The following is a 109820-nucleotide window of genomic DNA, read 5'->3' as shown; positions in this document are numbered from 1 at the left end:
ACTACGCCGCCGCGCTCGGCCCGCAGACCGGCTTCGTGCTCAAGGTGCACCCGTCGAACTTCCGGGTCACCGGCTTCACCTCCGCCGTCGGCGTACGGGAACTGGCCACGCTCGGGGTGCCGGTCGTCGTGGACATCGGCTCCGGGCTGCTCGGCGCGGACCCGCTGCTGCCCGACGAACCGGACGCGGCCAGCACCCTGCGCGCGGGCGCCGCGCTGGTCACCGCCAGCGGCGACAAGCTGCTCGGCGGGCCGCAGGCGGGGCTGCTGCTGGGCGACGTCGAGGTGGTCGACCGGCTGCGTCGCCACCCGCTGGCCCGGGCGCTGCGGGTGGACAAGCTCACCCTGGCCGCGCTGGCCGCCACAGTGCGTCAACCGGAGACCCCGACCCGGGTGGCGCTGCACGCCGACCCGGGTGCCCTGCGCGAACGGGTGGAGCGGCTGCGGGACCGGCTCGGCGCGGACGGCCGCAAGGCGGAGGTGGTGCCGGCCGTCGCGGTGGTCGGTGGGGGCGGCGCCCCCGGGGTGGAGTTGGACTCGTGGGCGTTGAGCCTGCCCGAGCGGTACGCGGCGCCGCTACGCGTCGGAGACCCGCCGGTCCTCGGTCGGGTGGTGCGCGGCCGGCTCCTGCTCGACCTGCGCTGTGTGCCCGCCGACGCCGACGAGGCGGTCCGCGCTGCCGTGCTGCGCGTACCCGGGGACGACTGAGCGTGTTCGTCGTCGCGACCGCCGGGCACGTCGACCACGGTAAGTCGACACTGGTCCGGGCGTTGACCGGCATGGAACCCGACAGGTGGGCCGAGGAACGCCGCCGGGGGATGACCATCGACCTGGGTTTCGCCTGGACGACGTTGCCGTCCGGCGGGACCGTCGCGTTCGTCGACGTACCCGGGCACGAGCGGTTCGTGCCGAACATGCTCGCCGGGGTCGGCCCGGTGCCGGCGGCGCTGATCGTGGTGGCCGCCGACGAGGGCTGGATGCCGCAGTCCGCCGAGCACCTGGCCGCGCTCGACGCGCTCGGTGTCGCGTACGGCCTGCTGGCGGTGACCCGTGCGGACCTGGCCGACCCGGGGCCCGCGACGGCCCGCGCCCGCGCCGAGATCGCCGCGACCAGCCTCGGCGCGGTGCCGGCGGTGGCGGTCAGTGGCCTGACCGGCGCCGGCCTGCCGGAGCTGCGGGCCGCCCTGGACCGGCTCGCCGCCCAACTGCCCGCGCCGGTGGTGGACGACCCGGTCCGGCTGTGGGTGGACCGCAGCTTCACCGTGCGGGGCAGCGGCACCGTCGTCACCGGCACCCTCGGCGCCGGCCGGCTGCGGGTGGGCGACGAGCTGGAGTTGGCCGGCGCCGACGAACCGGTCCGGGTCCGTGGCCTGCTCACCCCGGGCCGGTTCCACCACACCGACCTGGTCGACGTCCGGCTCGCCGGCGACCCGGCCGCCGACCTGCCGGCCACCCTCACCCTGCACGTCGGGTCGGCGGCGGTGCCGGTACGGGTGCGCCCGCTCGGCCCGGACACCGTCCGGCTGCGGCTGGCCCACCCGCTGCCGTTGCTGGTGGGCGATCGGGCGCTGCTACGGGACCCGGGTCGCCACCACGTCAGCGGCGGGGTGCGGGTGCTGGACGTGGCGCCCCCACCGCTGGCCCGACGGGGTGCGGCCGCCGCCCGCGCCCAGGTCCTCGCCGAGTTGGACGGTCGTCCCGACCTGGCGGGGGAGCTGCGCCGTCGCCGCCTGATCCGGGCCGGCGCGTTGATCCGGATGGGTGTGCCGGTGCGAGACCTGCCGGTGCACGCCGAGCCGGCGCAGAACGGGCCGGCGTTCGCCGAGCCGGTGGCCGGTGACTGGTTGGCTGACCCCGCACACTGGCGGCGGCTCGGCGAGCAGTTGACCGAGGAGGTCGCCAGGCACGCGCGGGAGCACCCGTTGGCGCCCGGGATGCCGGTGGACGCGCTGCGGCAGCGCCTCGCCCTGCCCGACCGGGTGCTGGTCGAGGCACTGGTCCGGCCGCCGCTGCGGATCCACGCCGGTCGGGTCGGCGCGGCGAGCGCCGACGCGTTGCCCGAGGCGGTGGCCCGGGCCGTGCAACGGGTCCGCGCCGAGTACGGTGACCGGCCGTTCCGGGCCCCCGAGGCGGACCGCCTCGTCGACCTCGGTCTGGGCCCGCGCGAGATCGGGGCCGCGGTGCGGGCCGGTGCGCTGCTGCGGCTGGCTGACAACGTGGTGCTGCTGCCCGACGCGCTCGACGACGCGGTCCGAGTGCTGGCCGGGCTGCCGCAGCCGTTCACGCTCTCCGCGGCCCGGCAGGCGTTGGACACCACCCGCCGGGTGGCGGTGCCCCTGCTGGAGTTGCTGGACCGGCGGGGCGCGACCCGGCGGCTGCCCGACGACGCCCGGATCGTCGTCACCTGAGCAGGCCCGTCCTCCGGGGCTGACAGTGTGGCGTCGGGATGCGACGGTGGGCTGATGGTCGAGGCGATCCCCACCCGGACACGGGCCTCCCGCCGCCGGTGGCGTGCGGTCGTCCCGGTGGTGCTGCGCTGGGCGCTGCCGGTGCTGTGGGTGCTGTGGGCGTCCCTCGCGTGGTGGGTCGAGCCGCGCGCGTCCACCGAGGCGCAACTCGACCGGGATCTCGCCGCTGGCCAGGTGGTGGCCTTCCAGCGGTCGTCCGGCTGGGCCGACGACGGCGCGTACTGGGGGAGCCGGCCGCGTGCGCGGTACGCGCCCGACGGCGGGATGCTGACCTGGGCCGTGTCGAACGGCCAGCACCGTTACGCCTCCGGCACGCCGCTCGCCTTCGAGTCGTACCCCGCCGAGCCGGACTCGTCCGCGAGGGCCGAGCAGGAGGCGCGGCGTGCCGCGCTCGCCGACGCGAGGCGGGCCGACGGCAGCACCGCGTACCGGATCGGGAACGCCGTGGCTCTGCTCGCCGGTGTGTTGACCGTGCTCTGGCTGGGCCGGTTGGTCGGTGGCGCGCCGCCGCTGGTCGGCACCCGCTGGTTCTGGTTCTGGGTCGGGCTGCTGCCGTTCGGGGTGGGTGTGCTGGCCTGGACCTACCGTGAGCTGTGGAGACCACCGTCGGCGCCGGTGCCCGGCCGTGGCTCGGGGTGGCGTGGGCTCGGTTGGCTGATCCTCGCCGCAGTCGGGATCAGCCTCGTGGTGGGCGTTGCCCGCATCGTGTTCGGGACGACTGTGGTGCCGGGCTGAGCCGGTGCTGCCCGGCCAACCGGCCCCGAGGTCGGCGGTGGTCACCTACGGTGACGCCATGGACCCTTCGGCGGTCTGGCGGGACCGGCAGCACCGGTGGCGCATCGAGGCGTACCGCGCGCCGGACCTGCGCTTCGCCATCTACGCCACAAATGGCCCCACCGAGTCCGTGCCGCTGTGGCTGTTCGGGATGTCGGCGCTGGCCCGGTGGCTGATGACCCACGCCATCTCGCTGGACGACCTGGAGGTCGACTGAGCGGGGGCGCGGTCGCAAACCGCGCCCGCGCCGCGCCCCGCTGCGGTTGAGTGACCTCAGGCGGCGGACGGGGGGTACGCGATGGGCGGTCAGCTCGGGCAGTTGGCGTTGGTGGCCGTGCTGGTGCTGGTCAACGCCGCCCTCTCCGGCAGTGAGATGGCGCTGGTTACCCTGCGGGAGGGGCAGTTGCGGCGGCTGGGCCGGCGCAGCGGCGCCGGTGACCGGTTGGTGCAGCTGTCCCGCGACCCGAACCGCTACCTGGCCACCATTCAGCTCGGCATCACCCTGGCCGGGTTCCTCGCCTCGGCGGCGGCCGCGGTGTCGTTGGCCAGCCCGCTGGTCGGCCCGTTGGGTTTCCTCGGCGGGGCGGCGCGTCCCGCCGCGGTGCTGCTGGTGACCGTGCTGCTGACGTTCGTCACGCTGGTGTTCGGCGAGTTGGCCCCGAAGCGGCTGGCCATGCAGCGGGCCGAGCGCTGGGCGCTGCTGAGCGCCGGCCCGCTGGATCTGCTGGCCCGGGTGTCCCGGCCGGCGGTGTGGCTGCTCAGCCGGGCCACCGACGCGGTCGTGCGGCTCGCCGGCGGTGACCCGCGGGCCAACCGGGAGGAGATGACCGAGGAGGAGCTGCGGGAGATGTTGGCCAGCCAGCGCGGCCTGTCGGCCCAGCAGCGGGAGATCCTGACCGGCGCGTTCGACATCGCAGGCCGGACCCTGCGGGAGATCCTGGTGGCCCGGCGGGAGGTGACCACGCTGCCGGCCAGCCTGGCCGCCGACGAGGGTGTTCGGCGGCTGGCCGCCGCCGGGCGCTCCCGTGCTCCGGTCACCGGTCCCGGCGGCCTGGACGAGGTGCTCGGTGTGGTGCACATCCGCGACCTGGTGCGGGCCGGCACCGCCCCGGTGGGCGAGCGGGTTCGGGCGCCGCTGCTGCTGCCGGTGACCCTGCCGGTGGCCGACGCGATGCGTCAACTGCGACAGGAACATCAGCAACTGGCCCTGGTCGTCGACGAGCACGGGGGTATCGACGGCATGATCAGCATGGAGGATCTGTTGGCCGAGGTGGTCGGTGAGTTGTACGACGAGGCAGACCGTGACGTGCGCGGGGTCGTCCGGGAACCGGACGGGTCGCTGCTGGTGCCCGGCGACTTCCCGTTGCACGACCTGCCGGACCTGGGGGTGCGGCTGAGCTTCCCGTTGTCTCGGGACTACACGACTGTGGCTGGTCTGGTGCTGGCCCGGCTGCGGCACCTGCCGGACTCCCCGGGTGAGACGGTGCGGCTGCCCGGGCTGACCCTGCAGGTGGTGGAGGTCGCCGATCGGGCGGTGCGACGGGTGCGGCTCTGCGGGTTCGTCGCCGAGCGCTGACCATTCACCCAGAAGGCTGATAAAAGCCCCAAATTGACGAGGCGGCGATCGCGGTCCGCCTACGGTGCCAGACGTGAAGGACCGAGGGTTGCGTACGTTCGTCACGGTGCTGGCCGGTCTCGCGGTGATCTACTTCGGCAGCGCCGGCCGCAGCCCCGAGGAGGGCCGTGGTATCTCCGGCGGGGTGGTGGTGCTGGCGTTGCTCGCCGCGTTGCTGGTGTGGCACCTGACCCGCCCGGGGGACAAGACGGTCAAGTGAGCGCCTCACCGGGCGGCGACGCGGGTGACCTCACCGGCGGACTCCTCACCCAGCGCCACGCGTACCAGCGCTGAGGCGAGCCGGCCGAAGTCCGGTCCGTCGACGAGACCGGCGAGCCGGTCCGGAGACCCCGGCAGACCCAGCCGCTTCGCCCCGGCCAGGGCCCGACGGTCGGCGTACGGGCGTACGTCCGCCCAGACCGTCTGTGCCTCGCGCAGGTAGATGTCGGCGCCGGTGGGGCCGATGCCGGGGAACTCGGTGAGCCGCCGCCGCAGCCCGGCGGGGTCGCCCTGGGCCTCCCGGTGCAGGCGTCGCAGGTCACCGTGCCAGCGGTCCAGGCACAGCCGGGCGCCGGTGCCGAGCATGGTGGCGGTCCGCTCGTCGTAGCGGCGGTAGTGCCCCCGGCCCAGCGCGTCGACGCGTTCCTGCCAGCTGGCCGCCTCCATGGCCTGTGGGGTGCGGTAGCCGGCGGCGAACAGCTCTCGCGCGGCGTCCACCGCCACGCACGCCCGGATCCGGGTGCTCAGCAGCGTGGTCAGCACCAGCAGTTGGTACAGCGGCCCGGGGCGGTCGGCGAGCCGGATGCCGGCCTCCTCGGCGTACGTGCTGCCACGCCTGTCGAGCAGGACCCGCACCACACGTCGATCATTGCCCATCCGGACGGGTTACCCACTTGCGGCCCCGCTAGCCCTCGCGCCGGTGACCACGGCCGGAATGCCGTCGGGGCGGGCGGGTATGCCGGCGGTGGAGGTGGTCGATGCCGCCCCCGTACCGGAGGGAGACACCCCGTGACGAACCCGCAGCAACCGGAGTTGCGCCGCAACGCACTGGGCGCGACCAGTCAGGACAACAAGGGCCCCGCCCCTGGCGGGCATCCGGCCAACCGTGGCACGTCGCGCGGCGACGCCGGTCGGCCGGTGCCCAAGGGGCAGGTGTCGCCGTACGGCCCGGCCGGTGAGCCGGTGGCCGAGGACGACAGCGATGCCCGCTGACTAGCGCCCGCGACCTGGCGGCCGCCGCAACCTGTTCCAGGTTGCGGCGGCCGCCAGCCCGTACGCGAGGTGCGGGATGATGTCGGAGATCCAGTCGGAGCGCCGCCAGGTACGCGGGTCGCTGATCCCGAGCACGGTGATCGACCCGTCGGTCATCGTCATGACGCCCGCCCCGAGCAGGCCGGTGGCAACCGGCAACGGCTGACGCCGACCACCCGTGTAGAGCGCGAACCCGACACCCGCGGCGATGCCCAGCCCGTAACCGATCAGCGGCCCGAGGCCCGAGCGGCGGTTGGCCGCCCGGCCATCGGACCCCAGGCTGACGTGCGCGATCCCGGCCAGCCGGTCGACGGTCTCCTGGGGAACGTCGCTCTCCGGCCGTGCCCGTAGCGCCATGTCGAGGTAGCTGACCACGTTCAGCGCGGTGCTGCCGACGGCACCAGCGATGGCACCGTCGGCAACGTCGACACTCCTCACTTCGGGTCGCCCGGTTCGCGCTCGCTCTTCGGGCCGTACGTCCGGTCACCGCGCACCACGCCCCGCTGGCCGCGATCCTCCTGGAGGATCCTGTTCGCGACCTGGTTGGCCTTGCCGTCGGGTACTCGGCGTCCGGAGTCGTCGATGGCGTTGCGCAACCGCGCCCGCTGCTTGTCGTACGCGTTGCTGCCCGGCCGTGGTCCTGGCATCTGTGCCTCCTTCGTCGGTCTGGGCACCTGGTGCTGCCCACCGTCCGCTGGGCGTACCGCGGCCGTCTACCCGTCTCGCGGCGGACCAACCCCGGCGGGCTACTGGGGCGCGCGGACCACGACGACCGGGCACTGCGCGTGGTGCAGCATCGACTGGCTCACCGACCCCAACAGCAACCCGGTCACCTCGCCGCGCCCGCGCCCACCGACGACCGCCAGTTGGGCGGAACGGGACGCCTCGGCGAGCACACTGCCGGGTCGACCATGGACGACCCGGCAGGTCAACCGCAGACCCCTGTGGTCCTCGGTGAGCCCGGTCAGCCACCCGGTGAGCATCCGCTCCTGCTCGCCGTGCAGCTTCGCCTCGTCGTACACCAGGGGTTGCATGTCGCCCGGCCCGCTGCTGCCGGGGTGTCGGTAGGCGTGCACCGCCACCAGCGGCACGCCGAGCGACACGGCGGTCTCGGCGGCGAAGTCCGCCGCCCGCCGGGAGCCGTCCGAACCGTCCACCGCGACCAGCACCGGCTCGTCGGGTCGTTGTGCCCCGCGCGCGACAAGCACCGGGCAGTCGGCGTACGCGGCGACCTGCACCGCGACCGAGCCGACCACCAGCGCGGAGAATCCACCCAAGCCGCGGTCGCCGAGCACGATGAGCGCGGCGGTGGGGGACTCGCCCACCAGCACCGCGGCGGCCTCCCCGTCGATGATCTCGCCGGAGATCGACAACCCGGGCACTGTCGCCTCGGCCTCGCGCACCGCGGCCTCGACCAGTTCCTCGGCCCGGTGGCGCAGCCCACCGCCGGGTGGCGCGTCCGGGGCGGGGGAGACCGGTACGTGCAGCAGCGGCCAGATGAAACCGTGCACGACCCGCAGTGGTCGGTGTCGGCGTGCCGCCTCGGTCGCGGCGAGACGTACGGCGCGCAGCGCCGACTCCGAGCCGTCGACGCCGACCACCACCGCCGCGTTGTTCGCCGAGTTCACCGCCCACCTCCGCTCGCGGCCAGTATCGCGGGCGCGGACGCCCCCGCGCCGCGATACCGCTGAGCGCGTCCCGGTCGGTACGCTGGCGACAACCGGCCGGGGAGGGAGCGTCGCCGATGGGTGAACCAGACCAGCCGAGCACCGCGCGCATGATCGACTTCTGGCTCGGCGGGCAGCATCACTTCCCCGTGGACGTGGCCGCCGCGAGCGCCTTCGAACAGGCGTACGGGCCGTGCGCGCCGGTGTTCCGGGAGCTGCGGGCGTTCCTGGGCCGGACGGTGCAGGCCATGGCCGCCGACGGCGTGGACGGGTTCCTGGTGTTCGGCGCCGGGGTGCCGACGATGGGCAACGTGCACGAGGTCGCCACCGACGCGACAGTGCTCTACACCGACGTGGACCCGGTCACCATCCGACTGGGACAGAGCATCCTCGCCGGCAGCGACCGGGCCGGCTACGGCTTCGGCGACGCGACCGACATCGGCTCGGTCGACCCGGCACAGCTGCACCGCTTCGTGCCGGGGTGGGGTCGGCGGCCGGTCGGAGTGGTCTTCCTCGGGTTGGCCGCGTTCCTCGACGACGCGACGCTGACCCGTACCCTGGACGAGCTGTACGCTGCCGCGGCGCCGGGCAGCCTGCTGGCGGTGGACTTCGACACCGAGGAGTTGGCGGCTCATCCGCAGGCGCTGGCCATGATGGGGCCGCAGTTCCGGATGCGTCCACCGGCGGCGTTCGCGCCCCTGCTGGGTCGGTGGGCGCCGACGCCGGACGGGATCGTCCCGGTCGCCGAGTGGCGGCCGGACGGTCAGCCGGCGCGGGTGCCCGATGCGTTCCACGGTGTGCTCGCGATCCGCCCGGCTGACTGACCGCGCCGATCGTCCGTCCGGGGGCGTCCGTATGATGCTTGCCCTATAGCAAGCTTCTGGGGAGGACGACGATGGTAGACGCGCCGGACGTGGTGTCGCGCGCGTTGCGCGAGGCTCCGCCCGACCAGTTGGCGGAGGCCGTGGACCGGGCGATCCGGTCGACGATGGGCGCGCTGCGCACCGACGTCTTCGTCGCCGACTACCGGATCAGCGGCCTCTGGCCGGTGCTGGACCCGGACCTGCCGGCCGCAGGTTTCCTGGCCTGCCACACCATGGCGCAGCGCTGCTTCAGCAGCCAGCAACCGGTACGTGACGGCGAGGGCCCCTGCCGGCTCTACCTGCCGTTGACGGTGTGGGGAGAGCGGCTGGGCGTGCTGCTGATCGAGCTTCCGACCGTACCGAATCCGGCGGTCACCGGTCGTGCCACGGACATCGCCGGCGCCCTGGCGGTGGCGATGCGCGCGGCGGACCGGGAGACCGACCGTTACCGGCGGGCCCGGCGCCGGGAGCGGCTGACGATGGCCGCCGAGATGCAGTGGGACCTGCTGCCCGGTCGCGGCGTGGCGCACCACGCGTTCGACCTGGCCGGTCAGCTCGAACCGGCGTACACGGTGGGTGGCGACCACTTCGACTGGTCGCTGGACGGCGACCGTCTCACCGTGACGGTGCTCAACGGCGAGGGCAGTGGACTGGCCGCGTCCCTGTTGACCGCCGTCACTGTCAACGCGATGCGCAACGCGCGTCGCTCCGATGGTGGCCTCGTGGAACAGGCCGAGTTGGCCTCGGACACTGTCTTCTACCAGCACCGGGGCGCCCGCTACGTGGCCACCCTGCTGCTCGAGGTGGACACCCGCTCCGGCCGGGTGCGGGCGGTTGACGCGGGCTCGCCACATCTGTTGCGGATGCGCGGGTCCACTGTCGAGCCGATGAAGCTCGATCAGCAGCTGCCGTTGGGCATGTTCGCCGAGACCCGCTACGAGCTTCAGGAGATGCAACTGGTGCCGGGTGACCGCCTCTTCGTGGTCAGCGACGGGGTGTGGGCAGCCGAGCCACCGGGTCAGGAGCCGTACGGGCAGCGGATGATGGCTCGTTCCCTGCGCGCCACGCGGCTGCAGCCGCCGGCCGAGGCGGTTGGTACGGTGATGCGCGAACTGCACGCCTATCACGCGGATTCCGATCTGCGCGACGACGCCGTCGTGGTCTGTCTGGACTGGCACGGTCCGCGCGAACGGGGCACGGGGTGAGAATCGCCGCCGCGTTGCCGGGCGGGCACCAGCGCGACGACGGCAGGGGACATCAGGTGGAGCGACCTGCGGATCTCGCCGCGGCGATCGACGCCGCCGCCGGGACGCTGATCGCCGTGCTGGACTCGGCCGCGTCGCGGCACCAGGTGCCGCCCACCCAGCTGAGGGTGCTCACGCTGCTCAGCGGTCGACCGGAGACCAACGTCAACGGGTTGGCGGAGCTGATGGACGTGGTGCCCTCGTCGGCGAGCCGCCTGTGTGACCGGCTGGAGGCGACCGGGTTGTTGCGCCGGGTGGCCGATCCGCGTGACCGGCGTGAGGTGCGGTTGGTGCCGACCGCCGCCGCGCTGACCCTGTTGGGGGAGTTGGCCGAGCGGCGGCAGCGTGCGGTGCAGGTGGTGCTGGACCGGATGCCGGCGCGGATGCAGCACGAGCTGTTGCTGGCGCTTGTCGGGTTCGCGCGGGCGGCGACCTCGGTGACCGAGCAGCAGACCGATTCCGCCGTGCAGACGGCCTGAACGCCGCCTCCTTTCCACTAGTGTCCTAGGACGCTCTACGCGTGGTGATCCACGCCACAGTGCGGCACGGCCGCACCGACAGCCCGACGGCGGCGCCCGGCCGGTGAGAGGAAGCCCGATATAGTGACAGCGCACCTACCCGGCCCGCGATCATCGAGATCGCGGGCCGCATCAGGGGAATGGGCCCCGCCCGGGGCCGCAGGGGAGAGCCGGCGCTCGTCGGCCCGACAGCGCGCACGACCCTCAGCCGCGCCCGGCGTCGGCCGGGGGCCCGCGTGCCGTGGAGGAGGATCGGTGTCGCGTCGGCCGGCTCGGGCAGAGCAACCGCGGGACACCGGTGACGAGGCCCCCGGCAACCAGGTGCTCACCCTGCCCAACCTGATCAGCTTCGGGCGGTTGCTGGGCGTGCCGCTCTTCCTCTACCTGTTCCTGGTGCAGCGGGCCGACGTGGCGGCGGTCGTCGTGCTGGCCATCGGCGGCACCACCGACTGGGTCGACGGGTGGATCGCCCGCCGCCTGCACCAGGTCAGCCGCCTGGGCGAGCTGCTGGACCCGCTCGCCGACCGGCTCTACATCCTCGCCACCCTTGTCGCCTTCACCGCGCGGGAGGTGGTGCCGTGGCAGTTCACCGCGGCGCTGCTGGCCCGTGAGGTGCTCCTGCTCGCCTCGCTGGCGGTGCTGCGTCGTTACGGGTACGGGCCGCCGCCGGTGCACTACGTGGGCAAGACCGCCACGTTCCTGCTGCTCGCGGCGTTCCCGGTGCTGTTGTTGGCCGCCGCGGCGACCGACGTGGCGACGGCGGCGAGCGCCATCGGTTGGGCGTTGGCCTGGTGGGGCCTGGTGCTCTACTGGGTGGCCGGCGGGATGTACGTCGTGCAGGCGGCCCGGCTGGTGCGCGCGGCGCGCGGCCGGGGAGCGGCGGCGTGAGCGCGCCGCGGCTGGGGAAGCCCGGCCAGGACCGGGTGTACGCGCCGGATTTCCTCACCGAACTGTTCCGCAACCCGCTGGATCCGGGGTACGCGGACGCGGCTGCCGCCCGTCGAGGCGCGGCGGAGTCCGCTCCGGCGCGGGGGTGGCGGGCCTTGCCGGCGCGGTCGGTGAGCCTGGTCGTGGTGGTGATGCTCGGTTTCCTGTTCGCGGTGGCGTACCGGCAGACGATGGCGGACGAGCCGGGGCGCAGCCAGGCCCGCTCGGGTCTGGTGACGCAGATCAAGGAGCGGGAGAGCCAGACCGACCGGTTGTCCACCCGGGCGGACCAGCTGCGCGAGGAGGTCAGCCGGCAGCGGGACGCGGCGTTGAGCGGGTCGGCCGCCGCCCGGTTGCGCAACCTGGAGGCGAGCACCGGGCTGGGTCGGGTGCGTGGTGACGGTGTGGTGGTGCGGTTGGCGGACGCGCCGGACAAGGCGGACGCGGTGACCGGTGCCGGGGCTGGGCCGCCGCGGGTGCTCTACAGCGACCTGCAGGGGGTGGCGAACGCGTTGTGGAGTGCTGGCGCGGAGGCGATCGCCATCAACGGGCAGCGGTTGACGTCCACGTCGACGATCCGGTCGGCGGGTGAGGCGATGCTCGTGGACTTCCGGCCGGTGACCGGGCCGTACGAGGTGTCGGCGATTGGGCCGGGTTCGATGCGGCGCAAGTTCGAGGACAGCCGGAACGCGGCGCTGATGCGGAAGGTCGCGCAGGGGACGGGGCTGTCGTTCGGTGTGCGGGAGGCGGATGACCTCACCCTGCCGGCGGCGCCGGAGCCGCAGCTACGCTACGCCAAGCCGTCGGTCAGTCCGAGCCCTTCCGCGTCGGGTGTCCGGTCCGGCAGTCCCGGGTCGTCCGGTCCGGCGACGACTGTTAGTCCCTCCGGAGGTGGCCGATGATCGCGGTGCTGGCGTTGCTCGCCGGTGTGGTGCTGGGCGTGTGGCTTGATCCCACGGTGCCGGCGGCGTTGCAGCCGTACCTGCCGATCGCGGTGGTGGCCGCGTTGGACGCGGTGTTCGGTGGGGTGCGGGCCCGGTTGGATCGCATCTTCGACGACAAGCAGTTCGTGGTGTCGTTCATTTCGAATGTGCTGGTCGCTGGTCTGATCGTGTATCTGGGTGACCAGTTGGGGGTGGGCGGGCAGTTGTCCACAGGTGTGGTCGTTGTGCTGGGTGTGCGTATCTTCGGCAACGTGGCGGCGATCCGTCGACACCTCTTCCGGGCGTAGGTTGGGTTGCGATGAGTGACGAGCAGACCGACACGGGCACCGGCTGGCCGCAGCCGGCGGGTCCGGTGCGGCCGGGTGGGCCGGCGGGTGAGCCGGATCCGCGGCCGGATGCGCCGGATCCGGATGAGTTGAGTCCGTTGGCGCCGCAGGGGCCGGCGCAGCCGTCGGATGACGAGCCTGCGGTGGAGCCGGTCGACGACGGCGCGACGGTGGATCTGAGCGCGGTGTCACGGTCGGGGGAGCCGGTCGCGGATTCCGACGGGTTGGCGGAACCGGTGGGGGAGCCGGTGGTGGCTGGTCGGTCCCGGTGGAGTGCGGCCGGGGTGATGATCGCGGCGTTGTTGGCGTTGCTGGGGTTCACGTTGGTCGTGCAGTTGAAGACGACGTCGACGGACCCGACGTTGGGGGCCACCCGGCAGGAGGACCTGGTGCGGATCCTGTCGGATCTGGATGCGCGGGAGAATCGCCTGCAGCAGGACATCCGTGCTCTGGAGGACAGTCAGCGGCAGTTGCAGTCGGGTGAGCAGGGTCGTCAGGCGGCGTTGGACGAGGCGACGCGGCGGGCGGACGAGCTGGGCATCCTGGCGGGGACGTTGCCGGCGGTGGGGCCGGGGTTGACTGTGCAGTTCGACGCGGGTGTGAAGCCGATCTCGGCGAACCGGGTGTTGGACGCGGTGCAGGAGTTGCGTGGTGCGGGCGCCGAGGCGATGCAGATCTCCGGTGGGGATCGGGCGACGGTGCGGGTCATCGCGTCGACGTACTTCCTCGATGGGGACGACGGGTCGTTGATGGTGGAGGGGCGTCGGTTGTCGGGGCCGTACACGATCACGGTGATCGGTGATCCGGCGACGATGCGTACGGCGTTGAACATTCCTGGTGGGGTGGTGGCGTCGGTCCGGGGTGACGGCGGTAACGTGACGTTTGGGGAGCGTGAGGTTGCCGAGGTTTCGGCGCTGCACGTGCCGATCAAGTTGGAACACGCCCGTCCGGTCTCCTGACCGGCGCGGCCGCGCCGGACCCGGGTGGTCCGGGGCACCGATGGATGAAGGACGCGTCTGGTGATTCCCGAGGATCTGCGATACACCGCCGAGCATGAGTGGGTGGCGGGTGACGGCACGGCTTCCATCCGGGTCGGCATCACCCACTTCGCGCAGGACGCGCTCGGTGACATCGTGTACGTGCAGTTGCCCGAGGCGGGTGCGGTGGTCGCGGCCGGTGACTCGTTGGGTGAGATCGAGTCGACCAAGAGTGTGTCGGAGATCTACGCGCCGGTGGCCGGTACGGTGGCGGCGCGCAATGACGCGTTGGGCGACACGCCTGAGTTGATCAACACTGATCCGTACGGTGAGGGTTGGTTGGTGGAGATCACGCCGAATGATCCGACTGCGACGGATGGGTTGCTGACGGCGGCCGCGTATCAGAAGATCACCGAAGGCTGAGTGTGCTTGATCCGGTGCGTGGGATGTCTGTGCGCGTCCGGTTGCCCTGCATTTCGGCGCTGGCTAGGCTCGCCAAGTCGACCGAGAACCCAATAGTTGAGCGTTGCGGAATTGCCTTCCCGGGCACGGGGAGCCAGCCGCCGGGTGTTCAAGTGCCCGGCGGCCAGACCCGCCATTACCCGACGCCGACCGAACAGATCCGTGAGGTGGTCCCATGACGCGGCCAGACGACGAGTTCCCCCCACTCGACGTCACTTCGACGCTCAATCTCGGTTCGCTCGACGAAGTGCTGGAGGGGCCGGATACCGATGTGGTGCCGAGCCGGATGTCCGGTTCGTTGCCGCCGGGTATGGCGCTGCTGGTGGTTCGTCGAGGCCCGAATGCGGGTGCCCGGTTCCTGTTGGACCACGATGTGACGACCAGTGGCCGGCACCCGGACAGTGACATCTTCCTGGATGACGTGACGGTGTCGCGTCGGCATGCGGAGTTCCACCGCGATGGTGGGACGTTCACGGTGCGGGACGTGGGCAGCTTGAATGGCACGTACGTCAATCGTGAGCGGGTTGAGGCGGCCACGTTGAGCAATGGTGACGAGGTCCAGATCGGTAAGTTCCGGGTGGTGTTCATCGCCGGTCCGCGCCCGGAGGAGGAGGCCGGCCGGGGGTGAACGAGCCTGCGGCCTCCATGTCACCCGGGGCGGCTCGGTCTGAGCCGCTGATGAGCATCGGTGAGGTGCTTGGGCAGTTGCGGGTGGATTTTCCGGACACCACGATTTCGAAGCTGCGGTTTCTTGAGGCCGAGGGTTTGGTCGAGCCGCAGCGGACGGCGGCGGGTTACCGGAAGTACAGCTGGGACGATGTGGCGCGGTTGCGGTTCGTGTTGACCGCGCAGCGGGACAAGTACCTGCCGTTGCGGGTGATCCGGGAGCAGTTGGCCGAGTGGGATTCGTCCGGTGAGCAGCCGGGGCGGTCGCGGCCGGCGTTGGTGGCGGTTGGTCCCGATGGTGCGGTGCCGGGTCGTGAGTTGGCGGAGCCGGCCGAGTCGTCGCAGGTGCGGCTCGGCCGGACGGATCTGGTGGCGCGCAGTGGGATCGACGAGTCGACGTTGGTGGAGTTGGAGCGGCTCGGTGTGCTGGTGTCGGATCCGCCGGGTTGGTATGACGCGGATGCTTTGATCATCGCGTCGGCGGTGGCGGGGTTGGCGTCGTACGGGTTGGAGCCGCGGCACCTGCGGGGTTATCGGACGGCGGCGGACCGGGAGGTCGGTTTGTTCGCGCAGTTGGTGGCGCCGTTGGCGCGGCAGAGTGACCCGGCGGCGCGGGCGCGGGCGGCGGAGACGGCGCGTGAGTTGGTGGCGTTGTCGGAGCAGCTGCACGCGGCGTTGGTGCGGGTGGGTTTGCGGTCGACGTTGGGTCGGTGAGGGTGCCCGGCGGGTGGCGGCTGAGCGGAAAGATCTCTTCGGGGAAGCGTGCCGTAGGCTTGCCGGGGTAACCCCTTTTCGGCGCGGGCGTGGTGCTGTAGCGCATGGGACGGCCGTGTTGCGGTCCGTGTACCGTGCAGGGAAGGGCGCGGTGCGGCGTAGGTGACAACGACACGGAGGCGGCGGTGCGCGAGCTGAGCGTGGTCGGAGTTCGGGTGGAGCTGCCCAGCAACCAGCCGATCGTCCTGCTCAGGGAGGTCGAGGGGGACCGCTATCTGCCGATCTGGATCGGCGCGGTCGAGGCGACGGCTATCGCTTATGAGCAGCAGGGGGTCAAGCCGGCCCGGCCGTTGACGCATGATCTTCTGCGGGACGTGTTGGCGGCGTTGAAGGCTCCCTTGCAGGCGGTGGAGATCACCGAGCTGAAGGAGAACGTCTTCTACGCGGATCTGTTGATCGGCGATGGGGTGCGGGTGTCGGCGCGGCCGAGCGATTCGATCGCGTTGGCGTTGCGTGTCGGTGCGCCGATTCGTTGTGCGGAGCAGGTCCTCAGCGAGGCGGGGATCGTTATCCCTGATGAGCAGGAGGACGAGGTGGAGAAGTTCCGCGAGTTCCTGGAGCAGGTGCGTCCGGAGGATTTCGCGGGCTGAGGTGTGCGCGGGCTCGGTTGGTGATCTTTCTCGGTGGCTGCGCGGCGTGTCGCGTCGGTTCCTCCGTGGTAACCCTTGGTGCTGGCGATAGGGTTTCCATGTCGAGGGGTGCGCGTCCCGGAAACGATGCGTCGCCACACTGACGGGGAGGTTGTCCGGATGCACGAGCCGCGGGATTCCGATCCGGGTGCAGAGTTCGACGAGTCGGGTGCCTCGTCGCCAGGTGTGGCGGCTGAGGGTGACGGTTCGGTTGGCTACCGGGGTGTGACGGCCTGCCACGCGGTGGGCATCAGTTACCGGCAGTTGGATTACTGGGCGCGAACGACGCTTGTGGTGCCGAGCGTTCGTGATGCCTCGGGTTCGGGGACGCAGCGGTTGTATTCGTTCCGCGACCTGGTGGTGTTGAAGGTCGTGAAGCGGTTGTTGGACGCGGGGGTGTCCCTGCAGAACATCCGTAAGGCGATCGAGGCGTTGCGGTCGCGTGGTGTGGAGGATCTGGCGGGGATCACGCTGATCTCTGATGGGACGACGGTGTATGAGTGCCGGTCTCCGGAGGAGGTGGTCGACCTGTTGCAGGGTGGCCAGGGGGTCTTCGGCATCGCGATCGGTGGTGCTTTCAAGGAGATCCAGGGCTCGTTGTCGCATCTGCCGGCGGAGCCGGCGATGAGCGGCCCGGTGGAGCCGGCGGTGGTGTCGGGGTCGGATCCGGTGGGTGACGAGTTGGCGGCGCGGCGGGCGCGGCGGCGCGCCGGCTGATCGTTCGAACTTTCGGATTTTTTTCTGTTGTTTTCTCGCGACCGTCGGTGACGGTGGCCGGGGTTTGTCGGCCGTCGCGGTCCACTGTGGATACTGTGGGTGTCGCTTTGGTGGCCGACTGTGGAAGTACCCGTTGGTAGTGGTGACGCAACGTGTCGGCGTGTTGTCGGGAATCCGATAAGGGGTCGCTGACCGGAGGCGGTTGACACGCTATGGTCCCTCACGGTTCTGGACCCTTCATCCCCGGAAGGAACGACCGTGACGGTTACGGAAGAGACGGCGCCCGCTTCGCACTACGACCGCATTGGCGGTGCCAGCTCGGTCAAGGCGGCCGTTGAGCTGTTCTACGACAAGGTGCTCGCGGACCCGGAGTTGGCGGACTACTTCGCCGATGTGGACATGGCGGGTCAGCGGCGGCACCTGGCGTTGATGTTGACCGTGGTGCTGGGTGGCCCGAACGAGTACACGGGTCGCGGGTTGGCCGAGGCGCACCAGCCGTTGAACATCACCGTGGAGCACTACGCGAAGGTGGGCGAGCACCTGACGGTGACGTTGACCGAGCTGGGGGTTCCGGCGGACATCCTCGCGGATGTGCAGACGGTGCTGGGGCAGGTGCAGGGCCAGGTGGTGGCTGCCGGGAACAGGTCGGGCGTCTGAGCGTGGACGCTGCTCGCCTCAAGCAGAGCTGGTCGGTGGTCGCCGGTCACGGCGACCAGGTGCCGCTCTACTTCTACTCGACGTTGTTCCTCGCTCACCCCGAGACGCGGCAGATGTTCCCGACGAACATGGCCGGTCAGCGGGATCGCCTCGTGACCGCGTTGGGTCACATCGTGTCCAATGTGGACCAGGTGGATCGGCTGGTGGGTTTCCTGCAGGATCTCGGCGCGGATCACCGCAAGTTCGCGGTCCGCGCGGAGCACTACCCGGCGGTCGGTGAGGCGCTGGTGGCGACGTTGCAGCATTTCCTCGCCGAGCAGTGGACCGACGAGTTGGCCGCGGACTGGACGGCCGCGTACGGGTTGGTCGCCCAGGTGATGATGGAGGCCGCGCAGGCCGCCGAGGCGGTCAACCCGCCGTGGTGGGTGGCGGAGATCGTGGCGCACGAGCGGCGGGCGTTCGACGTGGCGGTGTTGACGGTGCGCCCGCAGTACCTGTTGCCGTTCACCCCGGGTCAGTCGATCGGGGTGTCGCACCCGTCGGTGCGGTCGTGGCGGTACTACTCGCCGGCGAACGCGCCGCGGGCGGACGGCACGTTGGAGTTGCACGTGCGGGCCGCGCCGGGTGGCGCGGTGTCGTCGCGGCTGGTGTACGGGTCGGCGGTGGGGGATCGGGTCCACCTGGCGGCGCCGGTGGGGGACCGGCTGGGGTTGTGGTCGGCGGGCTCGAGTGACCTGTTGTTGTTGGTCGCGGGTACCGGCTGGGCGCCGGTGAAGGCGTTGGTGGAGCAGGTGGCCGCGGAGGGTTCCCGCCGGCGGGTGGACCTCTACGTGGGGGCCCGTTCCCGTAGCGAGTTCTACGACAGCGACGCGATGGACAAGTTGGCGTCGTCGCATCCGTGGTTGACGGTCACGTACGTGGTGGGTGCCGACGTGCACCGGCCAGGGGAGTTCGTGCAGGCGGTGGACCGGGCGTTGGCCGACGGTGACTGGCGTTCCCGGCACGTGTTCGTGTGTGGGTCGGACGAGATGGTGTCGTACGCGGTGCAGACGCTGGTTCAGGCTGGTTACCACGCGGGGCAGGTGCACCACGAGGGCCTGGGTGCGCAGTGGTACGGCCCGGCGTGGCGGACGGCGGTGCAGCAGTCGGCTGCGGGTGACACTTCGGGAGGTGGGCACAGGTGAGCGCGAGGAGTGAGCTTGCGAGCCCCGCAGTCGCGAACGGGGGTCTGCACAGGTGAGTGCGACGCCGATCAGCCGGTATGACGGGGTGCAGATTTCCGGCGGTGTGCAGGTGCGGATGACCGCCGATCGGGTTCGGCGGTGGGAGTTCGGTGCCGCGTCGTTCGCCCGGCGTGGTTACGACAACGCTGACGTGGACCGCTTCCGGGTGCAGGTCGCTGACGAGTTGGACCTGTTGGCGACGCAGATCGCGACGTTACGGGCGGAGAACGAGCGGCTGACCGACCGGGTGGAGTTGCACCGACACGGGGTGATTCCGAGTACGGGGGCGGCGGCGAAGGTTCCGGCGGCGCGGGAGGTGAATCTGCTGTCGGCGGCGCAGCGGGAGGCGGAGCAGATCATCGCGCAGGCGCATGACTACGCGCGTCGGGTCGCCGAGTACGCCCGGGTGCAGTATGAGAGCTACCTGCACGCGGCGCAGGCGGAGGCGAAGCAGGAGGCGGAGCGGGCGGTGGCGGAGTATCGCAGCGCGGCCGGGTCGAGCTTCGACGACACGGTGGCGACCCGGGAGGCGTTGCGGATTTTCGGCGAGATGATGGTGTCGCACATGCAGGCGGCGGCGCGGCATCTCGATGACGGCAGTGAGCAGTTGGCGCGCACGATGGATCGGATCGCGGCGGAGACGCCGGGGGCGCCGTTCGTGGGCGGTGTGCTGGGGCAGTCGGCGTTGCCGCGGCACCAGCAGCGCTGATCGTCGCGAGTGGGGTTCGCTGTCCGCGGACCCCACTCGGCGCGTTGGCGCCTTCTGGGCCGGGTGCGCAACGGCGGCAACGCATTCGACGCGGACCGGATGGTGGAGGTGCTGGCGGGGGCGGTGTCCGCCGTTTTCCGACAGTCCCCGGCGGGCCGGTGCTGGTCGCCGCGCACCGCCCGGGTGGCTGACGCCCGCCGTTGGCGGGTGCGGCTGGTCAGCTCAGCCGTTGTTCGAGGTGGAAGGTGACCTCGGCGCCGGCGGCGCTCTTGCCGATGGTCTTGCACAGGGCGGCGCGGATGGGCAGCCAGTGGGGGCCGCTGCCGGAGGGCATCAGGGTGGCGCTGAACGGGTGCCCGTCGATGGTGCCGGTGACCTTGACGGCGCGTCGGGTGCCGAGCAGGTCCGCGGAGTCGGGCACCGTCACGTACGTGGCGAACGCACCGTCTTTCTCGATGGGCGCGGTGAAGCGGTAGTCGAGTGGTTGCGGGTCCATGGCTCTCCTCGGCGCGGCGGGTCGGTCAGGTGGCGGTGGCGCGGATGGCGTCGGCGATCGGGGTGGGCCCGTCGACGAGTTCCAGTGTCGTGCCGGTGGTGCGTGGTTCGTCGAGCAGGCCGGCGAGGACGTGGGCGACGTCGGTGCGGCTGATGGCGCCACGGCCGGCGTGTGGGGTGAGGGTGACCCGCCCGGTGGGTGGGTCGTCGGTGAGCCGGCCGGGTCGCAGCACCGTCCAGGCCAGGTCGCGGCCGCGCAGGTCGTCCTCGGCGGCGCGTTTGGCGCGCAGGTACGCCGCCCACACGTCGTCGCTGCCGGGGGCGGGTGGCCGGTCCACGCCCATGGAGGAGACGAGCAGGTAGCGGTGCACGCCGGCGCGGGTGGCGGCGTCGGCGAGCAGCGCGGCGGCGGCCCGGTCGACGGTGTCCTTGCGGGCGACGCCGCTGCCGGGGCCGGCGCCGGCGGCGAAGATCACCGCGTCGGCGCCGTCGAGGTGCGCGGCCACCTGCGCGACCGGGGTGTGTTCCAGGTCGCAGACGACGGGGGTGGCGCCGGCGGCGCGGAGCGTCGCGGTCTGCTCGGGGTTGCGGATGAGGCCGACGGCGGTGTCGCCGCGCCCGGCGAGGTGACGTTGCAACAGTAGGGCGATCTTGCCGTGGCCTCCGGCGATGACGACGCGCATGCGCCCAACCTACCGGCGTTGCGGGTGACAGCGGCGGCGCCGGCCTTGACCTTGACCTTCGGGTAACCCTGAGCCTGGTGGGCGCCGGTCGCCGTGACCGGCACGAGGAGGATGTCGACGTGGGGCTGATGACCATCGGGGCGTTCGCCCGGGCGGCGAGGCTGACGCCGAAGGCGTTGCGCCTGTACGACCGGGTGGGGCTGCTGGTGCCGGCGGCTGTGGATCCGGAGTCCGGCTACCGGCTCTATGACCCGGCTCAACTGCCGGTGGCCCGGCTGGTCGCCCAGTTGCGGCGGCTCGGCATGCCACTGGCGACGATCCGGGTCGTGTGTGACCTGGATCCGGCGGCGGCGGCTGAGGCGATCACCGCGTACTGGCGGCAGGTCAGCGCCGACACCGCGGCTCGCGCCCGGCTCGCCACCCTCCTCGTGGACCGAATGTCTGAAGGAGGCGCCACCATGTCCGACCCGAATTCCGCAGTTGCCGTGCGCTGCGCCGCCGGTTGCGACACCGGGCTGGTACGCGACAGCAACGAGGACACCGCGTACGCCGGCGGGCGGTTGCTCGCCGTGGCCGACGGGATGCGGGGGTCCGGCGGGGCGGCTGCCAGCGCCGCCGCCGTCGACGCCCTGAAGTCGTTGGCGCTCACCGACGTACCGGCCGCCGACCTGCTGGCGATGGTGGCCGGTGCGGTGAGCGACGCCGACCGCGCCGTACGCGGGTTGGCGGGCGACGCCGACCAGCCGGTCACCACCCTGACCGCGCTGCTGCTCAGCGGCGCCCACCTGGCGCTGGTGCACGTCGGTGACACCCGGGCGTACCTGTTGCGCGACGGTGAGTTGTCGCTGCTCACCCAGGATCACACCTGGGTGCAGGCCCAGGTTGATCAGGGCAGGCTCGACCGGGACCAGGCGGCGACGCATCCCCAGCGCGCGGTGCTGGTGCGTGCCCTCGGCGGCGGTCGGCAGGTCGAGGCGGATCTGGCGCTGCGCACCGCGCAGCCGGGTGACCGGTACCTGCTGTGCTCCGACGGGTTGTCCGCGGTCGTCGACCGCGCCGACCTGCGGTCGGCGCTGGCCGCGCAAGCCGGCCCCGAGGACACGGTGCGGGAGTTGATCGAGCTGGCGCGGGGCGAGGGGGCGCCGGACAACATCGCCTGCGTCGTCGCCGACGTCGTCGCGGCGGCGTAAGCCGTCGCCGGCCACCTGCGCCGGGTGGGCCCCACCCATCCGGCGCGGGGTTCGGCGTTGGCGGACGGGTTGGGGCAGCATGGAGAGGTGATGGAGAGTCTCGACGCGTTGACCTCGCTGGTGGCCGGCGGTGGGGTGGTGGTGCTCAGCGGCGCCGGCCTGTCCACCGAGTCGGGGATTCCGGACTACCGGGGGCCCAGCGGGGTGGCGCGGCGGCACACGCCGATGACCTTCCAGGCGTTCACCCGGGATCCCCTGGCCCGGCGGCGCTACTGGGCACGCAGCCACCTGGGGTGGCGGTTGATCGCGGGCGCCGCGCCCAACGCCGGGCACCGGGCGGTGGCCGAGCTGCAACACGCGGGTCTGGTCGACACGGTGATCACCCAGAACGTCGACGGTCTGCACGGCGCGGCCGGCAGCACGTCGGTGATCGAGTTGCACGGTCGCCTCGACGAGGTGACCTGCCTGGACTGCGGCAACCTGACCTCCCGGGAGGAGTTGGACCGGCGGCTGCGCGAGGCCAACCCGGACTTCGTGGCCCGCGTCGCCGCGGTCAACCCGGACGGTGATGTTGATCTCCCCGACGAGCAGGTGGCGGCGTTCCGGCCGGTGGACTGCGGGATCTGCGGCACCGGGATGGTGAAACCGGACGTGGTGTTCTTCGGTGAGACGGTGCCGCCGCAGCGGGTGGCGCGGTGTTTCGCTGCCGTGGAGCAGGCCCGTTCGTTGCTGGTGCTCGGGTCGTCGTTGACGGTGATGTCGGGGCGCCGTTTCGTGATCCGGGCCGCGAAACGGGGCATCCCGGTCGCGATCGTCAACCAGGGGCCGACCCGTGGTGACGGCCACGCCACCGTGTGCGTCGACGCGCCGTTGGGTGCGGTGTTGCCGCAACTGGCCGCGCGGGTCGGCGCCGGGGCGCCGCTGAACGTGTGACGGCGCGGCCCCCGGGTGGGGTGCCGCTCGGGTGTGACCGCAGCCCCCGGGGGTAGGACATCAGCCGGAAACACCAACGCTGGTAGCGTTGACCACGCCGGTAACACCCACGTGGGAGAGACCGCCCGACAGCACGCAGGGCGGCGCCGAAGGGGCAAATCCTCCCCGGAACCTCTCAGGCAAAAGGACCTCGTGGGCAGGCACTGTGGAGTGCCCCTGTGGGCGCGACAGAGGGGGAGGCCGACACGTCGACCTCGCCCCGGGAGTGCCCCCTATGACCGTAGAGCAGTTCGCCACCCGTCACATCGGTCCCGGCCCCGACGACGAGCGTCGGATGCTGGATGTCGTCGGGCACGAGTCGATCGACGAGCTGATGGACGCCGCGATCCCCGAGGTGATCCGCTGGCACGGCACCCTCGACCTGCCCGACCCGGCCACCGAGGCCGAGACGATCGCCGAGCTGCGGGCGATCGCGGCGCGTAACACCGTCGCCGTCTCCATGATCGGGTTGGGGTACCACGGCACGCACACGCCGGCGGTGATCCGCCGCAACGTGCTGGAGGACCCGGCCTGGTACACGGCGTACACGCCGTACCAGCCGGAGATCAGCCAGGGCCGCCTGGAGGCGCTGCTGAACTTCCAGACCATGGTCACCGACCTGACCGGGTTGGCCACCGCGAACGCCTCCATGCTCGACGAGGGCACCGCGGCGGCGGAGGCGATGACCCTGGCGCGGCGGGCCTCCAAGAGCAAGAGCGGCGTGTACGTCGTCGACGCCGACGCGTTGCCGCAGACCATCGCGGTGATCACCAGCCGGGCCGAGCCGCTCGGCATCGATGTGCGGGTCCTCGACGTGCGGCGCGACGAGTTGCCGGCGGAGTTCTTCGGCCTGCACCTGCAGTACCCGGGGGCGTCCGGTGCGGTGCGCGACCACGCGAGCCTCGTGGAGGCGGCGCACGCCGTCGGCGCCCTGGTCACCGTCGCGGCGGACCTGCTGGCGTTGACGCTGCTGCGCGCACCGGGGGAGATCGGCGCGGACATCGCCGCCGGCACCACCCAGCGTTTCGGCGTACCGATGGGCTTCGGTGGGCCGCACGCCGGTTACCTGGCGGTGCGCTCGGGCCTGGAGCGGATGCTGCCCGGGCGTCTGGTCGGGGTGTCGCGCGACGCGGACGGCAACCCGGCGTACCGGTTGGCGTTGCAGACCCGTGAGCAGCACATCCGGCGGGAGAAGGCGACGAGCAACATCTGCACCGCGCAGGTGCTGCTCGCGGTGATGGCCGGCATGTACGCCGTCTACCACGGCCCGGACGGGCTGCGGGACATCGCGACGCGTACCCATCGGATGGCGGCGCGGCTCGCGGCCGGGTTGCGCGCCGGTGGGGTGGACGTCGCGGACGTCGCGTTCTTCGACACCGTCACCGCGACAGTGCCGGGCGCGGCGGCGCGGGTCGTCGCGGCGGCCGCCCAGCGGGGGGTGAACCTGCGGCTGGTCGACGCCGACCGGGTCGGGGTGTCCTGCGACGAGACGACTACCGACGCGCACCTGGCGCAGGTGTGGGAGGCGTTCGGGGTGCCCGCGTTCGACGGCGACGTGGACGCGGCCCTGCCGGTCGACCTGATGCGCGGCAGCGACTTCCTCACCCACCCGGTGTTCCGCAGCCACCACTCGGAGACGGCGATGCTGCGCTACCTGCGGCGGCTGTCGGACTTCGACTACGCCCTGGACCGGGGCATGATCCCGCTCGGGTCGTGCACGATGAAGCTGAACGCGACCACCGAGATGGAGCCGGTCAGCTGGGCGGAGTTCGCGAACATCCACCCGTTCGCACCGGACACGCAGACCGCCGGGTACCGGGAGCTGATCGGTCAGCTGGAGTCGTGGCTGGCCGAGGTGACCGGCTACGACGCGGTGAGCGTGCAGCCCAACGCCGGTTCGCAGGGTGAGCTGGCCGGGCTGCTGGCGATCCGCTCGTACCACGCGTCGCGGGGTGAGACGCACCGCGACGTGTGCCTGATCCCGTCGTCGGCGCACGGCACGAACGCGGCGTCGGCGGTGATGGCCGGCATGCGAGTCGTGGTGGTGGCCTGCGACGACGACGGCAACGTCGACCTCGTCGACCTGGACGCGAAGATCGAGAAGCACCGGGACGCCCTCGCCGCGATCATGGTGACGTACCCGTCGACGCACGGCGTGTACGAGACGGGCATCGCGTCGCTGTGCGCGAAGGTCCACGACGCCGGCGGGCAGGTGTACGTCGACGGGGCGAACCTCAACGCCCTGGTCGGGTTCGCGAAGCCCGGCAAGTTCGGCGCTGACGTGTCGCACCTGAACCTGCACAAGACGTTCTGCATCCCGCACGGCGGCGGTGGCCCCGGTGTGGGCCCGGTGGCGGTCCGCGCGCACCTGGCGCCGTTCCTGCCCGGTGACCCGCTGGGCGCGCACGTGGACGCCACGCCGGCGATCTCGGCGGCGAAGTACGGGTCGACGGGCATCCTGCCGATCCCGTGGGCGTACCTGCGGATGATGGGCGCCGAGGGGCTGACCCGGGCGACCGGCGTGGCGGTCCTCGCGGCGAACTACGTGGCCGCGCGGCTGCGCGGGCACTTCCCGGTGCTGTACGCCGGCAACAAGGGCCTGGTGGCGCACGAGTGCATCCTCGACCTGCGGCCGTTGACGAAGGCGACCGGGGTGAGCGTCGACGACGTGGCGAAGCGGCTGATCGACTACGGCTTCCACGCGCCCACGATGTCGTTCCCGGTGGCGGGGACGCTGATGGTGGAGCCGACCGAGAGCGAGGACCTGGCCGAGCTGGACCGGTTCTGCGACGCGATGATCGCGATCCGCGCGGAGATCGAGCAGGTGGGTTCCGGGGCCTGGGCGGCGGGGGACAACCCCCTGGCGAACGCGCCGCACACCGCGGCGATGGTCAGCGGTGACGAGTGGTCGCACGCGTACCCGCGGTCGGTGGGCGCGTACCCGGCCGGGGTGGACCGGGCCGGGAAGTACTGGCCGCCGGTGCGGCGCATCGACGGCGCGTACGGCGACCGGAACCTGGTCTGCTCGTGCCCGTCGCCGGAGGCGTTCGAGGACTGACAACGCCGGAGGCGTTCGAGGACTGACGGCGGCGCGCCGGGGCGGGCGGTACGGCCTGCCCCGGCAGCCGCTGCGACCTGGGCGGAGACGTCCCTTACCGGGGGGACTAGCCTGGGTCGACGGCGGCTATTCGGTGACTCTGAGTGGTCGGTTAGGCCACGAGGGCGTGGCGGGCGGGGCCGCGGTGCGGTGCGATGCTGCTGCCGTCGGGAAGCAACTCGCCGGTGTCCTCGAAAACGATGACGCCGTTGCAGAGCAGGCTCCAGCCCTGCTCACGGAAGCAGGCGAGGACCCGTGCGGCTTCCCGGTCGGTGGCTTCAGCGGAGGGGCAGGTCGGTTGGTGCTGGCACATCGGGTTCTCCGGACTGTGGGGGCACTGTGTCATGGTTCACATGACCAGTGACGCACAGTACCAAGCGAAAGTGTCCAGCATCGAGCAGGTGCACGCCTGGTGCCCGGGAAATCCACTGAACGGATGAGGAAGGTTGGACCGTACGGCGTGGAAACGCTCCCACAGGTCCGTGCCACGGACCGCAGCCAAGTCGCGTTGGTCGATGTGCCCGCCGCGCCGGCCGCGTGCCGGGGCGCGCTCGTCGAACGCGCCCGCCTGCACTGGTCCCGCGGCGACGGCGGCGACCCCGCGGCCCTCGCCGAGGAGTTCCTCGCCGCGCACGGCCTGCCCCTGCACGACCTGACCCGACCCGCCCCCGCCCAGCACGGCGCCGGGGTCTGCGGCGCGGCCCTGTACCTGTCCGCCGCCGCCGGGGCGCTGCTCGCCGGCGCCCCCACCGGGGCTCCCGAACCCGCGCCGAACCTGCCCGACCTCGCCGTCGTCGTCTACGGCCACTGCCCCACCCGGGCCACCCGGCCCGGCGCAGGACCACCGTGGTGGCTCGGCGAGTGGACCGAGAGCTGGACCCCCCACCAGCACGCCGCCGCCGTCGACGCGGTCCGCGCCGCCATCGGCCGCGGCGACGTCTACCAGAGCAACATCGTCGGCCACGCCCGCGCCCCCTACACCGGCGACCCGTTGCCCGCCCTGAGCCGCCTCGGCGCGCTCCCCGGCGCCCGCTACGGCGGCGTCCTCACCGGCGACGGCTGGGCCATCGGCTGCGCGTCCCCGGAAACCCTCGTCGAGGTCACCGACGGGCAGGTGATCACCCGACCGATCAAGGGCACCCGCCCGGCCACCGCCGCCGGCCGCGCCGAACTGCTCGCCAGCGCGAAGGAACGCGCCGAACACATCATGATCGTCGACCTGGAACGCAACGACCTCGCCCGCGTCGCCCGCACCGGCACCGTCACCGTCGACGACCTGTTCGCCGTGCGCCGCTGGTGCGACCTGTGGCAGGCCGAGTCGACAGTCCGCGCCACCGCCGCCGACGGTCTCGGCCTCGCCGACCTGCTGCGCGCCACCTGCCCCGGCGGCTCCGTCACCGGCGCCCCGAAACTCGCCGCCCTCACCCAGATCAGCGCCCTCGAACCCGTCGGGCGGGGCGCCAGCATGGGCGCGTTGGGTTGGGTCGCCCCGGGTCACGTCGACCTTGGCCTGACCATCCGCACCGCCGCCGCAGACGGCGAACGGCTGCACACCTGGGCCGGCGGCGGCATCACCTGGGACAGCGACCCGAGCGCCGAGGTCGCCGAGGCCGCCGCGAAGACCACCCCGATCCGCGCCACCCTGGCCGGGCGCTGACCCCCGCACCGGACGGCGATACGCTGACCCGCATGACCATGCGGCCCATCCGGATCATCGGCGACCCAGTCCTGCGCACCGGATGCGAACCGGTCACCACCTTCGACGCCGAGCTGCGCGCCCTCGTCACCGACCTGATGGACACCCTGCTCGGCGCCCCCGGGCGCGCCGGCGTCGCCGCACCGCAGATCGGCGTCAGCGCCCAGGTGTTCGCCTACGACGCCGACGGGCACCGCGGCCACCTCATCAACCCCACCCTCAAGCTGTCCGACGAGCTCCAGGACGACGAGGAGGGCTGCCTGTCCATCCCCGGGCTGTACTTCCCGACCGTGCGGGCCCTGCACGCCACCGCGCGCGGTGTCGACCAGCACGGCGAACCGCTGACCATCGCCGGCAGCGGGTTCCTGGCCCGCGCCCTGCAACACGAAACCGACCACCTGGGCGGCCGGCTCTACGTCGACACCCTGCGCAGCGACACCCGCCGCCGGGCCCTGCGCGAGATCCGCGCCGGGCGTTTCGACTCACCCAGCCGCCGCAGCTAACCCACCCACTGGTCGTAGCCCAGCTTCGCGACCAACGCCACCACCACCACCAGCAACACCACCCGCACGAACCCGGAGCCGCGGCGCAACGCCATCCGCGCCCCCAGCACCGCACCGGCGATGTTGCACACCGCCATGCCCGCGCCCAACAGCCACCACACGTGCCCGGTCACCCCGAACACCACGAGCGCACCCAGGTTCGTCCCCGCGTTCACGACCTTCGCCATCGCCGAGCCGTGCACGAAGTCCGCGCCCACGAGAGCGGTGAACGCCAACACCAGGAACGTGCCGGTGCCCGGACCGATCAACCCGTCGTACAGGGCGATCCCCACCCCGGCCACCGCGATCACCGCCGCCACCCGCACCGGAGTGCGCCTCGCCGGCACCGCCACCACCCCCAGCCGGGGGCGCAGCAGCACGAACACCGCCACCGCCACCAACACCACCAACACCACCGGCCGGTACGCCGCCGCCGGCACCGCCCCGGCGAGCGCCGCGCCCACGCCCGCGCTGAACACCGCCAACCCCGCCGCCGGCCCCGCCACCCGCCAGTCGACAGTCGTCCTGCGGGCGTACGTCGTCGCCGCCGTGGCCGTACCGAAGATCGCGGCCAACTTGTTCGTGCCCAGCGCGGTGGCCACCGGCAACCCCGGTGCGGCCACCAGCAACGCCGGCAGCAGCAACAACCCGCCACCACCGACCACGGCATCCACCCACCCGGCCATCGCGGCGGCGGCCAGCAGGGTACTCAGCGATACGGCGTCCACGGGCGGCAATTCTCCCCACCCACCGCGCATCCGACGTGCCGCGGCGGCACCCGAGTGGCCAGCCTCACCCGCTCACCGACCTCGCGTACGCCGCAACCACACCCCCAACGCCCCGACCGCCACGAACACCAGCACTGAACACAGCAACACCTTGACCACCCGGCAACCATGCCATGGGCACGTAAGGTGCAGGAGTGCGCCTGGCCACCTTCAACCTGCTGCACGGACGATCCCTCACCGACGGGCTCGTCGACCCCGACCGACTCGCTGCCGCCATCGGCGCCCTCGACGCCGACGTGCTCGCCCTGCAGGAGGTCGACCGCGACCAACGCCGCAGCGGCAACCTCGACCTCACCGCCATCGCCGCCCGCGCCCTCGACGCGCCCCACCACCGCTTCGCCGCCGCCGTCGTCGGCACCCCCGGCGAACGGTTCCGCCCGCTGCGCCACGACGACGACGGCCACGGCGAACCCTGCTACGGCATCGGGCTGATCAGCCGACACCCCGTACGCAGCTGGCAGGTCACCCGACTCAAACCAGCACCCGTGCGCTCACCGGTCTACGTGCCCGGCCCCCGCGGCGGCCTCATCCTGCTGCACGACGAACCCCGCGTGGTCCTCGCCGCCGTCCTGGACACCCCCCACGGCCCCCTCACCGTCGCCGCGACCCACCTGTCCTTCGTGCCCGGCTGGAACGCCCGCCAACTGCGTCAGACCGTGCGCGCCCTGCGCGCGCTACCGGGCCCCCGCGTCCTGCTCGGCGACCTCAACCTGCCCGCCGGCGCGGCCCGGCTCATCTCCGGCTGGCACCCCCTGGGCCGACACCCCACCTACCCGTCCGGGCAGCCCCGCGTCCAACTCGACCACATCCTCGCCGACCGGCACGCCCTCGCCGACCTCCCACCGGTACGCGCCGTCACCGCGCCACCGTCCACCATCTCCGACCACCGCCCGCTGCTGGTCGACCTCGGCTGATACCGCACCCCGCCATCGCCACCCCGACACCACAGGGAGCTGACCATGAGCGACAACACACCGGACACGATCGTCCTCATCCACGGTTTCTGGGTCACCCCCCGCAGCTGGGAACACTGGGTCACCCACTACCAGGACAAGGGCTTCCGAGTGCTCACCCCCACCTACCCCGGGCTGGAGGGCGAGGTCGAGGCGGTCAACACGGACCCCAGCCCCCTGGAGACGCTGACCGCGCCGCAGGTCATCGCGCACCTCACCGACGTGGTCGCCGCGCTACCCAAGCCGCCGATCATCATGGGCCACTCCGCCGGCGGGGCGTTCACCCAGGTGCTGCTCGACCGCGGCTACGGCGCCTCGGCGGTCGTCCTCAACTCGGCACCCACCGAAGGCGTCAAGGTGACTCCCTTCTCGCAGCTGCGCTCCACCTTCCCGGTGCTGCGCAACCCCGCCAACCGGCACCGCGCCGTCGGGTTCACCTTCGAACAGTGGAACTACGCGTTCACCAACACCTTCGACGAGCAGACCGCCCGCGCCCTGTACGAGCGCTACGCCATCCCCGCCGCCGGCGGCATCCTCTGGGACAGCGTCCTGGCCAACCTGCTGCCCGGCCCCCAGGACATCGCCGTCAACTACCACAACGACCAGCGCGCGCCGCTGCTGTTCATCTCCGGCTCGGAAGACCACATCATGCCGCCCAGCGTGCAACGCGCCAACGCCGCGCACTACAAGGGCGACACCATCACCGAGGTCGAGCTCTTCGACGGGTACGCGCACCTGCTGCCCGCCCAGCAGGGCTGGCAGCGCATCGCCGACGTCGCCCTCGACTGGGCCCTACGGCACGCCCGGTGAGCACCGCACACCAGCTGCGGATCACCCACGTCGGCGGCCCCACCACGCTGATCGAAATCGGCGGGTGGCGACTGCTCACCGACCCCACCTTCGACCCACCCGGACGGCGCTACACCTTCGGCTGGGGCACCTCGTCGCGCAAGGTCACAGGCCCGGCGATCCCCGCCCCCGACCTCGGGCCGATCCACGCGGTCCTGCTCAGCCACGACCACCACGGCGACAACCTCGACGACACCGGCCGTGCGCTCCTGAGCTTGGCGGGCACGGTCCTCACCACCGTGCCCGCCGCACGCCGGCTCGGCCCCGAGACCCGCGGCCTGCGCGCCGGGCAGAGCACCCGGCTCACGCACCCCGGACGACCGACCATCGAGGTGACCGCCACGCCATGCCGGCACGGCCCGCCGCTCAGCGGCCCGATCGTCGGCGCCGTCATCGGCTTCGCCCTGCGCTGGGCCGGGCAACAACACGGCGCGCTCTGGATAACCGGCGACACCGTGCTGACCCGCCGGGTACGCCAGGTCGCCACCCGCCTCCGGGTCGGCACGGTACTGCTGCACCTGGGCGGAGTGCGATTTCCCATCACCGGGCCGCTGCGCTACTCGATGACGGCCCGGCGAGCCGCGCAACTGTGTGCCGCCCTGCGACCCCACACCGCGATCCCGGTGCACTACGAGGGCTGGCAACACTTCCAGGAACCCCGCGAGGTCATCGAGCGGGCGTTCACCGCTGCACCGCCTCCCGCGCGCGACAGCATCCGCTGGCTCCCACCGGGCGAACCCACCACCATCGACGCCTGACAAGGGCGGGGGAGCGGACCACCGAGTCGCAAGATTCCCTCAAGATCATTGCATCGACGAACTCCGACGATCATGCTGATCGATACGCGCCACGATCAACTCGTCGGAGGCCACATGAGACGCCAGCGACCCACCCTCATCGCCGTGTCAACCGTCATCGCCGTCACCCTCACCACCGCAGCCACCCCCGCCAACGCCCAACGCGCCGCACCACCCGACCAGGTCACCGCCCTCACCGCCCACCAGGCAGACGGATACACCACCCTCGCCTGGCAACCCGTGAACGGCGCCACCGACTACCAGATCGAACGAACCCCCGTCGACGCCGACAACACCCCCACCGGCGCACCCACCATCGTCGGCATCTGGCGACCCAACCGCCAGATCAACCAACAGGCACCCACCTTCGCCGACGCCGGCTACCACCCCGGCGACACCTTCCAATGGCGCGTACGCGCCCGCACCGGCACCACCGAACAGCCCTACTCCGAGCCGGTCACCGCCACCACCACCACACCCTGGGGCAACCCCGACACCCCCGGCCAGAACCTGCGCACCCAATGGGAAACCACCCACGCCGCGCAATACACCAGCGACACCGACGAGTACGCCTACACCACCGCCATCGACACCCTCAGCGACCGCGTACGCGTCGTCGAACTCGGCCGCACCGTCCAGAACCGACCCATCAACATGCTCGTCATCGGATACCCCACCCCGGCAACCACCCCGGAAGCCGTCGCCGCCACCGCACCCGTGGCCATCAACTGCAACGTGCACGGCAACGAACCCGGCGACCGCGAAGCCTGCCTCATCATGGCCCGCCAACTCGCCTTCAGCACCGACCCCCGCATCACCGACCTGCTCAGCCACACCACAGTCCTGATCGTCCCCACCATCAACGGCGACGGCCGCGCCAACAACACCCGCGGCAACTCCACCGGCCAGGACCTCAACCGCGACTACTCGCTGATCCGCCAGCCGGAGACCACCGCGTACATCAGGATGGTCCGCGACTACCGACCCGTCGCCGGCTACGACGGCCACGAATTCGGCAACTCCCGCGCCGGCGACCTGCCGATGCTGCCACCCCGACACCAGAACGTCGCCCAATCCATCTTCGACCAGTCCCAGGACATGATCGAAGGCCACATGTACGCCAAGGGCGCCGAAGCCGGCTGGTGGGCCTGCCCCTACGGCTGCGAAGGCGGCGGCAACGTCGGCCTCAGCGAGGAAACCATCCTGCGCAACACCCTCGGCCTCAAGAACGTCACCAACTCCCTGCTGGAACTACGCAGCTCCGGCGGCCAGACCCGCCCCGACGAGGGCAACACCGCCAACAACCGGCGCCGCAAGACCTACTCCGCCCTGTGGACGTTCCACCAGTTCCTCGACTACCACCGCACCGACCGCGCCGACATCCTGACAGCCCGCACCGAGGCCATCGAATCCCAGGCCGCCAACACCGGCCGGCTGGTCTTCCGCGGATCCCGCCCCATCCCCGCCCACCCGGCACCACACCCCGGCGACAGCCCACCACCACTCGACGCGCCACCCGCCGACCTGATCCTCGACAACGCGCCCTGCGCCTACAAACTCACCGACGCGCAGTACAACGGCCCCCGCACCGACGGACCCGGTGGCGTCGGCACCACCGTGGCGCAGCGCATCGCCGCACACGGCTGGAAGGTCATCAAGACCGGCGACGGCTACTACGTACCCCTCAACCAGCCCGAACGCGGCCTGATCCCGCTGCTGCTCGACACCAAGGGCGTGGAGAAGCTGACCGACGGCGAACGCGTCTACCCGACCCTCACCGGCCGGCGCAACGGACCGCTGGTCGTATCCGGCTTCACCTGCGCCGACGACGCCACCATCAACGGCCCGGTCACCGTCCAGACGGGCGCCGCACTCGTCGCGACCGGAACGACAATCAGCGGACCAGTCAGCGCCACCCGTGCCGCCGGCGTCCTCCTCGCCGACACCACAGTCAACGGGCCGCTGCAGATCACCAACACCACCGACGCGATCTCCATCATCGACGTCACGATCGCCGGCCCGGTCAACCTGTCCGGCAACACCACCGGCACCGACGCACCCCTGCTGGCCGGCAACACCATCCGCGGCCCGCTCACCTGCACCGCCAACAGCACCGCCCCGACCAACCTCGGCATCGCCAACACCGTCCACGGCCCCCGCACCACCCAGTGCGCGGCACTGTGACCGACAACTGCGGCACCGTGACCGACAACTAGCGAGCCGCCGTGCCGGCGGCGGCGGGCCCGACCCCCCCGCCGCCGTCGGCACCGCACCACCCACCAACCCCCGTGGAGGCCACCGTGTCGCACCCCGCCACCGCACCGCGACACCCCCGACGATCCCGCGGACCGCACGACGCTCGGCGCGTCCGACGGACGCTCGGCCTGCTCCTACCGACCCTGCTGCTCGCCGCCTGCACGGGCAGCCCCACAGCTCCCCGCGCGGATGCCGCGCCGACCGCCACCGCACCCCAGGTCACCGGGCCACTCTGCACCGCCCTGCCCACCGGCACCGACCCCGGCAACCCGAGCTTCCTCGCCGGTCAACCCGTCGACCAGGCGCTGCGCTGGATCCCCACCCTCACCACCTTCGAGGCGGCCCTACGCGCCAGCGGCGTCCTCACCGACCTGCCCTCCGACGCCGGCGTCACCGTCCTGGCGCCCTCCGACGACGCCTTCGCCGCCACGTTCTCCGAGGACAACTGGGACGACCTCATGACCCACCACACCGACCAACTGCGCACCCTGCTGAAAGCCCACCTCATCACCGGAACCCACCCGATCGCCGACCTCACCACCGCCGGCACCGCCACCACCCTCGACGGCGTCACCGTCACCGTCACCCGCACCGGACCCACCGCCCGCCTCGGCGACCGCGCCGACACGGTCTGCGCCGACTACCAGGCCACCAACGCCCGCATCCACATCATCAACGCCGTCCTCGGCCCGCTGCCCGTCACCGCCGACGGCACCGGACACCGCGCACACTGACCCACTCACCCCCGCGGCACCAGACCCGCCAGCGCCCGGTTGGTCCGGTTGGCGCGGACCGCGTCGCGCTGCTGCCCGGCGGTCACCTCGATGTACGTCTGCGACGACGCCAACGACGCGTGCCCCAACAACCGCATGATCTCCGCCGCGCTCGCACCGTCCTCCGCCAACCGGGTCGCGAAGGTGTGCCGCAGCGCGTGCAGCCGCGCGCCCCGCGGCACCCGGTCACCGATGCCCGCCCGCCGGTAACACGACTCGACGAGATACTGAAGGCCACCACGGCGCAACGGCTCGCCACGCCGGTCCACCAGAAACGCCGAGTCGGGGCGTACCGACCGCGAACCGAAGCGCCGCACCCGACTGTCCAGGTAGTCCAACAGCACCCGGTCCAGGTCCGCCTCGATCGGCACCACCCGAGGCCGCCCACCCTTGCCCGCCACCTCGACCCGCCGCTCACCGGGCCGACCGCCGAGCGAGTCGACGCGCAACGCCAACAACTCCGACAGGCGCAGCCCGGCGCACAGCGCCACCGCCAACACCGCGACGTCCCGCTCCGGCCACGGGTCGCGTTGCCGACCGTCGTCGCGCGCGGCGGACGCGAGCAGCACCTCGGGGGTGTCCGCGCCGCGTAGCGGCTTCGGCTGGGGGAGTAGCGCCCGAGGTCGCCCGACCGCCGGCATCGGGTTACCCGCCACGAACCCGTCCGCGACCAGGAACGTGAAGAAGCTGTTCCAGGTGGACCAGGCCCGATGCACCGACGCGGGCGACCGGGGAGCGGCGAACCGGGCGAAGGCCGCCCGCATCACCCGGGGGGAGAGGTCGGTGATCGACAACGAGTCCAAGGGGAGGGGAGGGGTTTCCGCGACCAGAGCCGCGACCGCGTGCAGATCCCTGCGGTACGCGGCCAGGGTGTGCGGGGAGGGCTTGCGGGTGGCCCGCGCGGTCAGGAACTCCTCGATCAGCACCGCGAGCGATTCGTCCTGTTTGTCATGCATAAGGGATATTATGCAGCATTTTCAGGTTCTCGGGAAGAGGGCCGAGGGAGGGGGAGGAGATGCCAAAACCCCAGCGGTACGTCCTCACGGGAGCGCCCGGCGCCGGCAAGACAACGTTGATCGAGGCACTGCACCACACGCTGACCGCCGAGCTGGACCGGATCATGCGCGAGCGCACCTACCAACGCCTGGTGTTCCTGAGCAGCCCGCTGGGCTTCATCCGACACACCGCAGCGCGCCAGATCAGCTACGCCGACGCGCTGGCGTTCGCGCGCGTGCACCAGGAGGTGTACGAGGAGCACGGGTACCAGCTGGTCGACGTGCCTGCCGGACCGGTGCGAAAACGGGTGGCCCTGATCGAGGAACACGTATGGTGCGCGACATGACGTCGCCCGTCGCCACCTGCCCCGAGTGTGGTCAACGCGGCACACCCACGGTGTACCGAGATCCGGACGATCCCATGAACTGGATCTGTCCCGAGGGGCACCGGTGGCCGGCGGCCGACCGACCCGGGTGGTCTCCATGTGCATCGCCCACCGCCGTCGCCGCACCCCACGACGCCGGTGACACCACAACCCGGACCGGCCGCGTCCAGGTCGACAAGGACGGGCGGCAGTGGCGAATCGGCACGGCCAGCGACGTCGCCTGGCTCGCCGGCCGCACCACACAGGGTTTATCGGTCACCACCGCGATCCCGCCGGTGTTCGACGCGTACGGCACGTTCCATCCGCCCGCCGGCGTCGGTTTCGACGCCCACGAGCGCGCGGTGATCGACGAGCTGGCCTCGTGCACACCGGATCAGCCCTGGTGGCTGGGCTTTCTCGACACCGGCGCCCACGACGTCGTCTTTCCGCAGGCCCCGAAAGTGTCCCTCTACTGGGGCTGGTCCTACGTGTTGGTCGAGGCCGGCCCGGAGCAGGCCCTCACCTGGCGGACCGGTCACATGCGCGGCGACGGGGCGTTGCCCGACCTGTTCTTTCCGGCGGATCGCTCCTGGCTCGTCTCGGCCCTCTGGGACGACACCTGGACCGACATCGGCGCCAGCGTCGCCGTGCTCACGGCACTGCGGCACAACCCGCTGGTCAACGCACGCCTCGTCGGACCGGACGAGGACGCGTGTCCGCCCGGCCTGACGCGCGACTGACCCCTGCCGATCGACGGTGAGGGGACCACCAGAACACCTAGCTTTACATAATGTACATTATCGAATCGCGGATACCAGTCCGTGGCGCTGTGCCACGAATGCGGTTGCAGCTCCGCATAGGATTCGGATCATGAGTTGCTTCGCTGCTTGGCGTACCCGCCACTGAACACACTCACATGCGTATCCGCTCGTTTCTTCAGCATGACCTGGATCGGCTCACCGAACTGACCATCGAGACGTTCGGACCGTTCTACGAAGAATCCTTCCGCCCTCTCGTGGGCGAGATCGTTTTTGCCAACCAGCACGGAAAGTGGCGTGACGACTACGTGGAGCAGGTTGCCGTGCTCCACGACCCCGCCGAGCACCGGTACGTCGCGGTCGCTGAGATCGACGGTGCCATCGCCGGTTACGTGGCCTGGGCCGTAGAACCCGAGCGCCGAAGTGCCAGCGTCACGATCCTCGCCCTGTCCGCGGAGCACCGCCGGCTCGGCGCCGGAACCGTGCTGTCCGAGCATGCGTTCGCCGCGATGCGGGACCTCGGCGCCGAGGTCGTCACGATCGGCACGGGTGGGGACGGATTCCATGTGCCCGCCCGAGCCCTGTACGAAGCACTGGGTTGCACGCCGCTGCCGGTCGCCGTCTACTACCGGGAACTCTGATTTGACCTGATCCGGGCGGGGCACGTGACCGCGTCCCGCCCCGGATCACAGCAGGGCCGCGCCTGAGCCAACCGTTCGCGGTGATCGTGAAGCTGTCCAGGTGACGGTGGCGTTCGCCAAGCGGTCCACTCCCCCAGCTCGTGCCGTCAGATGTGCGTACGGCGCAGCCAGTCCTGGGTGAGCGCGCGCAGCAGGGTGGGTTGTTCGTACGGCAGGTAGTGCCCGGCGGCGTCGGTCACGGTGTAGGTGCCGCGCGGGTAGTGGCGCATGGCGCGGAACTGGTCGGCGTACCCGACGATGTGGTCCTGTCGGCCGGTGATGACGGTGACCGGGCCGTCGAAGGTGGCGTCGGCGGTCTCGTCGGGTAGCGCGTAGCCGGGGCCGCTCTGCAGCTCCTGTTGGAATGTCGCGTCGCCGGGGCCGCCGGAGTTCAGTGCCGCGAGCACCGTCGCGACGACGGCTGGGGTGCGGTGGCCCAGGGCGGCGTCGAGGTGCGCGTGCAGGGCGGTGGGGGCGGCGTCGAGCCAGCCGGTGGGCGCTTCGAGCGGTGGTTCGTCGGGCAGGTTCCGGCTGTGACGGGCGATGGTGACGCCGGGGCAGACGAGGAGCAGCCCGCGGACGAGGTCGGGTCGTTGGCGGGCGATGCCGGCGGCCAGGTACGCGCCGTAGGAGCCGCCGGCGAGCAGGGCTGGCGTGTCGAGGTGGTGGTCGAGCCAGGCGCAGACGGTGTCCAGCACCGCCTGGGAGGTGGGTGGGCAGTGTGCGGGGGTGTCTCCGTGGCCGGGCAGGTCCAGGTAGATCTCTCGTAGGCCCGAGCCTGCCAGGGCGGGGCTGTAGGCGGTGGCCGTGGCGGTGCGGCTCATGCTGAACATGGGTAGGCACACCACCGCTGGTCCGGTGTCCGGTGATTGGTCGTACGCCAGGTGCATGGAGGAGTCCTCGCTGGAGTTGGCTGTGTGCTCCAACGTCTCATGGCAGGCGGGTGAAAGCCGTGTGCGGCGTCGTCGTCGGGTGTCTACAGTGGTGCGCTCTGGTCACTGCGCGTTCATCGCGAACGGTGGGGCCGCATCACCACGGGGGAACACCTTGACGAGTAAGCCTGTCCGTATTGTCGTTGGCCTGGTCGCGACCGTTGGGCTCGTTGTCGGCTGCCAGCCTGCCGAGAAGGAGAGCGCGGGGACCGCCGCGCCGACGGCGACCGCGGCGCCCAGCCCGACCGTCGACGTGGCGGCGAACAGCAAGGAGGTCTGCGACGCCAGTCTCGATTTTGTCAAGAAGCACTACGTCGCGATGGCCGACGACGCGATCGCCGCGATTGACAAGCCGGTCAGCGCCAAGGAGGCGGGCGCGAAGGTCCGGGGCCACTACACCGCGCTGTTGCAGGACCTCCGGACGGCGGCGCCGACCGCTGTCGATCCGCAGGTGCGCACCGCGTTGGAGACCTTGGCCGCGGGGGTCGAGAAGCACCTGGCCAGTCCGAAGGCCACCGAGGTCGAGGCGCCGGATCTCGACCCGCCGCTGAAGGCGTTGGACACCGTCTGCGGTCGCTGATCGTCGCGTGGGCACCGGCCGGGTCGGCCGGTGCCCACTGTCAACGGGTACGGCTCAGGTCCAGGGCACCTGCGGGGACGGGTAGAAGTCGACCTGTTGCAGACGCCAGCGGGGTGCCTGCTCCCCCAGTCGGGTCCGGAACGATTCCCAGTCGTGGCTGGCGGAGGTGGACCAGCCGAGTTCGGCGATGGCGGGCAGGCGGGGGAAGGCCATGTATTCGATGTCGTCGAGGGTGCGCAGCGTCTCGGACCACAGTGGGGCCTCGACGCCGAGGATGGCGTTCTCGCCGACGCCGGTGACCCGGGTGGCGGGGTCCCAGCCGTACGCGTCGGACACCTCGATCAGGCCGGCCCAGCGCAGGCCGAGGCGGGTGTTGGCGTCGTACTTCATGTCCAGGTAGGCCTTGTTCGCCGGGGACATGATGACTTTGTTGCCGCGGGCGGCGGCCGCGGCGAGGCTGGCGTTGGTGGTGCCGGTGCCCCAGAACTGGGCGACGACGTCGGTGGACGTGTCGGCCTGGGTGATCTCGTTCCATCCGGAGGCGCGCTTGCCGTACTTCGCGACCAGGGGCAGGACGCGGTTCATGAAGGTGCGGTAGTCCTCGTCGGTGGTCGCGTGGGCTTCGTCGCCGCCGATGTGCAGGAACGGTCCGGGGGTGATGGCGGCGAGTTCGCGGATGACGTCCTCGACGAATCGGTAGGTGAGTTCGTCGTCGTTGATGCAGAGGGAGCTTTGACGCCCTCTCCGCCCTGAAGGGTGGAGATTCCGGTCTGCTGCACCCCCGAAGGGGCACGCTCCCGGCGGGTTACCGCTTCGCTGCGCGGTGCCGGCACGGGTGCCGGTCTTACCTGCGCTCCACGGTCGTTGAGGTCCGCCCGTCCGGCGGCCCTGATGTTTCTGGCGGCGTTCACGTCTCGGTCGTGCAGGCTGCCGCACGGGCAGCCCCACGTCCGGACGTTGAGCGCCATCTTGTCGTTGATCCGGCCGCAGTCCGAGCACATGCGGGTCGACGGGAAGAACCGATCTACCCGGGCGAAGGTGCGCCCGTACCGGGCGGCCTTGTACTCCAGCATGGCGGCGAACTGCGACCACCCGGCGTCGTGCACCGACTTCGCCAGCCGTGTCCGGGCGAGACCGGTCACGCACAGGTCCTCGACGAACACCGCTTGGTTGTCACGGATGATCTGCGTCGAAAGCTTGTGCTGCCAGTCCCGCCGGGTGTCGGCCACCTTCGCGTGCGCGCGGGCGACCTTCCGGACGGCCTTCCTACGGTTGTTGCTGCCCCGCTGCTTACGGGACAAGCCCTGCTGCAACCGGCGCAGCTTACGGGCTGCACGGCGCAGGAACTTCGGCGCGCTCACCTTCGTCCCGTCGGACATCACGGCGAAGTGCGTCAACCCCAGATCGATACCGACCTCCGAGTCCAGCTCGGGCAACGGCTGATCGGCGGTCTGCACTACGAACGAGGCGAAGTACCGACCGGCGGCGTCTCGGACCACCGTCACCGACGTCGGCGCAGCCGGCAGCCCCCGCGACCAACGGACCTCCACGTCGCCGATCTTCGGAAGCCGCAGCCGACCGTTGTCGAGGACCTTGAACCGGGCGTTGGCGGTGAACCGGACCGCCTGCCGGCTGTCCTTGCGCGACCGGAACCGGGGAAGAGCGACCTTGCGACCCATGCGCTTGCCCGACAACGAGGCGAAAAAGGCGCGGTAGGCGGTGTTCAGGTCCGCGAGGGCCTGCTGCAACACCACCGACGACACCTCACCCAACCACGCACGCTCCGGGGTGAGTTTCGCCGCCGTGACCTGCCTGGACAGTTCCGCGTCCGTCAGATACGGCAGACCAGCCTCCCGCGCCTGCTGACGCGCGCGCAGCCCGTCGTTGAACACCACCCGCGCGCACCCGAACGCCTTCGCCAGCGCCTCACGCTGGGCGGCATCCGGGTAGAGCCGGTAGTTGTACCGAAGCCGCACGCGTCGAGTCTATTCGACACCGAGTTGGTCGAGTTCAACGGCGAGGACAACCAATTCACCTACTGGTGAACTTCCCGCCCAAGATCGCCCTGGCGAAACTGCTCAACTGTCTCAAGGGCGTGACCAGCCGACGACTGCGCCAAGAGTTCCCTGACCTCGTCCACCATTACCACCGCACCAACCGCCTGTGGTCGGCGTCGTACTTCGCCGGCTCCGTCGGCTGGGCACCCCTGAGCCTCCTGCGGCAGTACATCGAACAACAAAACCATCCAGCCTAGAGCACGCTCAGGCATTGACGGCCCTCCTACATGGGCTCTCACCACCGCCCTGAAGGGCGGTGCACTAGCCCGCATTTCGGTAGCGCGAGTGCGGCTATGGCCAGCAGCCGTGTGGTGGTGTTTCGGCGACGCACGGTACCTCCAGGCCTCGTCATGATCGACGTTGGTCGATTAGAGTCGCAGGCTACCGGTGCCCCGCCTGTACTGTAAACCTTCCTTAACATAAGGGCCCGTCGAGACAGTGTTGTCGCCGACCTCACGTACGCCCCACGCTGGGGAATTCCTGGAGTGGGTCGTGCCGTTGTCCGTTCGGAAGATCAGGTTCGGATGATCGAATGGGAAGTGCCATGCACGTGCGCTCAGACGCGGTAGTGCTGTTCGGCGTCACGGGGGACCTCGTCTCGAAGAAGCTGTTCCCGGCCCTGTACGAGCTGACCCGGCGTGACCGGCTCGACGTCCCGGTGATCGGCGTGGCCCGCTCCCCCTGGGATGATCAGCAGTTGGTCACCACGGCCCGCAAGTCGGTCACCGAGGTCACCGACGAGATCGACGACGAGACCTTCGATCGGCTGGCGGACAACCTTTCGATGATCTCCGGCAACTACGCGGACCCGACGACGTACCAGCGGCTGGCTGAGCGGCTGCGCGACGCCGAGCGTCCCGTCTTCTACCTGGCGATCCCTCCGGCGGTGTTCGGCTCCGTCGTCGAGGGCCTGGCGGCCGTGGGTCTGGCCGACCGGGGTCGGGTGATCGTGGAGAAGCCGTTCGGGCGTGACCTGGAGTCCTCCCGCGAGTTGGAACGCACGTTGGCCTCGGCCTTCGCGTCGGAGCGCGTGTTCCGCATCGACCACTACCTCGGCAAGGAGGCCGTCGAGGGTCTCTACGCCTTCCGGTTCGCCAACCGGCTGTTCGAGCCGCTGTGGAACAACGAGCACATCGACAACATCCAGGTGACCCTCGCCGAGGGTTTCGGCACCCAGGGCCGGGCCGGGTTCTACGACACGGTGGGCGCGACCCGGGACGTGCTGCAGAACCACATCCTGCAGGTCGTCGCGCTCATCGCGATGGAGGCGCCGGCCAGCGAGGACACCGCGGCGTTCCGGGAGGCGGAGGCCGCGGTGCTGCGGCAGGTCGCGCCGCTGTCGCCGGAGTCCACGGTCCGTGGGCAGTACGCCGGCTACCGCGACGAGCCGGGCGTGGCGGCGGACTCGAACACGGAGACGTTCGTGTCGACCCGGTTGACTGTCGACTCTCCCCGCTGGGCGGGTGTGCCCTTCTACCTGCGCACCGGCAAGTCGCTGCCGGGGACGGCGACGGAGGTCGTGGTCGAGTTCAAGCAGCCGCAGCGCCCGCTGATCCCGGCCGAGCGGGGCACGGTGGGGCTCGCGAACCTGCTGCGTTTCCGCCTCGGGCGTGGTGACGGCATCACGATGTCGATCCAGGCGAAGAGCCCGGGCGCCGAGGTGGCGAGCCGTCCGGTGGACCTGTCCGTCGACTTCGGCGCGGCTTTCGGGCGCCGACAGGAGGCGTACGAGCGGCTGCTCGACGACGCGATGGACGGGCAGCACCTGCGCTTCGCGCGTGCCGAGACGATCGAGCAGGAGTGGCGCATCGTCGAGCCGATCCTGGATCTGTCGACGGCGGTGCAGTCGTACGAGAGGGGCAGTTGGGGTCCGGCGGACGCCGACGCGTTGGCCGGCGGCTGGCACACCCCGGACCTGCGGTAGCGACGCGCGCGGACGCTGACTGACCGCTCAGCTCAGCGGAACGACCGTCCGGCGACGGTGAGGTTTGCCGCTTACGAGTGGTGTGGGCACGTTGGGTGCGACGTTTCTCGTCCTCGTCGGAGAGGAAGCAGCGCATGCTTTCCGCACTCGATCGTCGGCACACCGTCGCGCCGCCCGGCTACAGCCGTTGGCTCATCCCCCCGGCGGCGTTGGCCATTCACCTCTGCATCGGTCAGGTCTACGCCACAAGCGTCTACAAGAACTCCCTGATCGCCCACTTCGACACCGGTCAGACGGCGATCGGGGTGATCTTCAGCATCGCGATCGTGATGCTCGGGTTGTCCGCCGCGGTCGCCGGGACCTGGGTGGAGGCGAACGGGCCGCGTAAGGCCATGTTCGTCTCGGCCTGTTTCTGGGCGACGGGTTTCCTGGTGGGCTCGCTGGGTATCGCCACGAAGCAGCTGTGGCTGCTGTATCTGGGCTACGGGCTGCTCGGCGGCATCGGGCTGGGCATCGGCTACATCTCCCCCGTCTCCACCCTGATCAAGTGGTTCCCGGACCGGCCGGGGCTGGCCACCGGGTTGGCGATCATGGGGTTCGGTGGTGGGGCGATGGTTGCCTCTCCCCTGTCGCGGCAACTGTTGTCGTTCTACGACTCCGGCTACGACCCGGCCAACGCGGGGTCGACGGCGTCGGGCAGCGCCCTGGTGTGGCTGTTCGTGACGCTCGGCCTGGGCTACTTCGTGATCATGATGTTCGGGGTGGCGAACGTGCGGGTGCCGGCGCCGGACTGGCGGCCGGCCGGCTTCGACCCGGCTGCCGTGGCGGCGAAGCCGTTGGTCACCACGGCGAACGTGTCGGCGGCGAACGCGGTGAGGACCCGCTCGTTCTGGCTGCTGTGGGTGGTGCTGTTCTGCAACGTGACCGCCGGCATCGGCATCCTGGAGCAGGCCAGCCCGATGATCCAGGACTTCTTCCGCGACAACGGCACCTCGGCGGTGACCGTCGCGGCGGCCGGCGGGTTCGTGGGTCTGCTGTCGCTGTTCAACATGGCCGGCCGGTTCGTCTGGTCGTCCACCTCGGACGTCATCGGCCGCAAACCGATCTACCTGGTGTACCTGGGTGTCGGCATGGTGTTGTACGCGCTGCTGGCGCTGGTCGGGCAGACCTCGACGGCCCTGTTCGTGCTGTTGGCCTGCGTGATCCTGTCGTTCTACGGTGGTGGGTTCGCGACCGTGCCGGCGTACCTGCGGGACCTGTTCGGCACCTTCCAGGTCGGTGCGATCCACGGTCGGCTGCTGACCGCGTGGTCGGCGGCGGGGATCGCCGGTCCGCTGATCGTCAACGGGTTCCTCGACGCGCAGGGCGAGCCGGGCTCGCTGACGGCCGCGGCGTACCGGCCGGCGCTGTTCACGATGGTGGCTGTGCTGGCTGTGGGCTTCGTGGCGAACCTGCTGGTGCGGCCGGTGCCGCAGCGCTACCACGAACCGGCGGCGGAGCAGAACACGCAACGGGACGCCGATGGGAAGGCGGATCGGGACGTGGACGAGGACACGACGGCGCAGAGGAGTGGTACGCGATGAGTGAGGACAGCCGACCCGGGCAGCAGGCCCGGTTGTGGATCTCGTGGTTGGTGGTGGCGGCGCTGCTCGGCTACGGGGTCGCGCAGACCGTCGTGACCGCGGCGAAGCTGTTCACCCACTGAACCGGATCCGGCGGTCTCCGACCGCGTGAACGCCCGGCGGTCTCCGACCGGGTGGAGGCGTGGTCAGAGACCGCCGGAGACGCGCAGCACGGTCCCGGTGGTGTACGAGGCGTCCGGGCCGAGCAGCCAGGCGATGGCGGCGGCGATCTCGTCGGGTTCGCCGGCGCGGCCCAGCGGGATGCGCCCGACGGCGGAGTCGGCGCGGTCGGGCACCCCGGAGTCGGCGTGGATGTCGGTGCGCACGATGCCGGGGGCGACGGCGTTGACCCGGATGCCCTTCGGGGCGAGTTCCTTGGCCAGGCCGACGGTGAGGGTGTCGGTGGCGGCCTTCACGGCGGCGTAGTGCACGTACTCCCCCGGGCTGCCGAGGGTCGCGGCCGCCGAGGAGACGTTGACGATCGCCCCGCCGTCGGTGAGCCGCCGGGCGGCCTGCTGGGCGCAGAGGACGTAGCCGACGAGGTTCACGTCGACGACCCGGCGCAGGTCGTCGACGCGCAGCTCGGTGAAGGGCCCGATGGGGCTGGTGACGCCGGCATTGTTGACCAGGCCGGTGAGCGGGCCGAGCTGAGTGGCCGCGTCGAACAGGGCGCGCACCTGCTCGGGGTCGGTGGTGTCGGCGCGTACCGCGACGGCCTGTGCGCCGGCGGCCCGCAGGTCGGCCAGGACGGCGGTGGCGGCGGCCTCGTCGCGGCGGTAGCACAGGGCGACGTGGTGACCGGCGGTGGCGAGCCGGCGGGCGGTGGCCGCGCCGATGCCCCGGCCGCCGCCGGTGATGACGGTGACGGGTGCCACGGTGCCTCCCGGGAGTCTGACGGCTGCGCGTTGGTCGTGCCGACGCTACCGTGACCGGCGCCGGTGGGGCGTGTGCAGGTCACCGATACGGATCTGGTTGCGCTCTGGGAGTGATCGCTTACGCTCACCGCGCGGTCGATCGGACGATGGAGGTGCGCGGTGGCGGGTGTGGGTGTCGGCGACGTGGTGCAGGATTTCGAGCTGCCGGATGAGACGGGCACGCCACGGCGGCTGTCGGAGTTCCTGGCGGGCGGGCCGGTGGTGCTGTTCTTCTACCCGGGCGCGATGACCCGGGGGTGCACGGCGGAGAGCTGCCACTTCCGCGACCTCGCGGCGGAGTTCACGGCGCTGGGCGCGTCGCGGGTGGGCATCAGCCGCGACACGGTGGCGAAGCAGGCCGAGTTCTCGAAGCTGCACGGCTTCGACTATCCGCTGCTGTCGGACGTCGACGGTGCGGTGGCGCAGCAGTTCGGGGTCAAGCGGCGGGTGCCGTTGGGGCCGTTGAGCATGAAGCGGATGACGTTCGTGATCGGCGCCGACCGGCGGATCATCGAGGTGATCCACAGTGAGGTCAGCATGAACGACCACGCGGATCGGGCGCTGCGGGCGTTGGGCGGCTGAGCGGGCGACAGCCCCGTGCGGCGGGTGTCGCAGTCGGCTGGTATCAAGACAGCAATCAAACAGGTGTACGGAAGAGGGTTGTGATGGATGCCGGCCAGGGTTTGTCCACTAGCGAGGTGCAGAGCATCCGGGAGGCGTTGGCGGCCGGGCGCAAACCGCGGGTGGTGTTCACCGCGGCGGCGGGGCAGATCGCCGGTCAGGTCGGTCAGGTGATCGAGCTGACCGACCCCGAGGTGTCCGACGAGTTCGTGGTGGTGCGCTTCGGTCGCGACGAGTTGCCGTTCTCCCCCGCCGATCTGGCCGTGGCGCCCAAGGGCGTTACTCGTCGGGTGGTGGAGCCGAAGCCGGAGCCGGAGCCCGAGCCGCCCGCGGTGGCCGCGCCGGAGTTCGTGTTGGACACGCCGCGGGTGCCCGCGCAGCGACAGGAGGAGCCGAAGGTGGAGCAGACGGAGAAGCCGCCGGCGCGGCGGGCGGTCAAGGCCGTCAAGCCGAAGGGCCCCGCGGGCCTCACCGTGACCCTGGCGTACGCCGACGGTGAGTGGACCGTCGCGGCGCAGCAGGGCAGCAAGGCCCTCGCGAAGCCGTACGTGGTGAAGCCGGCGGAGGCGTTGAAGATGGTGGCCCTGGTCGACGTGCCGGGAGTGCAGGAGGCGGTGGAGCAGATCCTCGGCACCGAGCGGGCCGAGGCGGAGCAGCAGGCCGAGAAGCTGCGCGCCGAGTTGGCCGAGATCGAGGCCCGGCTGGCGGAGCTGCGCGAGGCCCGCTGAGGCGGGTCAGTGTCGGCTGTGGTGCTGTAGCAGTCGGGTGAGCAGCCGCGTCAGCTGCGCGCGCTCGGTGGCGGACAGCGGGGCGAGCAGGTCGGCTTGGACGCGTTCGACGGTCGCGCCCATCCGGCGGGCCTCGTCGGCGCCGGCGTCGGTGACGCTGATGACGTTGCGGCGGCGATCGGCCGGGTCGGGGGCGCGTACCACGAGCCCTCGGCCGGCCAGGTCGTTGATGGCGGCCACCACGTCGCTGCGGTCGATGCCGCAGCGACGGCCGAGGTCGGCCTGGCTGGCCGCGCCGTCCTCGGCCAGGGTGGCGAGCAGCCGGTAGTGGTAGCCGCGCAGGTCGTGCGCGGCGAAGCCCTCGCTGAGCAGGCGGGCGGCGTGGCTGGCGGTCTGGTTGAGCAGCCAACTCGGGGTGGTGCTGAGCCCGGCGGGTGACTGCGGGGCCGCGTGATCCATGGGCGCAGCCTACCAGGAATCGTTGGCGCGACCCACGATTGGATGTTACGTTGTTGCGGCCAACGTTGGCTCGGCCAACGTATTGAAGGAGGCGTCATGTCCACCGTCCCCACCCTCAACGGCCAGGTCATCGGCCACGCCCACTACGCCACCAGGGCCCTGCTCGAACGGGTCGTCGCTCCCCTCGGCGTCGAGTTCAACCAGTTGCTCGCCCTCAACGTCCTCGCCAACGGCCCGGTCGAACGCGCACAACTGACGCAGCGGATCACCAGCACGCTCAAGGTCGACGAGCAGGAGGTGCAGCGGGTGCTCGCCACCCTCGTCGACGCGAACCTCGCCCAGGCCGACCACCACGCCGACGCGCCACGGCTGCGGCTCACCGACACCGGCCACGCCGTGCAGGCCCGCATCGCCGACGCCGTCGCGGGCATCAGCGCCCGCCTCTACGCGGACATCCCGACCGACGAGGCGAGCGCCGCCGCCCGGGCCCTCACCGTGGTCACCCAGCGCGCCAACGCCGAACTGGCAGCGACCCCAACCTGACCGGCACCGGCCCGTCGACCCCGACCCGACTCGGCGCCGGCCCGTCGGGCGCGACACCCACCGGGGGGCGCGGGGTCGTCCTGCCGGTGTGCCTGCCCCGTGTGCCCCGACTGGGCGCGCAGACCAGTGGCGGTCGCGACCTGTCCAGCGGGTTGCGGAACAGCTCGGTGAGGAAATCCGGCGCGTGGCTCGGTCGTACCGGCGCGTCTGCGGTCCGCGTGTCGGGCCCGTTCGGTCAGAAGTAGTCGAGCAGCTGCGCCGGACCACCGGCGCCCAGCAGGTCGAGGGCGGCCGGGTCGCCGGCGCCGTGCAGCAGGCCGGCCTGCGCGACCGACCGGGCCCGTGCCGCCCCGGCGTACAGCAGCGCGAAACCACGGACGTCCAGCCGCAGATCCGCCTCGCCGTCGACGCGGGTCAGCTCGGCGGCGCCGTCGGCGACTGCCAACCGCCAGGTGCCGGTGTTCCACTCGGCGAGCGGGTCGGTGAGGCCGAAGTCGACGACGCCCCGGGTGTGGGCGGGCCACCCCCGTGCGCTGACCGCCAGGGCGACGTCGACCGGCCGGTGCATCCACAGGTCCCGCTCGTGCTCGCGGGCCGACTCCAGTGGCAACTGGATGCTGACGGCGTCCCCGTCGAGCGGGCACAGTCGTAGGGTCGGCGCGACGCTTGCCCAACTGCCCAGCACACCGACGAGTTCCCCGGCGGCTTCGGCCGTGACGGCCAGGGCCTCGTCGATGGTGAGCACGGAGTCGGCCCCGTAGCCCCGACCCCGCTGCCAGGTGGCGTAGCCGACCAGCTCGCCGTCGGCCTCGACCAGGGTGACCCCGTCGCCCGGCAGGCCGCGGTCGGCGGCGTCGAAAAGCCCGCCCCGGCGGGTCAGCATGCCGTTGCGGTGCCGGGCGACCGTCTCGTACAGGGCGCCGACGGCCGCCAGATCGGCGGTCGTACCGGCCCGGACGGTGAGGTGCGACGCGGGTCGGTGTCGGGGCAACGCGGCGGTGGTCAGGTCGACGGTTCGCAGCACCCCGGCGGACTCCCACCCGCAGGCCCGGTAGGGGGCGGCGACGGTCGGGTACAGCACGCTGATCGCCGCCCCACGCTCGTGGGCGCCGCGCAGCAGCCCGGCGAGCAGGGCGCGAGCCACGCCACGACCCCGGGCCTCGGGGGCGACCGCCACCCCGGCCACGTCAGCGGCCGGCACCGCCCGCCCGGACCACCACTGGTCGTGGTGCAGGTCGACGGCCTTGCCGACGAGCCGACCGGTGTCGTCGAACGCGCCGTAACGGGTCAGGCCGGGCACCGGGGCGGACGCGGGCGCCGGGCGCTGCGGGTCGGAGCCGAACGCGAACCGACCCAGTTCCCAGGCGGCGTCGAGGTCGTCCGCGGTGAGTTCGCGTACGTGCACAGTGGCGGGCATCGGCAAACCGTAGCCGCACGACCCCTCGCCGACCGCCCATTTATCGCCAGCACCCCTCCCCCGCCGACCGGCACGCGATCTTGCACTTTCTGTCGCGACAGAAGAGGGCATTACGTGGATATCGGCAACCGAAAGTGCAAGATCGGCGTAGGAGGAGCACCCGTCGGTCAGTGCTGGGGGATGTTGGCCACGCCGATGCGCTTGCGGAACACCCAGTACGTCCAGCCCTGGTAGGCCAGCACCACCGGGGTGAAGATCACCGCCACCCAGGTCATGATCTTCAGGGTGTACGGGGTGGACGCCGCGTTGGTGGCTGTCAGCGTGCCGGTCGCGTCCAGGGTGGAGGGCAGCACGTTCGGGAACAGCGCCGCGAACAGGGTCGCCACGGCCAGGCCGATCGCCACGGCGGTGCCGGTGAACGCCCAGCCCTCCCGGCGTACCCGGGCGGCGGCCAGCGCGCCGAGCAGGGCGAGGGCCGCGCCGACGGCGAACACGACGGCGGCCGCGCTGGATCGGATGGTCAGCGTCCAGGTCAGGAACCCGACCGCGAGCACGGCAGCGCCCACACCCAGGCGCACGGCGAGCGCGCCCGCGCGCTCGCGGATGTCGCCGGTGGTCTTCAGGGCGAGGAACACCGCGCCGTGGGTGAGGAATAGCGCGAGGGTGGTCGCGCCACCCAGCAGGGCGTACGGGTTGAGCAGATCCAGCAGTCCGCCGACGTACTCGTGGTCGGCGTCCAGCGGCACGCCGCGCAGGATGTTGGCGAAGGCGACGCCCCACAGGATCGCCGGCAGCAGCGAGCCGACCACGATCGCCGTGTCCCAGCGGCGTTTCCAGGACGCCTCGGGGCGCTTGTGCCGGTACTCGAAGGCGACTCCTCGGGCGATCAGGGCCAGCAGGATCAGCAGCAGCGGCAGGTAGAACCCGGAGAAGAGGGTGGCGTACCACTCGGGGAACGCGGCGAACATGGCGCCACCGGCGGTGATCAGCCAGACCTCGTTGCCGTCCCAGACCGGACCGATGGTGTTGATCAGGACGCGGCGTTCCCGGTCGTCGCGGCCGAGCACGGGCAGCAGCATGCCGACGCCGAAGTCGAAGCCCTCCAGGATGAAGTACCCGGTGAACAGCACGGCGACGAGGAGAAACCAGATGGTGGTCAGTTCCACGATGGGCTCCGGGATCAGTAGGCGAAGGCGAGCGGGCGCTCGGCGTCGTCGGTGTCGTCGGTGGGGGGTTGCTCGCTGACGTCCGGCACGCCGGCCTTGGCGTAGCGCAGCAGCAGCTTGACCTCGATCACGGCGAGGGTGGCGTAGATCAGCGTGAACGCGGTGAACGAGGTGAGCACCTCGGCCAGCGAGACGCTGCGGGACACCCCGTTGCGGGTGAGCATCTCGCCGAACACGATCCACGGCTGGCGGCCCATCTCGGTGAAGATCCAGCCGAAGGAGTTGGCCAGCAACGGCAGCACCGGCATGGCCAGCCCGGCGCGCAGCAGCCACCTGCTGCTCGGGGTGCGGCCCTTGCGCTGGCTCCAGAGCACCAGCAGGGCGATCGCGCCGGCCGCCATCCCGAAGGCGATCATGAAGCGGAAGCTCCAGTAGGTGACCGGGATGATCGGGGTGTAGCTGCCCGCCCCGTACTGGGTGGCGTACTGGGCCTGCAGGTCGTTGATGCCGTGCACGGTGCCGTGCGGGTCGCCGGTGCCCAGGTACGACAGCAGGTACGGGATCTTGAGGGCGAACACCTCGCGGCTGCCGTCGAGGCTGCCGATGGTGAGCACGGAGAACGAGGCGGGGCTCTCGGTGGTGTAGAGGCCCTCGGCGGCGGCCATCTTCATCGGCTGCACATCCGTCATGATCTTGCCCTGGATGTCGCCGGTGAACAGCACGGCGGCGGAGGCGACCAGGACCACCCAGGAACCGAACTTGGTGGCGAAGCGGTACGCGCCGGTGTCGGCGGAGTCGCGGTTGCGGATGACGTGCCACAGGCCGACGGCGACGATCAGCGACCCGGCGACCAGGAACGAGCCGGCCAGGGTGTGCGGGAAGGTGATCAGGGCGACCTTGTTGGTCAGCACGGCCGGGAAGTCGGTCAGTTCGGCGCGTCCGCTGTCGGGGTTGATCCGGTAGCCGACCGGGTTCTGCATGAACGAGTTCGCCGCGAGGATGAAGTACGCGCTGAGGTTGGTGCCGATCGCGGCGGCCCAGATGCTGGCCAGGTGCGCCCGCTTGGGCAGCCGGTCCCAGCCGAAGATCCACAGGCCGATGAATGTGGATTCGAGGAAGAACGCGACGAGCGCCTCGATGGCCAGGGGCGCGCCGAAGACGTCGCCGACGAAGCGGGAGTAGTCGCTCCAGTTCATGCCGAACTGGAACTCCTGCACGATGCCGGTGACCACGCCCATCGCAAAGTTGATCAGGAACAGCTTGCCGTAGAACTTGGTGAGCTTGAGGTAGCGCTCGTTGCCGGTGCGGTGCCACATCGTCTGCAGGATGGCCACCAGCACGGAGAGGCCGATGGTCAACGGCACGAAGAGAAAGTGGTAGACGGTGGTGACACCGAACTGCCAGCGGGCAACGTCCAACGCGTCCACCTGAAAACCCCCAACCATCCGTACTACGAGACGTAGTAAATACTACTGCTCGTCGTAGAAGGTGGGGCGGCCGGCGCCGCCCCGGGATCAATGACCCTGATCACCCGACCCGCCCTCGCGACCCCGTGACCGCGTGCGACGATGGCGCGCTGATGGACACCGCACACACCACCTGGCAGCCGCCGCTGATCTGGCGCGCAGCCCTTCTGCTGACCCGGGGCCTGGTCGGCCTGCTCGCCCGACTCGAGGTCACCGGCGACGTTCCGGCGCACCTGCGTCGCGGCCCGCTGGTGCTGGCCGCGAACCACATCAGCCCGTTCGACCCGGTGGTCATGGCCGCCGCCTGCCAGACCCGCGGCATCGCCCCGCGGATCATGGCGACCGCCGGGCTGTTCCGCGTCCCAGTGTTCGGCGCCGGCATGCGCCACGCCGGGCACATCCGGGTCGACCGGGGCAACAGCGCCGTACACCGGGCCCTCGACGACGCCGCCACGGCTGTCGCCCGCGGCTCGGTGATCCTCATCTACCCCGAGGGACGCATCGGCCTGGATCCCGGCCTGTGGCCCGAACGCGGCAAGACCGGCGCCGCCCGACTCGCCCTGGCCTGCGGCGCCCCGGTCGTCCCGGTCGCCCAGTGGGGCGCGCACGAGGTGTTGCCCTACCAGACGCCGCGCGGAATGCTGCGCGGCATCGCCCGCTCGCTGTGGCGCCGACCCGTGATCCGGGTGCACTTCGGCACGCCCGTCGACCTGGCCGAGACGGCGGCCGTCAACCCCGGCGCGGCCCGCCGGGCCACCGACCGGATCATCGACGCGCTCACCGACACCCTCGCCCCGCTGCGCCCCGACGAGCCGGACCTGCCCCGCCACGTCGACCCCGGCCGCCCCAGCGACCTCAGCCGGGCGCACCGTCGCCGTTCGGCCTGAGGTCGGCGCCGAGATCGTCCAGCCTGGGCAGTAACGCCACGAAAGAGGAGATCATGAGCGAGCAGACGGTGCTGATCACCGGCACGTCCACCGGCATCGGCCTGGAGATCGCGCTGGGCTGTGCGCGGGCCGGCTGGCGAACCGTCGCCACCATGCGCGATGTCGGCCGCTCCGGCCGGCTACGCGCCGCCGCCGATGCCGCCGGGGTCGCCGACCTGATCGACGTACGCCCCCTCGACGTCACCGACCCCGACTCGGTGACCGCCTGTGTCGAGGAGGTGGTCGACACGTACGGCCGGCTCGACGCGGTGGTCAACAACGCCGGTGCCGGGCATGTCGGCACCCTGGAACAGGACAGCGTCGACGACGTGCGGGCCGTCATGGAGGTCAACTTCTTCGGCGTGCTGCACGTCAGCCGGGCCGCCCTGCCGCACCTGCGAGCCCGCCGGGGCCGCCTCGTCACCGTCTCCAGCGTCGGCGGGATCGTCGGTCAGCCGTTCAACGAGGCGTACTGCGCCGCGAAGTTCGCCGTCGAGGGGTACATGGAGTCCCTCGCCCCGCTCGCCGCCACCACCGGCGTGCGGGTGACCCTCGTCGAGCCGGGCGCGGTGGCCAGCGAGTTCGTCGCCAACATCGGTATCGACGCCGACGCCACCAGCGCCGACGCCCGGGTGTACGCACCGGCGCTGCGCGCGTACCTCGCCCGCACCGGGCAGGCGTTCGCCGCTGCGCAGTCCCCCTCCGAGGCGGCGGCGGTGGTGGTCGCCGCGCTGGCCGACCCGACGCCGCCGGTGCGGGTGCAGACCTCCGACGGTGCCCGGCAGTTCGTCGGAGTCAAGCTCGCCGACCTCGACGGCTCCGCCGTGGCGCGGATGACCGGGGGCTGGCTGGCCTGAACCCCTGAGGTCTGCACGACGCCGGGTCGGCGGTGCCGCTGGGCGACGGGGACAATGATCACGTGTCGCGCCGTAGTCTCGTCCTCGCCGCATTGGTGCTCGTCGTCGTCGGCGGGATCGGCTACGCCGGTCTGCGGATCGAGCACCACCACGCGAAGGATCAGCGGGACCTCGCCGACCTGACGCGACCGTCACCGTGGCCTCGGGATCAGCTGCTGATCCCCGACGATGTGACCCGGCCCGGCACCGTCGGCTGGCTCGATCGCGGCGGCCTCGACATCGCCTACCCGCTGCGTACCGCCGACGGCCGGGCCGTGCCCGTGCTCTGGCGGTTGCGCGTGCCGCAACCCGCGACCGGGCTACCCGATGGCGTCGACTGCGGCTCGCCGCGGCTGCGCACCTGCACCGACCTGGGCGGCGGAAGCACGCTGGTCGTGACTCACGACACCGACAACAGCGACCCGTCCATCGCCCTCTACCGCACCGATGGCGCCAAGGTCCGCGCGATCGAGGTGCAGGGGCCGGACCCGGTCGAAGTCGACGAGTTGACCGCCGCGCTCACCCGCGCCCACCGCCCCAGCGACGCCGATCTGCTGGACCTGTTGCGCCACGACGGCTACCAGACCGACTGGAGCTGAGGCCGCGCCCGGCCCACCCTCTCGCGGTCTTGCACCTGCCGTCCCGACATAAAGAACGTTCCACGCGTATCCACGACCGAAACTGCAAGATCGGCGCGGTGGGCGTGGCACCCGGTGCCACGGGCCTGATTTTCGCCGGCGGGCCATCCGCGCTCCACCAGCGGCGGGCATACTGCGTCGCGTGTTGACCCGACTGGGCTACCTCGACGCGCCCGCGCCACTGGCGTTCGCCCACCGTGGCGGCGCGGCCGAGGGCGACGAGAACACCACCGAGGCGTTCGCCCGGGCCATCGGGATGGGCTACCGGTACGTGGAGACCGACGTGCACGCCACCGCGGACGGCGTGGCGGTGATCTTCCACGATCCGACGCTGCGCCGGGTCACCGGTGAGGCGGGGCGCATCGCCGAGATGAGCTGGGCCGATCTCGCCTCGGTACGCGTCGGCGGCGCTGCCGTCGTACCCCGGCTCGACGAGGTGTTGGGCGCGTGGCCGCAGGTCCGCTTCAACATCGACGTGAAGGCCGACGGCGGCGTCGAGCCGACGGTCGCGACCGTGACCCGGGCCGGCGCCGGCGGTCGGGTGCTGCTCGCCTCGTTCAGCGACGCCCGGCTGACCCGGCTGCGGGCGCTCACCGAGGGGCGGGTCGCCACCAGCCTGGGCATGCGCGGCGTCGCCCGGCTGCGGCTCGCCTCCCTGCACGGGCGTCCGCTGCGGCTGCCGCCGTCGGTGGTCGCCGCGCAGGTGCCGCCAAGCTACCGGCGGGTGCCGGTGGTGGACCGCCGTTTCCTCGACTACTGCCACCGCATCGGCCTGCAGGTGCACGTCTGGACGATCGACGAACCGGCCCAGATGCACGAGTTACTGGATCGTGGCGTGGATGGCATCATGACCGATCACGTCGGCGTGCTGCGCGACGTCTACCGCAGCCGCGGCCACTGGGCCGCCTGAGCGTCGAAGGACCCCCGATGGCCGAAACCGCGACCCCCGCGGTGTATGACACCCCGCCTCCGGCGAGCACTCGCCGGGAGCGGCGCGGCTGGTACATGTACGACTGGGCCAACTCCGCGTTCCAGAGCACCGTCATCACTGTGTTCCTCGGTCCGTTCATCACCACCGTCGCGGAGTTGGCCTCGGGTTGCGAGTTGGGCGCGGACACCTGCGACGGGTACGTGTACCCGCTGGGAATCCGGGTGGCGGCGGGGTCGTACTACCCGTACCTGATCTCGCTGTCGGTGTTCCTCACCGTGTTCGTGCTGCCGGTGATCGGGGCGATCGCCGACCGGTCGGCGCACAAGAAGCGGCTGCTGGGCGGCGCCGCGTTCACCGGCGCCGGCGCGACCATCGGAATGATCTTCGTCACCGGCGACCGCTACCTGCTCGGCGGGGCGCTGTTCCTGATCGCCAACATCTCCTTCGGTGCGGCCCTCGTGGTCTACAACTCGTTCCTGCCGCAACTCGGTGGCCCGGACGAACGCGACGGCATCTCCAGCCGCGGCTGGGCGCTGGGCTACCTGGGCGGTGGCCTTCTCCTGGCGTTCAACCTGGTCGCGGTCACCCTGTTCAGCGAGGACGACAACCCGCAACGCACCCTGGACCTGGCCCGCTGGTCGATCGTCTCCGCCGGGGTGTGGTGGGCCGTGTTCACCCTCGTGCCGCTGCGCTGGCTGCGGGAACGCCCCAGCGCGGCGGCGGCGCTGGCCCGGCAGGGCAACGTGCTCACCGACGGGTTCCGGCAGCTGGGCCGCACCCTGCGGGAGATCAAGGCGTACCCGTTGACGCTGTTCTTCCTGTTGGCGTTCCTGGTCTACAACGACGGCATTCAGACCGTCATCACCCTGGCCAGCCAGTACGGCACCGAGGAACTGCGGCTGGGGCAGAGCACCCTGATCACCACCATCCTGCTGGTGCAGTTCCTCGCCTTCGGGGGCGCGTTGGGTCTCGGCGCGTTGGCCCGGCGCATCGGCGCCCGCAAGACCGTGCTGATCAGCCTGGTCCTCTGGACCGGTGTGATCATCGGCGTGTTTCGGCTGCCGGCCGAGGCGCCGGTGCCGTTCATGGTCCTCGGCGCGGCCATCGGCCTGGTCCTCGGCGGCAGCCAGGCGCTGAGCCGGTCGCTGTTCAGCCAGCTCATCCCGGCCGGGAAGGAAGGCGAGTACTTCGGTTTCTACGAGATCAGCGACAAGGGCACCAGCTGGCTCGGCCCGCTCGCCTTCGGCCTGGTGTTCCAACTCACCGCCTCGTACCGGGTGGGCCTGGTCTCACTGCTGGTCTTCTTCGTGGTCGGGTTCCTGCTCCTCGCCGCCGTGCCGATCCGCCGTGCCATCGTGGCCGCGGGCAACACCCCACCCCGGGTGCTCTGAGCACCGGTCCCGCGCCCGACCGAATCGGGCCGATCAATGGGCTAGGCTGCCCGACCGTGACCGACGACGCCGCCACCGCCCCTACCTGCCTGGCCCACCCGTTCCCCGGCCAGCCACACGCCCCGGCCGGGTGCGCGGCCGCGCGCGGGCTCGACGGGCGTCCGGTGCACGCGGCGGCGTTGAAGTTCTTCTGGGGGCCGATGGACTGCGGCAAGTCCACGATGGCGTTGCAGATGAACTACAACCACGCCCGGCAGGGCCGGCGCGGGCTGGTCACCACCCGCATCGACAGGTCGCTGGGCCCGCAGGTCACCACCCGCATCGGCCTGGCCCACGAGGCCATCGAGGTCACCGATGACCTGGACCTGCGGGCCCTGGTGCGCGGCCGGTGGGCCGACGGGGTACGCGTCGACTACCTCATCTGCGACGAGGCGTGCTTCTACACGGTCGAGCATGTCGAGCAGATGGCCGAGCTGGTCGACAGCTACGACGTCGACGTGTTCGCCTTCGGCCTGGCCACCGACTTCCGGTCGAGCATGTTCCCCGCCGCACAACGCCTGTTCGAGCTGGCCGACGAGGTGGCCCGCATCCAGGTCGAGGTGCTCTGCTGGTGCGGCCGCGAAGGGCTGCTCAACGCCCGTGTCGTCGACGGGCGGGTCGTCCGCGAGGGCGCCCAGGTCGTCATCGGTGACACCGTCGACACCGCCGAGGTGCGCTACCAGGTGCTCTGCCGCCGGCACTACCGCAGCGGCGACCTCGGCCCCCGCGACTGAGCCGCCGACGCGGTTGCCGGCCGCCCCCTGCGTGGGGACGGCCGGCCCTGGTGCGGGTGGATTCAGCCGACGCAGACCTGCTGCGCCCTGACGTTCCACCCCGCGGCGTACGCGACGATCTCCCGTCCGGTCGACTCCGCGCTGTCCAGCGCCGCCCTGGGCAGCAGGGTCGCCACCGAACCGGCCCCGGTGAGCCCGGTCAAGACCGCACCGACCCCCGCGGTCTGCGACCCCGCCGCGCAGACCGGCGTGGTCACCGACTTTGGCGCGTTCGCGTTGAACGCGCTCGTCGCCTCGGTCAACGCCATCGCCGGCAGCGGGGTGCCGCAGAACGCCTGGGTCTGCAGGGTGAAGTTGCCAGGCGCGCCGAACACGTACGCGGTGCTCGAGACCGAGCCGAGCGCCGAGGTAAACGCCAACTCGTCGATCGCCACGGCGGCGTTGGCGTTGTCGATCCGGTACCCGCCGCCGAAGGTCTTCTTGCCCGCCGGGCAGACGGCGGTGATGCCCACCTTGTCGAGGGCGTTGTTGACCGACGTGGTGGTCACCAGTTGCAGGCCGGCCACCGCCCCGGCCGGTGCGCAGACCGCGAACGCGTCGACCGACCAGGGCACGTTCGTGGCGTTGGCCTCCACGCCCAGCACGGTCACCGTGTGCAGGGTGGCGTCGGCGTACACGCGGGTCATCAGGACGTCACCCTGACCGTCGTTGATGCGCCCGCCGGCGCCGACGACCTGATCGGCCCCGTTGCACGAGATGGGCATCGTCTTGGCGTTCGTCGCGTCCAGGACGCTTGTGGCGGCGACCCGGTACAGGCCGACCGACGCCTGCGCCGGGGTCGCCGGTACGAGCAACGTCGTGGCCGCCGCCATGCCGGTCAGCACTGCCAGACCAGCCAGTTTCCGCTTCATTGGATTTCCCTCCGCACTGCCTCGTCGACTGTCGACGACGGCTGTGGGATCAGACTCCGCACGGTCGTCAGGAGGGCGTCAGCAGCGCGTCGTACTGACGCCACGATGACGTGCGGCTGCGACCCTGCGCCTGACGTCATCGTGGCGTCGCCGGGCTCCGGACGGAGCCCACGAACAGGAGGTTCCATCATGCGTACCCGAGCGTCGGCGGCGGCGGTAATGGCCGCCCTACTGCTCAGCGCCGGTCTGGTCGGCGGCGGCGCGGCGCACGCCGACCCGAACGCGAACCCGTGCGCCAGCACCGACGGCGACCCGATCATGGGCACCGAGGGCGACGACATCATCTACGGCGGTGGCGGACCCGACGAGATCTACGGGCTCGGTGGCGACGACATCATCTACGGCGGCGGTGGCGTCGACACGATCCACGGCGGCTGGGGTGACGACACCATCTACGGTGAGGGCTGCGGGGACTTCATCGCCGGCGGCGGCGGCGCCGACCTGCTCGCCGGCCTGGAGGGCAACGACGTCCTCTCCGGCTCCCACGGCGCCGACCTGCTGATCGGGGTGGCCGGCGACACCGTCACGGGTGGCACCGGCGGCGACACCCTCGACGGTGGGCCCGGGGAGGACACCTGCGCGGAGGACGACGAGGTCGACCTCGGCGCGATCTTCTACTCGTACGTGCAGACCGACGCGGGCAGCGTGAACTTCTACAGCTGCTGACCGGCCCGGCCGCGCAGCACACCCGGATCCGGGGGCGGTGCGTCGATCACGCGCATCGCCCCGGACCACCTGTCGAACGCCCGGCGGGCCTCACCGTGCCGGCCGGCGCCGACGAGCGTCCCGACCAGCGCGCGGTGCGCCCACTCGTCATAGGAGTCGGCGTCGAGCAGCCGGACCAGGGTGGTGGCGGCCCGGTCGGCGTCACCGTCGCGCCGGTACAGGCGGGCGAGTTCGCGCAGGGCCCGCAACCACACCGAGCGGGTCTGTTCCCGCAGCCCGTCGGCCCAGTCCTCGTACGGCTCGTCGGCGAAGGCGTCCCCCCGGTAGGCGGCGTCGACCTCGGCGAGCAGCTCACGGGCCCGCGCCGGGTCACCGTCGCGGGCGACGCGCTCGGCCCGGGGGACGTCGGCGAGGAGGCTCTCCGCGTCGACGACCACCCGGGTCAGGTCGACGCGTACGCCGGTCAGGTCGGCGCGGACGTACCGGTCGGCGGGCCACCGGCGGGGCGGGTCGAGCACGGCACGCACGGCGGACAGCAGCACCGACAGGCGGTGCGCGGTGCGCCTCGGTTCGTCGTCGGGCCACAACAGCTCACACAGTTCCGCCCGCCCCATGGCACGGCCACGCCGGGCGACGAGGATCTTCAGCAGCGTACGGGCCTGCCGGGACCGCCACGCCGGCAGCGGGACCTCCTGCCCGCCGACGACGACCTCGAACCGGCCGAGCACCCGCACCTCGACGGCATCGCTGCCGGCGGAGGTCTCGGACAACTGGCGCCCGTCGACCGTCTCGACACCGAGCGCCACCAACCGGTCCGCGGCCACCTGCGCCGCCGACCGCTGCGCGCCGTCGGCACCCGGGACGCGGCCGAGCAGGACGGTGATCTGCTCGGCGGCCGGACCCGCGCCCGCCGCCTGCCAGATCTCTGCGGCCTCCAGCAACGCGGTGCGACTCGCCTCCGGCTCGGCGGCGACCGCGGCGGTGAGTTCCAGGGCCTCCGCCAACGCGTCGGACTGACGCCCGGCCCGGGCCGCGCCGACCGCTTCGGCCGCCCGCCGCCGGGCCACCCCCAGATCACCCCCGGCGTACGCCACCCAGCCCGTCGCGACGAGCGCGGATGAGAGCAGGTACGCCGGCGCGAGACGGTGCGCCTCGTCGGCGGCGGCGCGGGCGGCCGTGAGGTCGGCGTCCACGCCCTCGCATTGCAGCCGAGCCAGGCCGACGAGCGCCGGAATGAGCACCTGCAGGTCTCCCACGTCGCGGGCCAGCTCCGCCGCCTCGGTGAAGGCCGCCAACGCCTCCTCCCGTCGGCCGAGACGGCGAGCGACCTCGGCGATCCCGTAGACACCGGCCGCCGCCCGGCGCAGTCCCAACCGTTGCGAGACCGAGGTGGACCGGCTGAAGTGCAGCGTCGCCTCGTCGTAGCGCCCCAGCCGCAGCAGCGCCTCACCGGCGTTGTGCAGGGCGGTCACCAGCACACCCGGCGGGCCGGCGAGTTCCGCCGCGCGGACGGCCCGCACGGCGGTGGCCAGCGCCGACGGGTAACGGGCCTCCCGCAGCAGGCAGTGCGCCTGGTTGACCAGGACCCGCGCCTGCTGGACCAGGTCGCCCGCGCGTTCCGCCGCCGCCAGGGCCTCGGCGAGGTGCCCGTCGCGGCGGGTGCCGGACGAGGTCAGTGCCGCCGCGATGTGCGCCGCCGCCAGCGGGGCGTCCTCGGTGAGTTGCTGCGCCACGGCGAGCGCCCGGGTCCCGGTGGTGATGGCGTCCTCGACCTGGCCGAGCTGAGCGAGGGTGCTGGCGCGCCAGGCCAGCACCAGCACGTCGTCGGGGCCGGGCGGGGTGGCCGGCGCCTGTGTACCGACCAGGTCGAGCACGGCCAGGGCGCCGGCATAGTCGGCACGCAGGTACGGCACCATCGCCGCCCGCCAGAGCAACCGTGCCGGCCAGCGACGGTCGCGGTCCGCCTGCGCCAGCAGTGGGGCGAAGGCCCGTGCCGCCTGGGTCACCGAGCCGGACATTCGCAGCGCCTCACCGTGGATCAGCCGGATGTCGGGGCTCTGGTCGGCCTGCGGTAACGCGTTTACCAGGTCGGTGACGTCCGGCGCCCCGCCGGCGGCGAGCATTTCCCCGCCGTGGCGTGCGATCAGGTCGGCACACCGGGCGGTGTCCCCCGCGTCGTGCAGGGCTCGGGCCGCCGCCAGCGGGTACGCGTTGGCGAGGTACCAGTCGGCGGCGGCGTTCCGCCCACGGCGTTCTGCGGCTTCGGGCCGGCCCGGTTGCTGCGCCAACACCTCGGCGAGCACCCGGACCAGGTGAAACGTTGGCGGCGTGCGACCGGGCCGCCGGCGGGGGTGGACGACCAGCAGTCCGGTACGGGTCGCCCAGCGCAGCGCCTCCGCGGTGCCCTCGGCGGCGGCGTGACCGTCGACGGCCGCACACAGCGGCGCGCTGATCGGGTCGAGGTCGTGGACGCGACCGAGCAGGCGCGCCACCGGTGCGGGCAGGTCGGCGAGGACCTCGTCGCGGGCGAAGTGCCCACCCGCGGTGCCGGGCTCGGTCAGGGCGGCGAGCAGTTCCCGCCGGCCGACGCCCTGTCGGCCGAGGGCGTCGCCGGCGAGGTGCACCCACGCTGGCCAGCCGGCGGTCAGTTCGTACACCAGGTAGGCCAGGTCGCTGTCGGGCACCGCGTGCTCGTCGCGCAGGATCCGGGCGACTGCGTCCCGGCTGAGGGCGAGCGTTTCCGGCCCACGCTCGACGACGGGTACGGCGCAGGCGCTCAACGCCGCGGCGGTGAGCGGTTGCCGGGCGGCCAGTGTCACCGCCGGCTGACCCGGCAGCGCGGTCAACAGGCGAACCAGGGCGAGTTGGTCGTCGGCGGTGAGCGCCGACACCTCGTCCACCGCGACCCGTTCCAGGGGCTGCGGGCTGGCGTGTGACGCCGCCCCGATCAGGTCGGTCGCCCGGTGGCAGGTTGTCGGTCCGTCGCCGCCGATGGTCTCCAGGGCGGTGGTCTTGCCGTAGCCGGCGGCGGCGACAAGCATCAACCATCGCTGTGGCCAGGTCTGTTGCGCGGTCGTCATCGGGTCGCCTCCGCTCGTCCGAGCACTGCGGAAGGTCACCCGGAGGGCCGGTGACCCACGCTAACCATCCGCCGGCCCGCCGACTGTGCCGTTGTCCTAGAACCGACCCGACGCGGCCGGACGGTCAGGACGGCTGCCGGGCGGCGGCCCGCACCCGGAACCGGTCGGTCAGGATCACGGCGACCGTCACCGCCAACGCCACCGCGGCGCACACCGCGACGGGCACCTTTAGCCACACACCGACCGGCATCAACGCCAACAGGACCACCACCGCAGTGACCCGGCTGGTCGGCAGGGTCCGCCACAGCAGCGCCTTGTAGGCGGCGTGCCCGGCCAGGAAGAGGGCGGGACCACCGAGGGTGAGCAGCACGTCGACAGTGGTGGCCGGTGAGCCGGGCTCCCGCAGCAACCGCTCGTCGGCCGCCGACGTGACGACGACCCCGGCGACGATCACCGGGTGCAGGAAGTTGAAAGCGACTCTGCTCAACGCGCCGGTGCGCTCTCCGGCGTGGGCGAAGACCTCCGTGGCGGCCGGGGCCGATCGGGCGAAGTAGACCCACCACAGCGCCACCGAACCGCCGAACGCCAGCAGGAACGCCCCAGTCGTCACCAGGTCCACGTGCGACGTGAGGGTGCTGCCGGTGACCAGGATCGACTCCCCCAGCGCGATCAGGACGAACGCCGCGCACCGTTCGGCCAGGTGACCGCCCTCCACCATCCACCGCTCGGGTCGGCTGCGTCCCCGCCCCGGCAGCGGATAGCCGATCGACAGGCCGATCACCTCGATCACGATCACCGCCGCCCACACCGCGTCCCGGGCGGCCCCGCCGACCAGGCCACCGAGGACCACGAGCACCGACGTCCCGGCGATCCACGGCAGCGACTGCTGAAATCCGGCCACCAGCCACGGGCTGCCCTGCACCGCCCACAACGCGAACAGGGTGCGGCCCACCTGCACGACCACGTAGACCAGCGCGAAGAGCAGGCCGGTCGAGCCGAACGCCTCCGGAATCGCCGCCGACAACAGCAGGCTGCCCAGCCCCACCCCGATCAGCATCGTCCGTACCGGCCCCTGGTCCGGTTGCAGCCAGTTGGTCAGCCAGGTGGTGTAGACCCAGACGAGCCACACCAGCGCCAGCAACAGGCCGGTACGCCCCGCACCCCGCCAGTCCAGGTGCGCCAGCAGGTAGTGCGACAACTGGGTGATGCTGAAGATGAAGACGAGGTCGAAGAAGAGCTCCGTGGAGGTGGTCGGCTGCACCCCCTCACGTGGTCGCAGCAACTGTGGGCGTGTCGGAGCGGCGACCGGGGGCCTAGAAGGGGTCACCGCACACCCGCCAGTTCCCGTCCTCGCGGACCACCGGCAGGCGACGTTCCTCGCTGATCCCGCCGTCGCGGGTCACCTTCACGGTCACCGTGCCGTGCGGTCGTCCGCTGCGGGTGGCGACCGACACGTCGGTGATCTCGTAGTCGGTGACCATCGGCGGCGTCCGCACCCAACTGGTGAAGCCGATCGCGCTCCACCGGCTGCGGGCGTCCTCGCAGAGCCGCTCGTACGCCCGGTCGCTGTCGCCGAGGGCCACCTCGCTGAGGAAACCGTCGGCGGTCTCCCGGATCGGGCCGGCGGCCTGCCGGACGGTCTGCAGGTTCCAGGCGCCCAACCCGGCCACCCCGACGCAGCACAGCGCCACGCCGAACCCGGCGAACGCCAACCCGGTGCGCATCGGGCGGTGACGCCGGGACGGTCTGCTCCACGGCTGGCCCGCACCCACGACTACCGACCGTAGAGAACCTGCTCACGCCGACGGGCGACAAGCCGGAAACTGGGTGTGCCCGACGGGCGGGTGTGCCCTGTTCGCGGCGGCTCCGCATCGTCTACCGTCGGCGCACATCCCCGAGCAGTGCCAGGAGCCGATCGATGAGCCGCTTCGTGCAGCCGGTACCACCCCCCGTCGACCCGTACGCCGGCGATGGAATGCTGCGGTCCTGGCTGGAGCGTCACCTCGGCCCGGGCGGGCACGCCGCCGCGAAGGGCCGCCTCGCCGACCTGGCCGCCGACGTCACCGGGCCGCTGCGCGCGGCGCACGCCGACGCGGAGGCGCACCCGCCGACGCTGGTCCGCTACGACGCGTGGGGCGCCCGGATCGATCGCATCGACACCTCCGCGGGTTGGCAGGCGCAGCGTGCCGCCGCCGCCCGACACGCCGTGGTGGCGCTGCCCTACCTGCCGGGCGCCCGGGGCACCTGGGGTGCCGCCGCGCGGGTGGTGCAACACGCCCTGCTGCACCTGTACGGGCCGGAGTCGGCGACCTTCTCCTGCCCGGTGGCGATGGCCGACGGGGCGGCGGCGCTGCTCAGCATGCCCGACGTCGACGCCACGGTCCGCGACGCGTGGCTGCCCCGGCTGATCTCCACGGAGCCGGCCACGGCGATCACCAGCGGGCAGTGGATGACCGAAGCGCAGGGCGGCTCCGACCTGGGCCGCTCCAGCACGATCGGTCGACCCGCGGCGGACGGTTCGTGGCGGCTGACCGGGGAGAAGTGGTTCTGCTCCGCCGCCGACGCGGCGATGGCGGTGGCGTTGGCCCGGCCGGAGGGCGCCGGGCGGGGCAGCCGGGTGCTCGCCCCGTTCCTCGTTCCCCGGTACGCGGTCGACTCACCGCTGACCGACGGCCCAGCGCCGGGCGCACCCGCACCTGGTGTCACAGTGCACCGCCTCAAGGACAAACTCGGCACCCGGGCGCTGCCCACCGCCGAGATCGGCCTGCGTGACGCGTACGCCCTGCCGCTGGGTGACCCGACGGTGCCCGGTCTGGTCCGGGCGATGACCCTGGTCGTGGTGACCCGGGTGCACAACGCGGCGGCGGCGGCCGGCGGGATGCGACGGGGTCTCGCCTACGCCCGCGCGTACGCCGACGTGCGGCACGTCGCCGGCGGCCCGCTGGCGTCCTCGCCCCTGCACCGGGCCACCCTGGGCACCCTCGCGGTCGACGCGGCGGGCGCGTTCGCCCTGGCCGGTCACGCCTTCGCCCTGCTCGGTCGGGTCGAGGTCGGCGCCGACCCGGAGGCGGCGGCGGAGCTACGCATCGTGGCGCCGTTGGCGAAGCTGGCCACCGGCCGGCTCGCCGTCAGTTCCGCCAGCGAGTACGTGGAGAGCTTCGGCGGGGCCGGCTACGTGGAGGACACCGGCGTGCCCCGCCTGCTGCGCGACGCCCAGGTGCTGCCGATCTGGGAGGGCACCACGAACGTGCTGGCCCTGGACGTGCTGCGCGCGCTGGCCCGGGAGGACGCCGGGGCGCCGCTGCTGAGCCGGCTCGCCGCCGCCGTCGACCTGGCTCGGCCGCTGTCGCCGGTGCTGGCCGACACACTGGCCACCGCCGCGGCGCGGTTGGAGGAGACCATTACGGCGGTGACCGTCGACCCGGGTGCGTCGGCGGTGCTCGCGGGCGCCCGTGGTCTGGCGTTGCGTCTGGCGTACGCCCTGACCACCGCGTTGCTCGTCGAGCACGCCGCGTGGGGTGACGAGCAGGCGGAGTTGGCCGCCCGGCTGTGGGCGCGCCGCTGGCTGCGGCACGAGGAGATCGCCGAGGACGCCCACCACCACCTGGAACTGCTCTGCTGAAACGGCCGGCGCGAGCGGACGGGTGGCGCGGATGTCGGTGCTGATCGAGCTGGGTGACGACCGGGGCGCGCCCCTGGACGAGCACCGACCACCGCTGCGGCTGTCCCGCCGGTGGCGGGTGGCGGTGCTGGTGGCGGTCTGTGCGCTGCTCGGCGGTGCCGCCCCGGCCGCGCGGCTGACGCCCGAGGTCGCGCTGGCGGTGCCCGCCCGGGCAACCGTGCTCGGCGCGGGGCCGCTGCTGCTGGTCGTCGACCCGGACTCGAACCCGCCGACGTTGAGCGCCTACGACGCGGCCGCGCCAGGCGGCCCGCCGCGGTGGCGGGTCACCGTGCCACCCGCCGCCGGATGGTTCGCCGAGGTCGCCGGTGACCTGCTGCTGCTTGTCGAACGCGACCAGGCGCGCGGGGCACGGGTGACCACCGCGCGGTCGATGCGTACCGGCCAGCCGCTGTGGCGGCGACCCGAGCGGGTGTACGCGGTCGGGGACGCGGCGGTCGCGGTGAGCGAGGTGCGCAGCGCCTCCGAACCGGGACGGCGGGTCGAGGGCAGCGTGCACTTTGTCGAGCCGGCGACGGGCGCGACCCGATGGTCGGTCCCGGTGCCTTCCACGGCGGTGCTGCTGGCGCTGCCGGGGCAGTTGCTGCTGGTGCAGGACAACGGACTGGCCCGGCTGCTCGACGCCCGTGACGGCACTGAGAGCGGGCGGGGACGGCTTCCGCCGGCGAACTATGGCCCGGACAATCCGCAGGTCGTCGGCGATCACCTGGTGCTGCGCCATCCGAGCGGCGGCGCGGTGGCGCTGACCGGGTACGACCTACCGGGGCTGGCACCGCGGTGGCAGGCGCCGGCGGACCCGGGTGAGCTGACCCTGCGGCCCTGCCAGGGCCTGATCTGCGGGCAGGACGAGCAGGGACGCTGGGCGATCGACGCGGCCAACGGGGCGCGGGTGTGGACGTGGCCGGCCGGGGCGCGCTGGCGCACGGTGGCGGGCCCCCGGGTGCCGGCGGAGCCCCTGGTGGTGCTGGGGATGGCGGCGGACGGCAGGCGCTCCCTGGTCGCCACGCTGGGACGCGACGGTCGTCGGGTGTCCACGGTGCTTCCGGCGGGTCTGACCGACTGCCGACGGGTCGGCACCGGCCTGATCTGCCGCGACGGCACGGCCCGCATGACCTTCTGGCCCCTCGACGCCCCCTGAACCCCTCTCCTTGCCGGTGTCGCGGGCCGGAGTTGTCGGGCCCCGGCGGCATACTGCCGGCGTGACAGCTTCTGCAGACCTCGCGATGGTCAACCTCGACAGTTCCGATCCCGCCGGCCACGCCGCGTTCTACCACGAGGCGCTGGGCTGGGAGGTCACCCACAGCCAACCGGAGTACGCGATGATCAGCTCCGGTGGCGTCTCCATCGGCTTCGGGCTGGTCGAGGGCTACCGACCGCCCTCCTGGCCGGACCCGGCTGGCGACCAGCGCTACCACCTCGATCTCTACGTCGACGACCTGGCGGCGGCGGAGGAGAAGTTCGTCGCCGCGGGCGCGTCGAAGCCGGCCTTCCAGCCCGGCGGTGAGCGCTGGGTGGTGCTTCTCGACCCGATCGGGCAGCCGTTCTGCATCTGCCCCCGCCCGCAGGGCTGACGCCGCAGGCGCCGCTCAGCCGCGGCAGCGCAAAAGGCGATGCTCAGCCGTGACGCCGCGACCGCGCCGCCCATACCGCGTAGGCCGGGTCGCGGTCGAGGTTGTGCCGGTCCCGGTCGTAGCGGCGGGTGGTGCGCGGGTCGGCGTGCCCCATGGCGTCCTGCACGTCCTCCAACGGCACGCCCTCCGAGCGGGCGGTGGTGGCGAAGGCGTGCCGTAGCGAGTGCGGGGACAGCTTCGCCCAGGCGGGGATGCCGGCGGCGCGGGCGAGCCGCCGGACCATCCGGAATACCGAGTGCCGGTCCAGCCGGGCACCGCTGGCGGTGACCAGCAGCGGGCCGGTGAGCTGCGGCACCGGCACGCCGGTGGTGGCGGCCCGTTGGGCCAGGTAGGCGTCCAGGGCGTGCCCGGTGCCGGGGGTGAGGGCGCGGCGGCGTTGTTTGCCGCCCTTGCCGATGAAACGCACGCTGCGGTGGCCGCGTTCGGTGCCGAGGTCGGTCAGGTCCAGCGAGATCAGCTCGCCGACCCGCAGACCCAGGTCGGCGAGGAGCGCGAGCGCCGCCCGGTTGCGTACGGCGGTCGCGCTGGTGTCCGCGTCGGCGGCGGCGAGTAGGGCGTCCACCTCCTCAGGGGTGAGCCCGACGGTGGCGGAGTGGTCCCGGTCGACGCGGGGGCGGTCAGCGCCCGAGACCGGGTTGGCCGGCACGGCGCCCAGTTTGACCAGGAAGTCGTACCAACTGGACAGCGCCGAGAGTCGACGCGCGACGGTCGCCGGGGTCAGTGGGCGGCCGCTGCGGGCGCCGACGCTGCTCTCCAGGGCACGGGCGTACTCGTTGACGTGCAGGAACGTGGCCCGCAGCGGGTCCAGGTCGCGGTCGGCGCACCAGCGCACCCAGCCGGTGACGTCCCGCCGGTAGGCGTCGCGGGTGTGCTCGGACAGGCGCCGGTTGCGCAGCCACGCCTCGGTGACCTCGACCGGCCCGCTCGGCAGCGCCGGTGGCGCGGGCGGACGGGCGAGCACCGGAGCGTCGGGTAACACCATGTGAAAAAGGCTCTCAGCCTCGGGTGGGATCGGCGTGCAGGCGCGCCGATCCCACCCGTCGCGGTCGGCGTACGAACCTCACAGTCAGGACAGCCGCTTTTCAAACCAGTGTTCGGCGTAGGGGCCCTGCGAGTACGCCGGGATCTCGGCGTAGCCGTGCCGGGCGTACAGGGCGCGGGCCTCGACCAGGTCGTGCCGGGTGTCGAGCCGGATCCGGTCCGCCCCGGCCGCGCGGGCGTACTCCTCGACGGCGGCCAGCAGCGCCGCGCCCCCACCGGCGCCGCGATGCTCGGAGCGGATGAACACCCGGGTCAGCTCGGCCCAGCCCGGTTGCCAGCGCAGCCCTGCGCAGCCGGCCAGGTCGGTGCCGTGGTGCGCGAGCAGGAGAAGCCCGCTCGGCGCGGCCAGATCGTCGCTGGGCAACTCGGCCAGGGCCGCGTCGACCTCGCCGGGCAGGGCCGGGCGACGGTGATAGCGAACCACCATCTCGGTCATGTACTCGCGCAGCAGCAGCACCGCGTCGGGGTGATCGGGCCAACTGGCGCTGGTCGTCCAGGTTGGTCGGGCGGTGATGGTCACCTGTTGATCATCACTGCCCGGTCAACGGCATTACCTCGACGGCTCGCCGACGCGCAGGCGCGGCCGGTCGGCCAGGTCCCGCAGCAGTTGCCGGTCGTGGGCGACGACGACGGCGGCACTCGTGCCGCGGATGGCCGCAGTCAACTCCTCGGCCAAACTCGACGACAGGTGGTTGGTCGCTTCGTCATCAGTCATGCACGAAGGCACTACTCAAGGTCTGACCGGGCCAAACGCCCGCCGACGGGGAGACCTCCCGCGTCACCTGTGGAGCTGATGTCGCAAACGATTCAGCTCCAAAGGACCTGACCACGATCTCCCACTCACCCACGCCTGTCGCTCTGCGTGCAACACCGTTGCTGACAGCTTCGGGCGATCGTCTTCGTGGGCGCGACACGAGGTGCCCGCGGGTAATTCCAGAGTGCGGTTGGTTACCGGCGAGGGCGGGGCAGCAGGGTGATCAAGGCGACCGCCACGGCCATGTGCGTCGCGCCGAGGACAAGCTTGGCGCCACCGGTGGCCTCGACGCTGAGCAGCGGGAAGAAGGACAGCACCGTCACGACGATGGCGACCGAGATCCAGACCGGTCGTGCGACCCGGGTGGCGAACCGCTCCAGGAGCGCCAGCGCCGCCCAGCCGAGCAGGGCGGCCCCCAGGGCGACAGTGACTATCGCGCCGGCACCGATGACCGTGGCGGGCTGGCCGGGGCTCTCGACGGTGTAGTCGACTCCGGCCAGCGCGCCGATCGCCCAGATGACCAGGCAGGCCACGACGGCGGCGGCGACACCGAGGGCGCGACGGCGCAGTGGGGAGGGGGCGGGGGTCGTGACGGTGGCAGCGCTCATGACGGCTCCTCGTTCAGGGGAAGCGAACGAGTACGACCGTAACAGATAGTCTTGTCCGGAACTATCTTTCTCGGTACTAACAGCCGGAGCGGGCCCCCGGCGCGTACGGGGAGGTGTTGGCCAGTGGTCCGCTCACCAGCGCCAGGAGCGCCCGCAGGAACACCTCCCGGTCCTGCTCGGGCAGGGTCGCGAGCAGGTCGCCCTGGATGCGCCGAACCACCTGTTGCGCTTGCCGCAACACCTGCTCCCCCGCCGGAGTCACAGCGACCAGCCGGGCACGTCGGTCCGTCGGCACCGGACGGCGCTCGGCCAGCCCGGCCCGCTCCAACTGGTCGAGCGTCACGACCATCGTGGTCTTGTCCACACCGCACCGCTCACCGATCTCCCGCTGGGTCAGATCACCGGTGCGGGCCTGCGCCAGCACGTAGTGCGCCCGCGGCGAGATGCCCAGCTCGGCCAGCCCTGCGGCGTGCTCGGTCTGCAACGCGTGGCTCGCCCAGGAGAGCAGGAACAACAGGTCCGGCGGGCCGTCGGAGGGCGTGCAGGAGGTCATGCGCCGAGGCTAGCAAGATCCTCCGCGACGGGACGATTCGCGCGGCGAACGATCAGAGCCGCTGGTAGACGCCGTGCTCACGGGTGAGCAACTGCTCGTCGATCAGGTACCGGCGCAGCGTCGCGTGATCCGACCCTCCCGCGGCGCACCACGGCTTGAGCGCGTCGTCGACGGCCCGCTCCGGATAGCGGGTGCCCGGCTCGAACGACTGCTCGGCGATGTGCGCCAGCAGGACCCGCCGTCGCCCCCGCTGCGCCGGCAGGCCCACCAGGACGTCGCCCCGCAGGAAGGTCCGCAGCACCGGGTCGGCGCCGGGGTCGGCGTCGTCGGCCGGGCGGCTGTCGCGCGCGGTCGCCCGCAGCGACGCGTCGTCGGCCGAGAGCGCCCCGTCCGCGCCGGTCACGAGGCCCGCGTCGGTGAGTCGGCGGACCCCGGTGAGCACCACCCGCGCCGGCAGGCCGGCCTGCGCGGCGACCTCGCTCGCGCTTGTCGCACCCAGCACGATCGCCGCGAAGATCCGTCGCCGTCTGTCGTCGGCCAGGGCTCCGGCCAGCGCATGCGCAGTCACGCCGGTCACCCTTCCATCGGCGGTACGCGGGCCGCCAGGCGTTTTTCGGCGTGCTCAGTCGGTCTTCGGCGCGCCCGGCGGCTGTTCGGCGACGAGCAGCACCCGGCGCAGCAGGTCGGAGAGGTGTCGCCGTTCGGTCGCGGTGAGCACGCCGAGCAGGCGGTGCTCCTCGGCACCCTGGACCTCCAACGCCCCACGCCACGCGGCCTGACCCGCCTCGGTGAGCTCCACGTCGACTCGACGACGGTCGACTGTCGACGGAATGCGGCGCACGAAGCCCCGCCGGAGCAGCGCGTCCACCCGCGCGGTGATCGAGGCGGGGGCCATCGTGAGGTCCGCGGCGAGGTCCGAGGGTGCCGCCCGGCCCCGGCGGCCGGCCAGGGCGTGCAGGGTGTCGTACTCGTGGGCCGGCAGGTCGAGGTCGACCAGAACCTACGTCCAACTCGGCTACGACACGTTGGCGTTGGTGACCTGGACGGCGGTCGCGGCGGCGATGAACCTCGGCGTGCTCGGTGCCTGCACCGCCGCCCTGCTGCGGTTGCGCCGACCGACCGGAACGACTCCGGTGCCCGAAGGCCGGCCCAAATCGTCTCCGGATAGTCCCGGCGACCCTCGACGAGAAGCGGCGGGCGGGGTGGTTTCGTCAACCACCGGCCTGCCGTGGGCGGTGGTCGTGCCAGGCCCACGCGAAGGCCCCCGGCCAGCGCCGGGAGCCTTTCGGACGAGGTGGTCGGTCAGCCGGCGTTGCGTGCCATCGCGACGAAGCCCCGCCACGACTGGAGGTTGAACGTCAGCGTGCCGCCGTCGCGGTCCTTCGTGTCGCGAACCAGGACCACGCCCGGAAGGTTGTCGGCAACCTCGACACAGTTGCCACCGTTGCCGCCGCTCTTCGTGCTCTTCCGCCACCGCGCACCGGTCATGTCCATGATGCTGCCGCTTCTCTGAGAAGTTCCACCGAACGCCCTCGGGGCAGGGCCTCGCCGCGAATACGCTCCCACCGTCGTTCCAGGCTAACAAGATCCGACGTTTGATCGAGGATCTGCGCCCGTGCCGCGCTGTCGACGTGCGCGACCCGCGACCCGTCCGGCATGTCGGCGATGGTGAACGGGCCGTCGAGCCCGGGGTAGCTGGGCGCGTCCGCCGGGACGATGTGCAGCTGCACAGTGTCCGCCTCGGCGTGGCCGTGCTCGACGTCGAAGCTGCGCCTGCTCGGTCAGTACCGCGAGGATCGGCCCGGTCTGTTGAACCACCTGGCGAAGGCGCAGGAGACCGCCGAGGCTGACCTCGCCAAGCTCAACCCAGGCGTCGCGCTGCCCGATCTGACCCCGCGCTTCGTCGGCTGGGCGGAGACCCGCTGAGGCGGTCGTCGGCAACGCCCGAGTGGGCACGGACGGGCTTATCCGGAGCAGCGCAATGCGAGAGACTGACGGCGTGACGATCCGCCTCGGGTTGCGGCCGGCCGGATGAGCCGACCACTCAGGATATTCGTCGCTGTGCTCTCGATGGCGGGTCCCATCGTCCTGTACCTGGTGGTAACCGCCAAGGTGCGCGCCTTCACGGGGCCGTTCACCGTCACGCGGACCGCCGCTGACTTCCCAACGCTCGTCGCGAAGGGCGTGGTTTTCTTCGCCCCCCTCGACCCCTTGGCCGCTCCCATGATGGATGCGGTGACGCCGCTGATCCGTTGGGTCGTGATCCTGCTGATCGGGGTGTCGACGTACCTGGCCTGCGGTCTCGTCACCCGGCGGACGCACCCGTTCATCGCGGCGATGACCGGCGCGGCGGCCGCGCTCACGGCTGCGGCGATCGGGGATCTGCTCTGGTGGGCCACCTTGGTGGTGCGTGTCCACTCCGCCCCCGCCGGCTGGTACGCCAACGAGGCACTTGACCACTCAACGCTCCTCGCCAGCGCGAATCTGGCGCTGGAGGGCTGGTCATCCGATGCCCTTTTTTTCGGCTGCGTGGCGGCAGCAGCGAACGCGAGCCTGGTAGGTAGCGCCCGCCTCGCGATGTTGCTGGTGGACTGGCTGAACGATGACGCCGACGATGGTGAAGGCGACGACGAAGAGGAGATCGAGAACCAAGCGGAGGACGAGGACCAGGACGCGGCTGACGACACGGACGAGGACACCGAGCCGGCAACCCGCGTTCCGCTGATCGGCGACCGACGAGGACGCAGCGCGAACCTTGCCCTGGCCGGGGTCCTTCCGGTGCTGGTGCTCACGCTGATCAACGGCACCCAGGCGGTCTGGGACAGCAATTCGGGGAGGGGTTTCCTGGGAATGCTCAGGGAATTCCTGTACCGCCCTGCCCTGTCGCCGCCGCCACGCGCCCGCGATGATGTGGGGTACCGGCTGACTCACGAGATCGAGCCGAATCCCCTGTCGATGGACGTGTGGGTGCACAGGTCGGTGCTCGCCCTCGCACTGCTGTTGGTGCTGTGGCTCCTGCTGTGGGCGCTGCTCGCCGGCCTGCCCAGTGGCGGGCATCGCCTCGGGCTCGTCGTCGTCTGTTGGGGTGCCACGATCGCGGCGTCCGCGCTGACCGCGACGTCCGCTGTCCTCGTCGACTGCACGGTCTCGGACTCCCCGACCGGCTGCGCTCCCTGGGAGTCCCTGGGCCTGCAATTGACCTCCTCGCTGCGCTTCGGCGCGGCCTGGGGTTGGCTCGTTGCGCTGCCCGTGCTGCTGGCCCGTCGGCTCCTCAACACCGACACGTCCATCGATATGCAGGAGACGCCGGTCCATGAGTCCACGTAACAAGCGCCCGCGTCGCCGTAGGGCCTCCGCGCCGGCCCCGGTGTCGTCGCCCGCGTCGGCAACCGTCGCCTGGTGGAAACGTCCCGTCACCTGGCTGCTGACGATTGTGGTCGGTGCCGTCGCCACCTGGCTCGGCGCCGTCGTTCTCGGCATGATCAACCAGTGGAAGCCGGCGAACGAACTGGCCGAGCAGTTGGCCGGTCGGGGGCCTGTCGTCGTCCTGGACCTGAAGCACGTCCCCTACCCGCAGGAGGGGGCGCTCGACTACGTCTACCCCGCCGGCTTCGACCTGACTCGGCTGGATGCCAAACGCCCGGACGATCCGACCGTCGAGGCCGGCGCGGTCGACATCGAACGGAGCACCTGGGAGATCACCCTCGTCGGCACCCGGGACGAGGCCGCCGAGGCCGTCGACCTCCGGCCCGTCCTCGTCGAGCCCTGCCGCCCCCCGCTCACCGGGATCCGTGAGCCCAACCCCTCCCAGGGTGACTCCAAGAAGGTCGTCCTCGTGACACACGTGGATCGACCGAATCCCCGGATGCTCGTCGAGGACCCGGATGGCGAGGACGCCGGTGCCCCGTTCTTCGCCACCCACAAGATCACCCTGCCCAAGGGTGAGAAGAACGTCATTCAGGTACGAGCGCTCAGCGCGAAGCAGCACTGCCGATGGCGCCTGGAATTGGATTACCTGGCCGAGGGACGACGCCAGACGATGGTGATCTCGGCACCCGGCGACAAGCCGTTCGAGGTGACCGGGCGCGCGGACGACTCGGCCTACGCCTGGTTCTACCTCAGCCCGTTCGACGATTGTCGGGCCAAGGACGGCACCAAGACCGACAGGTTGCGCATCACCGGCGCCGAGTACGCGCAGATGGTGCGCGACAAGCGCAACTGCCCCTACTGAAAGCAGTAGTTCTGGCCCCGGTAAACCTCGCGAGCCGATGTGGTGTCTTGCTGGTTGACGAGTGTTCCGAGACGGTGCGGCGCTACTGCCCGCGACCACCACCGTCGTCCCGGTCGGCTCCTGACTCCACCGAGGTCGCCAGCCGGGCGTGCCGGTGCATGTCGTGCCAGCCGTCGGCGTGACGCACCGACTCGCGGGCCACGCCCTCCTCCGTGAAACCGGCCCGCGCGGCCACCTGGCAGGACGCCGCGTTGCCGGTCGAGTGCTCCAGCGCCAGCCGGTGCAACCCGCCCCGGGCGAAGCTCCACCGGGCCAGGGTGAGCAGCGCCCCGGTGGCGATCCCTCGACCGCGCGCGGCGGGCACCACCCAGTACGACACCTGCGCCGACGCCTCGGTCAGCAGCACGTCGCGCAACCCCACCTGTCCGACGGGCCGGTCGTCGGCCTCGACGACCGCCCAACTGGCGGCGCTCTCATCGCGCCAACGGCCGGCCCACTGCGCCGTCCACGACCGTGCCTCGTCGTCGCTGTCGAGGCGACGCACGTGCCATCGCTGGATCACCGGACAGTCGAAGGCAGCCCGGACGACCGGGGCGTCGTCGTCACGCCACGGCCGCAGCGCCAGCCCGGGGCGTACCGGAAGGTGGGGTTGCTCCCGCGCGGCGAAACTCCCGGCGGGCAGGGCGGGTGCGACGAGCAGCGGCATTGGCCCATTATCGAGCCGCCGGCGTCGAAGACGCTCGGGTTACAGATGCCCGACGGTCTCACTCTCCGGTCGGGCCGCCGGCGAGTTCGGCGACCACGTCGAGGTGACCGAGGTGGCGGGCGTACTCCTGCACCAGGTGGAACAGCACCCGCTCCAGCGACGCCGGGTCCGCGCCGTTCCAGCGCGGGCCCGGCGCGCCGATCTCGGCCAGGTCGTGTGCCGTCACCACGGCAGTGGTGTGCGCGCCCTGCGCCCGCAACGCCGCCACCAGCTCCGCGCGGGTCTCGTCGGGGCCGACGTACCAGCGGTCGTCGCGGCGGTCGCCCCACGGGTCGGCGACGTCGCGGCCCTGGAAACCCCACTCGATCCAGCGCAGCTCGACGTGGCGCAGGTGGGTGAGCAGCTCCAGTGGGGTCCACCCGGACGGCAGCCGGCTGCGCCGCAGCTCCGGCTCAGCCAGCGCCGACACCTTGGCCACCACGGACTCCCGGAAGTAGTCCAGGTAGCGCAGGAAGACCTCGGTGCGGCTGCCGGCCGGGTTGGTGGGCTCGGGGAACGACGTCATGACCCGGTCGGTAGGTCGCGGGCGCGTTGGCGCACACCCGCGCCGCCGTACGGGTAGTCGCCCACCAGCGGGGCGCTCACCTCGTCCAGCAGCCGCATCTGCTCGGCGTCGAGGACCAGGTCGGCGGCGGTCAGATTGTCGTCGAGCTGCTCGGTGGTACGCGCGCCGAGGATCACCGAGGTGACCGCCGGTCGGGCCGCCAGCCAGGACAGCGCCACCGCCGACATGGACACGCCTTGTTCCCCGGCGATCTGGCGGACCGCGTCGAGCACCCGCCAGGTGCGCTCCTCGGCGTTGCGACCCGCGTACGCCTCGACGCCGCGCTGCGGGTTCTCGCCGAGCCGCGTCGCCCCGGTGGGCGTGCTGTCGCGTTGGTACTTGCCGGTCAGCCACCCGCCGCCGAGCGGTGACCACGGCAGGATGCCGATGCCCTCGTTCTCGCAGACCGGCACCAACTCGAACTCGATCTCCCGGGCCAGCAGGTTGTACTGCGGTTGCAGGGTCACGATCGGGGTGAGGTTGAGGTGCTGGGTGAGCAGGGCGGCCTTCTGCAACTGCCAGCCTGTGAAGTTGCTGACCCCCGCGTATCGGATCTTGCCGGCGCTGACCGCGTCGTCGAAGAACCGCAGCGTCTCCGGCAGCGGGGTCAGCGGGTCCCAGGCGTGCGCCTGGTACAGGTCGACGGCCTCGACGCCGAGCCGCCGCAGGCTGGCGTCCAGGGCGCGGGTGAGGTGAACCCGGGACAGGCCGGCGTCGTTCGCCCCCGGGCCCATCGGGAACCGCCCCTTGGTGGCGATCACCAGGCGGTCACGCAGGTCGGGTCGGCTGCGCAGCCATCGCCCGACGATGTCCTCGGAGACACCGGCGGAGTAGACGTCAGCGGTGTCGACGAACGTGCCGCCGGCCTCGACGAACCGGTCCAGTTGGGCGAAGCTGCCAGCCTCGTCGGTCTCCGCGCCGAAGGTCATCGTGCCCAGACACAGGGTGGACACCACGGTGCCGGTGTTGCCCAGAGTGCGATAGCGCATATCGTCCTTTCGGTCCGAGTGACAAAGCTGATCTTCGCACCCGGTCCGACCACCCGCACGCGGCGGACCGCCGCGGCGCTCAACGCGCCACGGCGGTCCGGCTCCGTACGGTCACGCCGAGCGACCCGTGGTCCCGGCTACCACCGGGTGCACCTCCAGATCGCTGCAACTGTCGGTGTCCCAGCCCAGCCGTACCGACCGGACGTCGTCCGGCGGCGTGACCAACAGGCTCACGTACGGTTTGCACGCGGTGCCGTCGGCGCGGAAACCCGACGCCTCGACCAACGCCGACGCGGACTCGCCCGGACGCAGCGTCACCGTCGGGGGCCGCCCGGTCCCCGCCGGACCACCCATGTAGCCACGCCGTGTGCGCTCGGCATGCGCCAGGGTCTTGCCGTCGCCGCCCAGCGCGTCGACCCCCGGGTAGCCGGTCAGTCGGCAGGTGGCGTCTCCGCTGTTGCGGAACACCACTGCCACGCTGCGGTGTCCGCTCGCGGCGTCCTCGGATCCGAGCGTGACCGTCAACTGCGCCGTCGTGCACTGACTCGGCGTCGAGTCGGGCGCGCCCGGCGGCCGGGCGCCGCCGGTGCCGGCCGACGAACTGGGCGCCTCGGGAGAACCGGTCGTCGGCGACTGAACGGTGGGCGACGGCGTGGTCGGTGCCGGGGTGTTCGGCGGGCTCACCGGCGAGGGCGGTACCGCCGGCGGTACCGCGTCGTCGGGGGACGAACGCCACGCGCCCCCGAGCGCGATGACGCCCAGTACCGCCACCGCCAGGACCCCGGTGCCAAGACGTCGGCGCACCGTCCGGTGCCCGGCACGACGTCGGACGGCCGCCGGGGACTCGGGTCGCGCCACGGCCGCCGCACTCCCGGCCAGGTTGGCCAGCCTCTCCTCGAACGGGGCCGGCCCGCCGGGCGCCCGATGCAGGTCAGACATCTTCCGAGATCCTTCCGTCAGCGCTGTCCGTCAACTCCGTGAAGTGCTGGGCCAGCGCCTGCCTGCCCCGGGCAAGCCGGGACTTCACCGTCCCCAGTGGCGATCCCGTCTCGTGGCAGATGTCGGCCAGTGGCAGGCCGACGAGGTGGTGGAGCACCACCACCCGCCGCTGCTCGTACGGCAGTCCCGCCAGGGCGCCGATGAGTTCCAGATGACCGGAGCCGGTCGCGTGGACAGGATCCTGCGGGCCGTGCCGCCGGTGTGCGGCCAGCCGGTTCCTCGCTCGCCGCCAACTGCTCACCGCGATGCGGTAGGCGACGGTGCGGACCCACGCCTCGGGACTGTCGTACTCGTTCAGCTTCGTCCGTCGCTGCCACGCACGGCAGTACGCCTCCTGTACCGCGTCCTCCGCCTCGTTGAGGTCCCCCAGCATCGCGTACAGCTGCCCGACCACGCGTCGATACGTGCTGGTGTAGAACTCGTCGAACTCGTCGGCATGCAACATCCCTTCGCCCCCGCCCTCCCGGCGTCCCATCGACGTCCACCACACTCACGCCTCGACTGCCGCCGAGGTTCCACCGAGCAGGATTCCTGTTTTTGTCCGGACGGCGACAGCACGCACCAGGGGCACCACGCGGCGACGCGGAAGGCGATGATGAGCGGGTGAGCGAACACGCCATCGACACCGACCGTCCTCGTCGGCCGGCCGCGGTCTGCTCACCGGGCGAACCGGGAGTACAAGGTCCGCCGGCGCTCGGCCCCTGGCTGGTGGCCGCCGCGACCACCGTGACGCTCCTGCTGCTCGCGGGCCGTTACGGGTATCACCGCGACGAGCTGTACTTCCTGCTCGCCGGTCGGCATCTCGACTGGGGCTACGTCGATCAGGGGCCACTGGTCCCGGCGCTGGCCCGGCTGCTCGACACGATCGCGCCGGGCAACCTGGTGGTGCTGCGTACCCCGTCGGCGCTGCTGGCCGGCGGCGCGGTGCTGCTGGTCGGCGCCATCGCCCGCGAGTTGGGTGCCGGCCGGGGCGGGCAGCTCTTCGCGGCGGTGCTCGCCGCGCTCTCCGGCATCGTGCTCGCCAGTGGTCACCTGCTCAGCACCACCACCGTGGACCTGCTGGTCTGGTTGGTCGCGGCGTGGTGCGCGGTGCGGTTGCTGCGCACCGGTGACAGCCGCTGGGCGCTGGGGATCGGGCTGGCGCTCGGTGTGGGCATGCTCAGCAAGCTGCTGCCGGCGCTGCTGGCCGTGGGGCTGGTCGCCGGGGTGCTCATCGCCGGGCCGCGTCGGCTGCTGCGCGACCGTTGGGTGCTCGCCGCCGCCGGAATCGCCCTGTTGCTGGCCGCACCGAACCTGATCTGGCAGGCGACCAACGGCTTTCCGCAGCTCGGCGTGGCCGCGTCCATCTCCGAGGGCGACAGCTCCTACAGTGGTCGGCTCGACGCGTTCACCCTCCAGTTCGTCATCATCAGCCCGTACGCCGTACCGATCTGGATCGCCGGCCTCGTCGCGCTGCTGCGCCGGCCGGCGTGGCGGGCCTACCGGGCGGTGGGGTGGGCGTGGCTTGTGGTTTTCGGCATCGTGCTGATCGCCGGCGGCAAGGGTTACTACGACGCGCCGCTGTTGCTGGTCCTCACCGCCGCCGGGGCTCTGGTCACCGTGGCGTGGACGGCACGCGGGTCGGCCTGGTGGCGTCGAGGGTTGCTCGCGCTGGGCGTGGTGCCGTTTCTGCTGCCCAACGTCGTGCTGCTACTGCCGGTGCTGCCGGCCGACCGGTTGCCCGGTTTCGTGGTCGACGTCAACTACGACGCCGGCGAGACGATCGGTTGGCCGGAGTTCGCCGACTCCCTCACCGTCGTCCATCGCGGACTGCCACCGCAGGAGCGTTCGCGGGCGGTCGTCCTGACCGGCAACTACGGCGAGGCCGGCGCGGTGGCCCGGTACGGTCCGGCCCGTGGTCTGCCCCGGGCGTACTCCGGGCACAACAGCATGGTCGACTTCGGTCGGCCGCCCGCCGACGCGGACGTGGTCATCGCCGTCGGCTGGGAGCGCCCCGACCAGCTGAACTCCTGGTTCGAGCAGTGCACGCTCGCCGGGCGGGTGGACCAGCGGGTCGAGGTGGAGAACGACGAGAACGGCGGCCCGATCCACGTGTGCCGGGGGCTGCGGCGTCCGTGGGCGCAGATCTGGGACACCGAGGTACGCCACACCGGCTGACCGTGCCCGGGGTCAGCCGGCTCCGCCGGTCAGCCAGGCCTGGATGCCGACCAGGGCTTCGGGGCCGGAGTTGGCGTCCACGTCACGGGCGAGATCGGCGATCGTGACCGCGGCGAGCGCCTGGTGCCACGCGTCCTCGGCCGCCCACATGGCGCGGGACACCGGACACGGCGTGGTGCAGGCGTCGGCCGGGGTCGCGAAGGGGCCGCGCTGGCGGATCTCCGTGCAGACGAAGGACGGGCCGGGCCCGTCGATGGCCCGGACCACGTCGAGCAGGGTGATGCTCTCCGGCGCGCGGGTCAGCACGTAGCCGCCCGACTTGCCCTGCACGGAGTGGATCAGGCCGGCGCGGGCCAGCGCCTGGAGCTGCTTGGCGAGGTAGCTGCTGGAGACGTCGTGCAGTTCCGCCAGCTTGGCCGCCGGAACGGGCGTGTTGCTGGCCGTGAGCACCACGCAGCAGTGCAGCGCCCACTCGACCCCGCCGGACATCTTCATGACGTCACCCTAGCCACCCTGTTACTCGGACCTCTCATGTCCGAGTATAGTTCTCGGACATGAGAGGTCCGAGTATCGGCGGGCGTTTCGGCAGCCGGACAAACGACCACACAGTCACAGGAAGGTGTATGGGCATGAAGATCGCCGTACTGGGCGGGACCGGCCTCATCGGGTCACAGGTCGTCAAGATCTTGCAGGCCGCGGGCCACGAGGCGGTGCCACTCTCGCCGTCCACCGGGGTGGACCTGCTCACCGGGCAGGGCCTGTCCGACGGGCTCGTCGGCGCCGAGGTCGTCGTCAACCTGACGAACTCGCCGACCTTCGACGAGGCATCGCCCGCCTTCTTCCAGACGACCATGGACAACCTGCTGGCCGCCACCGCTCGCGCGGGCGTCGGCCACGCGGTGATCCTCTCCATCGTCGGCGTCGACCAGGTGCCCGACCTGGACTACTACCGGGCCAAGGTCCTCCAGGAGGACATCCTCAAGGCCGGTCCCGTCCCGTACTCGATCGTCCGCGCCACCCAGTTCTTCGAGTTCGTCGAGGCGATCCTGTCCTGGACGGCCGACGACACCACCGTCCGCCTGCCCAGCACGCCGGTGCAGCCGATGGCCGCCGCCGACGTGGCGCAGGCCGTCGCCGAGGTGACCATGGGCGCGCCGCTGCAGGGCGTCCGCAACGTCGCCGGGCCCGACGTCTTCGCCCTCGACGAACTGGGGCGGATCACTCTCGCCGCCCGCGGTGACCAGCGCACCGTCACCACCGACAACGGCGCCGGCATGTTCGCCGCCATGTCCGGCGATGTCCTCATCGCCGGCGACGACGCCGTCATCGCGCCCACCTCCTACCGGGAGTGGCTCGGCCGCCAGGTCTGAGGAACAACCCGGCCCGCACGTCGCCGTCGTGCACGATCACGACAGTGGCGTGCGGGTCCGCCACTCCAACTCCACGATCCCGATCACCCCGGCGTCGGTGACCACGGCCACCGTCAGGCAGTCACCCTCCGCGCGCCACGCGTCCTCACCCGCCATGGCGAGCACCGAAACCCGCGACTGCTCACGGGTACGCGGCTCCGCGCCGAGCATCCAGCGCACGACGTCGGGTCGGCGCTGAAACGCGTACACGTGGTCGAGGTCGTCGATCGTGACCGGGCGCAGGGCGAGCCGTGCGGTCCGGATCGGGTAGCTCGGCTGGATCATCACGCGATCGTAGAGACGCGAGCGGGGTGCTCCGGTGCCGGTCGGTCGGCGTCCGGGCGCCGGGGCAGCAGTAGCGGGCTCGCGAGGATCACCACCCCCGCGACCGCGATCGCCGTGCGAGGGCTGGTGACTTCCGCGAGCAGCCCACCGAGCGCGCTGAGGATGGCGATGGTCGCGCTGCTGCCGATCGACCAGGCCGAGAGGGTACGGACGACGCGATCCTTCGGAGTCTGTTCCAGGCGGTAGGTGGCGAGCACCGGGTTGTACAGGCTCATGCTGATGATGATCGCGAATTCGACGGCGATCACCGTGGCGAGACCGACCACTCCGGGCTGGACAAGCGCGAGGCCGATCAGCCAGATCGCGCGAAGCGTGCCCACGGTACGAATGATCCGGTGTTGGCCGTGCCGCGCCACCACCCGACGGGCCAGGCGTGACCCGATGAGCCCGCCGACGCAGGGCACGGCGAACGCGAGGCCGTACTGCCAGGGCGGAAAACCCAGCTCGCCGAGCAGGAGCACTGCCAGTAGCGGCTCCGTAGCCATGATCAGCCCAGCGACGAGCAACTGGTTGAGGTAGAGCGCCCGCAGGCCGCGGTGGGTGAGCAGGTGCCGCCAGCCGTCGAGCAGCTCACCGGCCCGGACCCGGCCTGCGCCGGTGCGCCGGGGGCGGTCCTCGTGGCCGCGAATGGCCGTGATGCCCAGCGCCGAGAGCAGGTAGCTGAGCGCATCGGCAACGATGGTGACGACCGGCCCGAACAGGCCGACCGCCGCGCCGCCCAGCGGCGGCCCGAGCGCGATCGCGCTCCAGGTCGTCGACTCGAACCTCGCGTTCGCCACCAACAGGTCATCCGGCCGGACGAGGGCCTTGAGGAAGGCGCCGCTGGCCGCGTTGAAGGCGATCTTGGCGGTGGCGACCACGGTCGAGACGACCAGCAACTGCCCGAAGCTGAGTCGGCCGAGGGCGTACGCGACGGGGATCGTCAGCAGGACCGCGAACCGGGCCAGGTCCATCGCGATCATCACCTGTCGCTTGCGGTGGAACTCCACCCACGGCCCGAGCGGCAACGCGATCAGTGCGCCCACCGCCGGGCCCAGCGCGGCCAACACGGACACCTGGGCGGGGCTGGCCTGCAACACCAGCACGGCGATCAACGGCAGCGCCCCGAATCCCAGCCCGGAGCCGTAGGCGCTGACCGCGTACGACGCCCACAACCAGCCGAACCGCCGTCCCAGGGATCGCCGCACGCTTACTCCCGTTCTGCACAACTCGCTGTTGACCGCTGCGATCAAAGCAATGCCGGCTAACAGGGATCAAACAACCGACTCCGGGGCGAGCCACAACCAGATGTTGTGTCAGTAGGGTTGTCGGGTGAATCTCGACGCCGTCCGCACCTTCGTCGCCGCCGTCGACGCCGGCCAGTTCCAGGACGCCGCCGCCGCGCTGTCGATCACCCAGCAGGCCGTCTCCAAGCGCATCGCCGCCCTGGAGAAAGACCTCGGGGTACGCCTGTTCACCCGCACGGCGCGCGGCACCCACCTCACCGTCGACGGTCAGACCTTCCTGCCGCACGCCCGTGAACTGCTCCGGACCGAGGCGCGCGCCGACGCCTCCGTACGCCCCGGCCGCCGGGCACTGCGCGTTGACGTCCACAGCCGACGGATCGCACCTGCGGTGCTGCTGCAGGACTTCCACCGCGCGCATCCCCGCATCGAGTTGGACGTCGTCACCCTCGACGCCGACGTCCACGCCGCGATGGCCGCCGTCGAGGCGGGAACTGTCGACGCCACCTTCCACGCCGTCACCGTCGCCGCACGCCACCTGCCGGCCGCGATCAGGAGCACGCGCGTGATCGACGAGCACCACGAGTTGCTGGTCGGCCCACGCCACGCGCTCGCCAACGCCCGATTCGTCACGCCCGCGCAACTCGCCGACCACCGCATCTGGATGCCCGGCATGGCCCCCGGCACCGAATGGGCCGACTACTACGACGAACTCGCCGCCGCGTTCGGCCTCACCATCGACCTGGTCGGGCCGGTCTTCGGCAACGAGGCGCTGCTGGCCGAGATCGCCGACTCGGCCGAGTTGGCGACCCTGGCCGGTGAGCGCACCCGGTACCTGTGGCCGGACAGCTACGACCTGCGGCGCGTACCGGTACGCGACCCGGCGCCCATCTACCCCATGTCACTGATCTGGCGCGACGACAACCCGCACCCCGCTCTGGCCGCACTCCGCGACCACCTCGGCGCCCGCCGGGTGCGGGCACCCGGCGCCGAGGTCTGGCTACCGCCCTGGGGTCACTGATCGTCGTGCGCCACGTCGTCCGTTGACACCTGCCGCCCACCCCTGTCAGAATTCCATGACATGGGGCGTCAGAGAAATCTGACACTTCCACCGAGGAGGGAAACCAGGATGAGCGGCACCTCGCCAACCGGTGATGAACTCGTGTCGCTGCTGGCCGCACTGGCCAGCCCGCACCGGCTGCGAATCCTGGCCGCCGTGGCCCGACAGCGGACCTACGTCAGCGAGTTGGCGCGGCAGCTACAGATGAACCGGCCGCTGCTCTACATGCACCTACAGAAATTGGAAGCGGCCGGCCTCGTGACCGGCGAACTGGTGACGGCATCTGACGGCAGCTCGGTGAAGTACGTCCGGGCGGTGCCGTTCACGGTGACCCTGGACCTGGACGCGATCGCGCTGGCGGCCCAGAACCTGACCGGCTCGGGGCCGGGCGCAGAACAGGAGAAGTGAGCAATGACCCATCAGATGGCGTTGGACATCGCGCAGACCACGACCATCGCCACGGCGGTGGTCGTGACAGCGGTGATCGTGGTCGCCGGTCTCGTCGGGACCGGCATCTATCGCGCCCGCCACGCGGGGGCTCGGGAGGAAGGCTACCGACTGCTGGCCGAGCGCAGCGCCAGCAGCGCCGAGGCCATGGCGGACGAGATCAAGGGCGTCCGAGACGAGCTCGGTGAGGTTCGGCAGCGCCTCGCCGCGCTCGAGAAGCTACTGAGTCAGATCGGCTGACGGCCCACCGACGGGGAGGACGCGCCACATGAACACCTGGACTGTCACGCTGACGCAGGCCCGACGGCTCATCGCCGTGGCCGGCTGCCTGATGGTGACGGCTGCGGGGTTGGCCGCTCCGGTCGCGGCCAGTCCCGCAGCCGTTGACGACCTCGCCGCCGGCGAACGCTACCTGCGCACGTACCTGAAGCAGATCAAGGCACCCGGGCTGGCGTACGCGGTCATTCGCGGCGACGAGGTCCTCCAGCGAGGCGCCTGGGGCGTCGACGGTGACGGCCGTCCGATCACCACGCAGACCCCGTTCCTGCTCGGGTCCACAAGCAAGTCGTTCACCGCGCTGGCGGTGGCGCAACTGGTCGAGGCCGGTCGGGTCGACCTCGACACCACCGCGTCCACGTACCTCCCGTGGCTGCGGCTGGGCGGCGCGGACACCGCCCCGACGGTCACCGTCCGGCAACTGCTGACCCACACCAGCGGCCTGCCGCAGGTGTGGAGCACCGACCTGACCGACCGCTACGACAACCGCCCCGGCGCGCTGGCCCGATCCGTACGGGACCTGGCCAGCGTTCGGCACACCGCCGCCGGACAGACCCACCAGTACAGCGACGCCAACTACATGATCCTCGGCGCGCTCGTCGAGAACGTCACCGGCGACACCTTCGGCGGCTACCTCCGCCGTCACGTGCTGGACCCACTGCAGATGACGCACTCCGCGGCCACCGTCGACGAAGCCCGCGCCGTCGGCATCCCGGCCGGGCACCGGTACTACTTCGGCCGGCCGCAGCGCTTCTCCGCACCGTTCGACACCGCCGGAGTGCCCTACGGTTTCCTCGCCGCCAGTCTCGACGACCTGGCCCACTACGCCATCGCGCAGCTCGGCGGCGGCCGCTACGGCGACACCCGGATCCTCGAAGCGCAGAGTATGCGGCAGCTGCAGGCCGGCGCCGTGGCCACCGGCCATGGCACCTACGGGTTCGGTTGGAGGAACAGCACCCTGGACGGCGTTGGCACCCGCATCGTCTGGCACGCCGGCGCCACCCCGGACTTCTTCACCCACATCGTGCTGGCACCCGACTCGAACCTCGCCGTGATCATCATGACCAACGTCTACGGCCCGTACATGGACCCGCTGCTCAGCGCCGGGGCGTTCAATCTCGCCCGCATCCTGCACGGCGGCTCACCCGCGACCGCCAGCGAAGACCCGATGCAGGTCTGGGCCCTGGCCGGCCTGCTCGGGGTCGCCGCAGTGCTGCTCACCCTGCTGGTCTGGTCCTGGGCTCGCGTCCTTCGCAGACGCCGGGGCGCCTGCGTCCCGCCGGTCCGTTCCCGGGGCCGAACGATCGCCGCCACGTGCACCTGGATCGGTGCCTGCGCGCTGGTGGCCGTCGGCGCCGCCTGGCAGGTGCCGGCCTTGTGGGAGGGCGCCGGGCTGGCCAAACTCCAGTTGTGGGCACCGGACGTCGGTCACGGTATTCGCGTCGTGGTCGTCCTGGCAGCCGCACTCGCGCTGACCCGGCTGGGCCTGGGCGCGCACGCCATGTACACCGCCCGCCCGCCGACCTTGCCCGGGGCGCGAGCGCGCGTACGCGACGACTACCCCATCACCACCACCGGACGTCGGACGGGCCTGTCGGACCGGTAACTCCACACCGCGTCACCCACCACATCCGTCTCCGGCGGCGCGGAACGAGGAAGGTGTCGTACTCCGGAACGCCGTACCGGCGTAGCGCCGCAGCTCTCATGGCGGAGTCGGACGACGTCACTGTCGCGCTCCTCAGCCAGGTCGGGGTTTCGGTCGACGCGCTGCGCTCCCCCGCGATGTCTCGGCGTGTTGACACGCGTTCATCCGGCACTACATTTAACGTGTTGGTTAAGTGACTGGAGGCCCTAGTGTCTGGCAGCGATCAACTCAGCGCGGTGTTCTCGGCGCTCGCCGACCCGACTCGACGGGCGATTCTCGCCGAGCTGGCCGACCGCGACGCCACGGTCACCGAGCTCACGGCTCCGCTGCCGATCTCGATGCCGGCGGTGTCGCGGCACCTGAAGGCGCTTGAGCGCGCTGGGCTCATCTCACGCACCCGGTCGGGCAAGTTGCGGATGAGTCGCATCGAAGCGGCCCCGTTGCGCGAAGCGGCCGAGTGGATCGAGCGCTACCGCCGGTTCTGGGACACGTCCCTCACCCGCCTCGACGCCCACCTCGCGGCCGTGCAGGCCGTCGGTCGCCCAACGGACCGAACGGTCCACGACCCGGCAGTCCCCCAACCCCTGAAACAGGCTCAGGAAAAGGAGAATTGATGGACAGCGACAAGCCGCAGATCGTCATCTCACGCGTGGTGGACGCGCCACGGGAGCTGGTCTACCGCGCTTTCACCGACCCGGACCACCTGGCGGCATGGTGGGGGCCGATCGGCAACTCAATACCCCGCGAAGAGATGGACTTCGACGTCCGGCCCGGCGGCTACCAGCGGTGGACCGAAGTCTTCGCGGCCCAACCCGGCCTTCGCGTCGAGGTTCACATCGACCTCACCGACGTCGTCGACCGTGAACTGCTCGATGGCGTCGCACACGTCACCGGGCAGCTGCCGGAGGGCATTGAGCCGCACGAGACAAGGATGCGGGTCGAGTTCCACGACGAGGCCGATGGACGGACGCGCCTCGAGATCCGTCAGTGGCTCCCGGGGCGGGTGGTTGGCCCCGCCGACCAGGGTTGGAACGAGGCCTTCTCCAAACTGGACGCGACACTGCGGAATGCCCACCCCGTCGCAGTCGACGTCGAGGTGTAGCGCCATGGCCAAGCTGATCTACGTGACGAACGTGTCCCTCGACGGTTACATCGAGGACGAACACGGCAGCTTCGACTGGACCCCACCCGACGACGAGTACCTCGCGTTGATCACTGATCTCGTGCGGCCCATGGGCACCTACCTCTACGGCCGACGCCTGTACGAGTCGATGGCCCTCTGGGAGACCGAGCCCGCCCTGGCCGCACAGTCGAAGCTCACGGCCGACTTCGCCGACGTCTGGCAGACGGCGGACAAGGTCGTCTACTCCACCACGCTCGACGCGACCTCGACCGCCAGTACCCGACTCGAAACGAGCTTCGACCCCGCCTCGGTACGCGCCATGAAAGCCTCGGCCACCAAGGACCTCACCATCGGGGGCGCACACCTCGCGGCGCAGGCATTCCGGGCCGGACTGGTCGACGAGTGCCACCTGCTGATCCACCCCATCCTCACCTGCGGAGGCAAGCCTGGGTTGCCCAACGGCACCCGCCTCGGTCTGGAGCTTCTGGACAGTCGCCGACTCGGCAGCGGTGTCGTCCACCTCCACTACCGCGTCCGTACCTGAGAAGCCCGTCGGCGTCACCGACACACGTGCAGGTCGGTGACGCCGATGGGCGCGCGGGTTGCTGCTTCAGGGCGTCATGTGGTGGTGGCGAGTCTGACCAGCGGTCCTCATCGTCGGTAGCGTGCGAGCCGGTGATGGCGGCGGCGACGACAGCGGAGTCGTGCTCCGCCAGGTGCAGCAGCCGCTGCCGGATCAGGTCGCGTTCCTCTACGGAGAACATGACAACCAGGGCCTGCCCGCGGCGAACATTCGTGCGGAGGCGTGTAGCGCGGTGACGACGGCTGCCACTGCCGGCATCTCGGCCGCGCCGCGGCGGTACCCGATCCGGGTGCGTCGTCGAGTCGGCGCGGCGATCAGTCGTACTCCCGTCTCCGGCGCGATCACCGCTAGTTCGGGCACCAACGCGACCCCCTGCCCGGCCCTGACCAGGGCAAGCACTGCGGCGAAGTCATCAATGTGGTGACGTGCACGCGGGGTGAACCCGACTCCCTGGCACACCCGCAGAGCCACGTCATGGCACAGCGTGCCCGAGCTGGCCAGGATCCACGCGGTGTCGTGGGCATCGGCGAGCGTGGTGACCGGCGCGTTCGCCGCTACGGCGAGGTACACGGCCTCGTGCAGCAGCGGGACCGATTCCAACGACGGGTCCGTGACGGCCGGCACGACGTCATAGTCATGCAGCAGGCCAACGTCGAGCCGGCGGTCGCGCAGCGCGCCGGGCACCGTGACCGGGTCGAGTTCGCTGACTGACAGTTCCAGCCCCGGATGATCGCGGCCGAGCGAGACCAACGCCGTCGGCAGCACCGTGCGCACGGCGGTGGGATGGGCACCGATGCGGATCGGCCCGGCAGGTTCGGAGCGTACGGCGGCGACAGCGGCGGTGGCCTCCTCCAGCGCGATGAGCACCGTCGCGGCATGACGTACGAGCACCCGGCCGGCCGCGGTGAACTCCACCCGGCGGCCGCTGCGCCGCAGCAGCGCGACACCCGCTTCGCGTTCCAGCACGGCCAGCTGCTGGGAAACTGCCGACGGTGTGTACGCATGGACGGCGGCGACGGCGGCGATCGTGCCGAGCCGGTCCAGGTCACTGAGCAGCCGCAACCGGCGTCCATCGAGCATCAGCTCACCTTACGCATCAGCGAAGGAATCGGAACTGGATCTTACGGGTGCCGTCAGCCAGGCTGCATTTATGACGTTGAACGGCGTGCACGTTCCCTTGATCACTCCTCTGGACGAGGCCGGGGCGGTGGTCTTCGGCGTACTGGAGGAACTCGCCCACGACGTGCTGACCGCCGGTGCCGCCGGTCTGGTGGCACTGGGTACCACCGCCGAAGCCACCACATTGAGCGCCGCCGAACGTCACCAGGTGCTGGGGGTGCTGACCGGGGTCTGCATGAGGCGAGGTGTCCCGCTACTGGTCGGCGCCAACACCGCCGAGGAATTGCACGCGCTGGCCGCACACCCATCGGTGGTCGCCGCGTTGTGCCTGGTGCCACCGTTCCTGCGCCCCGGCGAGGACGGCGTAGTGGCGCACTTCGACGCCCTCGCGGCGGCCAGCCCGGTGCCGCTCGTGGTCTACCACGTGCCGCACCGCACCGGACAGGACTTGTCGACCGCAGCGGTACGGCGGCTGGCGGCGATCGACGCGGTGATCGGTATCAAGTACGCGCCGGGCGCCATCGACGGCGACGCGGTCGACCTGCTCACCGACCCACCCCAAGGGTTCACTGTCCTGGCCGGCACGGACGAGTTGCTGGCACCGATGCTGGCACTCGGCGCACACGGCGCGATCCTCGCCTCAGCACACGTGGCCACTGCACAATTCCGTGCGCTGGCCGCAGCTTTCAAGGCAGGGCAGGCGGATCAGGCGCGATCACTGGGACACCAGCTCAGGCGACTGTCCGCCGCCCTGTTCGCCGAGCCCAACCCCGCCGTGATCAAGGGAATACTGCACGCGCAAGGCCGCATACCGACCCCGAGAGTGCGGCTGCCGCTGCTGCCAGCGGCTGCGGCCAGCATCGACGCGGCGGTCCGACTCCTCGCGGCGTCTGATCTTCAGTGAATGCGCCATCGTTGTAGAGAGGTGCCACTGTGGCGATTCCTGCTTATCGGAGGTCTGGGCCATGGGCGAGCTGTACCCGCCGATCGAGCCGTACGAGACGGGCATGCTCGATGTCGGCGACGGCAACCTCGTGTACTGGGAGGTGTGTGGTAGCCCGGCCGGCAAGCCTGCGCTGGTCGTCCACGGCGGACCCGGGTCAGGGTGTGGGGCCGGCTGGCGCCGCCACTTCAATCCGGACCGGTACCGGATCGTCCTGTTCGACCAGCGTGGCTGTGGCCGCAGCACGCCGCACGCGAGCGATCCGACGACTGACATGCGGCACAACACCACCTGGCATCTGATCGCCGACATGGAACGGCTGCGCGGGCACCTGGGCATCGACAGGTGGTTGCTGTACGGCGGTTCCTGGGGCTCCACGCTCATCCTGGCCTACGCGCAACAGCAACCCCGACGGGTGTCCGAGATCGTCATCGCGGCCGTCACGATGACCCGGCGGTCCGAGATCGACTGGCTCTACCGGGGCGTCGGCCGGTTCTTCCCCGAGCAGTGGGAGCGGTTCCTCGACGGAGCCCCGGGCACACCACGCGACGGTGACGTCGTCGCGGCCTACGCCGGCCTCATGGAACATCCGGACCCCGGAGTGCGGGAGAAGGCCACGGCCGATTGGTGCGCCTGGGAGGACGCGGTGCTGTCTGGAGAGACCGGCGGCGCAGCAAATCCGTACGGCGACCGCCCTTCCGCGGCGCGGCTGGCCTTCGTGAGAATCTGCGCGCACTACTTCTCTCACGGGGCGTGGCTGGAGGAAGGCGTACTGCTGCACGATGCCGGTCGGCTGGCCGGCGTCCCAGGTGTCCTTATCCATGGTCGGCTCGACCTGGGTGGGCCGCTGCAGACGGCGTGGGAACTGCACCGTGCCTGGCCCGGTGCGGAGTTGATCGTTGTCGAGAACGCGGGGCATCTCGGCACCGCCGAGACGCGTGAGCACGTCCTTCGAGCCCTCGACCGGTTCGCAGTCAACAATTGACGTCTACGGCACCCACTGCGTCGCCGCGGCCCTGCTCAGGGCAGGGCGCCCGCCGGATCGGGTACCAGCAGGTCGAAGGTGTCGGAGCACTGACCTAGCCTGGTGAGATGCTGTCGCAGGTGAAGGGTTTGTCCCGACATTTCACTGAGGAGACCCTGCGGGCGCACCTCATCGATCGTTCGGTTCGTCGAGACGACGGCTGCCTGATCGTCTGCGGCTACGGTAGCCAGCGGGGCGTGTACCAGAAGGTCGCCGGGCGGGCTTGGGCCCACATCACGGCCTACGCTGTCTTCGTCGGTGGCTACGACCCGAGTTTGGACGTGCGCCACCTGTGTGGCGTGCCGGACTGCATCGAACCCACTCATCTGCAGCAGGTGCCACACGCCGAAAACTGCCGCAAGCGCACCCAGCAGCCGCGCTGCCGCCAGGGACACGAGCGCGAAATCGATCCCGCGAGTGGCCGCTACCGCAAGGTGTGTCGTGTGTGCAACAGCGAGGCCCAGCGAAGGTGGCGCGTCCGCCAGGCCGCAGAGGTTTCCGCAGCACGGGCGGCTTACGGGCGGCAGGTGGACTGAGTGCGTACGGCGCCGTCCCGGGCGCCGAGTTCGCTCAGCAATACGCGACCTCCAGCAGGATCGCGGCGGTTAATTCCAGTGTGCCACCGCCACCGCCACCGCCTCCGTTCGAAGCGGATGAGAAGGCACGTGAGCTGGCCGCCTGGGTCGCGCGGGGGCGTCAACACAACATCCTGATTCCTTACGCACAAGAACTGTCATTATGATGCACGCACGTTCTGCCCCTTTTGTGGCACGTAATTAACGGATTATCGTTATTGGAAATCCAGTAATGCTGTCAGGTGGGCGCGGGGCATCGGTATGAGCTCTGTCTGGGGCCTTGACGTCAGCTCAGGTTGGGAAGCGACGGCTTCTGGACCACGGACTCCGGTCGGGGCTGGAGCCAACGATCGAACCAGGCGCGGGTGCGGCGCAGGACGTCGATCTGGTGATTGCGTTCCCGGATCGAGTGGCCCTCTCTCGGGTAGATCACGAACTCGTGCTCGACGTCGAAGTTGCGCAGCGCCCGGTGGAGGTACACGGCCTGTCCGAGGGGAACGTTGGTGTCCTCGGCGCCGTGCAGGAGAAGCACCGGAGTGCGGATGTGGCTGGCGAAGGAGATCGGGCTGACCGCGTCGTGTGGGTGTGGCCCGATGCCGGACCAGCCGGTGCTGCCGCCGAGCGCGGCTTCGAACTGGCCGTTCTCCCCGGTCGCGGCGAGCATGCCCCAGTCGATGACGCCAGCGCCGACCAGCGCGGCGCGGAAGCGGTCGGTCTGGCCGATGGCCCAGGCGGACATGAAGCCGCCGTGGCTCCAGCCCGCGATGCCCAGCCGGTCGGGGTCGGCGATGCCCTCGGCGATGAGCAGGTCGATGCCGGTCAGGATGTCGGTCCACTCCTGCTGGCCGACCCGGCCGGCGACGCTGGCGGCGAACTGGTGGCCATGACCCTGGCCGCCGCGCGGGTTGGGCAGCAACACGGCGTAGCCGGCGGCGGCCAGCCACTGCGCGCTGGGGAACCAGAACAACTGGCAACGGTCGGCGTAGCGGTCGTACGGGCCGCCGTGCACGATCGTGACCAGCGGAAACGGGCCTTCCGATGCGGTTTTTCCGATCGGCAGCACCAGCAGGCCGTCCAGGTCGAGGCCGTCGGCGGCGCGGTAGGCCAGCGGTTGTTGCGTGCCGAGTGCGATGCCGTCGAGTTCCGGGCGGGTGTTGGTGATTCTTCGCAGCGGCCCGGTTGGCGGTCCGATGTGAACGTTCGGGGTGTGGTAGCGGGTGCCGGTGAGCACCGCGATCGTCTCGCCGGTAGGGGTGGTGGTGAGGTTGTCGAGGCGTCCGGGGTGATGCGACAGGGTCGCGAGATCGGTGGGGTCGAGCCGGGCCACTGTCGTGTTCAGGCCGTCGGCGAACACGACAAACGGGGCCGCTGCGGTCTGGCAGAGTTCAGTCGGGCACATCGAGAGGCCAGCGGTGCGGTTGCGCAGGACGCGGCTGCCCACGGCCAGGTCGAACACGGCGGTGCCGGCCTGTAGGACCGGTGGGGTGAGCGCGAGGTAACCGAGGTGCCAACCGTCCTCGCCCGGCCACCAGGCCAGAGATTGTGCGTCGGCCCCCACCGGTCCGAGGTTCTGCGCGGTCCCGGTCGTGGGGTCGAACAGGTGCAGTTCGCCGGTGCGCGGGCCGTGGTCGTTGTCGGCGCTGGCCCAGGTCAGCACGGCGAGCGGGCCACCGTCGGGGCGTTGCCGCAGTTCCACGATGTGCCGGTCACCGAACACGTTCGGGGTGGTGACCCGGCCGGTACGCAGGTCGAGCAGGCGCAACCGGGCACGCGGTTCGCGTTCGCCGACGACAATGGTGTCGTCGCGATCCCGGGCGCGGCGCTCATCCTGCTCGGTGGGTTCGTCCTCGGCGAGCAGAGCGACCATTGTGGAGTCGGCGAGCGGGAGGTGGTCGATGACGCCGGCGCGCCAGCTGGTCACCGTGGTCATCGTGCCGTCGGCGAGGGTGAGCCCGTGCAGTTGCGGGGTGCCGCGGTCGGCGCGGTCGGACAGGAAGAACAGCGTCTCCGAGTCGGCCGACCAGCGTGGCCGGGACTCGGTTGCGGTGTCGGCGGTCGCCCGGCGTGCCGCGACGGCGCCATCGATGTGGACGAGCCAGAGTTCGGTGTCGAGGTGGTCACCGGTTCGACTGGTGGGAGTGAGGACGTGGCAGAGCAGACGTCCGTTCGGGGCGAGCGCCGGGGTCCGCGGGTCACGACCATCGACCACGAGGTCGGCGGTCAGACCTGTCATGCGACAAGTCTGCCAGCACCAACGGGCCACCACGCGATTGACCCAGTGCCGGACACGGGCGGCCCGTGATCCGCGCACCGTCGCGGATGTTGCTGTCTCGCATCGCGAGGAGCGGCAGGAACAGCGACGTTGCGCGGATCACGGCGTTGAAGCCCGGTGAGCGCCGGTTGAGCACGGCCGAAAGCGTCACTCGAACCTGTGCGGCGCCGCCCAGGCCGCCGGACCGGTCAGTGGGCGGGCTTGCCGAACCAGCGGGAGAGATGGTCGTCCAGGCCCTGCTGGTCGTCGCCGATCCAGGCGACGTGGCCGTCGGGGCGCAGCAGGACGGATGGAGCGTCCAGTGCCGCAGTGGAATCCGCGAGGTGATCTACCCGGTCTGACCAGCCGTCGACGGTCAGGCGTTCGGTGCGATCCAGCAGCAGGCCGCGGCCGCGGTGCAGCAGATCGTAGAGGTTGCCCTGTTTCACGTCGATGTCGCGCAGGCGGCGGCCGAGCAGGTCGGGACCTGCGCCGAAGTCGTAGCGGATGCCAGTGGCGGTGATCTTCTCCAGCAGATGGAGGTTCACCTCGTCGAAGTCCATCAACTCGGTCAGCAGCCTTCGCACGGCCTGTGCACCCGGTTCGGTGGACAACAGCTCCGTCTGGGCTCGGGTGTTGTCCAGCACCGCCTCCGCGACCGGACGGCGTTCGGTCTGGTAGGTGTCCAGCAGGGTTTCCGGCGCCCAGCCGTGGATCTGCGCGGCGAGTTTCCAGCCGAGGTTGAAGGCGTCCTGAATGCCCAGGTTGAGGCCCTGCCCGCCGATGGGCGGATGGATGTGTGCCGCGTCGCCGGCCAGCAGCACCCGTCCGACCCGGTAGCTGTCGGCGAGCCGGGTGGCGTCCCCGAAGCGGGACAGCCAGCGCGGTGAGTGCACGCCAAAATCGGTCCCGGCGATGGCGCGCAACTGTTGTTTGAAAACCTCGAGAGTGGGCGGTTCGGCCCGGTCGCTGACCCCGGCGGCGGGCACCAGGACGCTGTAGACCCCCACGCCCGCGGGCCGCAGCCAGAATCGCTGATGGGTCTCGCGGATCGCGGCCACCGTGACGGCGACCTCCTCCTGCGGTACGCCCACTTCCATCTCGCCCATCAGGCTCTCGGTCCGGGCAGGCTCGCCGGGGAAGCCGACGCCGAGCAGTTTGCGTACCGTGCTGCGTGCGCCGTCGCAGCCGACGAGATAGCGCGACCGCAGCCGTTCCCCGTCGGCCAGCTCGACGCTCACGCCTTCGTCGTCCTGCTCGAAGCCGGCGACCGCGCAACCGCGCCGCACCTGCGCGCCCTGTTCGACGGCGTGTTCTTCGAGCAGACGTTCGATGACCGGCTGCGGGATGCCCAGCAGATAGGCGTACCGGGAATCCAGGCCCGGCGGCGCGGGTTTGGCGATGGCGGCGAAGTAGGCGCCGGCCGGCCGCTTCCGCCCGTGCGGGAGGATGCGTTCCAGCAGTCCGCGCATCGCCATCAGTTCGAGACTGCGGATGTGCAGGCCGACGATGCGGACGGCCGACGCCGGCTCGGTTTCCTTCTCCAGAACGAGTACCCGTACGTCGTGTAGTCGTAGTTCGGCGGCGAGCATCGCCCCGGTCGGCCCGCAGCCGGCGATGATCACGTCGTACGTGCGGGGCACGCGATCGGTGTTGGAGGCCGACGACGACGGGCGGGCGCTGACGGTGGAGTCGCGCTCTACCGCGTCGGTCGACGATGGTTCGGCGGTGAATCGCATGGGTGTTGCCTCTCGGGAGTGCCGTGTTGGCAAGGCGCTCCCGGCGACACCTACGTCAATCGCCCGACCGTGACGGCAAGGGGGAGCACCCACATCGCTTCAACGTTCATGGGTCTCACCTCCTCGGGCGGTGTCGCGGTCACCTGCAAGCTATATCCCCCAGCGTGATCCCGTCGAGTTGTTTCCTCGCCTGGTGATCACGGCTTCGGGTGGGTCAGCGATCGGTGCAGCCACTCGGCCATCAGCGCGCGCTCGGCGTCGGTGAGCCCCGGGAGGTCGGGCAGCACCGTCGCGAAGGTCACCGCGACCGTGTTCGTGGTCGTGTCGGGTGTCGCCGGAGTTGTCGTCAGGATGCTGGTGAGCACGGCGTCCAGCATGGCCTCGCCCAGGCCGAGGTCGCGCTGGTCGGCGGGCATTCCCAGCAGGGTGAGGATTGTTCCGTTGCCTGCGGAGTGGATCATCAGGAGCGCGCGTTCCTCGTCGACCCGCAGGAGGCCGGCCGCGGCGAGTCGTCGGACGCGGCGACGTAGCACGTCGAGGCCGGCGACCGTCGCCGGCGAGGGTGCGCCGCTCCCCCGGGTGGCGAGTAGCGCGTACAACTCGGGGTTTTTCAGGCCGAACTCCACGTGCGCGCGCCATCCGGCGCGCAGGTCCGTGACCGGGTCGCCCGTCGCGCCGTCCGCTGCGACCGATTTGCCGCTGACGTAGGTGGCCATGACGTGCTCGGCGACGGCGTCGATGAGGCCGTCCTTGTCGCCGAACAGGCGATAGATGGTCGGTGCCTGCACGCCGGCGGCCTGGGCGACCGCGCGCGTCGTCACCGCGTTCGCGCCCTTCTCGCGCAGCAGTTGGGTCGCTGCCGCGACGATACCCGCACGGACGTCGTCGCGGGTGTCCTGCGTCGTCACCATGAACCGATGTTAACAGCGCCTTGTTAGCGGCGAATTATCGGTGCTAACGTCATCGGCGTAACGCCGATAACAAGGAGTGTTCATCATGATCGTCGTCACCGGTGCCAGTGGTCAGCTCGGGTCTCAGATCGTCGACCGGCTGCTCGACCGGCTGCCACCCGACGCCGTGGGCGTGAGCGTGCGCGACGTCGATAGGGCAGCCGGCCTCGCCGAGCGCGGTGTGCGGGTGCGCGCCGGGGACTTCACCGACCCGGCCACGCTGGAGCACGCCTTCGAGGGCGCCGACAAGGTCCTCATCGTGTCCGCCGCCATCCGCGGCCCCGGCGCGCTCGTCGCGAACCGCGCCGCCATCGACGCCGCACACGCTGCGGGCGCCAAACGAATCCTGTACACCAGCCACCAGGCCGCCTCCCGGGACTCGCTCTTCGCCGCCCAGCCCACGCACGCCGCGACCGAGGAACACCTTGCTGGACTGGGGGTTCCCTTCACCGCCCTGCGCAACGGGTTCTACGCGAGCACGCTCAGCTTCTCCATCGGTTCGGCGCTGGAGACCGGGCAACTCGTGGCGCCGGCGGACGGCCCGGTGTCCTGGACAGCGCACGCCGACCTGGCCGAGGCCGCCGCCATCGCGCTAACCGAGGAGGGCCTGCTCGACGGCATCACGCCGGCGCTGACCGCAGCGGAGGCACTCGACCTCGAGGCGGTGGCCGGCATTCTGACCGACATCACGGGCCGCGCCGTCACCCGAGTGGTCGTCGGTGACGAGGATTGGAAGGCCACTGCCGTCGCGCAGGGCATGCCCGCGGCAGCCGCCGACTTCACCCTCGGCCTTTACCACGCCGCGCGACGCGGAGAGTTCGCCGTCACCGACCCGACGTTGTCGACTCTGATCGGCCGCCGCCCGACCTCGGCCCGCTCGGTGCTCGAGGCCATCGTCGCCACCCGATGAGCCGGGCTCATCGTCAGCGCGACGACCTCAGGATTCTCGCCGTCGACCGGAATCCAGGAACCGGCGCAACACGGCCTCGTCCCCGGTGAGGGCGATCGCGCCGGTGGCGCGAGCGGCGGCCAGGGAGGTCGAGCCGTCGAGCAGGGCGTTGAGTGTCGCGGGGTCGCTACGCAGGCCGGCGTGCGAATGGGCTGGTTCGCCAGGTTCGATGTGCACCCGACCGTCCTGGGTGTGGATGGTCCACCCCTGGTCGGCGAGCTCGAACCGGTAGGTGGCCGGCGGCTCCTGTGGACTCGGCCGTAGTGAACCGCGCAGAAACAGCAGCACCGAGGTCACGCTGAGGTGGGCCGGAGCCGACGGCAGGGGTACGCGTAGACCCCAGCCGCCAAGAGCCAGCACGATCGGTTCCAGCTCGCGTCCGTCCTCGGTGAGGTCGTACACCACCGAGGCGGCGGGGGGCGGCAGCCGGCGCTGGCGCACCACGCCGTGGCCTTCCAGTTCGCGCAGCCGGTCGGTGAGCAGGTTGGAGCTGACCCCGGGCAGTGCCCGGCGCAGGTCGGAGAAGCGCTGGGGCCCGAGGAGGAGTTCGCGGACGACGAGCAGCGCCCAGCGTTCCCCGACGACGTCAAGGGCTCGGGCGATCCCGCAGGCGTCACCGTAGGTGCGACTGGTTGGCATGTCGGCGCTCCTTTCCCACTGCTCGCTTACATGTTAATCACTCCCTCGTGGTTGTTTTAAACAACCACGAGGGTTACCGTCTCGGCAGACAGGTTGACGCCGGAGGGAGCACGGTCATGGGAATGCCAGTGGTGCACTTCGAGATCATCGGTACCGACCCGCAGCGGTTGCGCAGCTACTACGGCGACCTCTTCGACTGGCGCTTCGATGTCGCGAGCGACGCCGCCGAGGCGGTTTCCGCGCCGGGGCACTACGGGTTCGTCCAGCCCGACAACGGCGGAATCCCGGGCGGCGTCGGCGGTGGCGCCGACTATCCGCATCGGACGCTGTTCTACGTCGGCGTACCCGACGTGGAGGCGGCGTTGCGGCGGGCCGAGAGCCTCGGCGGCACCCGGGTGTCGGGGCCCCACCCCAACCCCGACGGCACGTTGCTTGTCGGCTTCTTCACCGACCCGGAAGGACACCTCGTCGGGCTTGCCGCTGCCGCACCCGCCACGGCGAGGTGACCCTCCGCCGGGTCGAGGCCCACGCATCGGCGTCGCCGATCCCGGGGCACACTCACCGCGCAATATTTGAGCAGTGGCCCGGAGATTCCCGACGCCTGTTGCATTTGACCCTCGACCGGGTCGAGGCCCGAACATCGGCGACATGACCGACCAACCGACCGTCGACCCGACCATGACCCGCATCATCGAGGCCGTGCAGATCGGCCAGGGCGGTGCGCATGCCCAGGCCCGTGCGCTGCTCACCGCGTTGTGGGACGAGCTCGGCCCCACCGGTGACGCCCTGCACCGCTGCACCCTGGCGCACTACCTCGCCGACCTGCAGGACACCACCGAGGCGGAGCTGAGCTGGGACGAACGTGCCCTGGCCGCTGTGGCCGACCTGACCGACGAACGCGCCCAGCGGTATCTGTTCTCACTCCAGGTCCAGGCGTTCCTGCCGTCGCTGTACCTCAACCTGGCCGACTGCCACCGACGCCTCGGCAACGTCAGGCTGGCCCGGGAGCACCTCGACCGGGCCCGCGAACACCTGGTGCGGCTACCTGACGACCCGTACGGCGAGAGCATCCGCGCCGCTGTCCGTGATTTCGTCGCCGACGATCCGACCGACCGCCGACGGTAGCGGTCGGGTCACCGATCCTGGCGGGTGACGGCCGTCCGGTACTCCTGCGGTGAAAATCCGTAGTGGGCGCGGAAGAGGCGGCTGAAGTGGGCCTTGTCCGAGAAGCCCCAACGGGCGGCGACGGCCTGGATCGGCTGCCGCAGCAGCGGGTTGCCGAGATCACGCCGGCACTGCTCCAGTCGCTTGGCGCGGATGAGTTCGGCAACCGTCGTCGCCTCCGCCTCGAACAGGCGGTGCAGCGACCGCAGCGAGATGTGGTGGGCGGTGGCGACGCTGCGAGGGCTGAGCTCGTCAGTGTCGAGGTGACGGTCGATGAAATCGACGACCCGGGCCCGCAGTGCGGTGTGCCGCGCCTCCGGTGACAGGGTGTCCTCGACGTCGAGGTACTGGGCGAGCGCGGCAGTGAGCAGGTCCACCGCCACACCGCCCAGGATCTCGGCCTGGGCCGGCTCGAACTGCTCCGGGTGCGCGGCGATGCTGCGTAGGTGGTGGGCCAACAGCCCGCCGACGCCGAGGTGCGACGGCAAAGGCGTGGCCAGCAGGCGGCGGAGCCGGTCCGGCGCCAGGGGCAGCGCCGCGTGCGGTATCTGCACGGTGATCGTGGTGGCGAGACCGGCGCCGTCGGCGCGGTGCCGGGCGACGTGCCGCCGCGCGGGGTCCAGGAGCGTGAAGTGCTTGCCGGGTTCCAGCGTGGACTCGGTGCGGTCATGGATCAGGGTGCTGTGACCGGTCAGCGGTAGCGTGAGCTGGTACACGTCCCCTTCGGCGCTGCGAACCAGTTTCGCGGGCCGGATCGCCTCCAGGGACGGGTAGCGCAGCGAGGTCATCCGAATGCGACCGAGATCGATGGCCTGGACGTAGGCGACGAAGTTGTCCAGGTGGCCGCTGCTGATGTGCGCTGGTGCCGTCTCCTGCGCGACCAGGGCATACCAGAACGCGAACCGTTCCGCCGGAGGCAGCACCGTCGTGTCCACCACCTGGTTGGGCAACACTCGGCTCGCCTCCCCTCATATGCGAAGATGGATTCTTGCATGCCTCGACCCTCTTTACCCATGGCGGGATTTTCGCGCCCGGTGCTGCCCGGCGGGTTGGCGAATGTCGGCGGTGACCGGCGCCGACCTGCTGGAGGCGGCCGACGAGATGACCCGGGTGTTGCTGCCGCACGGGGAACGCGACTGGTCGGTGCCGGCCGGCTCGCTGAGCTGGAGCTGCTGGACCACCGCGGCGCACGTCGCGCACGACCTCCTCGCGTACGCGGGCCAGGTCACCGGCCGTCCGGATGACGGCTATCTGCCGTACGACCTGCGGGTCTCCCCCGACGCGAGCCCGGCGCAGGTGCTCACCGTGGTGCGCGCCTGCGCCGGTCTGCTCGCCGCCGCCGTCGACGCCGCCCCGCCGGACACGCGGGCCTGGCACTGGGGTCCGTGCGATCCGGCCGGTTTCGCCGCGATGGGCGTGGCCGAGACCGTGCTGCACACCCACGACGTCACCCTCGGCCTCGCTGTGCCGTGGCAACCGCCGCAGCGACTGAGCGCGCTGGTGCTGCGGCGGCTCTTCCCGGACGCACCGGCCGGGACGGCACCCGAGGTGCTGCTGTGGATGACCGGCCGCGGTGAGCTGCCCGGCCGGGCAAGGCGCACCTCCTGGAGTTGGCGCGCCAGAGTGGACTGACGCCGCCTGGTGGGCAACCGGTGGCCGCTGGGCCTCGCGCAGATCGTCAATCTGAGCGACCGGGGCTTCTGGCGATCAGGATGGTTGGACCTGGTCGAAGAGGGCGAGTGCTTCGGCGGGGTCCGGGCTCACGAGGCGTTCCAGACCGGCCGTCGTGATCTTCGCCCACCGGCCGGCCCGTGCCCACATCCGCTCCTCGAAGGCGCGCACGGCCTCGTCCAGATCTTCCGGGTCGGCGGCGATGGCCTCCGCGAGTTCGGCACCGTCCAGCATCGCGAGGTTCGCGCCCGCCCCCAACGGTGGCATCAGGTGGGCGGCGTCGCCCAGTAGCGTCACCCCGCGGACGTGGGCCCAGGTGTGGGATTCGGGCAGGACATGGATCGGGCGGTGGACGAAGGTGGTGCCGTGGCCGAGCAGGTCGAGGACGGGAGCGGCCCAGCCGTCGAACAGGGCCAGAAGGCCCTTTCGCGCGGCCTCGACGTCGGTCAGGTCCAGGTCCGCGTGCCAGTCCAGCGGCGCGCGGAGCCTGCCGTACACCTTGACGTGACCGCCGCTGTTGCGTTGGGCGACGAGAGATCGGTTCACGCCGTACGCGGCCACCGAACCGTCGCCGACCAACCGGGCGAGGTCAGGGTGGCGGGTGTCGATGTCGTCGAGGGAGGTCTCGACCGATGTGACGCCGGTGTACTGCGGCGTCACCGGCGAGACCGCCGGGCGGACCCGGGACCAGGCGCCGTCCGCGCCCACCACGAGATCGAACGTCTCCTGCCGCCCGTCCGCGAAATGAACACGTACGCCATCCTCGGACCCCGGCACCACCTGCGTCACCTCTCGTCCCCACCGCACGTCGAGAGAGTCGAGCAGCAGGTCACGGAGTTGCCCCCGGTCGATCTCCGGATTGGCCCGCTCATCCGGACCGGGTCGCCAGTCGCGCAGAACGGTCCCGGCAGCGTCCAGGATGCGCATGGCCTGCCCCTCGGGACGAGACAGCGCCCGGAACTCGGCCAGCAGCCCCGCCTTGTCCAGTGCCAGCTGACCCAGCCCCTCGTGCAGGTCCAGCGTGCCGCCCGGAGGGCGGGAGTCGGGCCCGGGATCGCGTTCGAGGACGACGACGGGGTGGCCGTGGCCGTGCAGGACACGGGCAAAGGTCAGGCCCGCCGGGCCGCCCCCGACCACAGCGATACGATGTCTCATGGCGATACACCGTATCGCCCCCCTACAATGCATCGCAACAGCAGGGAGTGACCATGACTGTGTGGGACCGGCCGACGCCGCCGAATCCCCCCGTGCCGCTCGACCGGGAGCAGATCATCGCCGCCGCCCTCGCGCTGGCCGACGAGGGCGGGCTGGAGGCGGTGTCGGTGCGCAAGGTCGCCGCCCGGCTGAACGCCGGCCCGATGCGGCTGTACGGATACATCTCCAGCAAGGACGAGCTGTTCGACCTCATGGTGGACGAGGTCCACGCCGAGATTCTCCCCCCGGAGCAGCCCGGTGACTGGCGGGAGGCGCTGCGCGTCCTCGCCCACCGCACCAGGCAGGCCGCCCTGCGCCACGTTTGGCTGGTCGACCTGCTCGGCGGCCGCCCGACCCTGGGCCCGAACGGCCTCGCCGTGACCGAGGCCACGCTGGCCGCCCTCGACGGCCTCGCCGACATCGACACCGTCCTGCGTGCCGTGGGAACCGTCAGCGCCTACGTCACCGGCGCGATCAGGCACGAGATCGCGAACCTGCGGGCCGAACGCGCCACCGGCCTGTCCAAGCGCGACTGGCAGCGCGCCTCCGGCCCGCACGTGATGAAAATGCTGGCCACGGGTCGCTTCCCGGCGCTGAGCAAGGCCGTGCACGACGGCACGGAGGTGGACGCCGAGGAATCCTTCGCGACCGGCCTGGACTGGGTCCTCGACGCCGTGGCCGCCAAACTCACCCGACCGCCGACGTAACGAAACACGCCTCAGGCGTGCAGGGCGTGCCGGTGACCGTCGAGTGGGAAGGGCGGCCGGGCCGGCAACACCTCCTCAAAAACGAAGCCGCACTTCTGCGCCACCCGGCAGGACGCCACGTTGTCCACCTGGTGCAGCAGGTCGAGACGTGTCAGCCCGGGAAACCTGTCGAACGCCCAGCGGCTCAGCGCGGTGACCGCGCGCGGGGCGACGCCGCGACCACGTGCCCACGACGCCGTCCAGTAGCCCACCTCCGGCGCCGACCGCTCCGGCGTGACCCCCTTGAGCACCACGTTGCCCACCAGCCGAGCGCCGTCGGCCTGCTCGTCGAGGACGGCGAAGGTGTACCGCCGGCCGTCGGCCCAGTCCCGCAGCGCGCCGTCCAGCCACCGCCCGGCCTCGGCGGCGTTGGTCACCGGAACTCTGGTCCAACGGCGCAGAACCGGATCCCGGTACGCGTCCACCAGATCATCCAGGTCGTCGGCGCACCAGGGGCGCAGCGCGACACCCGGCGTCGAGGGCGTGCCGGGTGTCCGCGATTCGATGAGCATCGGCACAGTCTGCCGTGGCCGTGGCCCGCGGGTCAGCCCCGACGGCGACGCCACAGCGGCCACCAGCTGCGGCGGCGACGGCGCGACGGCGCGACGGCGGTCGCCGGTTCGGTGACGGTCGAGGTGACCTTGGGGCGGGCACGTTCGGCGCGCCAACGGCGGACCACGTCCTCGGTGTTCACCGGGCGCACCGCGACCCGGGGGCCGTCGTCGGGGTTGCGCAGCCACGCCACGATCTGCGCGTTCAACTGCCCCACGAAGTCGCGCACGGACTGCTCGGTGGGCAGGTCACGGACCTCGTCGGGGACCTGCTCGACCCGTCGGCGCAGTTGTAGCGAGGTGGGCAGGAGCAGGTCACTGGGGAGCGCCTCGCGCTCCAGGAAGCTCTTGATCCACCACGACTCGTCATACGGCGCCCCACGACCGGGGATCGGCTTGCCCATGCCGGGCAGGTCGTCGAACTCGCCGCGCTGAACGGCTCCCCGGATCTTCGCCTCCACGGACGCTTCCCACGCCTCGGTCACCGTGCGGCACCTCCCTGGCCACCGTAACGCGCCGCCTCCGGCCGGCGACACGCACTTGCCAGGGGTCAGCGCGCCCGCGACGGTGAGCATTCCCGCCGGGCCCCGAACACGAGCGGATCACCCAGGATCGCAGGCCACGGCCCGTCAGGTGGCCCTGGGTCGGGACGTTCATCCCGATTACGGTCGGTGTGGGATCCATCGGACGGGGGAAGCATCGTGGTGAGTACTGGTGCACTGCTGGGCATCGCGTTGGTGGCGTTGGGGCTGGTGCTCACGCCCGGCCCGAACATGGTCTACCTGGTGTCCCGTTCGGTGGCGCAGGGCCGCAGGGCCGGGCTGGTCTCGCTGCTCGGGGTGGCCGCCGGCTTCGGCGTCTACCTGGCGGCGGCGGTCGCCGGCCTGGCAACCGTCTTCGTCCTGGTGCCCACGCTGTACGCGGTGGTGAAGCTGGCCGGCGCCGGCTACCTGCTCTGGCTGGCCTGGCGGACGCTGCGTCCGGGTGGGCACTCGCCGTTCACGCCCGCGCCGCTGCCGCCGGACCCGCCCCGGCGGCTGTTCACCATGGGCCTGGTCACCAACCTGCTGAACCCGAAGATCGCGATCCTCTACGTGTCGCTGCTACCGCAGTTCATCGACCCGACGCGGGGGCACGTGGCGACGCAGAGCCTGCTGCTCGGGCTGACCCAGATCGCCGTCGCGCTGAGCGTGAACGCGTTGATCGTGTTCAGCGCCGGCGCCCTCGCGGGGTTCTTCGCCCGCCGGCCGGTGTGGCTGCGGGTACAGCGGTGGGTGACCGGCACCGCGCTCGCGGCGCTGGCCGTGCGCATCGCCGCCGACCGCTCCCGCGCAGCCGTCGCCACGCCCTGACCCCGGGCGGTCAGCGTCCCCGGTGGCGGCCGAGCATCCCGGCGGCCAGCGGCGCGGCGTCCAGGTCACCGGCGGCGAGCCGGGCGGCGAGGGTACGCCGTACCAGCCGGTCGGCCAGCGCGGGCGCGTGCCGGCCGACGGCCATCTCCAGCCGCCCACGTGCGGTGGTCGCTACGTCGCGGGGCGCCCGCCGGGCGGTGGCGGTCCGCAGGATCGCCGCGACCACCCCTTCGACGGGCTCGGGGCGGGACACCCCCCGCAGGGACAGCCCGGCCTCGGCGGTGCTGTCGTGGATCGGGGAGGCGACCATGCTCGGGTAGACGACGCTCACCCCGACGTGGGTGCCCACCTCGTGGCGCAGCGCGTCGGCGTACGCGACCACTGCCCGTTTGCTCACCCCGTACGCTGCGGCGAGCGGAAGGGGCAGCACCGCCATCCGGCTGGCCACGAAGATCACCCGTCCGCGTGCGGTGAGCAGCGGGGGCAGCGCGGCGGCGGTGGTGCGCCACGCGGCGAGCAGGTTGACCTCCAGTTGCCGGCGGACCACCTCGTCGGGCGGCAACTCGGCCGGCGCGGGGCCTCCGACCCCGGCGTTGTTGATCAGTAGGTCGAGCCCGCCGAGCCGGTCGACGGCGGCCGACACCGCCGCCGGTACGGCGTCCGGGTCGGTCAGGTCGCAGCCGAGCACCGGCACGTCGGCGTCGGGGTGGGCGTGCAGGTCGAGCCCCACCACCCGGGCGCCGCCCGCGCTCAGCGCGGCGCCGAGGTGACGGCCGAACGTCCCGCTCGCCCCGGTGACCAGCACCCGTCGACCGGCCAGGGATCGACCGCTCACCGGGGCGCCCCCACCGAGGAGGCCGCGCCGGAGCGGGCGCGGCGGGTCCCGGCGGTCAACTCCCGGGCCAGCTCGGCCAGGTACACGTCGAAGTCCACACGCATCGCCGGGCGGCGCTGACCCCAGCGGGCGGTCGCGGCCCGCAGTTCGGCCCGGCAGGCGGCGCGCTGCCGCTCCGGGTCCGGCAACGCGTACCGGCCGGCCAGGTGCGCCGCGATCAGCTTGGCCTGCGCCTCGACCAGCGGGAACGCGGACCCGGTGGACTGCATCAACCCGACGAAGCTCAACCCGGGGGCGTCGGGGTGGAACACGTGTCGGTACAACGGCAGGGTGTCGGCGCCCCCGGCGAGCAGCGCCGGGTCGAGGAACGGGACGTCCACCCGGTAACCGGTGCACCAGATGATCAGGTCGACGCTGTCGCTGCGGCCGTCGGTGAACTCCACCCGGTCGCCGTCGAGGGCGGCGACGCCGGGTCGGGCCTCGACGTCGCCGTGGGTCAGTCGCGACAGCAACCCGTCGGAGAGCGTCGGATGGTCCTGGAGGAAGCCGTGCGTCGGCGCGGGCAGCCCGTAGCGGGCGGGGTTGCCGACGGTGGCGCTCAGCATCGTCTGGCTGATGCGTTGGCGCAGACGCCACGGCAGCCGGCGGGCCAGCGCCCCGTTGAGGGTGTCCGAGGGGCGGCCCAGCAGGTACTTCGGCACCACCCAGACGCCCCGGCGCAGCGACAGCAGGGTGCGGGTGGCGGCGTACGACGCGTCGACGGCGATGTCCATCGCGGAGTTGCCGCCGCCGACGACCAGGACCCGCCTGCCGGCCAACTGCTCCGGGCCCCGGTAGTCGTGGCTGTGGATCTGCTCGGCGGTGCAGGCGCCGGGGTAGCCGGGGTCGGGCAGACGGGGCACCCGGTTGTGCCCGTTGGCGACCACCACGGCGTCGACGGTGACCTCGACCGGGCCGGTCGGGCCGCTGGCGGCCACCGACCAGGTGCCGGTGGGATTCTGGGTGACCCGCTCGACGGTGTGGCGCAGTCGGATGGTGTCGGCCAGCCCGAAGCGCGTGGCGTAGTCGGCGAGGTAACCGGCGACGCGACTGTGGTCGGGGTAGTCGGGCCAGTCGGTGGGCATCGGGTGGTCGGCGAACTGGGTGCGGCCACGGCTGGTGTTGAGGTGCAGCGTGCGGTACGCGGGCGAGTCGGGAGCCCCGTACACCCAGAGGCCGCCGACCTGCTCGGCGGCCTCGAAGCCGACAGTCGGCACGTCGGCGTCGCGTAGTGCCTTGACCGCGGCGAGCCCGGCGGCGCCGGCGCCGATCACCGCCACCCGCTGTGGTACGCCCATTGCCGCCCCCATTAATCCAACGTCGGATGGATAATCGTCGCGCGGCGGTGGTCCGTCAAGGGGGCGGTGATCCGTACAGTCCGTCGAGCAGGCGGTGCACGAACGCCCGGAACTCGCGCCGTTCCCGAGCGCCGGGAGCGCCCGCGGCCAGCGCCACCACGTGCCCGTGCGTCGCCCACACCAGACTCCGCACGGTGATGTGCGGAGTCGGCTCGGCTAGGGCGCCGGTCGCCGCGGCGGCGGTGAGCAGCTCCGCGACCAGCCGGTACAACGGGTCGGCGTAGCGCTGGTCGAGCTCGGCGTGCCGCTGCGGTTCCAACCAGCGGCGCAGCCACAGCGCGGTGGTCTCGGGGCGGTCCTCGAGGAAGTCCACGAAGACGTCGACCAGCTCGTGCAGGGCCCGCCGCGCGGCGTCCGGACCCGCGTCGAGAGCGGCGCTGGCCTGCTCGGCGGCCTCGGTCAGCACGTCCCGCTCGGCGGCGAACACCCGGGCGAAGCACGCGTCGTAGAGGGCCGCCTTCGTACCCGTGTGGTGCGCGACCGTGGCGACGTCGACCCCGGCGGCGGCGGCGACCTCCCGCAGCCCGACGGCGTCGAAGCCCCGCTGCGCGAAGAGCGCGGTCGCCGCGGTGAGCACCACCTCGCGGGTCGGCCGGGTCTCGTCGCGGCGGGGCCGACCCGGGCGGCGGCGGGGCATGGTCATGGTCGCCATTCTGCCCCTAGAATCCAGCAACCGTTGGATTGCGGAGAGGATGCGGCGATGACCGGGCTGGACCGGCGGCCCGCGGCCGCCACCGACGCGACGCTGCCGCGCGGCCCCCTTGCCGGCTTCGCCGCCGGCTCGCTCGGCATGGGCATCTGGGTGACGGTGCCCGGGCTGCTGCTGCTCTACTTCCTCACCGACGTGCTGGCCGTCGGGCCGTGGCTGGCCGGCCTGGCGCTGTTGCTGCCGAAGATCGCCGACGTGCTGCTGCACCCGTGGGTGGGGCACCGCGCCGACGTGGAGCAGACCCGACGCGGCGACCGTCGTCGCCTGCTGCTGCTCGGCTGCGCCCTGCCGCTCGCGTTCGCCGCGCTCTTCGCCGTGCCCGGCGGCCTGACCGGCGCGCCGGCCGCGGCATGGGTCGCGGTGTTCTTCATCGCCGGCAACCTGCTCTTCGCCGCCTACCAGGTCCCCTACCTGGCCACCCCCGCCGACCTGCGCATCGGCTACCACGAACGCACCCGGCTGATGGCGTTCCGGATGGTCGTGCTGACAGTGGGCATCCTGATCTCCGGGCTGCTGGCCCCGCTGCTCACCGGCGGCGACGCCGCGACGCGGGGCGGCTACCAGCGCATGGGCGTGGTCCTCGCCGTGGGGATGCTGGTGGCCATGCTCGTCGGTGTCGCCGGCATCGCCCGGCTGCGCGGGTCCGCGCCGACCACCGCCGCGTCCGGGCACGGCGGGTGGCGGGCCCTGCGCACGGCGCTGCGGGACCCGCAGTTCCGGTGGCTGGTCGCCGCGTACCTGGCAATGTCCACCACCACCCACCTGGTGCTCGCCGGGGTGCCCTACTACGCCGAGTACGAGCTGCGCGCGCCCCGGCTGACCACGGTGCTGGTGGCCGCCTTCGTGGCGCCGGCGCTGCTGGTCACCCCGGCCTGGCTGGTGGTGGCCCGACGCGTCGGCAAGCAACGGGCGCTGCTCGGCGCGCAGGGCGCGTTCGCGGCCGGCTCGCTGGTGCTGGCGGTGGGCCGCCCGGCCGGTCTGCCGGTGCTGGTCGCCGCGGTGGCGGTGCTCGGGGTGGCGTTCGCCGGCATGCAGTTGCTGCCGTTCTCGATGCTGCCGGACGTGATCCGCGCCGCCAGCACCACCGACGGGGCACCCACCGGCGCCGGCACCTACACCGGGGTGTGGACGGCCACCGAGGCCACCGGCGCGGCGTTGGGCCCGTACGCGTACGCGCTGTGCCTGGCCGTGGGTGGTTTCGTGGCCTCGACGGCAGGTGAGTCGCCGGTGCAGCCGGACGCCGCCCTCGCGGCGGTCCGCTACGGCTTCGGGTTGCTGCCGGCGGTGGCGATGCTCGCGGCGCTGCTGCTGCAACGCCGCTACACCCTGGACGCGACGGCCCGGGCGACGAGCTGACCGCCCGGCACTAGACTTCGCCCTCGATGGACGCCCAGCCCAGCACCACCGAGACCCGCCCCTGCGCCCACTGTGGACGGCCGGTGCCGCAGCGTGTCGGCGCGGGCCGACCGTTTCGCTACTGCCGCGACAACGACGGCGCCTGCCAGCGCGCCTCCCGCAACAGCCGGATGCGGCACCGCAACGCCCCCGGTCTGCCCGGGCAGGTGGCCCGCACCTGGGAGGCGGTGGACCGGCTCGACCAGATCGTCGAGACGTTGACCGAGTCGCTGCACGCCGAGTTGTCCCCGGTGGGTGTGCAGCGGCAGCTCGCCCAGGCCCGCGCGGAGGCCGCCGCCGAGATCGCGGCGGCGCAGACCGAACGCGACGAGGCCCGCGATGACGCCGAGGCGGCGGCGGCCGACGCGGCGCGCTCCCGCGAGCAGACCCGCGACGCCCGCGCCGAGGCCGACGATGCCCGCCAGCGCGCCGAGCAGGCGCAGCGGCAGGCCACCGCCGCCGACGAACGGGCGCAGCACGCCGAGGCCGTCCGCGACCAGGCGCGCCACGACGCCAGCGCCGCCGAGGCGCTGCGCGCCCAGGCCGAGCGCGAC

124 protein-coding genes, 2 pseudogenes and 1 riboswitch (1 of these 127 running past the window's edge) are annotated in these 109820 nt (G+C 71.6%); of the genes and pseudogenes, 76 read left to right on the top strand and 50 right to left on the bottom strand.

Going from position 1 to position 109820, the window contains the following annotated elements:
- The 6 genes from selA to KBX71_RS23620 all read left to right on the top strand — a co-directional run.
- A protein-coding gene (selA, locus tag KBX71_RS23645; protein ID WP_210820110.1) for an L-seryl-tRNA(Sec) selenium transferase crosses the window boundary here: on the top strand, positions 1 to 707 show its 3' portion. It extends 598 nt beyond the left edge of the window; 707 of the gene's 1305 nt are visible here — the last part of the coding sequence; the start codon falls outside the window, past its left edge; the stop codon is at positions 705 to 707.
- A gap of 2 nt (positions 708 to 709) precedes the next feature.
- Positions 710 to 2407, top strand: a complete 1698-nt coding sequence (locus KBX71_RS23640; protein ID WP_210820093.1) for a SelB C-terminal domain-containing protein — start codon at positions 710 to 712, stop codon at positions 2405 to 2407.
- A gap of 54 nt (positions 2408 to 2461) precedes the next feature.
- Positions 2462 to 3202: a hypothetical protein gene (locus KBX71_RS23635; protein ID WP_210820092.1), complete on the top strand. Its 741-nt coding sequence runs from the start codon at positions 2462 to 2464 to the stop codon at positions 3200 to 3202.
- Positions 3203 to 3260: 58 nt separating this feature from the next.
- Positions 3261 to 3458 (top strand): hypothetical protein, encoded by a 198-nt coding sequence (locus KBX71_RS23630; protein ID WP_030327722.1) that lies wholly within the window; start codon positions 3261 to 3263, stop codon positions 3456 to 3458.
- 81 nt (positions 3459 to 3539) lie between these two features.
- The gene (locus tag KBX71_RS23625) at positions 3540 to 4817 is read left to right on the top strand and encodes a hemolysin family protein (protein ID WP_210820091.1); all 1278 of its coding nucleotides are present in this window, start codon (positions 3540 to 3542) and stop codon (positions 4815 to 4817) included.
- A 73-nt stretch (positions 4818 to 4890) separates the two neighbouring features.
- A complete protein-coding gene (locus KBX71_RS23620) occupies positions 4891 to 5076 on the top strand; it encodes a hypothetical protein (protein ID WP_036410487.1) in 186 nt (61 codons plus the stop codon).
- Positions 5077 to 5081: 5 nt separating this feature from the next.
- On the opposite strand, the gene KBX71_RS23615 is transcribed toward KBX71_RS23620, so the two are convergent.
- A complete protein-coding gene (locus KBX71_RS23615; protein ID WP_210820090.1) occupies positions 5082 to 5732 on the bottom strand; it encodes a hypothetical protein in 651 nt (216 codons plus the stop codon).
- A 132-nt stretch (positions 5733 to 5864) separates the two neighbouring features.
- Between KBX71_RS23615 and KBX71_RS23610 the strand changes: the two genes are divergently transcribed.
- A complete protein-coding gene (locus KBX71_RS23610; RefSeq protein WP_124822158.1) occupies positions 5865 to 6068 on the top strand; it encodes a hypothetical protein in 204 nt (67 codons plus the stop codon).
- Here the strand turns inward: KBX71_RS23610 and KBX71_RS23605 are convergent, their stop codons facing one another.
- The 3 genes from KBX71_RS23605 to KBX71_RS23595 all read right to left on the bottom strand — a co-directional run bounded on the left by KBX71_RS23605 (position 6069) and on the right by KBX71_RS23595 (position 7735).
- The gene (locus KBX71_RS23605; protein ID WP_210820089.1) at positions 6069 to 6545 is read right to left on the bottom strand and encodes a hypothetical protein; all 477 of its coding nucleotides are present in this window, start codon (positions 6543 to 6545) and stop codon (positions 6069 to 6071) included.
- Entirely contained in the window at positions 6542 to 6754 is a 213-nt protein-coding gene (locus KBX71_RS23600; protein WP_088989541.1) for a phosphatidylethanolamine-binding protein, read from the bottom strand. Before KBX71_RS23600 ends, KBX71_RS23605 begins: the two co-directional genes overlap by 4 nt.
- A gap of 99 nt (positions 6755 to 6853) precedes the next feature.
- A complete protein-coding gene (locus tag KBX71_RS23595) occupies positions 6854 to 7735 on the bottom strand; it encodes a universal stress protein (RefSeq protein ID WP_210820088.1) in 882 nt (293 codons plus the stop codon).
- 116 nt (positions 7736 to 7851) lie between these two features.
- Between KBX71_RS23595 and KBX71_RS23590 the strand changes: the two genes are divergently transcribed.
- The 15 genes from KBX71_RS23590 to KBX71_RS34330 all read left to right on the top strand — a co-directional run bounded on the left by KBX71_RS23590 (position 7852) and on the right by KBX71_RS34330 (position 19410).
- On the top strand, positions 7852 to 8598 hold the full coding sequence (locus KBX71_RS23590; protein WP_210820087.1) for an SAM-dependent methyltransferase: 747 nt from the start codon (positions 7852 to 7854) through the stop codon (positions 8596 to 8598).
- 71 nt (positions 8599 to 8669) lie between these two features.
- Positions 8670 to 9842 carry a PP2C family protein-serine/threonine phosphatase gene (locus KBX71_RS23585; protein ID WP_210820086.1) on the top strand — a complete coding sequence of 391 codons (1173 nt, stop codon included), beginning with the start codon at positions 8670 to 8672 and terminating at the stop codon, positions 9840 to 9842.
- A gap of 56 nt (positions 9843 to 9898) precedes the next feature.
- Positions 9899 to 10360: a MarR family transcriptional regulator gene (locus KBX71_RS23580; RefSeq protein ID WP_210820085.1), complete on the top strand. Its 462-nt coding sequence runs from the start codon at positions 9899 to 9901 to the stop codon at positions 10358 to 10360.
- A gap of 294 nt (positions 10361 to 10654) precedes the next feature.
- Positions 10655 to 11287, top strand: coding sequence for a CDP-alcohol phosphatidyltransferase family protein (locus KBX71_RS23575; RefSeq protein ID WP_210820084.1), 633 nt, complete (start codon positions 10655 to 10657; stop codon positions 11285 to 11287).
- A complete protein-coding gene (locus KBX71_RS23570; RefSeq protein WP_210820083.1) occupies positions 11284 to 12228 on the top strand; it encodes a DUF881 domain-containing protein in 945 nt (314 codons plus the stop codon). The genes KBX71_RS23575 and KBX71_RS23570 overlap by 4 nt, the downstream gene beginning before the upstream one ends.
- Positions 12225 to 12557 (top strand): small basic family protein, encoded by a 333-nt coding sequence (locus tag KBX71_RS23565; protein WP_030327710.1) that lies wholly within the window; start codon positions 12225 to 12227, stop codon positions 12555 to 12557. Before KBX71_RS23570 ends, KBX71_RS23565 begins: the two co-directional genes overlap by 4 nt.
- 11 nt (positions 12558 to 12568) lie before the next feature.
- On the top strand, positions 12569 to 13555 hold the full coding sequence (locus KBX71_RS23560; protein ID WP_210820082.1) for a DUF881 domain-containing protein: 987 nt from the start codon (positions 12569 to 12571) through the stop codon (positions 13553 to 13555).
- Between the two features lie 60 nt (positions 13556 to 13615).
- On the top strand, positions 13616 to 13996 hold the full coding sequence (gcvH, locus tag KBX71_RS23555) for a glycine cleavage system protein GcvH (RefSeq protein WP_124822150.1): 381 nt from the start codon (positions 13616 to 13618) through the stop codon (positions 13994 to 13996).
- Positions 13997 to 14210: 214 nt separating this feature from the next.
- Complete coding sequence (locus KBX71_RS23550) at positions 14211 to 14663, top strand: FHA domain-containing protein (RefSeq protein ID WP_007071101.1); 453 nt, start codon at positions 14211 to 14213, stop codon at positions 14661 to 14663.
- A 50-nt stretch (positions 14664 to 14713) separates the two neighbouring features.
- Positions 14714 to 15415, top strand: a complete 702-nt coding sequence (locus KBX71_RS23545) for a MerR family transcriptional regulator (RefSeq protein ID WP_196926699.1) — start codon at positions 14714 to 14716, stop codon at positions 15413 to 15415.
- Between the two features lie 185 nt (positions 15416 to 15600).
- Positions 15601 to 16065 carry a bifunctional nuclease family protein gene (locus tag KBX71_RS23540; RefSeq protein ID WP_030327706.1) on the top strand — a complete coding sequence of 155 codons (465 nt, stop codon included), beginning with the start codon at positions 15601 to 15603 and terminating at the stop codon, positions 16063 to 16065.
- A 159-nt stretch (positions 16066 to 16224) separates the two neighbouring features.
- Positions 16225 to 16821, top strand: coding sequence for a MerR family transcriptional regulator (locus KBX71_RS23535; protein ID WP_124822148.1), 597 nt, complete (start codon positions 16225 to 16227; stop codon positions 16819 to 16821).
- 258 nt (positions 16822 to 17079) lie between these two features.
- Positions 17080 to 17478, top strand: coding sequence for a group 1 truncated hemoglobin (locus KBX71_RS23530; protein ID WP_210820081.1), 399 nt, complete (start codon positions 17080 to 17082; stop codon positions 17476 to 17478).
- Between the two features lie 2 nt (positions 17479 to 17480).
- Complete coding sequence (locus KBX71_RS23525; protein WP_210820080.1) at positions 17481 to 18662, top strand: globin domain-containing protein; 1182 nt, start codon at positions 17481 to 17483, stop codon at positions 18660 to 18662.
- A 52-nt stretch (positions 18663 to 18714) separates the two neighbouring features.
- A complete protein-coding gene (locus KBX71_RS34330) occupies positions 18715 to 19410 on the top strand; it encodes a DivIVA domain-containing protein (RefSeq protein ID WP_210820079.1) in 696 nt (231 codons plus the stop codon).
- 217 nt (positions 19411 to 19627) lie between these two features.
- Here the strand turns inward: KBX71_RS34330 and KBX71_RS23515 are convergent, their stop codons facing one another.
- Together KBX71_RS23515 and KBX71_RS23510 are read right to left on the bottom strand one after the other, a co-directional pair.
- Positions 19628 to 19906 carry a DUF1905 domain-containing protein gene (locus tag KBX71_RS23515; RefSeq protein WP_210820078.1) on the bottom strand — a complete coding sequence of 93 codons (279 nt, stop codon included), beginning with the start codon at positions 19904 to 19906 and terminating at the stop codon, positions 19628 to 19630.
- 25 nt (positions 19907 to 19931) lie between these two features.
- The gene (locus tag KBX71_RS23510; protein ID WP_210820077.1) at positions 19932 to 20588 is read right to left on the bottom strand and encodes an SDR family oxidoreductase; all 657 of its coding nucleotides are present in this window, start codon (positions 20586 to 20588) and stop codon (positions 19932 to 19934) included.
- A gap of 119 nt (positions 20589 to 20707) precedes the next feature.
- On the opposite strand from KBX71_RS23510, the gene KBX71_RS23505 reads away from it, so the two are divergent.
- From KBX71_RS23505 to gcvP, 3 genes are all read left to right on the top strand, one after another.
- Entirely contained in the window at positions 20708 to 21778 is a 1071-nt protein-coding gene (locus tag KBX71_RS23505; protein WP_210820109.1) for a MerR family transcriptional regulator, read from the top strand.
- A gap of 90 nt (positions 21779 to 21868) precedes the next feature.
- A complete protein-coding gene (locus KBX71_RS23500; protein ID WP_210820076.1) occupies positions 21869 to 22711 on the top strand; it encodes an NAD-dependent protein deacetylase in 843 nt (280 codons plus the stop codon).
- 102 nt (positions 22712 to 22813) lie between these two features.
- Positions 22814 to 22912: riboswitch (glycine riboswitch) on the top strand.
- 73 nt (positions 22913 to 22985) lie between these two features.
- Positions 22986 to 25808, top strand: a complete 2823-nt coding sequence (gcvP, locus tag KBX71_RS23495; protein WP_210820075.1) for an aminomethyl-transferring glycine dehydrogenase — start codon at positions 22986 to 22988, stop codon at positions 25806 to 25808.
- A 151-nt stretch (positions 25809 to 25959) separates the two neighbouring features.
- On the opposite strand, the gene KBX71_RS23490 is transcribed toward gcvP, so the two are convergent.
- Positions 25960 to 26160: a DUF5999 family protein gene (locus KBX71_RS23490; RefSeq protein ID WP_007460326.1), complete on the bottom strand. Its 201-nt coding sequence runs from the start codon at positions 26158 to 26160 to the stop codon at positions 25960 to 25962.
- A 123-nt stretch (positions 26161 to 26283) separates the two neighbouring features.
- Here KBX71_RS23490 and KBX71_RS23485 point away from each other — a divergent pair, with 123 nt between their 5' ends.
- Positions 26284 to 27504: a chorismate-binding protein gene (locus KBX71_RS23485; protein WP_374102631.1), complete on the top strand. Its 1221-nt coding sequence runs from the start codon at positions 26284 to 26286 to the stop codon at positions 27502 to 27504.
- Positions 27505 to 27536: 32 nt separating this feature from the next.
- A complete protein-coding gene (gene def / locus KBX71_RS23480) occupies positions 27537 to 28046 on the top strand; it encodes a peptide deformylase (RefSeq protein WP_210820074.1) in 510 nt (169 codons plus the stop codon).
- Here def and KBX71_RS23475 read toward each other — a convergent pair.
- Positions 28043 to 28813 (bottom strand): TSUP family transporter, encoded by a 771-nt coding sequence (locus tag KBX71_RS23475; RefSeq protein WP_307847264.1) that lies wholly within the window; start codon positions 28811 to 28813, stop codon positions 28043 to 28045. The two genes, def and KBX71_RS23475, sit on opposite strands and share 4 nt — an antisense overlap.
- A 194-nt stretch (positions 28814 to 29007) precedes the next feature.
- Between KBX71_RS23475 and KBX71_RS23470 the strand changes: the two genes are divergently transcribed.
- The 5 genes from KBX71_RS23470 to KBX71_RS34640 all read left to right on the top strand — a co-directional run bounded on the left by KBX71_RS23470 (position 29008) and on the right by KBX71_RS34640 (position 34462).
- The gene (locus tag KBX71_RS23470; protein ID WP_210820073.1) at positions 29008 to 29787 is read left to right on the top strand and encodes an endonuclease/exonuclease/phosphatase family protein; all 780 of its coding nucleotides are present in this window, start codon (positions 29008 to 29010) and stop codon (positions 29785 to 29787) included.
- Between the two features lie 45 nt (positions 29788 to 29832).
- Positions 29833 to 30636, top strand: a complete 804-nt coding sequence (locus KBX71_RS23465) for an alpha/beta hydrolase (protein WP_210820072.1) — start codon at positions 29833 to 29835, stop codon at positions 30634 to 30636.
- Positions 30633 to 31433: an MBL fold metallo-hydrolase gene (locus tag KBX71_RS23460; RefSeq protein WP_307847263.1), complete on the top strand. Its 801-nt coding sequence runs from the start codon at positions 30633 to 30635 to the stop codon at positions 31431 to 31433. The genes KBX71_RS23465 and KBX71_RS23460 overlap by 4 nt, the downstream gene beginning before the upstream one ends.
- A gap of 114 nt (positions 31434 to 31547) precedes the next feature.
- The gene (locus KBX71_RS23455; RefSeq protein WP_210820071.1) at positions 31548 to 33656 is read left to right on the top strand and encodes a M14 family zinc carboxypeptidase; all 2109 of its coding nucleotides are present in this window, start codon (positions 31548 to 31550) and stop codon (positions 33654 to 33656) included.
- Positions 33657 to 33772: 116 nt separating this feature from the next.
- A complete protein-coding gene (locus KBX71_RS34640) occupies positions 33773 to 34462 on the top strand; it encodes a fasciclin domain-containing protein (RefSeq protein ID WP_210820070.1) in 690 nt (229 codons plus the stop codon).
- Positions 34463 to 34467: 5 nt separating this feature from the next.
- Here KBX71_RS34640 and KBX71_RS23445 read toward each other — a convergent pair whose 3' ends face one another.
- Entirely contained in the window at positions 34468 to 35457 is a 990-nt protein-coding gene (locus tag KBX71_RS23445) for a tyrosine-type recombinase/integrase (RefSeq protein ID WP_210820069.1), read from the bottom strand.
- A 59-nt stretch (positions 35458 to 35516) separates the two neighbouring features.
- On the opposite strand from KBX71_RS23445, the gene KBX71_RS23440 reads away from it, so the two are divergent.
- The 3 genes from KBX71_RS23440 to KBX71_RS23430 all read left to right on the top strand — a co-directional run bounded on the left by KBX71_RS23440 (position 35517) and on the right by KBX71_RS23430 (position 37260).
- The gene (locus KBX71_RS23440) at positions 35517 to 35843 is read left to right on the top strand and encodes an AAA family ATPase (RefSeq protein ID WP_210820068.1); all 327 of its coding nucleotides are present in this window, start codon (positions 35517 to 35519) and stop codon (positions 35841 to 35843) included.
- Positions 35840 to 36601, top strand: coding sequence for a hypothetical protein (locus KBX71_RS33930; protein WP_247683987.1), 762 nt, complete (start codon positions 35840 to 35842; stop codon positions 36599 to 36601). Before KBX71_RS23440 ends, KBX71_RS33930 begins: the two co-directional genes overlap by 4 nt.
- A gap of 176 nt (positions 36602 to 36777) precedes the next feature.
- Positions 36778 to 37260: a GNAT family N-acetyltransferase gene (locus tag KBX71_RS23430; RefSeq protein ID WP_210820067.1), complete on the top strand. Its 483-nt coding sequence runs from the start codon at positions 36778 to 36780 to the stop codon at positions 37258 to 37260.
- A 146-nt stretch (positions 37261 to 37406) separates the two neighbouring features.
- On the opposite strand, the gene KBX71_RS23425 is transcribed toward KBX71_RS23430, so the two are convergent.
- Positions 37407 to 38225, bottom strand: coding sequence for an alpha/beta fold hydrolase (locus KBX71_RS23425; protein ID WP_247683986.1), 819 nt, complete (start codon positions 38223 to 38225; stop codon positions 37407 to 37409).
- Positions 38226 to 38346: 121 nt separating this feature from the next.
- Here KBX71_RS23425 and KBX71_RS23420 point away from each other — a divergent pair, with 121 nt between their 5' ends.
- Positions 38347 to 38811, top strand: coding sequence for a hypothetical protein (locus KBX71_RS23420; RefSeq protein ID WP_210820066.1), 465 nt, complete (start codon positions 38347 to 38349; stop codon positions 38809 to 38811).
- Positions 38812 to 38865: 54 nt separating this feature from the next.
- Here KBX71_RS23420 and KBX71_RS33925 read toward each other — a convergent pair whose 3' ends face one another.
- Entirely contained in the window at positions 38866 to 39489 is a 624-nt protein-coding gene (locus KBX71_RS33925) for a family 20 glycosylhydrolase (RefSeq protein ID WP_307847268.1), read from the bottom strand.
- A complete protein-coding gene (locus KBX71_RS23410; RefSeq protein WP_210820065.1) occupies positions 39393 to 40787 on the bottom strand; it encodes an RNA-guided endonuclease TnpB family protein in 1395 nt (464 codons plus the stop codon). The genes KBX71_RS33925 and KBX71_RS23410 overlap by 97 nt, the downstream gene beginning before the upstream one ends.
- 11 nt (positions 40788 to 40798) lie before the next feature.
- Between KBX71_RS23410 and tnpA the strand changes: the two genes are divergently transcribed.
- The 4 genes from tnpA (at position 40799) to KBX71_RS34325 (ending at position 44497) form a co-directional block, all read left to right on the top strand.
- Positions 40799 to 41065 carry an IS200/IS605 family transposase gene (tnpA, locus tag KBX71_RS23405; RefSeq protein WP_210820103.1) on the top strand — a complete coding sequence of 89 codons (267 nt, stop codon included), beginning with the start codon at positions 40799 to 40801 and terminating at the stop codon, positions 41063 to 41065.
- Between the two features lie 347 nt (positions 41066 to 41412).
- Complete coding sequence (gene zwf / locus KBX71_RS23400) at positions 41413 to 42792, top strand: glucose-6-phosphate dehydrogenase (RefSeq protein WP_210820064.1); 1380 nt, start codon at positions 41413 to 41415, stop codon at positions 42790 to 42792.
- Positions 42793 to 42926: 134 nt separating this feature from the next.
- Complete coding sequence (locus KBX71_RS23395) at positions 42927 to 44375, top strand: OFA family MFS transporter (RefSeq protein ID WP_247683985.1); 1449 nt, start codon at positions 42927 to 42929, stop codon at positions 44373 to 44375.
- A complete protein-coding gene (locus KBX71_RS34325; protein ID WP_256442137.1) occupies positions 44372 to 44497 on the top strand; it encodes a hypothetical protein in 126 nt (41 codons plus the stop codon). The genes KBX71_RS23395 and KBX71_RS34325 overlap by 4 nt, the downstream gene beginning before the upstream one ends.
- A 63-nt stretch (positions 44498 to 44560) precedes the next feature.
- On the opposite strand, the gene KBX71_RS23390 is transcribed toward KBX71_RS34325, so the two are convergent.
- Positions 44561 to 45289 (bottom strand): SDR family oxidoreductase, encoded by a 729-nt coding sequence (locus KBX71_RS23390; protein WP_210820063.1) that lies wholly within the window; start codon positions 45287 to 45289, stop codon positions 44561 to 44563.
- Positions 45290 to 45448: 159 nt separating this feature from the next.
- Between KBX71_RS23390 and KBX71_RS23385 the strand changes: the two genes are divergently transcribed.
- Both KBX71_RS23385 and KBX71_RS23380 read left to right on the top strand, forming a co-directional pair.
- Complete coding sequence (locus KBX71_RS23385; protein ID WP_307787889.1) at positions 45449 to 45910, top strand: peroxiredoxin; 462 nt, start codon at positions 45449 to 45451, stop codon at positions 45908 to 45910.
- Between the two features lie 83 nt (positions 45911 to 45993).
- Complete coding sequence (locus KBX71_RS23380) at positions 45994 to 46677, top strand: hypothetical protein (protein ID WP_196923105.1); 684 nt, start codon at positions 45994 to 45996, stop codon at positions 46675 to 46677.
- 6 nt (positions 46678 to 46683) lie between these two features.
- Here KBX71_RS23380 and KBX71_RS23375 read toward each other — a convergent pair whose 3' ends face one another.
- Complete coding sequence (locus KBX71_RS23375; RefSeq protein ID WP_210820062.1) at positions 46684 to 47136, bottom strand: MarR family winged helix-turn-helix transcriptional regulator; 453 nt, start codon at positions 47134 to 47136, stop codon at positions 46684 to 46686.
- A gap of 96 nt (positions 47137 to 47232) precedes the next feature.
- On the opposite strand from KBX71_RS23375, the gene KBX71_RS23370 reads away from it, so the two are divergent.
- The gene (locus KBX71_RS23370) at positions 47233 to 47679 is read left to right on the top strand and encodes a hypothetical protein (protein WP_210820061.1); all 447 of its coding nucleotides are present in this window, start codon (positions 47233 to 47235) and stop codon (positions 47677 to 47679) included.
- Between the two features lie 235 nt (positions 47680 to 47914).
- Here the strand turns inward: KBX71_RS23370 and eis are convergent, their stop codons facing one another.
- The 3 genes from eis to KBX71_RS23355 form a co-directional block, all read right to left on the bottom strand.
- A complete protein-coding gene (gene eis / locus KBX71_RS23365; protein ID WP_210820060.1) occupies positions 47915 to 49096 on the bottom strand; it encodes an enhanced intracellular survival protein Eis in 1182 nt (393 codons plus the stop codon).
- A 167-nt stretch (positions 49097 to 49263) separates the two neighbouring features.
- Positions 49264 to 50262: a cytochrome d ubiquinol oxidase subunit II gene (gene cydB, locus KBX71_RS23360; protein ID WP_210820059.1), complete on the bottom strand. Its 999-nt coding sequence runs from the start codon at positions 50260 to 50262 to the stop codon at positions 49264 to 49266.
- A gap of 14 nt (positions 50263 to 50276) precedes the next feature.
- Positions 50277 to 51689 carry a cytochrome ubiquinol oxidase subunit I gene (locus KBX71_RS23355; RefSeq protein WP_196926674.1) on the bottom strand — a complete coding sequence of 471 codons (1413 nt, stop codon included), beginning with the start codon at positions 51687 to 51689 and terminating at the stop codon, positions 50277 to 50279.
- Between the two features lie 152 nt (positions 51690 to 51841).
- Between KBX71_RS23355 and KBX71_RS23350 the strand changes: the two genes are divergently transcribed.
- The 6 genes from KBX71_RS23350 to KBX71_RS23325 all read left to right on the top strand — a co-directional run bounded on the left by KBX71_RS23350 (position 51842) and on the right by KBX71_RS23325 (position 57283).
- Complete coding sequence (locus KBX71_RS23350) at positions 51842 to 52615, top strand: 1-acyl-sn-glycerol-3-phosphate acyltransferase (RefSeq protein WP_210820058.1); 774 nt, start codon at positions 51842 to 51844, stop codon at positions 52613 to 52615.
- Between the two features lie 53 nt (positions 52616 to 52668).
- On the top strand, positions 52669 to 53511 hold the full coding sequence (locus KBX71_RS23345) for an SDR family oxidoreductase (protein ID WP_210820057.1): 843 nt from the start codon (positions 52669 to 52671) through the stop codon (positions 53509 to 53511).
- Positions 53512 to 53573: 62 nt separating this feature from the next.
- Positions 53574 to 54149, top strand: coding sequence for a hypothetical protein (locus tag KBX71_RS23340; protein ID WP_210820056.1), 576 nt, complete (start codon positions 53574 to 53576; stop codon positions 54147 to 54149).
- Between the two features lie 181 nt (positions 54150 to 54330).
- Complete coding sequence (locus KBX71_RS23335) at positions 54331 to 55098, top strand: glycerophosphodiester phosphodiesterase (RefSeq protein WP_210820055.1); 768 nt, start codon at positions 54331 to 54333, stop codon at positions 55096 to 55098.
- Positions 55099 to 55115: 17 nt separating this feature from the next.
- Complete coding sequence (locus KBX71_RS23330; protein ID WP_210820054.1) at positions 55116 to 56510, top strand: MFS transporter; 1395 nt, start codon at positions 55116 to 55118, stop codon at positions 56508 to 56510.
- Between the two features lie 56 nt (positions 56511 to 56566).
- Positions 56567 to 57283 (top strand): thymidine kinase, encoded by a 717-nt coding sequence (locus KBX71_RS23325; protein WP_210820053.1) that lies wholly within the window; start codon positions 56567 to 56569, stop codon positions 57281 to 57283.
- Positions 57284 to 57345: 62 nt separating this feature from the next.
- On the opposite strand, the gene KBX71_RS23320 is transcribed toward KBX71_RS23325, so the two are convergent.
- The gene (locus tag KBX71_RS23320; RefSeq protein WP_210820052.1) at positions 57346 to 58194 is read right to left on the bottom strand and encodes a hypothetical protein; all 849 of its coding nucleotides are present in this window, start codon (positions 58192 to 58194) and stop codon (positions 57346 to 57348) included.
- Between the two features lie 189 nt (positions 58195 to 58383).
- Here KBX71_RS23320 and KBX71_RS23315 point away from each other — a divergent pair, with 189 nt between their 5' ends.
- Positions 58384 to 58920 (top strand): hypothetical protein, encoded by a 537-nt coding sequence (locus tag KBX71_RS23315; RefSeq protein WP_210820051.1) that lies wholly within the window; start codon positions 58384 to 58386, stop codon positions 58918 to 58920.
- Here KBX71_RS23315 and KBX71_RS23310 read toward each other — a convergent pair.
- From KBX71_RS23310 to KBX71_RS23300, 3 genes are all read right to left on the bottom strand, one after another.
- Entirely contained in the window at positions 58908 to 62000 is a 3093-nt protein-coding gene (locus KBX71_RS23310) for a BTAD domain-containing putative transcriptional regulator (protein ID WP_210820050.1), read from the bottom strand. The genes KBX71_RS23315 and KBX71_RS23310 overlap by 13 nt on opposite strands.
- 124 nt (positions 62001 to 62124) lie before the next feature.
- Complete coding sequence (locus tag KBX71_RS23305; RefSeq protein WP_210820049.1) at positions 62125 to 63261, bottom strand: low temperature requirement protein A; 1137 nt, start codon at positions 63259 to 63261, stop codon at positions 62125 to 62127.
- Between the two features lie 52 nt (positions 63262 to 63313).
- Positions 63314 to 63772 carry a DUF4878 domain-containing protein gene (locus KBX71_RS23300; RefSeq protein WP_210820048.1) on the bottom strand — a complete coding sequence of 153 codons (459 nt, stop codon included), beginning with the start codon at positions 63770 to 63772 and terminating at the stop codon, positions 63314 to 63316.
- Positions 63773 to 63918: 146 nt separating this feature from the next.
- On the opposite strand from KBX71_RS23300, the gene KBX71_RS23295 reads away from it, so the two are divergent.
- The 3 genes from KBX71_RS23295 to KBX71_RS23285 all read left to right on the top strand — a co-directional run bounded on the left by KBX71_RS23295 (position 63919) and on the right by KBX71_RS23285 (position 67250).
- A complete protein-coding gene (locus KBX71_RS23295) occupies positions 63919 to 65622 on the top strand; it encodes an acyl-CoA dehydrogenase family protein (protein WP_210820047.1) in 1704 nt (567 codons plus the stop codon).
- A gap of 31 nt (positions 65623 to 65653) precedes the next feature.
- A complete protein-coding gene (locus KBX71_RS23290) occupies positions 65654 to 66817 on the top strand; it encodes a PQQ-binding-like beta-propeller repeat protein (RefSeq protein WP_210820046.1) in 1164 nt (387 codons plus the stop codon).
- 61 nt (positions 66818 to 66878) lie between these two features.
- Entirely contained in the window at positions 66879 to 67250 is a 372-nt protein-coding gene (locus tag KBX71_RS23285) for a VOC family protein (protein ID WP_210820045.1), read from the top strand.
- A gap of 43 nt (positions 67251 to 67293) precedes the next feature.
- Here KBX71_RS23285 and KBX71_RS23280 read toward each other — a convergent pair whose 3' ends face one another.
- From KBX71_RS23280 to KBX71_RS23240, 9 genes and pseudogenes are all read right to left on the bottom strand, one after another.
- Positions 67294 to 68292 carry a tyrosine-type recombinase/integrase gene (locus KBX71_RS23280; RefSeq protein ID WP_210820044.1) on the bottom strand — a complete coding sequence of 333 codons (999 nt, stop codon included), beginning with the start codon at positions 68290 to 68292 and terminating at the stop codon, positions 67294 to 67296.
- An 84-nt stretch (positions 68293 to 68376) separates the two neighbouring features.
- Complete coding sequence (locus tag KBX71_RS23275; protein ID WP_307847258.1) at positions 68377 to 68871, bottom strand: GNAT family N-acetyltransferase; 495 nt, start codon at positions 68869 to 68871, stop codon at positions 68377 to 68379.
- Positions 68872 to 68901: 30 nt separating this feature from the next.
- On the bottom strand, positions 68902 to 69066 hold the full coding sequence (locus tag KBX71_RS23270; RefSeq protein ID WP_210820043.1) for a hypothetical protein: 165 nt from the start codon (positions 69064 to 69066) through the stop codon (positions 68902 to 68904).
- Positions 69067 to 69299: 233 nt separating this feature from the next.
- Positions 69300 to 69713, bottom strand: a complete 414-nt coding sequence (locus tag KBX71_RS23265; protein ID WP_210820042.1) for a DUF6069 family protein — start codon at positions 69711 to 69713, stop codon at positions 69300 to 69302.
- Positions 69714 to 69789: 76 nt separating this feature from the next.
- The gene (locus KBX71_RS34430) at positions 69790 to 70266 is read right to left on the bottom strand and encodes a MarR family winged helix-turn-helix transcriptional regulator (protein WP_210820041.1); all 477 of its coding nucleotides are present in this window, start codon (positions 70264 to 70266) and stop codon (positions 69790 to 69792) included.
- A gap of 52 nt (positions 70267 to 70318) precedes the next feature.
- A complete protein-coding gene (locus tag KBX71_RS23255; protein ID WP_210820040.1) occupies positions 70319 to 70834 on the bottom strand; it encodes a DUF2087 domain-containing protein in 516 nt (171 codons plus the stop codon).
- A 54-nt stretch (positions 70835 to 70888) separates the two neighbouring features.
- A complete protein-coding gene (locus KBX71_RS23250) occupies positions 70889 to 71248 on the bottom strand; it encodes a MarR family winged helix-turn-helix transcriptional regulator (RefSeq protein WP_256442141.1) in 360 nt (119 codons plus the stop codon).
- A gap of 320 nt (positions 71249 to 71568) precedes the next feature.
- Entirely contained in the window at positions 71569 to 71760 is a 192-nt protein-coding gene (locus tag KBX71_RS23245) for a DUF397 domain-containing protein (RefSeq protein ID WP_210820039.1), read from the bottom strand.
- A pseudogene (locus tag KBX71_RS23240) lies at positions 71751 to 72011 on the bottom strand (Scr1 family TA system antitoxin-like transcriptional regulator); the annotation flags it as partial. The pseudogene KBX71_RS23240 and the gene KBX71_RS23245, both read right to left, overlap by 10 nt.
- On the opposite strand from KBX71_RS23240, the gene KBX71_RS34860 reads away from it, so the two are divergent.
- The 3 genes from KBX71_RS34860 to KBX71_RS23230 all read left to right on the top strand — a co-directional run bounded on the left by KBX71_RS34860 (position 71998) and on the right by KBX71_RS23230 (position 74497).
- Positions 71998 to 72192: a flavin reductase gene (locus KBX71_RS34860; protein ID WP_374102629.1), complete on the top strand. Its 195-nt coding sequence runs from the start codon at positions 71998 to 72000 to the stop codon at positions 72190 to 72192. The pseudogene KBX71_RS23240 and the gene KBX71_RS34860 sit on opposite strands and share 14 nt — an antisense overlap.
- Before the next feature lie 135 nt (positions 72193 to 72327).
- Entirely contained in the window at positions 72328 to 73593 is a 1266-nt protein-coding gene (locus KBX71_RS23235) for a hypothetical protein (protein WP_210820038.1), read from the top strand.
- Positions 73580 to 74497, top strand: a complete 918-nt coding sequence (locus KBX71_RS23230) for a hypothetical protein (protein WP_210820037.1) — start codon at positions 73580 to 73582, stop codon at positions 74495 to 74497. The genes KBX71_RS23235 and KBX71_RS23230 overlap by 14 nt, the downstream gene beginning before the upstream one ends.
- Positions 74498 to 74579: 82 nt before the next feature.
- On the opposite strand, the gene KBX71_RS23225 is transcribed toward KBX71_RS23230, so the two are convergent.
- The 5 genes from KBX71_RS23225 to KBX71_RS23205 all read right to left on the bottom strand — a co-directional run bounded on the left by KBX71_RS23225 (position 74580) and on the right by KBX71_RS23205 (position 78240).
- The gene (locus tag KBX71_RS23225) at positions 74580 to 75203 is read right to left on the bottom strand and encodes a GNAT family N-acetyltransferase (RefSeq protein WP_210820036.1); all 624 of its coding nucleotides are present in this window, start codon (positions 75201 to 75203) and stop codon (positions 74580 to 74582) included.
- Positions 75204 to 75261: 58 nt separating this feature from the next.
- The gene (locus KBX71_RS23220) at positions 75262 to 75768 is read right to left on the bottom strand and encodes a DinB family protein (RefSeq protein ID WP_210820035.1); all 507 of its coding nucleotides are present in this window, start codon (positions 75766 to 75768) and stop codon (positions 75262 to 75264) included.
- On the bottom strand, positions 75765 to 76796 hold the full coding sequence (locus tag KBX71_RS23215) for an aldo/keto reductase (protein ID WP_247683984.1): 1032 nt from the start codon (positions 76794 to 76796) through the stop codon (positions 75765 to 75767). The genes KBX71_RS23220 and KBX71_RS23215 overlap by 4 nt, the downstream gene beginning before the upstream one ends.
- Before the next feature lie 111 nt (positions 76797 to 76907).
- Positions 76908 to 77735: a DUF4232 domain-containing protein gene (locus tag KBX71_RS23210; RefSeq protein WP_210820034.1), complete on the bottom strand. Its 828-nt coding sequence runs from the start codon at positions 77733 to 77735 to the stop codon at positions 76908 to 76910.
- Complete coding sequence (locus KBX71_RS23205) at positions 77728 to 78240, bottom strand: SigE family RNA polymerase sigma factor (RefSeq protein WP_210820099.1); 513 nt, start codon at positions 78238 to 78240, stop codon at positions 77728 to 77730. The genes KBX71_RS23210 and KBX71_RS23205 overlap by 8 nt, the downstream gene beginning before the upstream one ends.
- Positions 78241 to 78398: 158 nt before the next feature.
- Between KBX71_RS23205 and KBX71_RS23200 the strand changes: the two genes are divergently transcribed.
- Positions 78399 to 79952 carry a glycosyltransferase family 39 protein gene (locus KBX71_RS23200; protein WP_210820033.1) on the top strand — a complete coding sequence of 518 codons (1554 nt, stop codon included), beginning with the start codon at positions 78399 to 78401 and terminating at the stop codon, positions 79950 to 79952.
- A 12-nt stretch (positions 79953 to 79964) separates the two neighbouring features.
- Here the strand turns inward: KBX71_RS23200 and KBX71_RS23195 are convergent, their stop codons facing one another.
- Entirely contained in the window at positions 79965 to 80447 is a 483-nt protein-coding gene (locus tag KBX71_RS23195) for an Rrf2 family transcriptional regulator (RefSeq protein ID WP_210820032.1), read from the bottom strand.
- 134 nt (positions 80448 to 80581) lie between these two features.
- Here KBX71_RS23195 and KBX71_RS23190 point away from each other — a divergent pair, with 134 nt between their 5' ends.
- Complete coding sequence (locus tag KBX71_RS23190; protein ID WP_210820031.1) at positions 80582 to 81322, top strand: SDR family oxidoreductase; 741 nt, start codon at positions 80582 to 80584, stop codon at positions 81320 to 81322.
- 36 nt (positions 81323 to 81358) lie between these two features.
- Here KBX71_RS23190 and KBX71_RS23185 read toward each other — a convergent pair whose 3' ends face one another.
- Positions 81359 to 81646, bottom strand: coding sequence for a GNAT family N-acetyltransferase (locus KBX71_RS23185; RefSeq protein WP_210820030.1), 288 nt, complete (start codon positions 81644 to 81646; stop codon positions 81359 to 81361).
- The gene (locus tag KBX71_RS23180) at positions 81646 to 82893 is read right to left on the bottom strand and encodes an MFS transporter (protein ID WP_307847257.1); all 1248 of its coding nucleotides are present in this window, start codon (positions 82891 to 82893) and stop codon (positions 81646 to 81648) included. Before KBX71_RS23180 ends, KBX71_RS23185 begins: the two co-directional genes overlap by 1 nt.
- A gap of 124 nt (positions 82894 to 83017) precedes the next feature.
- Here KBX71_RS23180 and KBX71_RS33910 point away from each other — a divergent pair, with 124 nt between their 5' ends.
- From KBX71_RS33910 to KBX71_RS23145, 7 genes are all read left to right on the top strand, one after another.
- Entirely contained in the window at positions 83018 to 83950 is a 933-nt protein-coding gene (locus KBX71_RS33910; RefSeq protein WP_210820029.1) for a LysR family transcriptional regulator, read from the top strand.
- Positions 83951 to 84058: 108 nt separating this feature from the next.
- Positions 84059 to 84397, top strand: a complete 339-nt coding sequence (locus KBX71_RS23170) for a winged helix-turn-helix domain-containing protein (RefSeq protein WP_210820028.1) — start codon at positions 84059 to 84061, stop codon at positions 84395 to 84397.
- Between the two features lie 3 nt (positions 84398 to 84400).
- On the top strand, positions 84401 to 84676 hold the full coding sequence (locus KBX71_RS23165) for a hypothetical protein (protein ID WP_210820027.1): 276 nt from the start codon (positions 84401 to 84403) through the stop codon (positions 84674 to 84676).
- Positions 84677 to 84704: 28 nt separating this feature from the next.
- Positions 84705 to 86318 carry a serine hydrolase gene (locus tag KBX71_RS23160; protein WP_210820026.1) on the top strand — a complete coding sequence of 538 codons (1614 nt, stop codon included), beginning with the start codon at positions 84705 to 84707 and terminating at the stop codon, positions 86316 to 86318.
- Positions 86319 to 86566: 248 nt separating this feature from the next.
- Complete coding sequence (locus tag KBX71_RS23155; RefSeq protein ID WP_210820025.1) at positions 86567 to 86971, top strand: helix-turn-helix transcriptional regulator; 405 nt, start codon at positions 86567 to 86569, stop codon at positions 86969 to 86971.
- Positions 86971 to 87459, top strand: coding sequence for an SRPBCC domain-containing protein (locus tag KBX71_RS23150; protein ID WP_210820024.1), 489 nt, complete (start codon positions 86971 to 86973; stop codon positions 87457 to 87459). The genes KBX71_RS23155 and KBX71_RS23150 overlap by 1 nt, the downstream gene beginning before the upstream one ends.
- Positions 87460 to 87463: 4 nt before the next feature.
- Complete coding sequence (locus KBX71_RS23145; protein ID WP_210820023.1) at positions 87464 to 88024, top strand: dihydrofolate reductase family protein; 561 nt, start codon at positions 87464 to 87466, stop codon at positions 88022 to 88024.
- A gap of 207 nt (positions 88025 to 88231) precedes the next feature.
- Here KBX71_RS23145 and KBX71_RS23140 read toward each other — a convergent pair whose 3' ends face one another.
- Positions 88232 to 89143, bottom strand: a complete 912-nt coding sequence (locus KBX71_RS23140) for a LysR substrate-binding domain-containing protein (protein WP_210820022.1) — start codon at positions 89141 to 89143, stop codon at positions 88232 to 88234.
- A 70-nt stretch (positions 89144 to 89213) separates the two neighbouring features.
- Here KBX71_RS23140 and KBX71_RS23135 point away from each other — a divergent pair, with 70 nt between their 5' ends.
- The 3 genes from KBX71_RS23135 (at position 89214) to KBX71_RS23125 (ending at position 91685) form a co-directional block, all read left to right on the top strand.
- Positions 89214 to 90086 carry a dihydrodipicolinate synthase family protein gene (locus tag KBX71_RS23135; protein WP_210820021.1) on the top strand — a complete coding sequence of 291 codons (873 nt, stop codon included), beginning with the start codon at positions 89214 to 89216 and terminating at the stop codon, positions 90084 to 90086.
- Positions 90087 to 90147: 61 nt separating this feature from the next.
- Positions 90148 to 91110 (top strand): prolyl aminopeptidase, encoded by a 963-nt coding sequence (gene pip, locus KBX71_RS23130; RefSeq protein ID WP_210820020.1) that lies wholly within the window; start codon positions 90148 to 90150, stop codon positions 91108 to 91110.
- A gap of 107 nt (positions 91111 to 91217) precedes the next feature.
- Positions 91218 to 91685, top strand: coding sequence for an HNH endonuclease (locus KBX71_RS23125; protein WP_210820019.1), 468 nt, complete (start codon positions 91218 to 91220; stop codon positions 91683 to 91685).
- A gap of 325 nt (positions 91686 to 92010) precedes the next feature.
- Here the strand turns inward: KBX71_RS23125 and KBX71_RS23120 are convergent, their stop codons facing one another.
- From KBX71_RS23120 to KBX71_RS23110, 3 genes are all read right to left on the bottom strand, one after another.
- Complete coding sequence (locus KBX71_RS23120; protein WP_210820018.1) at positions 92011 to 93957, bottom strand: prolyl oligopeptidase family serine peptidase; 1947 nt, start codon at positions 93955 to 93957, stop codon at positions 92011 to 92013.
- Between the two features lie 227 nt (positions 93958 to 94184).
- Positions 94185 to 95567 carry an FAD-dependent monooxygenase gene (locus tag KBX71_RS23115; protein WP_247683992.1) on the bottom strand — a complete coding sequence of 461 codons (1383 nt, stop codon included), beginning with the start codon at positions 95565 to 95567 and terminating at the stop codon, positions 94185 to 94187.
- A gap of 344 nt (positions 95568 to 95911) precedes the next feature.
- Positions 95912 to 96625: a TetR/AcrR family transcriptional regulator gene (locus KBX71_RS23110; protein ID WP_210820016.1), complete on the bottom strand. Its 714-nt coding sequence runs from the start codon at positions 96623 to 96625 to the stop codon at positions 95912 to 95914.
- A gap of 85 nt (positions 96626 to 96710) precedes the next feature.
- On the opposite strand from KBX71_RS23110, the gene KBX71_RS23105 reads away from it, so the two are divergent.
- Positions 96711 to 97574 carry an NAD(P)H-binding protein gene (locus tag KBX71_RS23105; RefSeq protein WP_210820015.1) on the top strand — a complete coding sequence of 288 codons (864 nt, stop codon included), beginning with the start codon at positions 96711 to 96713 and terminating at the stop codon, positions 97572 to 97574.
- A gap of 27 nt (positions 97575 to 97601) precedes the next feature.
- On the opposite strand, the gene KBX71_RS23100 is transcribed toward KBX71_RS23105, so the two are convergent.
- Positions 97602 to 98252, bottom strand: coding sequence for a helix-turn-helix domain-containing protein (locus KBX71_RS23100; RefSeq protein WP_210820014.1), 651 nt, complete (start codon positions 98250 to 98252; stop codon positions 97602 to 97604).
- A gap of 116 nt (positions 98253 to 98368) precedes the next feature.
- On the opposite strand from KBX71_RS23100, the gene KBX71_RS23095 reads away from it, so the two are divergent.
- Both KBX71_RS23095 and KBX71_RS23090 read left to right on the top strand, forming a co-directional pair.
- On the top strand, positions 98369 to 98758 hold the full coding sequence (locus tag KBX71_RS23095; RefSeq protein WP_210820013.1) for a VOC family protein: 390 nt from the start codon (positions 98369 to 98371) through the stop codon (positions 98756 to 98758).
- A gap of 142 nt (positions 98759 to 98900) precedes the next feature.
- Positions 98901 to 99377, top strand: coding sequence for a hypothetical protein (locus KBX71_RS23090; protein WP_210820012.1), 477 nt, complete (start codon positions 98901 to 98903; stop codon positions 99375 to 99377).
- Positions 99378 to 99385: 8 nt separating this feature from the next.
- On the opposite strand, the gene KBX71_RS23085 is transcribed toward KBX71_RS23090, so the two are convergent.
- Positions 99386 to 100369, bottom strand: coding sequence for a helix-turn-helix domain-containing protein (locus KBX71_RS23085; protein ID WP_210820011.1), 984 nt, complete (start codon positions 100367 to 100369; stop codon positions 99386 to 99388).
- A gap of 103 nt (positions 100370 to 100472) precedes the next feature.
- Between KBX71_RS23085 and KBX71_RS23080 the strand changes: the two genes are divergently transcribed.
- On the top strand, positions 100473 to 101048 hold the full coding sequence (locus KBX71_RS23080) for a maleylpyruvate isomerase N-terminal domain-containing protein (protein WP_210820010.1): 576 nt from the start codon (positions 100473 to 100475) through the stop codon (positions 101046 to 101048).
- A gap of 75 nt (positions 101049 to 101123) precedes the next feature.
- Here the strand turns inward: KBX71_RS23080 and KBX71_RS23075 are convergent, their stop codons facing one another.
- Positions 101124 to 102242 carry an NAD(P)/FAD-dependent oxidoreductase gene (locus KBX71_RS23075; protein WP_210820009.1) on the bottom strand — a complete coding sequence of 373 codons (1119 nt, stop codon included), beginning with the start codon at positions 102240 to 102242 and terminating at the stop codon, positions 101124 to 101126.
- 53 nt (positions 102243 to 102295) lie between these two features.
- Between KBX71_RS23075 and KBX71_RS23070 the strand changes: the two genes are divergently transcribed.
- On the top strand, positions 102296 to 102988 hold the full coding sequence (locus tag KBX71_RS23070) for a TetR/AcrR family transcriptional regulator (RefSeq protein WP_210820008.1): 693 nt from the start codon (positions 102296 to 102298) through the stop codon (positions 102986 to 102988).
- Positions 102989 to 102999: 11 nt separating this feature from the next.
- Here the strand turns inward: KBX71_RS23070 and KBX71_RS23065 are convergent, their stop codons facing one another.
- Both KBX71_RS23065 and KBX71_RS23060 read right to left on the bottom strand, forming a co-directional pair.
- Positions 103000 to 103539, bottom strand: a complete 540-nt coding sequence (locus KBX71_RS23065) for a GNAT family N-acetyltransferase (protein WP_210820007.1) — start codon at positions 103537 to 103539, stop codon at positions 103000 to 103002.
- Positions 103540 to 103571: 32 nt separating this feature from the next.
- Positions 103572 to 104063 (bottom strand): DUF1992 domain-containing protein, encoded by a 492-nt coding sequence (locus KBX71_RS23060; protein WP_210820006.1) that lies wholly within the window; start codon positions 104061 to 104063, stop codon positions 103572 to 103574.
- A 216-nt stretch (positions 104064 to 104279) separates the two neighbouring features.
- Here KBX71_RS23060 and KBX71_RS23055 point away from each other — a divergent pair, with 216 nt between their 5' ends.
- Positions 104280 to 104930, top strand: coding sequence for a LysE family translocator (locus tag KBX71_RS23055; protein WP_210820005.1), 651 nt, complete (start codon positions 104280 to 104282; stop codon positions 104928 to 104930).
- Between the two features lie 10 nt (positions 104931 to 104940).
- Here KBX71_RS23055 and KBX71_RS23050 read toward each other — a convergent pair whose 3' ends face one another.
- The 3 genes from KBX71_RS23050 to KBX71_RS23040 are packed head-to-tail and all read right to left on the bottom strand — an operon-like array spanning position 104941 to position 107805.
- A complete protein-coding gene (locus KBX71_RS23050; protein WP_210820004.1) occupies positions 104941 to 105765 on the bottom strand; it encodes an SDR family oxidoreductase in 825 nt (274 codons plus the stop codon).
- Complete coding sequence (locus tag KBX71_RS23045) at positions 105762 to 107102, bottom strand: NAD(P)/FAD-dependent oxidoreductase (protein WP_210820003.1); 1341 nt, start codon at positions 107100 to 107102, stop codon at positions 105762 to 105764. Before KBX71_RS23045 ends, KBX71_RS23050 begins: the two co-directional genes overlap by 4 nt.
- 55 nt (positions 107103 to 107157) lie before the next feature.
- A complete protein-coding gene (locus KBX71_RS23040; protein ID WP_247683982.1) occupies positions 107158 to 107805 on the bottom strand; it encodes a TetR/AcrR family transcriptional regulator in 648 nt (215 codons plus the stop codon).
- A 57-nt stretch (positions 107806 to 107862) separates the two neighbouring features.
- Here KBX71_RS23040 and KBX71_RS23035 point away from each other — a divergent pair, with 57 nt between their 5' ends.
- Both KBX71_RS23035 and KBX71_RS23030 read left to right on the top strand, forming a co-directional pair.
- On the top strand, positions 107863 to 109227 hold the full coding sequence (locus KBX71_RS23035; protein ID WP_210820002.1) for an MFS transporter: 1365 nt from the start codon (positions 107863 to 107865) through the stop codon (positions 109225 to 109227).
- A 26-nt stretch (positions 109228 to 109253) separates the two neighbouring features.
- Positions 109254 to 109820, top strand: a pseudogene (locus KBX71_RS23030) (hypothetical protein); the annotation flags it as partial.

The organism is Micromonospora sp. D93, from assembly GCF_018070365.1.
Taxonomy (GTDB): domain Bacteria; phylum Actinomycetota; class Actinomycetes; order Mycobacteriales; family Micromonosporaceae; genus Micromonospora; species Micromonospora ureilytica.
This window is presented reverse-complemented; position numbering and strand designations above follow the sequence as displayed.

What these genes read in the sequence shown, in the direction of transcription:
- KBX71_RS23635 (WP_210820092.1), top strand. Translation starts at nt 2,462, where the DNA reads ATGGTCGAGGCGATCCCCACCCGGACACGGGCCTCCCGCCGCCGGTGG.
- KBX71_RS23630 (WP_030327722.1), top strand. Translation starts at nt 3,261, where the DNA reads ATGGACCCTTCGGCGGTCTGGCGGGACCGGCAGCACCGGTGGCGCATC.
- KBX71_RS23625 (WP_210820091.1), top strand. Translation starts at nt 3,540, where the DNA reads ATGGGCGGTCAGCTCGGGCAGTTGGCGTTGGTGGCCGTGCTGGTGCTG.
- KBX71_RS23615 (WP_210820090.1), bottom strand. Translation starts at nt 5,732, where the DNA reads ATGGGCAATGATCGACGTGTGGTGCGGGTCCTGCTCGACAGGCGTGGC.
- KBX71_RS23600 (WP_088989541.1), bottom strand. Translation starts at nt 6,754, where the DNA reads ATGCCAGGACCACGGCCGGGCAGCAACGCGTACGACAAGCAGCGGGCG.
- KBX71_RS23590 (WP_210820087.1), top strand. Translation starts at nt 7,852, where the DNA reads ATGGGTGAACCAGACCAGCCGAGCACCGCGCGCATGATCGACTTCTGG.
- KBX71_RS23585 (WP_210820086.1), top strand. Translation starts at nt 8,670, where the DNA reads ATGGTAGACGCGCCGGACGTGGTGTCGCGCGCGTTGCGCGAGGCTCCG.
- KBX71_RS23565 (WP_030327710.1), top strand. Translation starts at nt 12,225, where the DNA reads ATGATCGCGGTGCTGGCGTTGCTCGCCGGTGTGGTGCTGGGCGTGTGG.
- KBX71_RS23560 (WP_210820082.1), top strand. Translation starts at nt 12,569, where the DNA reads ATGAGTGACGAGCAGACCGACACGGGCACCGGCTGGCCGCAGCCGGCG.
- KBX71_RS23550 (WP_007071101.1), top strand. Translation starts at nt 14,211, where the DNA reads ATGACGCGGCCAGACGACGAGTTCCCCCCACTCGACGTCACTTCGACG.
- KBX71_RS23545 (WP_196926699.1), top strand. Translation starts at nt 14,714, where the DNA reads ATGAGCATCGGTGAGGTGCTTGGGCAGTTGCGGGTGGATTTTCCGGAC.
- KBX71_RS23535 (WP_124822148.1), top strand. Translation starts at nt 16,225, where the DNA reads ATGCACGAGCCGCGGGATTCCGATCCGGGTGCAGAGTTCGACGAGTCG.
- KBX71_RS23515 (WP_210820078.1), bottom strand. Translation starts at nt 19,906, where the DNA reads ATGGACCCGCAACCACTCGACTACCGCTTCACCGCGCCCATCGAGAAA.
- KBX71_RS23510 (WP_210820077.1), bottom strand. Translation starts at nt 20,588, where the DNA reads ATGCGCGTCGTCATCGCCGGAGGCCACGGCAAGATCGCCCTACTGTTG.
- KBX71_RS23500 (WP_210820076.1), top strand. Translation starts at nt 21,869, where the DNA reads ATGGAGAGTCTCGACGCGTTGACCTCGCTGGTGGCCGGCGGTGGGGTG.
- gcvP (WP_210820075.1), top strand. Translation starts at nt 22,986, where the DNA reads ATGACCGTAGAGCAGTTCGCCACCCGTCACATCGGTCCCGGCCCCGAC.
- KBX71_RS23490 (WP_007460326.1), bottom strand. Translation starts at nt 26,160, where the DNA reads ATGTGCCAGCACCAACCGACCTGCCCCTCCGCTGAAGCCACCGACCGG.
- KBX71_RS23485 (WP_374102631.1), top strand. Translation starts at nt 26,284, where the DNA reads ATGAGGAAGGTTGGACCGTACGGCGTGGAAACGCTCCCACAGGTCCGT.
- def (WP_210820074.1), top strand. Translation starts at nt 27,537, where the DNA reads ATGACCATGCGGCCCATCCGGATCATCGGCGACCCAGTCCTGCGCACC.
- KBX71_RS23465 (WP_210820072.1), top strand. Translation starts at nt 29,833, where the DNA reads ATGAGCGACAACACACCGGACACGATCGTCCTCATCCACGGTTTCTGG.
- KBX71_RS23455 (WP_210820071.1), top strand. Translation starts at nt 31,548, where the DNA reads ATGAGACGCCAGCGACCCACCCTCATCGCCGTGTCAACCGTCATCGCC.
- KBX71_RS23445 (WP_210820069.1), bottom strand. Translation starts at nt 35,457, where the DNA reads ATGCATGACAAACAGGACGAATCGCTCGCGGTGCTGATCGAGGAGTTC.
- KBX71_RS23440 (WP_210820068.1), top strand. Translation starts at nt 35,517, where the DNA reads ATGCCAAAACCCCAGCGGTACGTCCTCACGGGAGCGCCCGGCGCCGGC.
- KBX71_RS33930 (WP_247683987.1), top strand. Translation starts at nt 35,840, where the DNA reads ATGACGTCGCCCGTCGCCACCTGCCCCGAGTGTGGTCAACGCGGCACA.
- KBX71_RS23430 (WP_210820067.1), top strand. Translation starts at nt 36,778, where the DNA reads ATGCGTATCCGCTCGTTTCTTCAGCATGACCTGGATCGGCTCACCGAA.
- zwf (WP_210820064.1), top strand. Translation starts at nt 41,413, where the DNA reads ATGCACGTGCGCTCAGACGCGGTAGTGCTGTTCGGCGTCACGGGGGAC.
- KBX71_RS23395 (WP_247683985.1), top strand. Translation starts at nt 42,927, where the DNA reads ATGCTTTCCGCACTCGATCGTCGGCACACCGTCGCGCCGCCCGGCTAC.
- KBX71_RS34325 (WP_256442137.1), top strand. Translation starts at nt 44,372, where the DNA reads ATGAGTGAGGACAGCCGACCCGGGCAGCAGGCCCGGTTGTGGATCTCG.
- KBX71_RS23380 (WP_196923105.1), top strand. Translation starts at nt 45,994, where the DNA reads ATGGATGCCGGCCAGGGTTTGTCCACTAGCGAGGTGCAGAGCATCCGG.
- KBX71_RS23375 (WP_210820062.1), bottom strand. Translation starts at nt 47,136, where the DNA reads ATGGATCACGCGGCCCCGCAGTCACCCGCCGGGCTCAGCACCACCCCG.
- KBX71_RS23370 (WP_210820061.1), top strand. Translation starts at nt 47,233, where the DNA reads ATGTCCACCGTCCCCACCCTCAACGGCCAGGTCATCGGCCACGCCCAC.
- eis (WP_210820060.1), bottom strand. Translation starts at nt 49,096, where the DNA reads ATGCCCGCCACTGTGCACGTACGCGAACTCACCGCGGACGACCTCGAC.
- KBX71_RS23350 (WP_210820058.1), top strand. Translation starts at nt 51,842, where the DNA reads ATGGACACCGCACACACCACCTGGCAGCCGCCGCTGATCTGGCGCGCA.
- KBX71_RS23345 (WP_210820057.1), top strand. Translation starts at nt 52,669, where the DNA reads ATGAGCGAGCAGACGGTGCTGATCACCGGCACGTCCACCGGCATCGGC.
- KBX71_RS23330 (WP_210820054.1), top strand. Translation starts at nt 55,116, where the DNA reads ATGGCCGAAACCGCGACCCCCGCGGTGTATGACACCCCGCCTCCGGCG.
- KBX71_RS23320 (WP_210820052.1), bottom strand. Translation starts at nt 58,194, where the DNA reads ATGAAGCGGAAACTGGCTGGTCTGGCAGTGCTGACCGGCATGGCGGCG.
- KBX71_RS23315 (WP_210820051.1), top strand. Translation starts at nt 58,384, where the DNA reads ATGCGTACCCGAGCGTCGGCGGCGGCGGTAATGGCCGCCCTACTGCTC.
- KBX71_RS23310 (WP_210820050.1), bottom strand. Translation starts at nt 62,000, where the DNA reads ATGACGACCGCGCAACAGACCTGGCCACAGCGATGGTTGATGCTTGTC.
- KBX71_RS23295 (WP_210820047.1), top strand. Translation starts at nt 63,919, where the DNA reads ATGAGCCGCTTCGTGCAGCCGGTACCACCCCCCGTCGACCCGTACGCC.
- KBX71_RS23290 (WP_210820046.1), top strand. Translation starts at nt 65,654, where the DNA reads ATGTCGGTGCTGATCGAGCTGGGTGACGACCGGGGCGCGCCCCTGGAC.
- KBX71_RS23280 (WP_210820044.1), bottom strand. Translation starts at nt 68,292, where the DNA reads ATGGTGTTACCCGACGCTCCGGTGCTCGCCCGTCCGCCCGCGCCACCG.
- KBX71_RS23270 (WP_210820043.1), bottom strand. Translation starts at nt 69,066, where the DNA reads ATGACTGATGACGAAGCGACCAACCACCTGTCGTCGAGTTTGGCCGAG.
- KBX71_RS23265 (WP_210820042.1), bottom strand. Translation starts at nt 69,713, where the DNA reads ATGAGCGCTGCCACCGTCACGACCCCCGCCCCCTCCCCACTGCGCCGT.
- KBX71_RS34430 (WP_210820041.1), bottom strand. Translation starts at nt 70,266, where the DNA reads ATGACCTCCTGCACGCCCTCCGACGGCCCGCCGGACCTGTTGTTCCTG.
- KBX71_RS23245 (WP_210820039.1), bottom strand. Translation starts at nt 71,760, where the DNA reads ATGGACATGACCGGTGCGCGGTGGCGGAAGAGCACGAAGAGCGGCGGC.
- KBX71_RS23230 (WP_210820037.1), top strand. Translation starts at nt 73,580, where the DNA reads ATGAGTCCACGTAACAAGCGCCCGCGTCGCCGTAGGGCCTCCGCGCCG.
- KBX71_RS23225 (WP_210820036.1), bottom strand. Translation starts at nt 75,203, where the DNA reads ATGCCGCTGCTCGTCGCACCCGCCCTGCCCGCCGGGAGTTTCGCCGCG.
- KBX71_RS23220 (WP_210820035.1), bottom strand. Translation starts at nt 75,768, where the DNA reads ATGACGTCGTTCCCCGAGCCCACCAACCCGGCCGGCAGCCGCACCGAG.
- KBX71_RS23215 (WP_247683984.1), bottom strand. Translation starts at nt 76,796, where the DNA reads ATGCGCTATCGCACTCTGGGCAACACCGGCACCGTGGTGTCCACCCTG.
- KBX71_RS23210 (WP_210820034.1), bottom strand. Translation starts at nt 77,735, where the DNA reads ATGTCTGACCTGCATCGGGCGCCCGGCGGGCCGGCCCCGTTCGAGGAG.
- KBX71_RS23205 (WP_210820099.1), bottom strand. Translation starts at nt 78,240, where the DNA reads ATGTTGCATGCCGACGAGTTCGACGAGTTCTACACCAGCACGTATCGA.
- KBX71_RS23195 (WP_210820032.1), bottom strand. Translation starts at nt 80,447, where the DNA reads ATGAAGATGTCCGGCGGGGTCGAGTGGGCGCTGCACTGCTGCGTGGTG.
- KBX71_RS23190 (WP_210820031.1), top strand. Translation starts at nt 80,582, where the DNA reads ATGAAGATCGCCGTACTGGGCGGGACCGGCCTCATCGGGTCACAGGTC.
- KBX71_RS23185 (WP_210820030.1), bottom strand. Translation starts at nt 81,646, where the DNA reads ATGATCCAGCCGAGCTACCCGATCCGGACCGCACGGCTCGCCCTGCGC.
- KBX71_RS23170 (WP_210820028.1), top strand. Translation starts at nt 84,059, where the DNA reads ATGAGCGGCACCTCGCCAACCGGTGATGAACTCGTGTCGCTGCTGGCC.
- KBX71_RS23165 (WP_210820027.1), top strand. Translation starts at nt 84,401, where the DNA reads ATGACCCATCAGATGGCGTTGGACATCGCGCAGACCACGACCATCGCC.
- KBX71_RS23160 (WP_210820026.1), top strand. Translation starts at nt 84,705, where the DNA reads ATGAACACCTGGACTGTCACGCTGACGCAGGCCCGACGGCTCATCGCC.
- KBX71_RS23150 (WP_210820024.1), top strand. Translation starts at nt 86,971, where the DNA reads ATGGACAGCGACAAGCCGCAGATCGTCATCTCACGCGTGGTGGACGCG.
- KBX71_RS23145 (WP_210820023.1), top strand. Translation starts at nt 87,464, where the DNA reads ATGGCCAAGCTGATCTACGTGACGAACGTGTCCCTCGACGGTTACATC.
- KBX71_RS23140 (WP_210820022.1), bottom strand. Translation starts at nt 89,143, where the DNA reads ATGCTCGATGGACGCCGGTTGCGGCTGCTCAGTGACCTGGACCGGCTC.
- KBX71_RS23135 (WP_210820021.1), top strand. Translation starts at nt 89,214, where the DNA reads ATGACGTTGAACGGCGTGCACGTTCCCTTGATCACTCCTCTGGACGAG.
- pip (WP_210820020.1), top strand. Translation starts at nt 90,148, where the DNA reads ATGGGCGAGCTGTACCCGCCGATCGAGCCGTACGAGACGGGCATGCTC.
- KBX71_RS23125 (WP_210820019.1), top strand. Translation starts at nt 91,218, where the DNA reads ATGCTGTCGCAGGTGAAGGGTTTGTCCCGACATTTCACTGAGGAGACC.
- KBX71_RS23120 (WP_210820018.1), bottom strand. Translation starts at nt 93,957, where the DNA reads ATGACAGGTCTGACCGCCGACCTCGTGGTCGATGGTCGTGACCCGCGG.
- KBX71_RS23115 (WP_247683992.1), bottom strand. Translation starts at nt 95,567, where the DNA reads ATGCTCGCCGCCGAACTACGACTACACGACGTACGGGTACTCGTTCTG.
- KBX71_RS23110 (WP_210820016.1), bottom strand. Translation starts at nt 96,625, where the DNA reads ATGGTGACGACGCAGGACACCCGCGACGACGTCCGTGCGGGTATCGTC.
- KBX71_RS23105 (WP_210820015.1), top strand. Translation starts at nt 96,711, where the DNA reads ATGATCGTCGTCACCGGTGCCAGTGGTCAGCTCGGGTCTCAGATCGTC.
- KBX71_RS23100 (WP_210820014.1), bottom strand. Translation starts at nt 98,252, where the DNA reads ATGCCAACCAGTCGCACCTACGGTGACGCCTGCGGGATCGCCCGAGCC.
- KBX71_RS23095 (WP_210820013.1), top strand. Translation starts at nt 98,369, where the DNA reads ATGGGAATGCCAGTGGTGCACTTCGAGATCATCGGTACCGACCCGCAG.
- KBX71_RS23090 (WP_210820012.1), top strand. Translation starts at nt 98,901, where the DNA reads ATGACCGACCAACCGACCGTCGACCCGACCATGACCCGCATCATCGAG.
- KBX71_RS23080 (WP_210820010.1), top strand. Translation starts at nt 100,473, where the DNA reads ATGTCGGCGGTGACCGGCGCCGACCTGCTGGAGGCGGCCGACGAGATG.
- KBX71_RS23075 (WP_210820009.1), bottom strand. Translation starts at nt 102,242, where the DNA reads ATGAGACATCGTATCGCTGTGGTCGGGGGCGGCCCGGCGGGCCTGACC.
- KBX71_RS23070 (WP_210820008.1), top strand. Translation starts at nt 102,296, where the DNA reads ATGACTGTGTGGGACCGGCCGACGCCGCCGAATCCCCCCGTGCCGCTC.
- KBX71_RS23065 (WP_210820007.1), bottom strand. Translation starts at nt 103,539, where the DNA reads ATGCTCATCGAATCGCGGACACCCGGCACGCCCTCGACGCCGGGTGTC.
- KBX71_RS23045 (WP_210820003.1), bottom strand. Translation starts at nt 107,102, where the DNA reads ATGGGCGTACCACAGCGGGTGGCGGTGATCGGCGCCGGCGCCGCCGGG.
- KBX71_RS23040 (WP_247683982.1), bottom strand. Translation starts at nt 107,805, where the DNA reads ATGACCATGCCCCGCCGCCGCCCGGGTCGGCCCCGCCGCGACGAGACC.
- KBX71_RS23035 (WP_210820002.1), top strand. Translation starts at nt 107,863, where the DNA reads ATGACCGGGCTGGACCGGCGGCCCGCGGCCGCCACCGACGCGACGCTG.